Here is a 115,343-nt window from a genome sequence, read left to right on the forward strand (position 1 = left end):
CGGGCCTCAGTCGAGGTCCGGCCTTCCCTGCACCCTCTCGTTTGAAGAGGGTGAGACCACTGTATCACTCGGACGCCCGGGGCGCCGCGAGGCTACGGACGCACATCCCCATATGCACATCCCATATGCCTCAAAATTGTTGATCACGACGGCGCCAATGGCTCGGTGCCCACCCTCCCCTGGAGGGGGAGGGTCGGTCGCCCGCGAAGCGGGCGAGCGGGGTGGGGTGATCTCTCCGCGAGCGCTTGTGCACGTGGAGAGATCACCCCACCCCGGCTCACGTTTCGCTTCGCTCACCACGAGGCGACCCTCCCCCCTCCAGGGGAGGGCGGGCACCGAGCTCGCGGCTTAGCTTTGGAGAGCGACTGATGCGGATCCATAGGGCCCGTTTTGAGGTGTCGGCTATGTTTCCGAACACCTTCACGGCAGTTGTCCGGGCCATGCCCTGCACGGCGACGAGGGCGGAGAGGCGATGCAGGAGCCGTCTCCCGTTCACCATTGACCGCCCCATCGATTGGCCTATCTCTTCAACACCGCAAAGAAACGGAACTGGATCCCCTGATGACCGCACATCCGCGCAACTTCGATGCCGCCATCGATCCCGTCAAGCTCGACCGCCTGGCCGAGGTGGCGGTGAAGGTGGGCCTGCAATTGCAGCCGGGTCAGGATCTGCTGCTGACCGCGCCGTCGGTGGCGCTGCCGCTGGCGCGCAAGGTCGCCGAGCACGCCTACAAGGCCGGCGCTGGGATCGTCACCTCGTTCTTCTCCGACGAGGAACTGACGCTGGCGCGCTACCGTTTTGGCCGTGACAACAGCTTCGATCGCGCCGCCGACTGGCTCTATCAGGGCATGGCCAAGGCGTTCTCGGAGAACACCGCGCGGCTCGCCATCGTCGGCGACAATCCGATGCTGCTGTCCGGCCAGGATCCGGCCAAGGTGGCGCGCGCCAGCAAGGCCAACTCCAAGGCCTATCAGCCGGCGCTGGAAAAGATCACCAATTTCGAGACCAACTGGAACATCATTGCCTATCCGAGCCCGTCCTGGGCCAAGCTGGTTTTCCCGGACGTGCCGGAGGAGGTCGCGGTGGCGAAGCTCGCGGACGCGATCTTCGCAGCGTCGCGTGTCGACCGCGAGGATGCCGTGTCTGCCTGGGAGCGCCACAACGCGGTGCTGCGCGAGCGCACCGAGTGGCTCAACGGCCAGCGCTTCAGCGCCCTGCATTACACCGGACCCGGCATGGACCTGACGATCGGTCTCGCCGACGGCCATGAATGGGAGGGCGGCGCCTCGACTGCCAAGAACGGCATCACCTGCAACGCCAACATTCCGACCGAGGAAGTGTTCACGACGCCGCATTGCCGCCGTGTGTCGGGTCACGTCGTCAGCTCCAAGCCGCTGTCCTATCAGGGCACGCTGATCGACAACATCCAGGTCAGGTTCGAGGAGGGCCGCATCGTCGAGGCGAGGGCTTCGAAGGGCGAGGAGGTGCTGAACAAGGTGCTCGACACCGACGAGGGCGCGCGCCGGCTCGGCGAAGTCGCGCTGGTGCCGCACTCCTCGCCGATCTCCAAGAGCGGCCTGTTGTTCTACAACACGCTGTTCGACGAGAACGCGGCCTCGCACATCGCGCTCGGCCAGTGCTACTCCAAATGCTTCGTCAACGGCACGTCGCTGTCGCCGCAGCAGATCGCAGCCCAGGGCGGCAACCAAAGCCTGATCCACATCGACTGGATGATCGGCGCGGCCGACACCGACATCGACGGCCTCCATGAAGATGGCCGCCGCGTCCCGGTGTTCCGCAAGGGCGAGTGGGCCTGACGCATGACGGGCCGGCGCCACGCGTGCACCGGCCCGAAGCGAGCCGCGAGCGATGCTCGCGGCGGTGTCGTCGTCGATCGAACCTGCCTACTGCTTGGCGCTGCCGGTGGTGGCCTGCACGTCGATCGTGATCCGCTCCGACATCACCGGCTTGTTGTGGGGGATGTGGCTCCAGTCGCCGAGCACGAGCTGCAAGGTGTGCTTGCCCGGCGTCAGATTGACCGAGGCTTCAGTCTGGCCCTTGCCGAAATGCACGTGGCCGGCATCGACCGGGATCGCCTCGTTGAGTGCGTCGCCCTCGAGCGCGGGCGCGTCGATCAGCAGGTGGTGGTGCCCGGTGTTGGGAGCCTCGGTGCCGGACGGCGCGACGCCCATGCCGGACAGGCCGAAGCGGATCAGGACCGGCGAGGAGACGGTGTCGCCGTCCTTCAGGTTGATGAAGTAGGCCTTGGCGTTTTCGGGGGCGGGCGTTTCGCCCGCCATGACGAGACTGCTGGTTGCAAGGGCGGCGGCGGACAGCGTGAGGGCGAGTGCGAGGCTCAGTCGGCGCATCCTGGGAAATCCTTATCTCTGCGAAGGCGGCAAATCTTTAAAGGTGACGGCACGGCGCAGGATGGGCAGGGCGACCGGAGGGGCGCCTGTCCGCATCTTGCAGTGCGAGCAAACAGTAGATCAGCAGGTTTGGCGAGGCCGCGAACAAATTGCGGCGTTCGCGTGAAGTTTATAGCGCTTGCGTGTTTGTGATGCGACGGCTGGTCGCGGTGGTCTGTTCAAATCTTAACGATCGCGGAAAGCAGCCATTAGGTGCAATCGGCTACGGTCGCAGGCTCATGCCGGCGTTCGCCCGGTCATTTCAGTCCCATGCATTTGAGGTCCAAGATGTCTCCGTCCTTGATCGAAACCGCCAATCTCGCCGTCGACCTGGCGCCCGCTCCGATCGAGCCGTCCTGGATCATCGAGGGCAATCCGACCGCGACCTCCTGCACCATCGCGCGCAGCAGCGACGGGCTGGGCTCGACCATCGTCTGGCATTGCACCGAGGGCAAGTTCAACTGGTACTACGATTTCGACGAGACCATCCTGATCCTCGAAGGCGCGATCACGCTGGAGAGCGAGGGCATGCCGGCGAAACGCTACGGGCCGGGCGACGTGATCTTCTTCCGCGATGGCGCACATGCCAAGTGGCATGTCGAAGGCCACGTCAAGAAGCTCGCTTTCTGCCTGAAGACGCAGCCCTACGTGCTCGGCCTCGCGGTGCGGATCATCAACAAGCTCAAGCGCATGTTCCTGACGCCGGAAGGCCGCCGCGGCACCAGCCTTGCGGGCGCCTAGACGCCGTCGAGGATGATCACGGTCGGGACCTGTGGCAGCAGCTCGCGCGACATCTTCAAGGTGCGCTCGGCGCGGCGGTCGATCTCGAACTGCTGGCCGATCTTGCGCATGAACTCGTCGAGCGGAGTCGCGAAGCGGTGCATCGGCAGCACCACCGAGGCGCGCAGACGCTTGGTGATCTCCGAGATGCCGTCGAGCGACATCGTGTAGGTGCCGTCGATCGGCACCATCACCACGTCGAGCCGGCCGATTGCGGCGAAATGAGTCTCGTCGAGCTTGACGTGCAGGTGGCCGAGATGGCCGATGCACAGGCCGGCGACCTCGAAGATGAAGATCGAGTTGCCGTCCTTGATCATGTCGACGCCGATGGAATCTCCGAAATAGCGGCGGATGTCGGTGGTGATGTTGCGGATCAGCACGTCGCCGATTCGCTCGAAGATCTGGGCCGGCTTGCCGTCGTCGCCCCAGCCGCGCAGCACATGCGGGATGCGCGGATCGGGGGCCAGCGTGTAGTGCGTCGAATGCGCGCGGTTCATGGTGATCACGTCGGGCAGCCGTCCGACCTGATAGGCGCCGCTGTAGTCGGTCGCGATGCGGATGCCCATCGGCGTGTCGATGAAGTAGGTCGAGTGGCCGGCATAGGTGATCGTCACCTCGTTGCCGGCAGCCGCCGTCCGGCGCAGGCTGACCGGCATCGCGCGCGGTTGGTTGCCGGCCATCGCCAGGCACTCGCTGGTGCGCGGTCCCGATTGCGCCAGAGCGGGCGATGCGAACGCGACCAGCACGGCAAGCAGCGAGACCAGCGAGCGCAGCATGGCAGTTCCCCTTCGACAGCGCGTGTGAGTGTAGCGGGGAATCCGGATCAGAACTATCCTCGGCGCAACGCCCGGCTCGAGAGCGCGGCGCGACGACGTGGAGAGATGGCATGACGGATCGGGTGTTGCAGCCGTTGCGGGAGATCGACGCAGGCGTGCTCCGCATTGCCTATGTCGAGAGCGGGCCGGCCGATGGCCCCGTCGTCATCCTGCTGCACGGCTATCCCTACGATATCCACTCCTATGTCGAGGTCGCGCCGCGCCTCGCCGCGCAGGGCTGCCGCGTCATCGTGCCCTATCTGCGCGGCTATGGACCCACTCGTTTCCGCGACGCATCGACGCCGCGCTCGGGCCAGCAGGCCGCGGTCGGCGCCGATCTGGTCGCGCTGATGGATGCGCTGGCGATCCCGCGCGCCGTGTTCGCCGGCTATGATTGGGGTGGCAGGGCCGCCTGCGTCGGCGCGGCGCTGTGGCCCGAGCGCTGCACGGGCCTGGTCTCCGTGAACGGCTATCTGATCCAGGACATCGCGCGGGCATTGGAGCCGGCGCCGGTGCCGCGCGAGTTCGCGTTCTGGTATCAGTGGTACTTCCAGACCGAGCGCGGCCGCGCCGGGCTCGCCGCCCACCGCGCCGACATCGCACGGCTGCTGTGGCAGCAATGGTCGCCGCACTGGCGCTTCGACGATGCGACCTTCGCGCGCGCGGCGGAGGCGTTCGACAATCCCGATCACGTCGATGTCGTGATCCACAGCTATCGGCATCGCTACGGGCTGGCCGATGGGGATCCGCGCTATCAGGAGCTGGAGCGGCGATTGGCGACCCTGCCCGTCATCACCGTGCCTACGATCACGCTCGATGGCGACGCCGACGGCGTGATCCCGGCGACGGACGGCCAGGCGCATGCTGCGAAGTTCAGCAACCGGATCGGCCATCGCGTGATCGCGCGGGCCGGCCACAATTTGCCGCAGGAAGAGCCGGCGGCGTTCGCCGCCGCCGTGACGGAGCTGCTGCGCTGAACGCTTCAGGCCCGCGCCGGGCTCAGCTTCCAGGCCGCGAGCAACAGGCCCGCGGTCATCAGGCCGCAGACGATGGCGGCCTCGGGCAGCGCGAGCGCCAGCGCCGCGGTCGCCGCCCAGCCGATCGAGGAGAACGCCTCGGCAAAGGTCGCCAGCCGCGACGAGGTCTGGCGGCGGCGAAACTGGCTGCGACGCGCCTGGATCCGGAACCAGAGCTGGATGGCCGTGGAGGAGACGGTCGCGACCAGAACGGCAACGGCCGTGACCACCGCCTGCGCCGGTGCGACCCAACCGAGCGCAAGCACGAGGGGGGCGAAGATCATCGCGATCGTGATCAGCACGACCTCGACCTTGGCGCGCACGATGCGCGTCGCCGGCAGCGGCGCCGTCGCCACCAGCTCGGGCGCGTCCTCGCCGGAGAGGGTGAGCCAGGCGAGGCCGCCCGCGAGCTGGCCCGCCGCCATCACGACGACCGGCGTGATCAGGAACACCGCCTGCGAGCTGTCGGAGTAGCTGCGCCACAGCAGCAGCGCCGGAGGCACCAGATAGAGCAATTGCATCAGCGTCTGCGAGATCAGCCAGGGATCGCGCCGCAGCAGCATGAACTCCTTGCGCCGCAGCGCCTGCTGCCGCGAGCCGCCCCGAAACGACCTGACGCGTGCGCCGGCGCGGCTGGAGATGCCCTGGGCCGCGGCGCTGATCGCGGTGTCGGCGAAGCGCGGCGAGAACACCATCATGACGACGCCGAGCAACAACAGTCCGGCTGCCAGCAGAATCAGCAGCGCCTGGCCGTCGCCGAGCGCCGCTCGAGCCGGCAGCCAAACAAGACTGTCGGGATCGGGCGCGATGGCGGCCGCGGCATCCGAGGTGAGGATGGCGAAGCGCGACAGCGTGCCATAGGACACGATCGCCGCGATCTGCAGCACGATGACGAAGCCGGCGCCGATCACGGCCGCCAGGATCTGGGCGACCAGCCGCGTTCGCGCCGGACCAATGAGGCGGAACAGGACGATCGTGATGGCAATGGCGACCGCGGCCGCCGACAGGCCGACGGCCGCGACCACGACGAACGCCGCGAGCCAGCGCGTGCCACCCTCGATCAGCAGCACGTCGACGAAGGGGGTCGCGAGCAGCAGCGCCATGCTGGTCACGGAGAGCGCGATCGCCGCGATCCGGACGGAGAAGATCTCGGCCAGCCGCACCGGCGACGACATGATGAGATCGAGGTCGGCACGGGCGTAGAACACGCGTGTGACGGATTCGATCGCCTGCGACAGCATCAGCGCCCAGGACAGCATGATGGTCGCGGTGATGACGATCAGCGCGGTCTTGTCGAGCGGCAGCTCGAGATCGGCGTAGCGACCGACCACGACCCAGGCCGGCAGATGCATGAGGGCGCCGAACAGCACGAGACCGATGATGGCGGCCCGCGTGCGGCGGCGCCTGCCGGCCGTGATCATGCCGAGCCATTCCCGCCAGGCGAGCCGGAGCTCGTGACGGGCGAACCAGGCGAGCGTCGCCGCCCGCGTCATGCCGCGGACTCGACGTCGACCAGTGCGATGAACAACTCCTCCAGGCTGGTGTCGGTGCGACCGTTCTGCTGGCGCAGCTCGGCCAGAGTGCCTTCGGCGACGACGCGCCCGGCGGCGATCACGCCGATCCGGTCGGCCATGCGCTCGGCGACTTCGAGAATGTGCGTGGTCATGATCACCGTGCCGCCGCGGCGGACGCGCTCGGCGAGCAGGCCCTTGACGTGCCGCGCCGACACCGCGTCCAGGCCCGTCAGCGGCTCGTCCAGGATGATCAGCCGCGGGTCGTGGATCAGCGCGCCGGCGAGCGCGACCTTCTGGCGCATGCCCTTGGAAAAGCCTTCGCAGCACTCGTGCAGATGCGGCTCCAGCCCGAGCGAGACCAGAAGTTCGGTTGCCGCGTTACTCGAGGTCGCCGGATCGATGCCCCACAGTCCGGCGACGAACTCGAGATATTCGAGCGGCGTGAGCTTGTCGTAGATCATGGGCTCGTCGGAGACCCAGGCCATCACCTGCTTGGCGGCGATCGGGTCGCGCAGTGCATCGATGCCGAAGATCTCGATCCGCCCGGCATCCGGCCGCAGCAGGCCCGCGACCATGCGCAGCGTCGTCGTCTTGCCGGCGCCGTTCGGGCCGACCAGTGCATAGAATTCACCCGAGCGCACCACGAGGTCGAGCGCATCGACCGCCGGCCGCTCGAAACATTTCGTCAGTTCTCGCACGGCGAGGGCGGGGCTGCCTGGGGTCATGACGGCACTATCGCCTCGTTCGGTTCGCGTCTGCAATGTGGATGCAACTCGTTGCGGCGCGGTGAACGAGCCGCCGCATCGTGTCCTTCGGTGCCGGCCGGTTCCGTCGGCGCACTGGCCGCATTCCTGCCGTCCTCGTCCCGTGAACTCCCGGCCACGTCTCAAGTTGTGGGCACGCGGCAACGATGCGCGATCGTCAATAGTTCACGGAAGCCGTCCCCTCAGGCGACAGCGCCCGGACCTCCGCCATCAGGGGCAAAGCCTGATACCGGGAGATGCCGGTCTCGTCGATCACGAACAACGGCCGCACCTGCCGCGCATCGCTGTCCTGGATCATCGCCATGCGCTGATTGTCGAGCATCAGCCAATGCCCGTCGAGGCGCGCCGCCGCGACGGCGTGATCCTCGTCCCGGACGACATCGTGCAGGATCACGATCCGCAGATCGTCGATGGCAACGCCGGCCATCCGAAGCGCGACGAGCTTGGCGATCGCGTAGTCCTCACAATCGCCGGCACGGCGTTCGAAGGTAGCGAGAGGGGAGGCCCACACGTCCACCTGGCCATATTGAGCGAGATCACTGGCCGGCCGGATGGCCAGATTGACCGCCCGATTGATCTCGCCGAGCCTTGCCCGTCCCGCCCGGAGACGGCCCTGATCGATGATCGCCAGCAGGCTGAGGGCGGCAGGGGAGACGCAGCGCTCGCGGTCGCCATCGCACAGCGCGAGCTGTACGCGCTCGTCTTCGAGCTTGCGCGCGAGCGCCAACCACTTGTCGCGCAACGCGCCGGCCTCCAGGCCGACCCGCGGCAGGCCGAATGGCTCGGCCGTATCCTCGATGGCGGTTGCGAACCCCAATGGCCGCGCGACAGGACCGGCGCTCGCTGGGCTGCCGATCCATATGGCGGCGCTGGCGGCCGCGACCGCCAGCGATGCGCGCTTTAGCGCGAGAAAATTCATGTGACGCCCCGTGCCCGGATCTCGGCCGGCGCGACGCAGCGCCTGACGGAACCGGATGCTTGTTGGGGGTCAGCATGGGTGCGGAGGCTTGGCCTCTGCTTAAAACCGGCAATCCGGCGACCAAATCGCGGGATTTACGCTGAACGTTGTGTTGCTCCGATGCGACAAATCCTAGCGAAAGCTGAACGATGGTCGCGAAGGTCTGGAAGGTTCGCGGTGAAGTTGTGCTTCGAACCCATCCGCAGCTCCTGCCAAATTGATGCAATTCGTCGATTCTTGTTCTCCTACCCGCAGTCCTCCACTTGAAATCCGTTGTCAGGGGTAAGCCGGTGCGGATGTTGATGTCGGCAAAGGTATTGGATGGCCTATGAATACTTGGAATTACTTTGATTTTCTGAAGCGACGTGAATTTTGACTTGGCAGGTCTCGGCCGGGGTCAGCTTTAAAGAGGGCAGAAACTCGACAACATCGTAGCGATCCCGCGGAAGCCGCCGTTTTTGGCCACCTGAAGCACAAGCTGAAGGTGGTTCCGCCAGACACTTGCCAGTGATATGCACGCCTTGAACACTCATTCTTATGTATTCATTAACCATAGTCGGTGGCCCCTTGAATTACGCTGGCAATTTTGACGCCGCGCTTTTCTCCGAAGGCCGGGGCGCCTCTTCGCACGGTCACGTGCGGCTGGAGACGCCGCATGCCCATGCGCCGACCGACGCGATCGTCGTTCCGGACGCGCATTTTCTGTTCAATGCCGATTTCAAGCGGTCTGGTCTCGACCTGATCCTGTCGTCCGACGGACGCGAGATGGTGCTGCCGGACTATTTCAAGGGCGAGAAACGCGCGCCGCTGGCCTCGCCGGACGGCGCGCATCTGACCGGCGACCTCGTCAACGCGCTCTCCGGCGCGGTGCAGGTCAGCCAGGCCGGGGCGGCCGCGAGCGTGAGCAAGGTCATCGGCCATGTGACCAAGCTGCAGGGCACCGCGACGGTCATCCGCAACGGCGTTTCGATCCTCCTTCACAACGGCGACAACGTCGAGAAGGGCGACGTCGTCCAGTCCGGCTCGGATTCGACGCTCGGCATCACCTTCATCGACGGCACCGTGTTCGGCCTGTCGTCGAATGCGCGGATGGTGCTGAATGAAATGGTGTACGACCCCAACGGGTCGAACAATTCCTCGCTGATCAGCCTCGTCGCCGGCACGATCTCGTTCGTGGCCGGCGAGACCGCCAAGCATGGCGACATGAAGGTCGACACGCCCGTGGCGACCATGGGCATTCGCGGCACGGCCGTGCTGGTCGAGATCGACTTCACGGTGCCGGGGCAGGGCAGTCTGCCCGATGCCAAGTTCCAGGTGCTGGTCGAGCCCGATGGCCACACCGGCTCCTACGTTCTGTTCGACAAGACGACGCTGCAGCCGATCGCTGTGGTGAATCAGGCCGGACAGCAGATCCAGATCAGCAACGGAATCGTGAATCAGAGCGCTGTCCCGCTCACGCCGGACATCCAGAAGCTCATCAATGACGTCTTCACGCTGAAGTTCACCGACAACAGCAATCCGAAGTCGACGACCCATTTCACCGACATCGGGGTGCCGCAGACGCTGACGCCGCTGACCTTGCCCAATGGCACCAGCGCGACGCCGATCATCCGCGTGGTCGACGACACCGGCGCGACGACCGGGACTGGCCAGACCGGCGAGCAGCTGTCGCACATCCCGGGTCCGCCGGAAGTCAGGATTCTCGATACCGGCGGCCGGCTGACGACGGCTTTCGGAATTATGGAGCGCGCCGGTCAGACCGGGAACGGCGCCGATCTCGACGCCGTGCTCAGTCGCGTCAATTTCGTCGACATCAATGGCATCGACCGGCCGACGGTGTCCGTCAGTTTCAGTTCCTACGCCTATAAGAGCGCGCAGCAGGCCGACGTCACGGCCTCGTTGAATGCCCTACAATTGCAGGACGTCCTGGCGACCGCGGTGAAGATCACGGTCACGCCCGATCCGAACAACAAGAATTTCGGCACGGCGACGCTGACCTACAGCGTTCCCGACAAGTATTTCGATTTTTTGGCGGCAGGTGAAACGCTGACGCTGACTTACATCGTCCGCGTGGACAACAACTTTGCGCCGTCCAACGAATTCGCTCTGGTCCCGATCACGATCACCGTGACGGGGACCAACGACAAGCCCGAGATCGTCGCGAGCGTCCAGACCATCGCGTTCGAGGGCGGCACCAGCGTGCCCGGCGGCCCGCTGACATCGGACGATCCGACCTCGGGCACGCTGACCTTCACGGACGTCGATCTCACCGACAGCCATACCGTCTCGGCGAAGCTGACCAGCGCGGTTTTGAAGGGCGGCGGCAGCATTCCGCCGGCTCCGTTCGCGCTGTTCGAACAGGCCCTGACTGCGTCTCTGGCCTCCGACAGCACCGGGAGCGGCACCGGCAAGATCAATTGGAGCTTCGCCAACCTGCCGGTCTATGTCGCGGATTTCATTCCCGCCGGCCAGACGCTGACGCTCACCTACACCGTGACCGTGACGGACTCGCAAGGCGCGACATCGACGCAGACGGTCACGGTGACGATCACCGGCACCGACGATCCGGCGGTGGTCTGGATCGCCACGACGCAGCCTGGCGAGAGCAGCGGGGGGCAGGTTCATCTGTGGAGCGACGGCGCGAACTGGGCAACCGGTCTGGCTCCGACCGCCGATGATGACGTCATCATCATCACCGATCAGCTGCACGGCCTGACGCCGGCCTTTCCGGTGACGATCGATGACGACGCCTACGCCTATGCCAAATCGGTCACGCTGAATGATTTCGGCGGCGGCGCCGTTCCGGAGCTCGACAATAACGGCACGCTGACGATCAGCGGCGCGCTGACGGCCAAGGCCGACTCGCTCATCTACAACTTCTCGGGTGCGACGATCACCGTCGGCGGCTCGGTGCAGATCCTCGAGCAAAGCGAGTTTCACAATGCCGGCACCGTGCTGCTGGCTGGTGGCGGCGTGTTCGGGGCGAACGCCGGCATCTTCAACACCGGAACGATCGAGCTGTCCGGCGGTACGCTGACCGTGCACGGCGACGTCACCAACGGCGGTGAGGACTCCTCCGGCCTCATCCAGGTCGACCAGGGCGCGACGCTGACCCTGGAGGGTGGCAGCATCGATGGCGGCACCATTCTGATCCAGGGAATGCCGATCGTTCAGAATTTTGGCACGCTGGAGAACGACGGGCAAACGCCGCCGCAAGCCAACGGTCTGCTCGTCCTGAAAGGCGGAGCCGACATCAGCAATGGCCAGCTGACCAATTTCGGCGCGGTCGATGTGTCTGGCGCCGGAAATGCCATCTCGAACGAGATCGTCACGAACGTCGGCCTGATCGACATCAAGGCGGGTGGCGCGCTCGCGCTCGCCAACGACACCAGCATCGACAATACCGATGGTACGATCACGGTCGAAGACGCCGGAACGCTGACCCTGTCACAGGCGCGCGTCAGCGGCGGCACGCTGATCAACGAGTCCGGCGGAGCGGTGGCCCTGATCGGCCACGCCGCGCTGATCGGCGGGACGCTCGACAATTTCGACACGATCGCCGTGTCCGGCAGCGGCAATGCGTTCGAGGACGAGACGATCACCAATGCGAACGCCGCCGCGATCACCATTGCGCTGGCTGGTGCTCTCTCTCTGAGCGGCACGAGCATCGCCGGCGGCGCTATCACCAGCCATGGGACGATCTCCGTCGACGGCGACAGCACGATCGACGGCAGCGCCGTCGCTGGCGGAGAACTGCTGATCGGCGAGACCGGTCCGCTTGCGGAAATGACGGCGATCCTGACCGTTCAGGGCGGCGCGTCGTTGACCGACGTCGGCATCACGATCGGCGACGGCTCGACGCTCGAGGTCGCTGCAGACGAGACCGCGACCCTGGCCGGTGTCACCGTCGACAATTCCGGCACAGTCCAGGTGGACGACGGCGCGGTGCTAGTGATCGAGAGCAGCACGATCACCGGCGGCGATCTCGTCAACCACGGCATCGTGCATGTCGAGACTGCGGTGGCGACCACGTTCGACAATGTCACCATCGATAACACGGACGGTCAGATCATCATCGATGAGGATGGTGAGATGCCGGTCCCGTCGACGCTGGTGCTCGACGGGAGCACGACGCTCACGGGCGGCACCTTGAAGATCCAGATCGCGGGCACGCTGGAGATCGCCGGTCACGTGACGCTGAGCGGGGTAGACGTCGAGAATCTCCACGTCTTCACCGTCGATCTCGGCGCTTACCTCGATCTCGTCGACACCAAGGTGAGCGGCGATGGTGAGCTGCATGTCCATGGCACGATCACGGCGAGCGGCACGAGCGGCCTCAGTGGAACGATCTACAACGACGGCACGATCGAGATCACGGGCGGTACGTTCGAGATCACTGGCGATGTCCAAGGCTCCGGCCAGATCAAGGTCGATGCCGACGCCATCCTGAAGATCGACGACCATATCGAACAGACGATCGACTTCAGCAGCAAGGGAAGCAGCGAGATCGTCATCGACGACGCCAGCTTCTCCGCCAAACTCGCCGGCCTCGGCGTTGACGACAAGATCGACCTGCAGACGATCAAGTGGAGCGCGGCGACGACGGCGACCTACGATTCGGAAGCGGGCGTGCTCAGCGTCATTGACGGCCAGGGCCACCGCATCGATCTGACGCTCGTCGGCAACTATAGCGATGCGCATTTTGCCGGGAGCGATGATGGCCATGGCGGAACGCTGATCACGCTCATGGCGAAGGATGACGTGCCGGTGGTCGCCGATCCCGACCAGGCCGGCGCCATCACTGAGACGCCCAGCACGACCGGATCGTCAGATCCGCGCAGCGTCGGCGGCACCATTCACTTCACCGATGTCGATCTGACGGACCGCCCGACGGCTGCCATCCTCACCAATGCGCAGACGGTGAAGTGGACCGCGGCCGACAACACCGATCTGTCCGGTCAACTGACGCCGGACCAGGTCTCTGCGCTCGCGCAGGCGCTGCATCTGGTTCAAAGCGACAACACCAACAACGGCTCTGTCGATTGGACCTATGCCATCGCCGATGGCTCGCTGGATTTCCTCGGCGACGACCAGACCGTCACGGTGACCACGACCGTGACGCTCGACGACCATCGCGGCGGCACCGCGGCCTCGACCATCGTCGTCACCATCACCGGGACAAACGACCTGCCGGTGGTCAAGTCGGTGGCGCAGGCCGTTGTAATCGCCGAGCACTCCGGCAAGTCGGAATCGAGCGATCTCGACACCGCGCACGGCACGATCACCTTCACCGATGCCGACGTCGCCGACACGCATGCGGTCAAGGTGATCAACGTCGAAGTCGATGGCGCCCACAGCGGTCTTCCCTCGGACACATCGCTGCTCAAGAGCTGGCTGTCGCTCGGAGCTCTCACCGATTCCGTGGGAGGCGCTACCGCATCGCAACCCTGGACCTTCTCCGCCCAGGACAAGGCGTTCGACTATCTCGGAGCCGGCCAGCACGTGACGCTGACCTACACAATCGAGATCGCCGACGGCCACGGCGGCGTTCAGAACGTGCCCGTGACCATCACGGTCAATGGCGCCGAGGACGCGCCCGTCATCACCGGCGAGACCAATCCGGCCGTGCAGACCGTCGTCCTGGCCGAGCGGGCGACCGTGCTGGCGAGCACCGCCAAGACCAATGCCGAGGGCATGCCGACCGAGACGTTCGATCGCGTGTCGGAGGGCTCGATCTCCGACAACGGGCGCGGTCACGGCAGCTTCTACAGCGAGGCGCTGCACGCAACCTTCACGGCCAGCGGCAATGCGGGAATCGTGCACGGCTCCTCCCCGGTGTCGGCGGCGCCCTACATGGCCGACGGCGCCGACAAGACCAACTATCTCAGCGTCGGCAGCCACGCGCAGGAGACCATCACCTTCGACAGCGTCAAGAACAGCTTCGGGCTGTATTGGGGCTCGGTCGACAGCTACAACAGCATCTCCTTCTACAACGGCAACAAGCTGGTGGCGTCCTACACGGGCAGCGACGTCGCGCCGCTGCTCGCCAATGGCGGGCAGGCGTCGCTGGCCTCGAACGGCTATGTCGAGTTTCTCGGCCTGTCGCCGTTCAACAAGGTGGTGCTCGCCAGCAGCCAGAATGCGTTCGAGCTCGACAATGTTTCGGCCGGCTTCATCGCCGATCAGCCGGTGAAATTGACGAGCGGCATGTCCGGCACCTTGACGGTGCTCGACAGGGATGTCGGCGACACGCTGACCGCTTCGGTGGTCCAGAACGGCGTGATCAAATACAATGGCTTGCCGAGCCTGCCCTCGAACGCCCATGTCCAGGCGCTGGCCGATGCCCACGCGATCACCTTCGACCGCGCGATATCCGATGGCGGCTCCGAGGTGCTGCACTGGACATATCATCCGGCCGATGTGAACCTGGATTTTCTCAATCCCGGTGACACGCTGACCGTGACCTATCAGGCGGACGTCAGCGACGGCCGAGGCGGAACTGCGACCAAGGCGCTGACCGTCACGTTGGCCGGCAACGGCGCATCGACGATCAACGGCACGGACCAGAACGACAATTTCGTCAATGTCGGCGGCGGCGTGACGATCTTCGGCAAGGACGGCAACGACACCTTCGTCTTCAACCCGCATTTCGGCAGCGCCACGATCGGCGATTTCGATCTCAACAAGGACATCGTCGAGCTCGATCGTTCGCTGTTTGCCAGCGTCGAAGCGGTGGTCGCTGCCGCGCAGTCGGCCAATGGCGGCCACGACACCGTCATCACCGATGCGGTGCATGATACGCTCACGCTCAAGGGGGTGACGTTGGATCAATTCAAGGCGCATCACGACGGTTTCCACCTCGTCTGAGCCCGCACGTCCGTCTGCGATGCGGGCGCCGGCGTTGCCAAGCCGAGCGCTCTTTGGAGACGATCAGACGCCTCGGATCGCCCGCCTCGGCGTGATATCGGATGCTGCATGAAGCGATTGAGAGCAGTTCCTCGATGGTTCGCACGCAAGTTCGGCTTTGCGCGCCTGATGTGCCTGGTGCTGCTGGTCGCCTTCGCGGCGCTGCGCGCTGCCGATCCCGCGCCGATGCAGGAGCTACGCCTCCGCGCCTTCGACAACTTCCAGGCGTTCAGCCCCCGGGTCAAGACGATGCGCCCGGTCACCATCGTCGACATCGACGAGAAGAGTGTCGCCGACCCCAAGCTCGGTCAGTGGCCATGGCCGCGGACGCGGATCGCCGAGATCGTCGACAAACTGACGCAGCTCGGCGCGCTTGTCATCGCCTTCGACGTCGTGTTCGCCGAGCCGGACCGGCTGAATCCCGCGATTGCAGCTGAGACCTTTCCCAGCCTCGACGAAGCGACGCGCGAAAAGCTGAGGGCGCTGCCGTCGAACGATCAGGTGCTCGCCGATTCCCTGCGCCGGTCGCGCGTCGTCCTCGGCGAGACGGCGAGCCGCGACGTGCGGGCCGAACCCGACAAGACGCTGCCGGAGACCGGATTTGCGATGGTAGGGGAGCCCATCCCCTTCATGGAGCCGTTCCCGGGGCTGTTGCGCAACGTGCCGCTGATCGAGCATGCGGCGGCCGGCCGGGGCCTGTTCACGATCGAGCCGGAGCGTGACGGCATCGTCCGCCGGGTGCCCATGGTCATGCGAGCCCAGGACATCAAGATGCTGGCGCTGAGCTTCGAAATGCTGCGGGTCCTGACCGGGTCCGGCACTGTTCTGGTCAAGGCCGATCCAGGCGGTATCACCAGCATCGGGCTGGGCAGCGTTCACATTCCGACTGACGGCAACGGCAAGATCTGGGTCCATTACGCCAATCATGACCCATCCATCTATGTCTCCGCCATCGACGTGCTCGAGGGCCGCGTACCACCGGAGAAGATCGCGAGGAAGCTGATCCTGATCGGGCCATCCGCGATTGGCCTGAATGACATCAAGACAACACCTGTCTATTCGGCGATGCCGGGCGTCGAGGTGCACGCCCAGGTGCTGGAGTCGGTGCTCACCGGGTCGATCCTGGCGCGGCCTTATTGGGGCGTCGTGGTCGAGTTCTTTGGCGCGCTCCTGCTAGGGCTGCTCGTCATCGTCTTCGCTCCGCAGCTCGGCGCCATTACGCTGGTGATCGTGGGAGCGGTGTTCGCGAGCGCGCTGCTTGGCCTGTCTTGGTACTTCTACACCCAGCACCGGCTCCTGATCGACTTCACCTATCCGATGCTGTCGACGACGGCGATCTATCTGACGCTGATCTTCGCCAATTTCGTCCGCGAGCAGAATCAGCGCCGGCAGATGCGCTCGGTGTTCGGGCAATATCTGTCGCCGGTGCTGGTCGAGCAGCTTGCCCAATCGCCGCCGACGCTGGGCGGCGAGGAGCGCGAGATCACGGTGATGTTCTCGGACGTGCGCGGCTTCACCACGATCTCGGAGAGCTACAAGCACGATCCGCAGGGCTTGACGCAGCTGATGAACCGCTTCCTCACGCCGCTGACCAACGCCATCATCGCCCGCAAGGGCTATGTCGACAAATACATGGGCGACGCCATCATGGCGTTCTGGAACGCGCCGCTCGCCGACAAGGATCATCAGATCAATGCCTGCGAGGCGGCGCTCGACATGCTCGAGCGGATCGATCAGGTGAACGGCGAACGCGAGCAGGAGGCCGAGCATGGCGGCCACGTCTACATTCCGCTCAAGGTCGGCATCGGCCTCAACACCGGCATCGGCGTGGTCGGCAACATGGGCTCCGACCTGAAGTTCAACTATTCGGCGCTTGGCGACAGCGTCAACCTCGCGTCGCGCCTGGAGGGCCAGACCAAGGAGTACGGCTTTCCGATCATCGTCGGCTCGGCGACTGCGATGGCCGTGAAGGACCGGCTCGCGATTCTCGAGCTCGACTTCATCATGGTCAAGGGTAAGACCGAACCGGAGGTGATCTACGCCATCGCCGGCCGCGAGGACGTGATGTACTCCGAGCGCTTCCAGTTGCTCCGCAACCTCACCATCGAGATGCTGGCGAGCTATCGCAGCCGCGATTGGGAAGGGGCGCTGGCCGCGATCGAGCGCGGCCGCAAGAGCGACCAGGGACAAGACTTGGCCAAGCTTTATGATCTCTATGACGCACGCATCCGCAACTACCAGGTCAATCCGCCGCCCGAGGATTGGAACGGGGCGTACGCACTGCTGACGAAGTAGCCGGTGGTCCGTTCCCGAGTTCGCATCATGTCGCGGCGGCCTCGTTGGCCTGGTCCGGTGCCCGCGCGATGAGTATGCTCATCATTTGCAGACCACATAAGCCGAATAGGGCGGGCAACGCTTGCTGCGCTCATCCGTGCCGGGGACGGGGCGGGTGGAATGCCGTGGCGGGAGACTTCGCTTGGCACGCGGCAGCTTGCCCGCATCCTGCTTCGATGACGATGGGACGAAGGGGTTTCCAGGCCCATTGGATGATGTCTGGGCGTCCACCGCCGCGAGCTTGCCGATGAATGCGAGCGACAGGATGACGAGCTTGACCGAACGATAGCGCGCTCCAGTCTGCGGGACGGGTACAAGGATAGCGCAATCGAGCAGGCGTCGAGCGCATCGCGTTTGTTGCGAGGTTGCAACAGCGGGATAAGAAGCAACTTGTGTCATGTGACGTCGATTGCATGAATCTGCGCGTGCTTGTAGCATTTTTCTACTCAAGATAGAAAGTGCATGCAGATGGGGGGCATCGATGCAGTCTTCTGAGGACGGGAGTGCGGCCGGTTTGACGCAGGGCAGGCCGGCACGGGGTGCGATCAAGCGTTTCACTCTACCAGTTGCGGGCAGCCTCATTGCTGCTGTGGCTTGTGTGCTCGGGGCGGGCGCGGTGTCGGCCGCGGATCTCCCGGTCAAGGCGCCGCCTCCGCCGGTCTCGTTGTGGGAGTTCGAGGTCGGCGCCCGCTATTTCTACAGTTCGGGCCGCACCCGCTACACGTTGGGCGATCCTTTCGTCGCTGGCCAAACCAATTCTCTGCTGACCTACAAGAATCTCAACAGCCATGCCGGCGAGGGGTTCGCCAGGGCCGATCACAGTTTGGGTTTCTTCGCCAAGGGCTTTGCGGGCGGTGGCAACATCTTCAGCGGCAGGCTCAACGACGAAGACTTCCCGCCGGCCGTCATTCCGTACTCGAATACGGACAGCAGCGTGAACAGCGGCAGGCTTTGGTACGGCACGATCGACGCCGGCTACAATTTCTGGAGGGGGCCGGCGTTCAAGGTCGGCGGCTTCGTCGGCTACAACCATTTCTACGAAACCGTGAACGCATACGGATGTACCCAGGTCGCGACCAATCCGTTTATCTGTGGTCTCGATCCTGTTGCGGGGGGCGTGCTGGTGCTCAGCAAGACCGAGAACTGGGATTCGCTCCGCGTGGGGTTGAACGGCGTCTTCAAGCTCGGCCAGAACTGGAACGTCACCCTCGATGGCGCCGTTCTGCCCTATGTCCGGCTGAGCGGATTCGACAATCACTGGCTGCGGCCCGACATCAATCCGCTTCCGCAATCTGGAAATGGCTGGGGCTACCAGCTCGAGGGCATTGTGTCATACGACGTGACGAGAAATTTCAGCGTCGGCGTCGGTGGCCGCTATTGGTACGCCCGGACGACCAGTGGGACCACCCAATTTCCTGGAGTCCCGGGGTCGCCCACGACCTTCAGCTACGAGCGGTACGGCGGCTTTCTCCAGGCCTCCTACAAGTTTGACTCGGGCGCCTTCGGGAAATGAAATACTGGCTTATCGTGCTGAGGAGGAAGCCCGGCAAAACGCCGGGCTTCTTTCTTTGCGAGCGCGACGGCAGCCGGCCCGGTCAGTTATTCCGCCCCGATCGTCGTCAGGTCCTGGAACCAGTGTTGCGCCTGCACGAACTTCTTGACCTTCGGCGATAGCGCGTGCGGGTTGGTGTCGTGCACGACCCAGACCAGCACCGCATCGTCGACCACAGCCGCATGCGCCTGCGCGATCAACTCGTCCTGCTTGGCCGGATCGAACGTCTGCTTGGCTTCAGCAATCAGCGCATCGACCTTGGGATTCTTGTAGCCGCCCCAGTTGACGCCAACGGGCGCGATCTGGTCGGAGGCGAAGAAGCGGACGATCGCGTAGAGCGGGTCCGATGTGACATAGGCGATGTTGTTGGCGGTGATGCCGGCGTTCATCTCGTCGGCGGCGCCCTTGCGCCAATGCGTGTACAGCGTCTCCAACTCGACGACCTTGAAGTCGATGTCGATGCCGATCTCCTTGAAGCTCTGCTGCAGATATTCGTTCATCGGCAGCGACAGCATCTGGCCGGTGCCGCCCTGCGCGATGATGAAGGTCGTCTTCAGCGGCTTGGCTGGCGAATAGCCGGCTTCCTCGACCAGCTTCTTGGCGGTGGCGAGATCGTATTTCAGCTCGAAGCTCGGCTTGCCGAACCACGGGCTCGACGGGTCGACCTGGCCCTTGGCGGGCTTGGCGAGGCCGTTCATCAGCCCGACCACTTCGTCGCGATTGATCGCGAGATTGAGCGCCTTGCGCAGGCGGATGTCGGTCCAGGGCGAGCCCGGCAGCACGCTGAGATGATAGTTCCAGACATGCGGTGTGACGTTGTCGACGAGCTTCATGCCGGCCGCCTTGAGCTGCGGCACGGCGTCCGGCGCCGGCGTCTCGATCAGATCGACCTGGCCGGCGAGCAGCGCGTTGGTGCGGGTCAGCGCTTCCGGCATCGGCACGAGCACGAGCTTGTCCGTCTTCGGCAGCCGGTCCTTGTTCCAATATTCGGAATTCTTGGTGAGCTCCGCGAGCTCGCGCGGCACCAGTCTGGTCAGCTTGAATGGTCCCGTGCCGGAGGGCTGACTGGCGAACTTGTCCCAATCCTTGCCGAGCTTCTCATATTGCGCCGGGCTCGAAATCAGGAACCACAGCATCTGATACGGGAAGAACGAGTCGACCGTCTTGGTCGTGATCTCGATCGTGGAGTCGTCGATCTTGGCGTAGCTCGCGACTGAGGGAAGGCGTGTTTTGACCTGCGCGCTCTGCCGCTTGTCGAACTGCGGTGCCTTATCGTTGAGCACCTTGTCCAGATTCCAGATCACCGCATCGGCATTGAAGTCGCTGCCATCGTGGAACTTGACCCCCTTGCGCAGGGTGAAGCGCCATTTGGTCTTGTCGGCCTCGTCGATCTTCCATTCGGTGGCGAGGCCGGGAATGAGCTTGCCCGGTCTGTCGGCGATGCTCATGTCCCAGGCCACCAGCGGATCATAGATCGTGTAGCCGGTAAACTGATAGGCGCCGGCGCCGCGATCGGGCTGGCCCGTCGTCAGCGGAATGTCCGCCATCGAGATGCCGTAGCGCAGAACCGTTTCGGCCCGCGCCGCGACCGCGGAAAGACTGAGCGCGAGCGCAGTGGCGAGTAATGAGAATCGGATACGCATGAAGATGAAGCTCCGTTGAAACCGGATCAAATTCGACGCGCAAGACCTGCAATCGGGGTGCCAAGCCTCTGACCGGATCGTTCGAGCACAAACGGTTGTGACCTCGCGTCGCAGGCACGAGATCGGGAGCACCGCTGGCATAGGCGTTGCATAATGCTGCCCAGAATTTAGCCAGCGGATCGGAGACCTTGATCGTGCTTTTGCGTATTGCTACGTCAATGACGACGCGCGTGGCCGTTGCGGCCGCCATGATGACCAGCGCTGCCATCCTCGTGCTGCCGGCGCAGGCGGGCGCGGAAACCGTATTGCGCATCGGCATGACTGCCGCAGACATTCCGCGCACGCTCGGCCAGCCCGATCAGGGCTTCGAGGGCAACCGCTTCACCGGCCTCACGATGTACGACGCGCTGACGATGTGGGACCTGTCGTCGGCGGACAAGCCGAGCGTCGTCATTCCCGGCCTCGCCACCGAGTGGAAGGTCGACGATGCCGACAAGACCAAGTGGACGTTCAAGCTGCGTCCCGGCGTCACCTTCCATGACGGCGCGCCGTTCAATGCCGACGCCGTGGTGTGGAACGTCGAGAAGGTGCTGAAGCAGGACGCGCCGCAGTTCGATCCGAGCCAGGTCGGCGTCACCGCCTCGCGCATGCCGACGCTGGCATCGGCGCGCAAGATCGACGATCTCACCGTCGAACTGACGACGAAGGAGCCGGACAGCTTCCTGCCGATCAACCTCACCAATCTGTTCATGGCGAGCCCGACGAAGTGGCAGAAACTCTATGAGTCCGCGACCGGCGCCGACGACAAGGCGAAGTCGCAAGCCGCCTGGGCCGCCTTCGCCAAGGATGCCTCGGGCACCGGTCCGTGGAAGATGGCGAAGTTCACGCCGCGCGAGCGGCTGGAGCTGGTCAAGAACGATGCCTATTGGGACAAGGCGCGTGTGCCCAAGGCCGACAAGATGATCCTGCTGCCGATGCCCGAGGCGAACGCGCGCACCGCGGCGCTGCTGTCCGGACAGGTCGACTGGGTCGAGGCGCCGGCGCCGGATGCGCTGCCGGAGATCAAGCAGCGCGGCTTCAAGCTCTACGCCAACGAGCAGCCGCATGTCTGGCCCTGGCAGTTCTCGCGCGTCGAAGGCTCGCCGTGGAACGACATCCGCGTTCGCAAGGCTGCCAATCTCTGCATCGATCGCGAGGGCCTGCGCGACGGCCTGCTTGCCGGACTGATGGTGCCGGCGACCGGAACCTTCGAGAAGGGCCATCCCTGGCGCGGCAACGTCACCTTCGAGATCAAGTACGACAAGGCGGCCGCGCAGAAGCTGATGCAGGAGGCCGGCTACGGCCCGAACAAGAAGCTCGAGGTCAAGACGCAGACGTCGGCGTCGGGCTCGGGCCAGATGCAGCCGCTGCCGATGAACGAATATCTGCAGCAGGCACTGGCCGAGTGCTATTTCGACGTCAAGCTCGACGTCATCGAGTGGAACACGCTGTTCACCAACTGGCGTCGCGGCGCCAAGGATCCGTCCGCCAACGGCGCCAACGCCACCAACGTCACCTACGCGGCGATGGACCCCTTCTTTGCGCTGGTGCGCTTCCTGCAGTCCTCGATGGCGCCGCCGGTCTCCAACAACTGGGGTTTCATCAACAACCCGAAGTTCGATGAGCTGGTGAAGAAGGCGCGCCAGACTTTCGATCCGGCCGAGCGCGACAAGGCGCTGGCGGAGCTGCATGCGGCGTCGGTCGATGACGCGGCGTTCCTCTACGTGGCGCACGACGTCGGCCCGCGCGCGATGAGCCCGAAGGTGAAGGGCGTGGTGCAGCCGAAGAGCTGGTTCATCGACTTCTCGCCGATCTCGGTGGAGTAGCCGTTCGCGTGGTGGAGTATTTGTCCACGTTCGCAGGCTGATCTCGCCGCTTGCCCCGCTGCGCTCCCTCCCCCCTTGTGGGGGAGGGGTGGGGAGGGGGGTACTCCGGCGGCAGTTTTTGTGTGGACCCCCACCCCCCACCCCTCCCCGCAAGGGGGAGGGGAGCTTTCTTGGTGCCGCTTGTATCTCGCGACTCTCCGCCGATGAGGAGAGGCTTATGAAGGTGACTCGTGCTCTCTTATGCTGCCAGGCGGATGGTCTATGCGATCCCGATCATCATCGGCGTCGCGCTCGTCTGCTTCATGCTCGTTCACATCACGCCGGGTGATCCGCTCGTTGCGGTGCTGCCGGCCGACGCGTCGCAGGAGCTGGCACAGCAGCTGCGCGTGGCCTATGGCTTCGACAAGCCGCTGCCGGTGCAGTTCGGGCTGTGGTTGTGGCGCGCCGTCAATGGCGATCTCGGCAGCTCGATCGCCACCGGCCGTCCCGTGCTCGCCGAGGTGCTGCGCGCAGTCTCCAACACCGTGACCCTGGCGATCGCAGCCGCCATCATCGGATTCTCGCTCGGCCTGTTCTTCGGCCTCGTCGCCGGCTATTTCCGCGACAGCTGGATCGACAAGGTGGCGACGTCCATTGCGATCGCCGGCGTATCGCTGCCGCACTATTGGCTCGGCATGGTGCTCGTCATCATCTTCTCGGTCGAGCTGAACTGGCTGCCTGCGGTTGGCGCCGGTCCGTCCGGCTCGGGCGCATGGTCGTGGGACTGGGCCCATATCCGCTTCCTGGTCCTGCCCGCGATCACCACCTCGGTGATTCCGATGGGCATCATCACGCGCACCGTGCGCGCGCTGACCGGCGACATCCTCAGCCAGGATTTCGTCGAGGCGCTGCGCGCGAAGGGCCTGCGCGAAACCCAGGTGTTCCGCCACGTGCTGAAGAATGCCGCGCCGACCGCCCTGGCGGTCATGGGCCTGCAGCTCGGCTACATGCTGGGCGGATCGATCCTGATCGAGACTGTGTTCTCGTGGCCCGGCTCGGGTCTGCTGTTGAACTCGGCGATCTTCCAGCGTGACCTGCCGCTCTTGCAGGGCACGATCCTGGTGCTGGCGATGTTCTTCGTCATCCTCAATCTCGTGGTCGACATCGCGCAGGCCGCGATCGATCCGCGCATCAAGCGAGGCTAACGATGAGCGTCAGTACCCCCGGCGCCCTCAACGACGCCTCGCCGCAGGCCGCGCCGATCGCGAACGCACGCGGCTATTGGGCGACCGTCGGTCGCCGGATCGTCCGCGACAAGCTCAGCATGGTCTGCGTCGCGATCCTGCTGCTGATCTTTCTCTCCGCGCTGCTCGCGCCCTATCTGCATCTCGCGGATCCCTATCAGGGCTCGATGATTCGGCGCCTGCGCCACATCGGCACGCCGAACTATCCGCTCGGCACCGACGAGCTGGGACGCGACATGCTGGCGCGGCTGATCTATGGCGGCCGGCTGTCGCTGCTGATCGGCATCTCGCCCGTGATCCTCGCCTTCGGCATCGGCACGATGCTCGGCCTCGTCGCCGGCTATGTCGGCGGCTGGGTCAACACCGCGATCATGCGCACCATCGACGTGTTCTACGCCTTCCCCTCGGTGCTGCTGGCGATCGCGATCTCGGGCGCGCTCGGCGCCGGGATCACCAACTCCATCGTCTCCTTGACCATCGTGTTCGTGCCGCAGATCACCCGCGTCGCCGAGAGCGTCACGACGGGCGTGCGCAATCGCGATTTCGTCGAGGCCGCGCGCGCCTCGGGCGCGAACGCGTTCACGATCATGCGCGCGCACATGCTTGGCAACGTGCTGGGGCCGATCTTCGTCTACGCCACCGGCCTGATCTCGGTATCGATGATCCTCGCGGCCGGTCTTTCGTTCCTTGGTCTCGGCACCAAGCCGCCGGAGCCGGAATGGGGCTTGATGCTGAACACCTTGCGTACGGCGATCTACGTCAGTCCCTGGGTGGCGGCGCTGCCGGGCGTGATGATCTTCGCTGTCTCCATCTGCTTCAACCTGCTCAGCGACGGCCTGCGTAGCGCGATGGACATCCGGAGCTGAGAGGCATGAATGAAGCATCGGAAGTCACCGGACTGCAGCCGATCGAGGACCTCGGCGGCAAGGCGCAGCCGCTGCTGCGGGTCGATGGCCTGACGAAACACTTCCCGGTCCGTGGCGGCCTGTTCGGCGCGCGCAAGACGGTGCGCGCCGTCGACGACGTCTCGTTCGTCATCGGCAAGGGCGAGACGGTCGGCATCGTCGGCGAGTCCGGCTGCGGCAAGTCCACCACGGCGCGGCTCCTGATGCATCTGATGGACCGCGATGCCGGCGAGATCATCTTCGACGGCCGGCAGGTCGGCCACGAGATGTCGTTGCGCGAGCTCAGGCGCGGCATGCAGATGGTGTTCCAGGACTCCTATGCCTCGCTCAATCCGCGGCTGACGATCGAGGAGTCGATTGCATTCGGGCCGAAGGTGCACGGCATGACCGACACTGCGGCGCGTGCGCTGGCGCGCGAGCTGCTCGGCAAGGTCGGCCTGAGGCCCGAAACCTTCGCCAACCGTTATCCGCACGAGATCTCCGGTGGCCAGCGCCAGCGCGTCAACATCGCCCGCGCGCTCGCGCTGTCGCCGCGGCTGGTGATCCTCGACGAGGCGGTGTCGGCACTCGACAAGTCGGTCGAGGCGCAGGTGCTGAACCTGCTGATGGACCTGAAGCGCGAGTTCGGCCTGACGTATCTATTCATCAGCCACGACCTCAACGTCATCAACTACATCTCCGACCGCGTGCTGGTGATGTATCTCGGCGAGGTCGTCGAGCTCGGTCCGGTCGAGGAGGTCTGGGCCAGGCCGGCGCATCCCTATACACGGGCGCTGCTGGCGGCGATGCCGTCCTCCGATCCCGACAGGCGCACGGAGGAGCCGCCGCTGTCTGGGGATCCACCCAACCCGATCGATCCGCCCGCCGGCTGCCGCTTCCACACCCGCTGTCCATTTGCCGAGGCGCCATGCGCGAATGTCGCGCCAAGATTGACGGAGCTGGATACAATGGGCCATCAGGCCGCCTGCCACATGGCGATCCCAGGCTCGGGACACAGCCGGGCGCCGGCCGCCTGACGGGCAGACACCAGCAGTGAGAAGCGGAATGACCAGACCCACGCCCCAGCAAGTCAGTGCCATCGCGGAGGCCTCCGGCCTGCCGGTCGACAAGGAGGTTGCCACCCGCATCGCCGACTCGATCGGACCGGCCTTCGACAACTTCGCCGCGGTTGCCGGTACACTCCCATTCGACCTGGAGCCGGCGAGCTACGTCCTGGCGCAGACGCTGAAGGTGGGCCGATGAGCACCGAACCTGCCTTGATGACCCTGACCGACGTCGCGAAGGCGATTGCGGACAGGAAGCTCTCTTCGGTCGAGGTGACGCGCTCCTGCCTGCATCGCATCGCGCAGTGGCAGCCGAAGCTGAACGCCTTCATGGCGATCGAATCCGAGCCGGCGCTGAAGGCCGCCGCCGAGGCCGATGAAGCGCTCGCCAAGGACGGCCCCAAGGGCCCGCTGCACGGCGTTCCGCTTGCGCACAAGGACATGTATTACGAGGCCGGCCACATCTCGACCTGCGGCTCGCTGATTCGGCGCGACTTCGTCGCAACGACGACCTCGACCGCGCTGCAGCGGCTGAAGGATGCCGGTTCGATCCGGCTCGGCACCCTGCAGATGGCCGAATTCGCCTACGGCCCGACCGGGCACAACGCGCATTACGGTCCGGTGCACAATCCCTGGAAGCTCGGCTACGTCACCGGTGGCTCGTCGTCCGGCTCCGGCTCGGCGGTCGGCGCGCGCCTGACCTTCGCGGCACTCGGCTCCGATACCGGCGGCTCGATCCGCATGCCCGCGAATTTCTGCGGCGTCACCGGCCTGAAGGTGACCTGGGGCCGCGTCAGCCGCGCCGGTGCGATGCCGCTGTCGCAGTCGCTCGACACGGTCGGGCCGCTGGCGCAGACCGCGGAGGATTGTGCGCTGATCCTTGGGCTGATGGCTGGTCCCGATTCCGAGGATCCTACCGCCAGCGCGGCACCCGTGCCGGACTATGTCGCCGCCACCCAGGCCTCGATCAAGGGTCTCAGGATCGGCGTGCCCAAGGCGTTCTATGTCGACGACCTCGATCCTGAGGTGGCGCGCTGTCTCGATGCGACGATCGCGGTGCTGAAGACCGAGGGCGCCGATGTGGTTCAGGTCGAGCTGCCGGATCAGCGCCAGCTCACCGCAGCCTGCCAGCTCGTGCTAGCGGTCGAGGCGGCCGCCTTCCACAAGCGCTGGATGATCGAGCGTCCGCAGGACTATGGCCCGCAGGTGCTGATGCGGCTGCAGAACGCTCTGGCCGTCTCCGGCGTCGCCTATCTCGAAGCGCTGCGTTGGCGCGGTGCGGCGCTGGCGGCGCATGTCGCGGCAACCTCTGGCGTCGATGCCGTGATCGCGCCGGTGTCGCCGCTGGTGACGCCCTCGATCGCCGAGAGCGATGTCGGCGGCGCGCCGGGTGCGGAAGCTGTGATCCAGCGCATCACCCGCTTCACCCGCCCGGTGAACTATCTCGGCCTGCCGTCGCTGGCGATCCCGACCGGCTTCACGTCGACGGGGCTTCCTGTCGGCATGCAACTGATCGGCCGCTCCTTCGATGAGGCTACGATTCTGACCATCGGCGCCGCCTTCCAGCGCGCGACTGATTTCCACGCCAGGGTGCCGACGCTGCCATGAGGGAGACCTGTGCATACCGTCCGACGGTCTCACCCTCCCCTGGAGGGGGAGGGTCGATTGCGCATCTCATGCGCAATCGGGGTGGGGTGACGGTCTCTCCCCTTGGAAGCAAGTCCATGGAGGGGCTGTCACCCCACCCCGTCTCGCATTCCGCTGCGCTTCATGCGAGCCGACCCTCCCCCTCCAGGGGAGGGTCGCAGCTCACTTCGCAATTGGCCACGGTGTTCCTGACGGCAAGGTGAGATAGCCTCCCCATGACCAACCTCGTCGAGATCGACAATCTCACCATCCGCTTCACCGGCGAGCGCACCGTGCATGCGGTGAACGATGTCAGCCTGTCGCTCGGCGATGGCGAGGTGCTCGGCCTGCTCGGCGAGTCCGGCTCGGGCAAGAGCGTGACCATGCGGGCGCTGATGCGGCTGTTGCCGAACAAGCGGACGCAGATCTCCGGCAGTGTCAAGGTGCTGGGCCGCGACGTGCTGGCGATGAACGACGACGAGCTGTCGCAGTTTCGCGGCCGCTCCGTGTCGATGATCTTCCAGGAGCCGGGGCTTGCGCTCGATCCGGTCTACACCATCGGCCGGCAGATCGCCGAGACCGTCATGCGGCACGAGGGCAGGAGTTTTGCGGAAGCGCAGGCGCGGGCGCTGGAGATGCTCGACGTCGTCAGGATTCCCTCGGCGAAGCGTCGCCTGGAGTCCTATCCGCACGAGATGTCCGGCGGCATGCGCCAGCGCGCGATGATCGCGCTGGCGCTGGCGTGCCGGCCGAAAGTGCTGCTGGCCGACGAGCCGACCACCGCACTCGACGCCACCGTCCAGATCCAGATCCTGCTGCTGTTGCGCGAACTGCAGCGCGAGTTCGGCATGTCCGTCATCTTCGTCACCCACGACATCGGCGTCGCGATCGAGATCTGCGACCGCCTCGCCGTGATGTATGCCGGAGAGATCGTGGAGCAGGGCAGCTTGCGCGAAATCGTGCGCCAACCCGTGCACCCCTATGCGCGCGGCCTGCTGGCTTCGACGATCCATGGTGCCAGGCGCGGCGAGCGGCTGCAGACCATTCCGGGCACGCCACCCTCGCTCGACCGGGCGCCGCGGAGCTGCTCGTTCGCACCGCGCTGCGGCCTGGCGCAGCCGCGCTGCTCGGAGGCGATGCCGCCGAACATTGCGCTCGGACCACAGCGGCTGGCGCGCTGCGTCCTGGCCGAGGCGCCGGCAAGTGTGGCGGCAACGTAACGGTTCGCCCGAAACGCGCTCCTCACCGGCCGAAACCGTCCATCGCGTGTCGAAGCGTCGCAACGGCCTCGCTAAGGTGCTGCCACGCGTGGGACCGATCGTCCGCGCTGGATGAGGACACGCCATGCACGTATCGAACGAAGGTATCCTGGTCATTCTGTTCGTTGGCCTGGTTGCAGGCTGGCTGGCCGGCAAGATCGTCCGCGGCACCGGCTTCGGGCTGGTCGGCGACATCGTGATCGGCGTGCTCGGCGCCTTGGTCGCAAGCCTGATCTTCCCGCGGCTTGGCGTCCGGATCGGCACCGGCCTCGTGTCGGAAATCGTCTATTCCGCGCTCGGCGCCATCATTCTCCTGCTGGTGGTGCGGCTGGTGCGGACCGGCGGGCGGCTCTAGGACTTGCGATCCGGCGTGGCTGAACGTTTGCACCGCGCCACGCGACATACCCCAGCACATAGCTAATTTACGCTAAAGTGAGCATCGTTGGACGCTCACCGCGGGAATCAGTATATTTCGCCTTGTTTGCCGCCAGTTTGTGCTTTTGGTCGGCGGCCACGTAGCTCATTTGATCAATTGAAGAGATGGTGGTGATGGCGGCTGCACCTCACGTGAGGCAATCCGAGCTCAGCGATGCCTTGCGCGGTTGCCGTAGCGCCTTCATCGGCGTCGGGGTGATGAGCTGCATCATCAACCTGCTGTATCTCACCGGCTCGATCTTCATGCTCGAGGTCTACGATCGGGTGCTGCCGAGCCGGTCCGTGCCGACGCTGATCGGCCTGATCATCATCGCCGCGGGGCTTTACGCCGCCCAGGGCGCGCTCGACATGATCCGTAGCCGCATTCTCGGGCGGATCGGCACCGCGCTGGACGAGAGCCTGAACGCGCGGGTGTTCGACACCGTGGTGCGGCTGCCGCTGTCCGCCGGCGGCCGCAACGAGGGCCTGCAGCCGCTGCGCGACCTCGATAACATCAGGAGCTTTCTCGGCAGCCAGGGGCCGGGCGCGTTCTTCGATCTGCCGTGGCTGCCGCTGTATCTGGCGATCTGCTTCGCTTTTCACGTGATGCTCGGCGTTACCGCGCTGGCCGGCGCCATCATCCTCGTCGCCCTGACGCTGATCACCGAATTCCTCACCCGCACGCCGGCCAAGGAGGCGATGGGGCTCGCCGCCCGCCGCAACGATCTCGCCACCTCAAGTCGCCGCAACGCCGAGGTCCTGGTCGCGATGGGCATGACCGGGCGCATGCTGTCGCGCTGGAGCGAGACCAACGAAAAATATCTCGCCGGCAACCAGCGCGCCAGCGACGTCGCCGGCGGCCTCGGCGCCATCGCCAAGGTGCTGCGCATGATGCTGCAGTCCGCGGTGCTCGCGGTCGGCGCCTATCTCGTGATCCATCAGGAGGCGACCGCGGGCATCATCATCGCCGGCTCGATCCTGAGCGCGCGGGCGCTGGCGCCCGTCGATCTCGCGATCGCACATTGGAAGAGCTTCGTTGCCGCGCGCCAGAGCTGGCGCCGTCTCAGCCATCTGTTGCAGACGATGCCGCAGCGACCGGCGCCGACCCTGCTGCAGCCGCCGGTCGGCAAGCTCTCGGTCGAGGCCATCTCGATCGTCGCGCCGGGGGACCAGAAGGCGATCGTGCAGGACGTGAGCTTCGCGTTGTCGGCCGGCAATGGCCTCGGCATCATCGGTCCGAGCGCGTCGGGCAAGTCGTCGCTGGTGCGGGCGCTGGTCGGTGTCTGGCGTCCGGTGCGCGGCCATGTCCGGCTCGATGGTGCGGCGCTCGACCAATGGTCGACGGACGAGCTCGGCCGTCACATCGGCTATCTGCCGCAGGATGTCGAATTGTTCGCAGGCTCCGTCGCGCAGAACATCTGCCGTTTCGATCCGCAGGCCTCCGCCGACGGCATCATCGCCGCCGCCAAGGAAGCCGGCGTGCACGACATGATCATCAAGATGCGCGACGGCTATGACACAGAGATCGGCGAGCAGGGTGCCGCGCTGTCGGCAGGCCAGGCGCAGCGCGTGGCGCTGGCGCGCGCGCTCTATGGCAATCCGTTCCTGATCGTGCTCGACGAGCCCAACTCCAATCTCGATACCGAAGGCGACGAGGCGCTGTCACGCGCGGTGCGCTCAGCGCGGGCGCGCGGCGCGATCGTGGTCGTCGTCGCGCACCGGCCGATCGGCATCGAGGCGGTCGACCAGGTGCTGGTCATGAAGGACGGCCGTGCCCAGGCGTTCGGTCCGAAGGAGACGGTGCTGGCGCAGGTGCTGCAGCCGCGTGCGCCGTCGCCGATCAAGATCGTCTCGGAAGCCGGAGTGGCAAAGCCATGAGCAGTCAGGTCGTTGCCGGTCCACTTCCTGGCGGCCGCAAGACGGAGAGCGTGCGCGAGTCGATCCGCCGCCACCTGCTGATCGGCATGGGCGTCGTCGTTGCGGTCGCCGGCGGGCTTGGCGGCTGGGCCGCGACGCAGCAGATTTCCGGCGCGTTGATCGCGCCCGGCCAGATCGTGGTCGAATCCAACGTCAAGAAGGTGCAGCATCCGACCGGCGGCGTGGTCGGCGAGCTTCGGGCGCGCGACGGCGACGTCGTCAAGTCCGGCGACATCGTGGTGCGGCTCGACGACACCGTGACCAAGGCAAGTCTCGCCATCGTCACCAAGAACCTCGATGCGCTGCAGGCGCGCGCCGCCCGGCTGGAGGCCGAGCAGCGCGGCTGGGCCAAGATCCTGTTTCCGCCGCAGTTACTGCAGCGCATCAGCGATCCCGAGGTCAAGAGCCTGACGGCGAGCGAGACCAAGCTGTTCGAGGTCCGTGTCAACGGCCGGATCGGCCAGAAAGCGCAATTGCGCGAGCGTGTCACCCAACTGAACGAGGAGATCGAGGGACTCGCGGCGCAGGTCAGCGCCAAGGACCAGGAGATCGCGCTGGTCCAGAAGGAGCTCGACGGCGTGCGCCAGCTCTATGAGCAGCATCTGGTGCAGCTGTCGCGCCTGACCACCTTGGAGCGCGACGCCGCCCGCCTCAACGGCGAGCGCGCGCAATTCATCGCCGCGCGTGCCCAGGCCAAGGGCAAGATCAGCGAGACCGAGCTGCAGATCATCCAGGTCGACAAGGACATGGTCAGCGAGGTGTCCAAGGATCTGCGCGAGACCACCGACAAGATCGGCGAGTTCGTCGAGCGCAAGGTCACCGCCGAGGACCAGCTTCGCCGCGTCGACATCCGCGCGCCGCAGGACGGCATGGTGCTGCAGTCGAGCGTCCATACCGTCGGCGGCGTCATCACCGCCGGCGACACCATCATGCTGATCGTGCCGCAGAGCGACGATCTCCAGGTCGAGGCCAAGGTCAATCCGCAGGACATCGACAAGCTGCAGGTTGGCCAGAAGACGTTGCTGCGGCTGTCCGCCTTCAACCAGCGCACCACGCCGGAGCTGAACGGCGTCGTCAGCCGCGTCTCGCCCGACGTCACCACCGACCAGCGCACCGGCCAGAGCTATTACACCATCCGCGTCTCGATGCCGCCCGAGGAGATCGCGAGGCTCGGCGACGTCAAGCTGATTCCGGGCATGCCGGTCGAGGCATTCGTGCAGACCGGCGACCGCACTGTCATTTCCTACCTGATGAAGCCGCTGCACGACCAGCTGATGCGTGCGTTCCGGGAGAAGTGAGGGGCCCGGCTGCCGTCCCTGCGGAGACCGCGGGCAGCGCTCCAATCTCGCTGTCATCCCCGCGAACGCGGGGATCCATAACCACAGGGAGCAGTCGTGGCGCGAGATGCTCGTGACGTCTCGCGTCGCGCCCCATTTCTGCTGCGGAGTTTGGGTCCCGGGTCGGCGCCCGCCGACGCTGCGCGTCATCGGGCTTGCCCGGGACGACAGCGGTTTATTCGTCGAGTTTCTTGAGTAACAGCTCCAGCGCGCTCTTCGCGAACAGCTGCATGTTGGCAAAACGGTCGCTGTGGCCGCTCTCCAGAGTGACGACTGCGGTCGCGGGCCCCGCAACAGCGAAGCACGCATGTCCCGCCGCGTCGCCATAGCGATTGCCGGCAGGACCCGCGGCACCGGTCTCCGACACTCCCCAATCAGTCGCAAAGCGCGTCCTGATCTGCCGCGCCAGCAGCTCCGCATAAGGCTCCGACGCCGAGCGGATGCCCTTCATCGCCTCGTCCGGAATGTCCATCAGCACGCGGCGGGCGTCGCGCGTATAGACCACGGCGCCGCCGAGGAAATAGGCGGATGCGCCGGGCACCGCGAGCAGCGCCGCCGCGATCAGGCCGCCGGCGGAGGATTCCGCAACGGCAATGGTCTGCTTTTTGGCGATCAGCCGCGCCGCGACCTTCTCGGCGACAGCGATGAGGTGCTGCATGGCGGTCATCCTTCGGCAGCGTCGACACCCGCCGCTGCCGGCTGCTGTTCATTCCCCACCATCATGCGCCGAAAGCGCGCGCCAAGGAAGGCGCTGCCCCTCGCAGCGATCACGCAATGATCGGCTCGCGCGCCGCGACGGCCTGGCGGCCGCCGCGATAGACGGTCATCGCTGCGATGATACCGAGCACGGCGGCGCACATCAGCCAGTAGCCGGGCGAGGCCTTGTCGCCGGTCTTGTTGATGAGCCAGGTCGATACCGCCGGCGTCGCGGTGCCGAACAGCCCAGCCGCCAGCGCAAAGGCGATCGAGAAGCAGGTGGTGCGGACATGCGCAGGCACGATCTCGACCAGGCAGCCCAGCATGGTGCCGCTATAGACGCCGAAATAGAAGGAGAACAGCATTTCGACCGCGAGCAGCTTGCCGAAGCTCGGCGCCGCCGCGAGCCAGTGCAAGGCGGGATAGGCGGTCAGCAACGCCAGAGCCGCGATGGTCACCAGCACCGGCTTGCGTCCGATCCGATCCGACACCGCGCCGCCGACCGGATTCCATAAGAAGTTGGTCACGGCGACCAGCAAAGTGACGAGCAGTGAATCCGCCGCCGACAGCTTCAGTTCCTTGCCGAAACCGGGACCGTAGACGGTGATGAAGTAGAACATCGTCGTGGTCAGCACCGCGATCATCATGCCGAGGATCACGATGCGCCAGTTCTCCAGCGCCGAGGCGAATACTTCGCGCGCGGTCGGGTGCTTCTTCATCGCGAGGAAGGCCGGCGTCTCCTCCAGCGTGCGGCGCAGGAAAAAGATCAGCGGAATGATCAGGCAGCCGATGAAGAAGGGAATGCGCCAGCCCCAGGCGGCCACCATGTCCGCCGGCATGGCCTGGTTGAGCACGTAGCCGATGACCGACGCGACGAAGATCGCGACCTGCTGGCTGGACGACTGGAACGAGGTGTAGAGGCCGCGATTGCCGGGCGTGGAGATCTCGGACAGATAGACCGACACGCCGCCGAGCTCGACACCGGCCGAGAAGCCCTGCAACAGCCGCCCGAGCAGCACGATGATCGGGGCCGCGATGCCGATCGTCGCATAGGTCGGGCAGAATGCGATGACGATCGTGCCGATCGCCATGATGCCGAGCGTCACGATCAGGCCCTGGCGCCGGCCGATCTTGTCGACATAGGCGCCGAGCACGATGGCGCCGACCGGTCGCATCAGGGCGCCGAGCCAGAACACGCCATAGGCATTGAGCAGAGATGCAGTCTCGTTCTCCGATGGGAAGAACGCCTTGGCGATGATCGGGGCGTAGAAGCCGAACAGGAAGAAGTCGAACTGCTCGAGGAAATTGCCGCTGGTGGCGCGCAGGATCGCGCCGATGCGCGAATGGATCGTAGCCGGCTGCGGGATTGACGTTGAGGACACGCGGGGAAACTCCTACCGTCGAGAGGCTCGTGCGGAGGATTTCTACGCCGGCCGAGGGGAAAGGTGCGACAATCTGCCACGCCAAGCCCTGGCGGCCAATAGCTTTGCGCTCAAGGCGCCCTAGGCCTGAACAGAATTGCCGGCGGCCGACTTCTGCTGCATTGCACCCTTCAGCCATTGCCGGAACGCCTTCAGCTTCGGCGGATCGATCCGGCCCTCCGGCGTCACCAGATAGAACCCGGCATCGCTCGGCAGCGTCATCTTGAACGGCACCACCAGCCGGCCCTTGGCGATGTCGTCCTGGACGTAGGCCGTACGCCCGATCGCGACGCCGAGCCCGTCGATCGCGGCCTGAACGGTCATCAGCGACAGGTCGAAGCTCAGCCGACCCTGCCTCGACATCTCCACCGGCAGACCCGCCGCGGTCAGCCATAGCCGCCAGTCGTCGTCATAGCCGCCGCTGACCTGCAGCAGCGTGTGATGTGCGAGGTCCTCCGGACAGCGTAGTGGCTTGTCGCCCTGCAGCAGCGCCGGGCTGCACACCGGAAACAGCTCGTCGGCCATCAGCCACTCCGCCCGCACGCCCGGCCAATGGCCACGGCCATAGCGGATCGCGGCGTCGACGTCGTCCTTGCGAAAATCGACCAGGCCGGTCGACGTCGTGATCCGCACGTCGATGCCGGGATGGGCCTCCTGAAAGGCCGTCAGCCGCGGCAGCAGCCATTTGGCGGCCAGCGAGGCGATGGTGGAAACCGTCAGCACCTTGGCGTTGTCCTTGCGGACCAGCCGTTCCGTTGCCAGCCGGAGATCGTCGAACGCGGCGCGCACCAGCGGGAGATAGTCGCGGGCCTGCGGCGTCAGCGCCAGGCTACGGTTCTGGCGGACGAAGAGGCGCAGCCCGAGCTCGTCCTCCAAGCGCTTGATCTGATGGCTGATTGCGGTCTGCGTCACGTTCAGCTCGGAGGCCGCGCGGGTGAAGCTCAGATGCCGCGCCGCAGCCTCGAACGCCCGCAATCCATTCAGCGACGGCAGTCGGGCCATTCACGGCCTCCCCGGTTCATGACGTTATTTCATCCGAAACGGTAGTAAATGTCGTTTGTGGATGAAGCGCAAGCGCTCGATATTGCAGCCTCAAGGAATTTTCAGGAGGCCTTCATGTCCATCTACGTCTCCTCGTCAATGACGAAACATCATGGCCCGGGGTTCTGGTCCGGCGTCGTGGAGCTGCTCGCCGCCTGGCGCTTCCGCTACCGCACGCGGCACGAGCTGGCGCAATGGTCGGAGCGCGACCTGCACGACCTCGGTCTGTCCCGCAGCGATATCGCCGCCGAGATCGACAAGCCGTTCTGGCGGGGTTGATCCCCCTTACTCATCCCGCCGCGCCGGTGCCGCTCCGCAAAGGAGGGCGCCGGCAAGCTTCCCGGTTGGAGCCGCGCATGCCGACGCCCGCCATTGCCGATCTCGCTGCCGGCTCCAACATCATTCACACGCGGCGTGGCGAGGAGGTGCGCCTGCGCTTCGTCACATCTGACGACGCCGAGGCGCTGCAGAGCTATGTCCGGTCCTTGAGCCAACGCTCGCGCCACAAGCGTTTCCTCGGCGCACTCAACGAGCTGCCAAAGGCGGTGCTCGAGGATTTCGTCGCGCTCGGCCGCAACGACCGCTACAGCCTGATCGCGACGATGGACCATGAAGGTGTCGAAGCCATCGTGGCCGAGGCGCGCTACGCATTCGATCGCGGCGTCGGTCGTGTCGAGTTTGGCCTGTCGGTCCATGACCGCTGGCAAGGCCACGGCATCGGCCCGGCGCTCATCGCGAATCTGGAAGGACGCGCGCTCGCGTTGGGTGGCGTGACCCTCTCGGGCGATGCGCTGCGTACCAACGACGTAATGATTGCATTGGCCCGCAAGGCCGGTTTCACGATCAAGCCGCATGCGGACGATTGGACCCTGGTGCGGTTCGAGAAGGGTCTAAGCGGAGTGGTGACTCATTCAGTGGGGCCAGATTTGCGCGTGGTCGGTCGCGCGCCGCAAGTCGCCACGTCCGAGATCAAATGACGTCATGCCTGCGAAGGCGGGGCATCCCGTACGCCGCGGCCTCACCGTGTCACCAGCTGTCAGTTGCGTGTACTGGATCGCCCGGTCGAGCCGGGCGATCACAGTTGCTATGAGGCGACCACCGATCCGCGTCATTGCGAGCGCAAGCGAAGCAATCCAGAGTCCTTGCTCCGCCCTGGATTCTTCGCTTCGCTCGCAATGACGGTGATCGTGGTGCGTCTTTGCCCACGTCATACGGAACATCAACTTCTCAAAACGTCTCCACCCACGGCCGCAGCTCCATCTCCCAGCTCCAGGCACTCCGTGGCTGCTGCAGCACGCTCCAATAACTTGCGGCGATGGCATCCGGATCGAGCATCGAATTCGGGCGCTCCGCGGCTTCCTGACGCTCTGCGCTCTTGATCGCGCCGTCGATGACGAAATGCGCGACGTGGATGCCCTGCGGCGACAGTTCGCGCGCCATGCTCTGGGCGAGGCCGCGCAGCGCGAACTTGCCCATCGCGAACGGCGCCGACTGGGCGTAGCCCTTCACGCTGGCGGAGGCGCCGGTGAACAGGATGGCGCCGTGCTTGTTCGGCAGCATGCGCTGTGCCGCCTGCTGCGCCACCAGGAAGCCGCCGAAGGCGCTGACGGCAATCGACTGCTGCACGTCGGCCGGCACGAGATCGGTGAGCGCTCCGCGCGCCCGCGCGCTGGCATTGTAGACCACGAGATCAGGCGCGCCGATCTCGCGCTCGACGATGCCGAACAGCCGCTCGACCTCCTCCGGATTGGTCGCATCGCAGGGGTAGGCGCGGGCGCCGGTTTCGTTGCAGAGCGCGCCGAGCTTCTCGATCTTGCGGGCGGCAAGCGCCACGCGGATCTTCTCGCGCGCGAACAGCCTCGCCAGCGAGGCCGAGAGCCCCTCGCCGGCACCGACGATGAGGGCGATCTTGTAGGCAGGGATGTCCATGGGCATGTCCTTGGGCCAAAGCGTCCGCAGACATCAAGCTAGTGCACCGGCGGCCGACTTCCTACGGCTCGTCCCCACATTTTTGCCGCGCGTCCTCAGGTGGGACGCGGCTGCAATCCAGCGAGGCAGCCGATCTCCTCCAGCACGACATCGAGCCGGCTGCGATCGTGCAGGAAAGCGTATTTGCCGCGGAGCATCGCCAGCGAGCGCGCGTGATATTTCTGCGGCTTCTGCATCCATGTGAAGTCGCCGAACTGGACGCGGAAGACGCTGCGGTTCTCGGCCAGCGCCTGCTCGTTGGCGAGCGTCCATGGCATGAACAGCGCGCCGACCTGGCGGGTCAGGATCGGCATCAAGGTCAGTGATAGTTCCGGCCACAGCTCGAACTCACCTTCGGCGCGCGGCCATAGCATGCGGTGGATCCAGGCCAGCACATGCGGCGCGCGGCCTTCGATCAGGGCGCCGGCCGTCGGATCGGTCCACAGCTCGTAGAGCTGGCCCCACAGTCCGAAATCGCCGTAGGCCGGACGGTGGCCGAACAGATATGGCCTGACCGAGAGATGCCGTTCGAGCAGGTCGAGCATTTCGGCAAAGCCCTGCTCGATCTGCGGCGCGTTGATCTCGTTGGAGCCGACATACCACAGCCGCTCGACCATGCGCGCGCGGATCTTCTCGGCCAGCTCGCCCAACTCGGCCTCGTCCGCCCTGGGGGTGCGGATGCGGGCGATGCGTCCGGCCGAGGCGCGCTGGTCGAGATCGCGCGCCCAGCGATAATGGAACATCCACTTGTTGCCCCACTCGTCCCCGAACTCCTCGATCAAGGCCGAGATGAAGCTCGTCAGCGCGTCGCCGGGATGAATCGTGGGTTGCGGAAAGTCGAGCTCCAGTGCGTCGATGATCGGCGTCGAGTCCTGCATCGGCACCTCGTCGGGGGCGACCACCAGCGGAATGATCGGCAGCTTGGCGTGCCGCGCGAACTCCGCCTCGCTTTCCGCATTGCGCAATATCCAGTGATGCGGGATGCCCTTGTAACGCAGATACGATCGCACCTTGACCGAATAGGGCGACATCTCCGCCCCGAAGATGCGATAAACCTCCGTCGGCTGATTGGTCATGGATCTGCTCCCGGTTCGGCGCACGCCGCTGCCTGTTGTGTATCCGATCAGGCGCAACCTGTCGAAGAGTCCATCAGAGACTTGCGGAAACGAACGAGGGCTTAACGATCATGCATCAGTTCCTGAGGCGCGATGACGTGATGACCGGCGGCGCAAGGCCGGAGCTGCTGGCGCCCGATACCACCGGGCTGAACTTCTATCGCGCCGACCCCGCGCTCGCCGATCTCCTGCGCATCCATCTGCCCGAAGCGCTGTTTCGGCACCTCGTGCCGCATCTCGACCGTCTCGGCGAGCTCGCCGGCTCCTATCTCGACGAATGCGCCCGCTTGGCTGACCGCCATGGCCCTGTGCTGCACCAGCGCGACCGCTTCGGCCGCGACGTGCAGTGGGTCGAGTACCATCCGGCCTATCGCGAGCTCGAGCGCGCCGCCTTTGGCGAGTTCGGCATTCACGCGATGTCGATCCGGAAGGGCATTCTCGGCTGGCCGACCAAGTATCCGGTCACGGCCAAGCACGCCTTCACCTTCCTGTTCAACCAGGCGGAGTTCGGGCTGGGCTGTCCGATCAACGTCACCGACGGATGCGCCAAGCTGCTGGCGAGCTTCGGCAGCGACGGGCTCAAGGCCAAGTACCTCGATGGCCTGACGCAGACCGACATGAGAAAGCTGACCCAGGGCGGCCAGTTCATGACCGAGAAGGAGGGCGGCTCCGATGTCGGCACGTTGACGACGGTCGCCGTCCCGGAGGGCGACCATTGGCGCCTGCATGGCGAGAAATGGTTCTGCTCCAATGCCGATGCGAAAGTCGTGATGCTGTTGGCGCGGCCGCAAGGTGCCGAAGCGGGAACGCGCGGCGTCGGCCTGTTCCTGATGCCGCGCTTCCTCGATGACGGCAGCCAGAACCACTATCGGATCGTGCGCCTGAAGGACAAGCTCGGAACGCGCTCGATGGCCTCGGGCGAGATCAAGCTGGAGGGCGCCGTCGCCTATGCGGTCGGGAGGCTCGATCGCGGCTTCGTGCAGATGGCCGAGATGGTCAACTCGTCGCGTCTCTCCAACGGCGTCAAGTCGACGGCGCTGATGCGGCGGGCCTGGCACGACGCAATTACGGTCGCGCGCAACCGCGTGGTGTTCGGAAAACGCATCGTCGACCTGCCGCTCGGCCGGCGGCAACTGCTGAAGATCCTGCTCGCGACCGAGCAGGCGCTGTCGCTGAGCTTCCTCACCGCCGACGCGCTCGACCGTGCCGAGGCCGGCAGCCAGGATGCCGCGGCGCTGCTGCGCATTCTGACGCCGACATTGAAATTCCGCGCCACGCGCGACGCGCGCAAGGTCTGCGGCGATGCGTTGGAGGTGCGCGGCGGGATCGGCTATGTCGAGGAGTTCGTGACCGCGCGGCTGCTGCGCGACGCCCATCTCGGCTCGATCTGGGAAGGCACCGGCAACATCGTCGCGCTCGATGCGCTGAAGCGCGCCGTGGGCCGGCACGGTGCGGAGGCCGCGCTGGCAGCCGACCTGCATGCGCGGCTCGACGACAGCGCCGTCGTGCCGCAGGCCTGGCGCGATCAGCTGCATCGACTCGTGGATCGTGCCGTGGGCTTTGCGCGCGAGGTCGCGGGACGCGCCGACAACGAGTCCGAAGCGCGCCGCGCCACCAGCCTGCTGTATCACGTGGCAAGCGCCGTCTCGACGACTTGGGAAAGCGGGCGCATCCACGCGATGCGCGGCGACGCGCGCAGGCTGTTGCTGGCGAAGCTCATCGTCGCGCACCGGCTGACGCCGTCCGATCCGTTCCGGCTCGCGGAAAATAGGATGGATGATGCCATCGCGACACTGCTGCTCGGCGAACGTACCGCTGACATGGAGGAGGTTGGCGAACTGCTGTCAGCGGCGTAGGCTTGCCGCGACCAACAACAAACAAGATCGGGAGAACGCCAATGAAAGCCGCCGTGCTGATGGAGGTCAACAAGCCGCTGGTGATCGAGGACATCAGTGTGCCCAAGCCGGGGCCGCGGGAAGTGCTGATCCGCACGGCGGTTGCCGGTCTCTGCCATTCCGACCTGCACTTCATCGAAGGCCTGTATCCGCATCCGCTGCCCGCCGTGCTCGGCCATGAATCGGCTGGGATCGTCGAGCAGGTCGGCGCCGACGTGACCTATGTGAAGCCGGGCGATCACGTCGTCACGTGCTTGTCCGTGTTCTGCGGCACCTGCGACAACTGCACCACGGGCCGCCCGGTGTTGTGCACCGATACGACGGTGAAGATGCCGCCCGGCGCCTCCAACCGGCTGTCATGGGGACGAAGCGAGAAGCTGCACCAGTTCCTCAACCTCTCGTCCTTCGCCGAGCAGATGCTGGTGCACGAGAACGCGATCGTGAAGATCCGCCCGGACATGCCGCTCGATCTCGCGGCGCTGATCGGCTGCGGCGTCATCACCGGCTATGGCGCGGTCGTCAACACGGCGCGGGTGCAGGCCGGCGAGACGGTGGCCGTGATCGGCTGCGGCGGCGTCGGCATGGCTGCGATCAACGGCGCCGAGATCGCGGGCGCGGGCCGCATCATCGCCATCGACACCAATCCGGCCAAGCTGCAGCTTGCGACGAAACTGGGCGCGACTGACATCATCAATCCCACTGAGGGCGACGTCGTGGCCCAGGTGCGCGAGCTCACCAAGGGCGGCGTGCACCACGCCTTCGAGGTGCTCGGGCGCAAGGAGACCGCCGAGCAGGCGTTCGCGATGCTGGCGCCGGGCGGCACCGCGACCATCGTCGGCATGATCCCGTTCGGCCAGAAGATCGAGCTGCACGGCTTCGACTTCCTGCGCGAGCGCCGCATCCAGGGCTCGTCGATGGGCTCGAACCACTTCCGCGTCGACATGCCCCGCCTCGTCGAGTTCTATCTGCGCGGCAAGCTGCATCTGGAGGACTGGATCTCCACCAAGCTGAAGCTGTCGGAGATCAACGAGGGCTTTGCCAACATGAAGGCAGGCAAGACGCTGCGCAGCGTGATCATGTTCGATGCGTGAGGTGGGTGGTCGGGTGTGAGGCAGGTGATGAGGTTCGGCGGGTCTGCCTATTAGTTACCCGTCATGCCCGGGCCTGACCCGGGCATCCAGCCTCTCTGCAAGATGGATGGCCGGGTCAAGCCCGGCCATGACGATGTAGGACGACGGCGGAATTTGGCGAGGCGTTGTTGAATAAGCCCGATCGCGAACTAGTTCGCGAACCGCGGCGGCGGGACGAAGCCGCCGAATTCGCGCTCGATCAGGTCGGCGAGCTTGAGCGGCGTGCGGTCCTCGAGGAACGGGCCGACGATCTGCACCCCGACCGGCAGGCCGTCGGCGAGTCCAAGCGGAATCGCGGTGGCGGGCAGTCCGGGCAAGGTGGCGATGCCCGGCCAGGCGAGCTGATCGGTGTAGCAATGCTCGACGCCGTCGATGCTGATGCGGCGCTGCTCCTGGTCGGGCGAATGGTCGTGCGGATAGGCCGGCGTTGGCATGATCGGGCAGATCACGGCATCGAATTGCTCGAACAGCGTTCGCCATTGCGCGCGCAGCCGCGCCCGCGCCCCGCCGGCCTGCACCCAGTCGCGATGGCTGAGCGCGATGCCGCGCAGCCGCTCGGCCGCGAGGCTCGCTGCCTCCTTCGGCAATTGCGCGGCCGCGTGACTGGCGCCGGCGTGGACCTCCGCCGGCATGGTGGCGCCGATGAAGCCGAGCAGCATGCGCATGTAGAGCCGGCTCGATGCGGCGAAGTCCGGCAGCAGCGGGCTGTCCGTCGTGACGCTCACGCCGGCCCGTGCGAGGTCGGCCGTCAGCCGCTCGATCGCGCCGCGCACGGCGCTGTCGGTCGGCAGCAGCGGATCGCTCGCGACCACCAGCACGCGGAAATCCGGCAGGCGACCGTGGCGCGGCGGCGGCAGGTCGAGGCGATATGCCTTGCCGGCCTCGAGCGGGTCGGGGCCTGCGATCACATCGAGCAGCAGCGACAGATCGGCGGCCGAGCGCGCCATCGGGCCGACGACGGCGAGGTCGGCCTCGCCCGGCAGCGGCTGAAACGGCGGCGGCGTATGGCCGCGCGAGGCCACCAGGCCGTAGCTCGGCTTGTGCGCGGTGACGCCGCAATGAAACGCCGGCACCCGGAGCGAGCCGCCGATATCGGAGCCGAGCGACAGCGAGCCGTAGCCCGCCGCGAGGGCCGCGGCCGATCCGCCTGACGAACCGCCCGGCGTGCGGCCGAGATCGTAGGGATTGTTGGTGGTGCCGTAGATGTCGTTGTAGCTCTGCCAGTCGCCGAGCCCGAGCGGCACGTTGGTCTTGCCGAGCACGATGCCGCCGGCGTCCTTCACGCGCGTCACCGTCAGCGCATCCTCGGCCGCGATGAAATCCCTGTGCTGCGGAAAACCCCAGGTCGTCGGCAGGCCGGCGACGTTGTAGGATTCCTTCACCGTGAGCGGAAGGCCGAGCAGGGGCCGCCGTTCGCCGCGCGCCAGCGCGGCGTCGGCGGCGTCGGCGGCAGCGAGCGCGCGCTCGAAATCGCGCACGCAGACGGCGTTGATCTCGGGGTCATGACGTTCGATGCGGTCGATGGCGAGCTTGGTCAGCTCGACCGACGAGATCTCACGATCTGCCAACGCCTTCGCCGTGTCGACGGCGGTTGCGAACGTCCATTGCGGTGCGGCCAAGGTCGATCCTCCCGGTGAGATGTTTGCCGGGAGTCCTAACCGATGCGGATGGCGATCGCTTGACCAAAATTGCGGATTCTAGCCCGGCAGCATCCGCTGCATGACACGGTCGCGATAGATGAAGACGTGCGCGAGTGCGGCGGCGACGTGAACGACGATCAGGATCAGCAGCAGCCATTCGGAGGCTTGGTGCAGCCCGTCGATGGCGCGGTTACCGGCCGGGTTGCGCGCGGCCAGCATCGGCAATGGAAACAGGTAGAAGAACGATACGCTCCAGCCGCGGAAGGAGGCGAACAGCCAGCCGGTGATGGTGCTCGCCAGCACCATCACATAGAGCATCCAGTGCACGACCTCCGAGCTCAGCCGCTGCCAGGGCGGCAGCGAGCTCTCCGGTGCGACCGGATGGGTGAGCCGCCAGACGAAGCGCACGGCGATCAATGCCAGAATGGTGAGGCCGAATGAAATGTGCAGGATCATCGGCGCGCCGGGGGGTGTATTGGCATGCAGGTCCGGCATCAGCCAGCCGATCGGATACTGGATGGCGAGCAGCGCCACCACCAGCCAGTGCAGGATCTTCGCGGGCGTGCCGTATTGCAGGCGTGGCGTCATGACGAGTTTTCCGTTGTGATCGGTCCGGCGCCATCAGCCTCGCGGCTGAGCGTTTCGCAAGACGCGGGGGTGCGGATGCTAGGCCGCTCCTATGAGAATTCCGACGCCGAGCACGATGATGCCGCCGAGCACGATCTGGAACACCGCCTGCAGGAACGGCGTGTCCATGTAGCGCGCGCGGATATAGGCGATCGCCCACAGCTCGAAGAACACGACGAGGCTCGCGATCGCGGTCGCGATCCAGAACGCGTTGGTCCAGGAGTCCGGGACGAGATAGGGCATCGTGTGCCCCAGTCCGCCGAGCGTCGTCATCGCGCCGCAGACGGCGCCGCGCAGCCACGGCGAGCCGCGGCCCGTCAGCGAGCCGTCGTCGGACAGCGCCTCGGCAAAGCCCATGCTGATGCCGGCGCCGATCGAGGCGGCAAGGCCGACCAGGAAGGTCTGAAAGTTCTGATGCGTGGCGAAGGCGGCGGCGAACAGCGGCGCCAGCGTCGAGACCGAGCCGTCCATCAGGCCGGCGAGACCGGGCTGGACATATTGCAGCACGAACACGCGCCGCCGCGTCTCGTCCTCCTTGTGCCGGACGTCCGGACTGAGGATCTTGTCGGTCAGTTTCGCCGCGACCTTCTCGTGGCCCTTCTCGGCCTCGGCGAGATCGCCGAGCAGCCGGCGCACGCCGACGTCCTTGGCCTGCTCGGCCGCCTTGGCGTAGAAGCGCTCGGCCTCGAACTCCATCGTGCCGACCTCGCGGCGGATGGCGTCGAGCGACAGGTTCTTGGTCAGCCAGATCGGCCGGCGCTGCATGAAGCCCTTGACGTTCTCGCGCCGGATCGGCGGCAGGTTCTTGCCGAAGCGCTCCTCATAGAGTTCGAGCAGCATGTGGCGGTGGCCCTTCTCCTCCTCGGCCATCTGCTCGAACAGCTTGGCTGAATCCGGATAACGTTCCGCCAGATCCTCCGCGAAGCTCATATAGATACGGCCGTCTTCCTCTTCGGCCGAGATCGCGATTGCCAGGATCTCGCGCTCGGTGAGGTCGGCGAAGTTCTTCATTCCAAGGTCCCCGGATCTCTCGCTCTCAACATTCGAGTGTTTAGAACGGTTCTAAAGTCTATATGGATTTGCCGCACCGCGGTCAAACTCCGGCCGCTGATTGGTCGCGAAACCCTTCGGTGACAGCGCATTCAAGCTCCAGTCATGGAACTGCGAGGATAGTCCGTCGTTCGCGTTCCGCTCAGCCACCTAAGGAGTTCTCATGGATAGCGTCAAATATCGGCTCAACGATCCAGGGTTGGCGCCGCGCCGCACCCGGATGGATATCCCGGGCTGGGCAGGCGAACGCCAGCCACGAGCGAATGGCTCGCATGAGCAGGTCTGGCATTGCGTACCATTCTCGGAAGGTGCGCAATATGGCATCGAGCTATTTTATCCGTACGACTTCGAGCTGCACGTCACCACGCGCGACGGCAAGCTGGAGCTGTCCGGCGACTGGGGCGAGCCGCCGAGCCCGAGCCTGCAATGGCCGCCGTTCCGCAATTTTGGCGATGCCTTCTACACCTACCAGATCCTGCTCGATCTCAAGGTGCCCAACGGCTTCGCGATCCGGACCGAGCCGCATCCGCGCTTCTATACCGACCGCAGCGATACCTGCCCGATCGCGGTGCCGGCGTTGGTGCGCAATTTCTGGCCGATGCTGTTCTTCTGCGTGTTCAAGGCGCCCGCGGAAGGGCGGACGCATATCTTCCGTCCGGGCGAGCCGTTCGCTCAGGTGATCGTGATTCCGGAGGAGGCAAACTTCACGGTCGAGCCCATGACTCCGGACGAGGCGGCCGAGCGCGAGTTGCAGTCGCGCCGCATCCACGCCAGCCGTCCGGTGCTCGCCAAGGAGACCGAATGGGTGTCGAGCACCGACACGGTGTTCGACGGCACCTACCGCCACCTGCATCGCGCGGCGAAGGACAAGGCGCGCAAGTCCTGACGCTTCCGTCTTCCTCAAACGAAAGAGCGCCGACCTCACGGTCGGCGCCCCCCGAGCTTTCACCTCTCAACGATCAGTAGCGATCGTAGTACCAGTGGTGATGGTGATGATGGTGGTGGTGATGGTAGTACCGGCGCGGCACCACATAGACCCGGGGGCCGTAGCCGTACCCATAGCCAGGACCGTAGCCATAGCCGCGCCAGTAGCCATGGTGATGGTGGTGATGATGGTGGTGGTGATGGTACCACTGCGCCAGCTGCACCTTCGGTTCGGCCTCCGGCGGCGCCTGCTCGTCGAGCGCCTGCAGCACCTTGGCCGCATTCGGGATCGGCTCGAGCAGGTCGGCGTAGGAGTTGGCCTTCAGCACGTCGCTCGGGGCCGGAGCCGCTGACGCCTGCGCCGTGCCGAGCGCGCCGACAGCGGCGACCGCGCCCAACAAGCCTGCGATCTTCTTATCCATAAATCTTCTCCTGATGCGCATTGCCCGGATGCAAAAACGTCAACCCCGAATGTTCGTTCCTCGATTCGCCTAATACGTCGGAACGGCGTCCGAAATCAGGCTGTCGATTTGTTCAGGAACGTGAACAGGAGCTCATTGACTCGTTCATGTTGCTCCTGCTGCACCCAATGTCCGGCGCGATCGATCAGCTCGCACAGGATCATGTTGGTGCACACTCGGGACTGCATCGCTTCGAACACACCGGGCCGTTGGTAGATGCCCCAGTCTTGCAGGCCGGAGATGAATGCGGACGGAACGTCGATCGTGAGATCCGACCAGGTCTGCAATTCAGCGTCGAATAGACCAGACGTGCCGCAGCGGTACCATTGCAGCCCGCCCTGGAAGCCGTTTCGTTCATATTCGGCGGTATAGACCGCGAGCTCATGGTCCGGCAGCCAGCGATTCGCCGCGATCGCCGCCGCATCCGGCATCTCCTCGGCGACGGTCTCGGCCATCGTCTTGTCGAGGTCCATGACGTAGTAGGTCGGTAGCTTGGCGAGTTCGGCCGCGTCCCAGGCCTGCAGAGGAGAAGGGGCGTTGGCCGCCCAGTCTGCGCTCTTGTGATGGTAATAGGCGCGCAGGAATTCATGCAGCCCCTGCGGGGGATGATGCATGTCCGCATTGGCCTGCCGCGTCGCGTAGTACCATTGATAGTGCTTGCGCGGACGCGGCAGCGCAGCCAGTTCGCGATGCACGGGATCCTCCTGCGCCGCGAGGGGATGGCTGGCGATGTCGAACGGTGCTGCGGGTGGCCCCGGGAACGGTGCGCTCATCATCACGACCGATCGAAAGACATCGGGGCGGATCACCGCGCACCACGCCGCGACGGGGCTGCCGAAGTCGTGGCCGACGACAGACGCGACATGGCGATGGCCGAATGCATAGACCACGCCGAGCGCATCGCGCACCAGATTGGTGAAGCGAAACGGCGCGAGATCACCGTCATAGTCGGCGCTCCACCCTGTGGTGCGGCCATAGCCGCGCTGGTCCGGCGCCAGCACGTGGTAGCCGGCGGCGGCCAGCGCCGGCATCACCTTGCGCCAGCTATAGGCCAGCTCGGGAAAGCCGTGTAGCAGCAGCACACAGGGACGGCCGGGCGTCTCGAAGCCGGCTTCGAGCACGTGCATGCGCAGGCCGTTGATGCCGTCGACGAAGCGGGACCGGATCGTGGGTGGGAGGGGAAGCGGGGGAAAGGACTGGGACATGGCGTGCACTCTCCTCGCGTCGTCCCGGCCAAGCGAGCGAAGCGAGCGCGAGCCGGGATCCATAACCACAGGCGCTCATGTGGCGCCAAGCTGGAGCTTATACCCTTCGCATCATCGGCTGCGGTGGCTATGGGTCCCGGCGCAAGGCCGGGACGACAGCTACCGTTATTGGAGCTAGGCCGCGCCCTTCTTCGGCCAGTAGCGTTCGCGCAGGTGGCGCTTGACCAGCTTGCCGGTCGGCGTGCGCGGAAGCTCCGGCTCGAAATCGATCGAGCGCGGGCACTTGATCGGCGACAGATGCTGGCGGCAGAACAGGATCAATTGCTCCTCGAACGCCTTGCCGGCGCGCGCCATGTCGTGCGGCTGCACCACCGCCTTGACCTCCTCGCCCATCTCCTCGTTCGGCACGCCGAACACGGCGACATCGGCGACGTCGGGATGCGTGATGAGGACGTCCTCGGTCTCCTGCGGGTAGATGTTCACGCCGCCGGAGATGATCATGTAGGACTTGCGGTCGGTCAGATAGAGGAAGCCGTCGGCGTCGAGATAGCCGACGTCGCCGAGCGTCGACCAGCCCTTGTCGTTGTAGGCCCGCTTCGTCTTCTCCGGATCGTTGTGATAGGAGAACACCGGCGCGTCGGCGAAGTACACCGTGCCGATCTCGCCGGTCGGCAGCTCCTCGTCATTCTCGCCGAGGATCTTGATCTTGCCGACAACGGCGCGTCCGACGCTGCCACGATGCTCCAGCCACTGCTTCGAGGTGCAGACGGTGACGCCGTTGCCTTCGGAGCCGGCATAATACTCGATCAGGATCGGACCCCACCACTCGATCATCCTGGCCTTGACGTCGACCGGGCAGGGCGCAGCGGCATGGATCGCGCCCTTCAGGGTCGACACGTCGTAGCGCTTGCGCACGTCCTCCGGCAGTTTCAGCATGCGCACGAACATGGTCGGCACAAGCTGCGACTGCGTGACCTTGTACTTTTCGACCAGCTTCAGGAAGTCTTCGGCGTCGAAATGCTCCATGATGATCGAGGTGCCACCGAGCACTGAGACCATCATGTTGAAGCGCAAGGGAGCTGCATGATAGAGCGGCGCCGGCGACAGATAGGTGCTCTCGGCGTTCATGCCGCACATGTCGGCGCACAGCACGCGCAGGAACTGGTTCGGCTGATCGATCGGATTGCCTTCGAAATCCTTCTTGATGCCCTTCGGCCGTCCGGTGGTGCCCGACGAATACAGCATGTCGTAGCCGGCGACCTGATCGGCGATCGGCGTCTTGGGCTGGGCGCCGGCCTCCTTGTCCCAGGAGCGGAAGCCGGGCTCGGGCTCGTCGATCATGAAGAACAGCGGGCCGTCCTTGGCCGTCGCGAGATCGCGCACCTGCTCGGCGCATTTCGGCGAGGTGATGAAGACCTTGGCGCCGCAATCCCTGATGATGTAGGCGATCTCGTCCTTGGTGAGATAGCGGCTGATCGCGGTGTAGTACAGGCCGGAGCGCTGCGCCGCCCAGGCGATTTCCATGAACGCCAGCCGATTCTCCATCAGGAAGGCGATATGGTCGCCGGCCTTGAGCCCCAGCGCACGGAATAGATGAGCGCCCTGGTTCGAGAGCTCGTCGAGCTCGCGATAGGTGATGGCCTTGCCGGTGCCGGCCATCTGATAGGCGATCTTGTCGGGATGGCTGCGGGCGTGAATGGAGGGGTGGGTCATGAGAGCTCACCGCTGATCAGGAACAAGGTGTCGTCCCGGCCTCGCGCCGGGACCCATAACCACAGGATCCTGTGGTGATAACGAGCTGCCGCAACAGCTCGCGCAAAACGTAGCGCGGTGGTTATGGGTCCCCGCGTTCGCGGGGACGACACCGTTGTTGTTGCGCGATCTACAGCCGCTCCACGATCGTCACATTCGCCATGCCGCCGCCTTCGCACATCGTCTGCAACCCATAGCGCTTGTTGCGGGCCTTCAGCGCATGCAGCAGCGTGGTCATCAGCTTGGTGCCGGAGCCGCCGAGCGGATGGCCGAGCGCGATCGCGCCGCCATTGACGTTGAGGCGGTTCGGATCGGCGCCGATGGTCTTCAGCCAGGCGGTCGGCACGGAAGCGAACGCCTCGTTGACCTCATAGAGATCGATCTCGTCGATCGACATGCCGGCCTTCTGCAGCGCGCGCTGCGTCGCCGGGAGCGGCGCCTCCAGCATGATGACGGGGTCGCCGCCCATCATGGTCATGTGATGGACGCGGGCCAGCGGCTTGACGCCGAGCGACTTCAGGCCGCGCTCGTTGACGACCATGACGCCGGACGCGCCGTCGCAGATCTGGCTGGCCGTGGCCGCCGTCAGCTTGCCGTTCTCGGCGATCAGCTTGACGCTCTTGATGCCGTCGAGGCTGACGTCGAAGCGGATGCCCTCGTCGATGTGGTGGGTGTCGGTCGAGCCGTCGGCACGGGTGATCTCGAGCGGGATGATCTCGTCCTTGAAGTGGCCTGCCTGCGTGGCGGCAATCGCGCGCTGATGGCTGTTATAGGCATATTCGTCGAGTTCATCCTTGGAGAGACCGTACTTCTCCGCCATCATTTCCGCGCCGGTGAACTGGCTGAACTGGATGTTCGGATAGCGGCTCTCGATGCCAGGGCTCTTGTAGTGCCCGAAGCCGTTCTTCGCCGGAAGCGTGGAGGAGAGACCCATCGGCACCCGGGTCATCGACTCCACGCCGGCGGCGATCACGACATCCATCGCGCCCGACATCACTGCCTGCGCGGCGAAATGCAGCGCCTGCTGCGACGAGCCGCACTGCCGGTCGATCGAGGTGCCCGGCACGCTCTCCGGCAGCTTCGAGGCCATCACCGCATTGCGCGCGATGTTGTTCGATTGCTCGCCGGTTTGCATCACGCAGCCCATGATCACGTCCTCGACCTGGTCCGGCGCGGCGCCGGAGCGATCGACCAGCGCGTCCAGCACCTTCGCCGCGAGGTCGGCCGGATGCCAGCCGGCCAGCCGTCCTCCCTTGCGGCCGCCGGCCGTGCGTGCGGCCGCGACGATGTAGGCTTCCGCCATGACGTATCCTCCCTAGACTTGGTGTTCGTGATTGGCGGCGATTTAAATGCCCGATCGAGCGTTAGTCAATCGATCAATTAACTCTTGAGATCAACTCCGGCTTCGGCTTATCTGCCTCGATCAAGCGCGAGACATGTCTTGGGACCTCAGCTTCACAACAGCGTGCCAGAGAAACTTCCCGCGGGGCGGAATGCGACGGCGGAGAAGCTGCTGGACGCCGCCAGCGAGCTGATGATCGCGAGGTCCTCGATCGAAATCTCGCTCAGCGACATCGCGCAGAAGTCCGGCTCTAATGCAGCGCTGGTGAAATATCATTTCGGCAACAAGGACGGCCTGCTGCTGGCGCTGCTCGCCCGCGACGCGGCGACCGAGGTGGCCAATCTCGAATATCTCCTGGCGCAGCCGCTGCCGCCGACGGCGAAGCTGAAGCTGCACATCAGCGGCATCATCCGCGCCTATCACCGGTTTCCCTACATGAACCGGCTGATCCATTATCTGCTGCATGAGAGCAGCGCGGAGGCGGCCGACGAAGTGTCGAAGTTCTTCGTGGCGCCGCTGCTCGATTTCCATCGCCGGCTCATCGAGGAGGGCGTCGCCAGGGGCGAGTTTCGCGCCGTCGATCCGGTGCTGTTCTACACCAGCCTGATCGGCGCCTGCGATCACCTGTTCTTCGGCCGCCACGCGATGTCGCGCGCGATCGGCGTCGGCCCGGTCACCGATGATGTCTGCCGTCAGTACATCGCCCATATGGAGGCGCTGATCTGCGGTGGAATATTGAAACGGGCGAGTGGCGAATAGGGAGTCGCGAATGGGGGAAGCCTCTATTCGCTACTCCCTATTCGCTATTCGCAAGCAAAAACGTCTAGGGAGGAAACCTGACATGCAGTTGAACAACGTTGCCGTTCTCATCACCGGCGGTGGCTCGGGTCTCGGCGCAGCTACGGCGCGCGCCATGGCGGCCAAGGGGGCCAAGGTGGCCGTGCTCGATCAGAGCCTGGAAAACGCCGAGAAGATCGCCGCCGAGATCAAGGGCGTCGCGCTGCATGCCGACGTCACCAATGAGGATCAGGTCAAGGCCGGCCTCGCCAAGGCCGAGGCGGCCCACGGCATCGCCCGCGTGCTGGTGAATTGCGCCGGCATCGGCGGCTCGCAGCGCATCGTCGGCAAGGACGGCGTCTATCCGCTCGCCAAGTTCGCGCGCATCATCAACGTCAACCTGATCGGCACCTTCAACGTGCTGCGGCTGTTTGCCGAGCGCCTCGTCACCGCCGAGCCGGTCGGCGAGGAGCGTGGCGTCATCATCAACACCGCCAGCGTCGCGGCCTATGAAGGCCAGATCGGCCAGATCGCCTATTCGGCCTCGAAGGGCGGCGTCGTCGGCCTGACCCTGCCCGCTGCGCGCGATCTCGCCAGCCAGAAAATCCGCGTCAACACCATCGCGCCCGGCCTGTTCCTGACACCGCTGCTGATGGGACTGAACGAAGAAGCGCGCAAGAGCCTGGGCGCCCAGGTGCCGCATCCGGCCCGGCTCGGCGACGCCTCCGAGTACGGTAACCTCGCCGTCCACATCGTCGAGAACCCGATGCTGAACGGCGAAACCATCCGCCTCGACGGCGCCATCCGCATGGCCCCGCGCTGACGGCAACCTCCGCCGTCGTCCCCGCGAACGCGGGGACCCATACTCCGCGGCGTCTGTGATAGGCAGACTGGCAGACGCCGCACTCTTACCAATCAAGCCGGTGGCTATGGATCCCGGCGTTCGCCGGGATGACACTGAGGGTGGAGCGCGCGCCATGTCCCAACCGCTGCTGATCGAACACGACAATGGCGTCGACCGGGTGACGCTCAATCGCCCGGAGAGCCTGAACGCGCTCGACCCGGCGCTGATCGACGCGCTCAACACTTATTTCGAAAGCCTGCAGCGCAATCGCACCACGCGAGTCGTCGTGCTCAAGGGTGCCGGCAAGAACTTCTGCGCGGGGCTCGATCTGAAGGCCGCGATGCAGCGGCGCGGCGGCGTCAATGAGCCGCCCAGCGTGACCGAGTCGCTGGACTCGCAGCGCCGCATCGCCGACATCGTGATGCTGATGCGGCGTTGCCCGCAGCCGATCATTGCGCTGGTGCAGGGCGCAGCCGCCGGCGGCGGCTTTGCGTTGGCGCTCGCGGCCGATATCCGCATCGCCAGCCGCTCGGCGCGGATGAACTGTGCCTTCATCAAGCTTGGCTTAGGGGGCTGCGACATCGGCACCAGCTATTTCCTGCCGCGCCTCGTCGGCGTCTCCGTCGCATCGGAGCTGATCCTCACCGGCCGCTTCATCGGAGCCGAGCGCGCGCTCATGGTCGGGCTGGTGTCGGAAATCGTCGAGGACGATATGCTCGAGGGCGCGGCTGCGCCCTTCGTCGATGCGATGATGACGGCCTCGCCGGTCGGACTTCGACTCTCAAAGGAATGTCTCAACATGAGCGTCGATGCGTCGTCGATCGAAGCCGTCATCGCGATGGAAGATCGCAACCAGGTGCTGTGCAGCCGCTCGGAGGATTTCAAGGAGGGCATTCAAGCCTTCCTCGAGAAGCGCAAGCCGGTCTATACCAACCGCTAGATATCAAGATCCGCAAAGGACGATATTTCGGGAGACGCAAAATGGACGGGACGGCAGCGAAGGTGTTGGAGAAGCCGGCATTCCGCAAGGTCAACTGGCTGGCGCGCGACATCGATATCGAGAGACGCGGTGACGGCGTCATCGTCATCAAATCGCGCATTCCGCTGCAGGCCTATGAGCCGCATTTGGCGGCGCCGCTCGCCCGCTGGGCTAAGGAGGCGCCGACGCGGACCTGGCTCGCGCAACGCAGCGGAGCCGAGCGGCAATGGCGCAAGCTGTCCTATGCCGAGGCCAAGCGCACCGTCGATGGGCTGACGCAGGGCCTGCTCGATTTGAAGCTGGACGGCCGCCCCGTCGCCATCCTCTCCGGCAATTCGATCGAGCATGCGCTCATCACCATGGCCGCGATGCAGGCCCGTTCGCCGGCCGCTCCGGTGTCGCCGGCCTATTCCCTGATGAGCCACGATCATCTCAAGCTCAAATATCTGTTCGGCCTCGTGAAGCCGGGCGTGGTCATGGTGCAGGACGGCCCGACCTTCGAGAAGGCGCTCAAGGCGCTCGATCTCGACGGCGTCACCGTCGTTCATGTCGCGCGTCCGTGCGAGGGCATTGCGAGCATCAGCTTCGCTGATCTCGCCGCGACGCCGGTCACCGGCGCGGTCGACGCGTCGATTGCGCAGATCACACCGGACACGGTCGGCAAGCTCCTGTTCACCTCCGGCTCGACCGGCATGCCCAAGGCGGTCATCAACACCCAGCGCATGATGTGCGCCAATGCAGCGATGATGATGCAGACGCGGCCGCGCGGGCCTGATGCGCCGATCTCGACGGTGCTCGACTGGATGCCATGGAATCACACCATGGGCGGCAATGCGCTGTTCAATCCGCTCTTGATCGAGGGCGGCACGCTCTACATCGACGACGGCCGGCCGATGCCCGGCATGTTCGACGAGACCATCCGGAACCTGCGCGAGGTGTCGCCGACCTATTACGCCAATGTGCCCGCCGGCTATGCGGCGCTGGCGGCGGCGATGGAGAAGGACGATGCGCTGTGCCGCTCCTTCTTCAAGGATCTGGGCATCATGGCCTATGGCGGCGCGCGGCTGCCGGACGATCTGTACGAGCGGATGCAGGCGCTGGCGGTCAAGACCACCGGCGAGCGCATCGTGTTCTACACCGGATGGGGCTCGACCGAGACGGCGCCGACCTCGACCGGCACCTATTGGAACACGGAGCGGGTCGGGCTCATCGGCCTGCCGTTCCCCGGCGTCGAGCTGAAGATGGTGCCGACCGGCGACAAATACGAGCTGCGCCTGCGCGGCATCAACGTGATGCCCGGCTATTTCGGCCAGCCCGAGCTGACGAAGAAGGCGTTCGACGAGGAAGGGTTCTACTGCATCGGCGATGCCGGCGTGTTCGTCGATCCCAATGACCCGGCGCAAGGCATCATCTTCGCCGGCCGCGTGGTCGAGGATTTCAAGCTCACGACAGGCACCTTCGTCCATGTCGGCTCGCTTCGCACCGATGCGATCGCAGCCGCAACGCCGGCGATCCACGATGCACTGGTGACCGGGCAGGACCGCGAATATGTCGGTCTCCTGGCCTGGCCCAATCTGCACGCCTGCCGCCAGTTGGTCGGCGATCCCAACGCGACGTTCGAGGACGTGGTGAAGCATCCGGCCGTCATCGACTGCGTCCGCCGTGGTCTCGAAGCCCATAATAAAGAGTGCGAGGGCGCGACCAGCCGGCGCATCGGCCGCGCCATGCTGATGGTCGAGCCGCCCTCGATCGACGGCCATGAGCTGACCGACAAGGGCTACATCAACCAGCGCGCCGGTCTCGAACGCCGTGCCGCGCTGGTCGAGCGGCTCTACGCGGCCGAGCCCGACAGCGACGTGATCGTGCTGTGACGACGCATTTTGAAACCGTCATTCCGGGGCACTCGCGAAGCGAGTGAACCCGGAATCCAGAGATAAATCAGATCGAGATTCCGGGTTCGATGCTGCGCATCGCCCCGGAATGACGATCAGGAAGCAGGTGAGGCCATGAACTTCGATTTCTCCGACGACCAGAAGCAGTTGCGGGACCAGGCGCGGAAATTCCTCGCCGAGAAGTGTCCGCCCAAGGCGGTGCGTGTCGTGCTCGATGGCAAGGAGCCGTATGACCGAGCGCTGTGGAAAGGCTTCGCCGAGATGGGCTTCCTCGGCGTCGCCATTCCTGAGGAGTACGGCGGCGCGGGCGCCGGTCATCTCGAGCTCTGCGTGATCGCCGAAGAGGTCGGCCGCGCGCTGGCGCCGGTGCCGTTCTCGTCGACCGTGTATCTTGCCGCGGAGGCCCTGATGCTGGCCGGCAGCGATGCGCAGAAGCAGGCCTGGCTGCCGAAGATCGCCAATGGCGAGGCGATCGGCACCTTGGCGTTGTTCGAGGGCACCGGCAATCCGTCGCCCAAAGCGATCAAGTGTGAGGCCGCCAACGGCGTGCTCAACGGCACCAAGAAGCCGGTCGCCGACGGCGCCATCGCCGATCTCATCATCGTTGCCGCGCGTACCGGCTCGACCGGCCGCGACGGCGACATCTCGCTGTTCCTGGTCGACCCCAAGGCGGGCGGCGTCGAAGCCAAGGCGCTGACCAATCTCGATCCGACGCGCGGCCAGGCCGAGCTCACCTTCAAGAACTGCAAGGCGGAGCCGCTCGGCGCCGCCGGCGAGGGTTGGAGCATCATCACCCAGGTGCTCGATCGCGCCGCGGTGCTGACGGCGTTCGAGCAGGTTGGCGGCTCCGACCGCGCGCTGGAGATGGGCCGCGACTACGCGCTCGACCGGATCGCCTTTGGCCGTCCGATCGGCTCGTTCCAGGCGGTCAAGCACATGCTGGCCGACATGTACGTCTCGGCGACCTTGGCGCGCTCCAACTCCTATTATGGCGCCTGGGCGCTCTCGACCAATGCGCCGGAATTGCCGGAGGCCGCGGCCTCAGCGCGCATCAGCGCGACGCAAGCCTTTCAACACTGCGCCAAGAACAACATCCAGGTCCATGGCGGCATGGGCTTCACCTGGGAGTTCGACTGTCACATGTACTACCGACGCGCCAACGCGCTCGCGCTCGGCCTCGGCAGCCTCTCTTACTGGGAAGACCAACTGATCGACCGCATGCGCAAGCGCAATGCGGCGTGACCCAAGCCCGTCATTCCGGGGCGCTCGCGCGCGACAAAATGACCATGCCATTTTGCGCGGAGTGAGCGAACCCGGAATCTCGAGATGACTCACCTCTGGATTCCGGATCGACCCGCGTTGCGGGTCGTCCGGAATGACGATCTGAAAGGAATTCTCATGAACTTCGATGACACTCCGCAGGAGGCCGCGTTTCGCGCCGAGGCGCGCGCGTGGATCGCCGCCAATGCGCCGAAGCAGTACGAGGACGAACTGCGCGCGTCCTCGCTTGGCCGCACCGCGCTGAAGAACGCCAGCATTCTCGACGTCGCCAAGGCCTGGCAGAAGAAGAAGGCCGAGGCCGGCTGGGCCTGCTTGCACTGGCCAAAGGAATATGGCGGTCGCGGGTCCTCACCCATCGAGCGCGTGATCTGGCAGCAGGAGGAGGGGCCCTACGGCAAGCTGTCCGGCATGTTCATCATCGGCCACGGCATGTGCGGCCCGACGATGATGGCCTATGCCTCCGAGCAGCATAAGAGAGAGTATCTGCCGCCGCTGGCCTCGGGCGAGAAGGTGTGGTGCCAGCTGTTCTCCGAGCCGGCCGGTGGCTCCGACGTCGCCGGCCTGCGCACCCGCGCCGAGAAGCGCGGCGACGACTGGGTGATCAACGGCCAGAAGATCTGGACCTCGGGCGCGCATTATTCCGACTACGGCATCCTGCTGACGCGTACCGATCCGACGGTGCCGAAGCACAAGGGCCTCACCATGTTCTTCCTGGACATGAAGAGCCCGGGTGTCGAGGTCCGGCCGATCAAGCAGGCGAGCGGGCACTCGGATTTCAACGAGGTCTATTTCACTGACGTCGTGATCCCGGACTCGCAGCGTCTCGGCGCGGTCAATGACGGCTGGAACGTCGCGCTCACCACCTTGATGAACGAACGCATGTCGATCGGCGCCGGCGTCGCCACCGGCTTCCCGGAGCTGTTCGACTTCTGCTCCAACCTGATGCTGGACGATCGTCCCGCGATCGAGGACCGCAACGTGCGCTCGAAGCTCGCGAGTTGGGCGGTGAAGGCGAGCGGGCTGAAATACACCAGCATCCGCGCCATCTCGGCGCTGTCGAAGGGCGAGCGGCCGGGACCTGAGAACTCGATCGGTAAACTGGTCGCAGGACCGATGATCCAGGACGTCGCGACCTACGCGCTCGACCTGCAGGGCGCCGCCGGCGTGCTCAGCGGTCCCGAGGCCGAGCTCGCCGGAAAATTCCAGGCGATGCTGCTGCGCGCGCCCGGCACCCGCGTCGAAGGCGGCACCGACGAGATCATGCGCAACATCATCGCGGAGCGCGTGCTGGGTCTTCCTGGCGACATCCGCGTCGACAAGGACCTGCCGTTCAACCAGGTTCCGACCAAGGGACGAAGCTAACAAGTGCAGTCGTAGGGCGGGTTAGCGCAGCGTAACCCGCCGCTAGCTCGTACAACGCTGATCAAGTGGCGGGTTACGCCTTCGGCCAACCCCCGCCCTACGCATATCAAGTGAGGGTCAGGCATGAACTTTGACGACACCCCGCAGGAAGCCGCTTTTCGCGACACCGCGCGCGCTTGGATCGCGGCCAACGCGCCGAGGGAGCTGGAGGAGGAGCTCGCGAGCTCCTCGCTCGGCCGCATCCGGCTCAAGCACGCCGACATCGTCGAGGTCGGCAAGGCCTGGCAGAAGAAGAAATCCGATGCCGGCTGGGCCTGCCTGCACTGGCCGAAGGAGTATGGCGGCCGCGGCGCGACGCCGATCGAGCGGGTGATCTGGCAGCAGGAGGAGGGCGTCTATGGCAAGCTGACGCAGCCGTTCCAGATCGGCGAGGGCATGTGCGGCCCGACCGTGATGGCCTATGGCAGCGAAGAGCACAAGCGGCGCTATCTGCCGAAGCTCGCTTCCGGCGAGGAGATCTGGTGCCAGCTGTTCTCCGAGCCCGCCGGCGGCTCCGATGTCGCTGGCCTGCGCACCCGCGCCGAGAAGCGCGGCGACGACTGGCTCATCAACGGCCAGAAGATCTGGACGTCGGGGGCGCACTACTCGGATTACGGCCTGCTGATCACGCGCACCGATCCCAATGTGCCCAAGCACAAGGGCCTGACGATGTTCTTCCTGGACATGAAGAGCCCGGGCGTCGAGGTCCGCCCGATCAAGCAGGCCAACGGTATGCAGGAGTTCAACGAGGTCTATTTCACCGACGTCGTGATCCCGGACTCGCAGCGCCTTGGCGCGGTCGGCGACGGCTGGAACGTGTCGCTGACCACCTTGATGAACGAGCGCATGTCGATCGGCGCGCGGCTCGCCACCGGCTTCCCGGAGATGTTCGAGTTCTGCGCCAATCTGATGACCGAGAGCGGACTCGCCATCGACGATCGCGCCACGCGCTCGAAACTGGCGTCGTGGGCGGTCAAGGCCAGCGGGCTGAAATACACGAGCTACCGCGCGATCTCGGCGCTGTCCAAGGGCGAGCGGCCCGGACCTGAGAATTCCATCGGCAAGCTGGTCGCCGGCGTCATGCTGCAGGATATCGCAACCTACGCGATGGATCTCGAAGGCGGCGCTGGCGTGCTGACCGGCGCGGACGAGACGGTGACGCAGGGCCAGTTTCAGCAGATGCTGCTGACCTCGCCCTCGATGCGCATCGCCGGCGGCACCGACGAGATCTTGCGCAACATCATCGCCGAGCGCGTGCTCGGTCTGCCCGGTGACATCCGGGTCGACAAGGACGTGCCGTTCAACAAGGTGCCGACCAAGGGGCGCAGCTGATCCGACGGCATCACGACGGCCGTCTTCCGGGGGCGGTCGCTGTGGCGACCGGTCCGGAAAGACGGGGGGTGGAGGGCGAGCACAAAGCGAGCGTCGCCGGTCGTACGGAAGGTTGTCATGTCATCTGCGGCGCCAAAGTCAGAGCAGGATCCCATCACCATTCTCGAAGAGCTGATGGCCGCGCGCTTCTCCTGCCGCAGGTTCCGGCCCGAGCCCGTGCCGCGCGCGACCATCGAGCGCATCCTGACGGCGGCGCAAAAAACTGCGTCCTGGTGCAACAGCCAGCCGTGGCGTGTCGAGATCACCTCTGGTGCGGCGACCGAGGCTTTCCGGAAGGTGATGTATGCGGCGGCCTCCAGCGGCAAGGCGGCGTCGGGCGACTTTCCTTTCCCGCGCGAATACACCGGCGTTTATCTGGAACGGCGGCGCGAGAGCGGTTTCCAGCTCTACAACGCGCTCGACATCCCGCGCGGCGACAAGGCGGGTTATGCCCGGCAGGCGCTGGAGAACTACAATTTCTTCGGCGCGCCGCATGTGGCGGTCATCCACAGCGACGAGGCGCTCGGCACCTATGGCGCGATCGATTGCGGCGGCTACGTCACGAGCTTCATGCTGGCGGCGCAGGCGCTCGGCATTGCCACCGTGCCGCAGGCGGCGCTCGCGTTTCACTCCGACGTGGTGCGGCAGCACTTCGGGCTTGGCGCCGACCGCAAGGTGGTCTGCGGCATCTCGTTCGGTTGTCCCGATCTCGGTGACAAGGCCAACTCCTACCGCACCAGCCGCGCCACGGTCGCCGAAACGGTCCGCTTTCACGACGAATGACTTCCCGTCCGTCGGTCGCACGCGCGTATTTGTTGCCGGCGGAGTTCCGTTATCCGGGACTCCGGAGGGGCGAGACGCCCCACGAGTCCATTTTTGTAAACCGAGTTTGCTGAACAGGGAGCAGCTCCGGCGGCGGCGCCATGATTTTGCCGAGGTGTCGTCCACGTTCGGCGAGCGCGTTTCGGCAACGATGCTCGTGCTCTCCTGTCCGACCTTCACATCGAAAGCCGCCCTGAAATCAACAGTTTGTGTCTGCGATGCACCAGTCGAGACGCGCCGCTGCAGGACCGGACGTGTTGCGAGAGTCGGTGCAGGAGCGCTAATGGCTGCTGTTGGTCGAATTGGGCGCGCACTTTTCCTTCAGCTCGTGGGCTTCAAGCAATGATATTGACAAAATTCTCTCTAACATTTTGAGTTGCATCGCCCGAGCGTCAACGATGCAAAATTGCAGACGCTCGATGATCTTCTCGATTGAAGGTTCAGTCACGGCTCAAAACCTGAAGTGTCAGCGATGGATTCCATGAACACGCCGTCCAACCTTTATGCCCTCGAGGTGGACGAGGCGACGCTCCTTGGTCACCGCCTCTTGAAGGCTTTCCATAAGCTCAGGCTGAAGCGGCACAGGGAACAGATCATTGCGCTGGCTGAGCGGCTGGTGGAAGATGAAGAAAGATATCCGGCAGGGCCTGGCGGCTGACGTCTTCGAGCCCCTGCCACGTGAGGGTTGGCCGCGTCAGGCCGATCTGCTCGCAGAGTGACTTCCATGTCGTTTCGTCGCAGTCGACGAGCACGGCCATCACCGACATCCCGTCCATCATGTGAGGTACGCCGAGCGGCCGCGCCTTCCAGCCGCACTTCTCGAACCGCGGCAGCCACCAGGTTTCGAGCACGATCGAAAAGCCGGTCAACCCGATCGAGATGCCGTACTCCATGATTGCGGTGAGCAGCAGCATGTCGATCCGCGGGCCGGCATGCTCGCCGCGGCGCTCCGGGATCACGAAGATGCGCGACAGTTCGTAGACGTCGGGGCGCTGGATCGGGCCGCGCAGATTCAGATACGGGAAGATGTCGCTCATCAGCGTCGGCAACTGCGTCGGCACCGCGCGCATCGAGCCGATCAACTGGCCGTTGTCGATGCAGAACAGATAGACCGAATCCTCGGTGTCGAACTGATCGATCTCGCGCCCGTCGGGACGATCGAGTGCCATCCACTTGCGTTGCTTGACGTAGATCTCGTGGCGCAGCCGGTAATACGGATCGAAATATTTCTCGTACAGAGCGCGATTATCTTTTCGAACGACATGAATCTCAGGCATCGAAACCCCCGGTCGTCTGAATCAAATTGGGGTTTGCAGATTGCCGATGCGCTCGAATTGATCCAGTGGGAGAAACGACAGATCAGATCGAGATCTCGCCGTTGACAAGAGCGGTCGCAACCGTCGCCGTCTTGTTCTTGGTTGCTAGCTTGCGCTGTGCTTCTTCCAGATGCCACCGGACGTTGCGTTCGGAGACACCGAGGATGCGCGCCGTCTCCCACGCGGTCTTGCCGCGCGCCGCCCAGCCCAGCACCTCGGCCTCGATTCGCGACAGGCGTCGGCTCTGGTTGCTCGCGGCGGAGCGCGCCAGTGCGCGAAGCCTGCTGTGCGTGAAGATGCTGATCAGGTGCAGCGCGCCCCGCGCATCGGGAGCGAGATTCGGATTTTCGCCTGCAATGCTGACGGCGCCCACGGCATCGTCGTAGTGGATGGGAACGCAGAAGCCTTCGTTCAATCGGAAGTCCTTCGCGCGCGTCATCACCTCGTGCGCGCCGGGCTCGTCCTCGCGGTCATAGGGAGCCTCCGACCACGCAAATGGATTCAATGTCGAGATGCAGTGCCGCGGAATCGGATCGCAGCGGTGAAACTGCTCGCGCGCATACATGTCGAACCATTCCCGCGGCCAGCCGTTGGCGAGAATGGTTTGCTGCAGCGATTGGCCCGAGGTCGGCACGCCGGCCATGATGTAGGCGTGAAAGCCCAGGTTGCTGATCATCTTCTCGAACTGGGAGAGCACGCTCGCGCTGGTCTTCGACGCTTCGATCGCATCGACGTACTCCAGAGCTCGTCGTCCCCAATACGCGTCCATCACTTGCATGTGAAAGTCTCCGCCCGTGGTTCAAGCTAGCCACGGACAAAAGGCTGTCAACCGCAAATTGGAGATTCAGGTCGATAGTTCGTTGAGCGTGTGTCAGAACACCGGCTGGATACAGACGTTTGCATGCAAAATTTATCAGTTCGGGGCGCGGCTGCGCTCAGAATTTCGGCGTTCTCTTCTCTGCAAACGATTTCATGCCTTCCTGGATTTCGGCGCCGCTCATGCTGTCCCGATGCCTGCGACGAGCCGCCGCATCGTCGAGGGCTCCGCGTGCAAACTCGTTGATGGCGCGCTTCATGCCGCGCATGGCCTGCGGGGCGTTGCCGGCCAGAATGGCCGCCAGCCGGTCGACCTCCGCGTCGAGCGCATCGGCCGTCGCCACGCCGGTGAGATAGCCGATGCGCAGCATCTCGGCCGCGTCGATCTTCTCCGCCGTCAGGAACAGACGCTTGGCATTGTCGATACCAAGGCGGGACACGTAGCGCTTGATGCCATTCGGGTAGTAGTGCAGCCCGAGCCGCGCTGCTGGCATGAACATCTCGCTGGTATCGACCCCGATCCGGAAATCGCAGGCCAGCGCCAGATCGGTCGAGCCGCCATAGACCCCGCCGTTGAGCCGGCAGATCGTCGGCAGCGCGAGGTCCTCCAGCCGGTCGACGACCTCCTCGAATGCCGGGCTGGAAGCCTCGGCCGTATCCGCCGGCGTTGCGCCGATGGCGCCAAGGTCGAAGCCGGCGCTGAACGCCCGCCCGGTGCCGGTCAGGACCAGCACGCGCAAGGCGGCGTTGGCCTCGACCCGGTCGAACAGCGCCAGCAGCTCGCCGAGATCCTCCGGCTGGAGCCGGTTGAGATGCTGCGGACGATTGAGCCGAATGGTGGCGCGTGCGCCGTCGATGGTCAGGAGCGGCATGCTCGGTGCGTCATCGGCCTGGGTGGTCCGTCCTGTCGTCATGTCCTGTTCTCCATGGTTCGGCGCCTGGCCTCGGCATCGATGCTCTGCGCCAGATCGGGGTGGCGTGCCATCAGCACGCGGAAATCGACGAGGTCGAGGACCAGCAGCTTCGACAGTCCGGTCGTGCTGATGTCGGCCGAACGCAGGTTGTTCCCGAGCAGCGCCATCTCGCCGAAGAACGCGCCCTCGCCGAGCCGGACCTTCTTGCCGGGAAGGTCGACCTCGACCTCGCCGGCGGCGATGAAATACATGCAGTCCCCCGGCTCGCCCTTGCGGATCACGGTGGCGCGCGGCGGCAGGTCGATGGTGCGCAGCATCTGCGCGACGTCGGCGATCGTGGCGGGCCCGAGGCTGGCGAAGAACGGTACCCTGCTGACCGATTCCCAGGTCTTCAGAAAGTTGTCGCGCCGGGTTTCCGCGGCGAAGCCGGTCGCCAGGATGCCGGTCCATAGGCCGAACACGCCGAGGCCGGAGATCATCACCGTGGCGGCAACCACCCGCCCGAGCGGCGTGATCGGCACCACGTCGCCATAGCCCGTGGTGGTGAGGGTCACGACGGCCCACCATAGCGCGGAGGGGATGGTGCCGAAGGTGGCCGGCTGCTCGTCATGTTCGAGCGCGTATTCGGCGACCGATCCGAGAAACAGCACCAGCAGGAACAGCACCAGCACCGACAGCAGCGGGCGTGCTTCGACCACGAGCACCCGGCGGAGCTGGCGCAGGCCAGGCACGCCGGGGATCACCTTGAGCACCCAGATGACCGCCAGCAGCCACGCGGCGCGCGACTCCATGCCCGAGACCAGCGCAACCGGCACGGCGAGGGCGGAGAGCGTGTCCAGCAGTCCCCGGCCCGACATCAGGTAGGTGGCGGCGCGATGCGCCCGCACCGCCTGCTGAACCCGAGCGGCCCATTCGACGACGAAAAAGACAAGGCATCCCCACAGCAGGGCGATGATCCAGCGCCCCCCGGCCTCGTAGGCGGGGTCCATCGTCAACAACACCATGGCGCTCATGCCGAGCGCCACGGCCACATAGGCCGCTCTGGTCATGTTGCGTCCGGTCAGCGCGGTGACGAATGCCGCCAGGGCAGGGTGCTGCGGTTTGGTCATTGCGGGCGGGCGTCAGTCGCTGATCTCAGAGCCGCAGGAGATCGCGGCGGCGTCAAGGTGCCCCGATCGGGGGAATCCCGTCAACGATGCGGGTGGATCGGTTTTGCAGCGTCATCCGGCAGGTCCAACCGTTCTACTTCGACCGGGGAATTTTTCCGTACCGGCTCAAATACCGGTTCAAACGTCGTCTGTTCGCCGTATATCAGAGGTCGGCATGGACACGCTAAATTAGGCAAAAGGAGGCTCGGAACCGAGCGTCCGCCCTCCTGCGTCCCAAGAGTCTGGTTGATCCCGATGGATACCTCACACCTGGTCGAACATGCGGGCGCCGCCGGCAGCCTCTTCGCCTCGATCTTCGTGGTCGCCACGCTGTCGATGCGGACGATGATTCCGCTGCGGGTATTCGCCATCCTCACCAATATCGTCCTGATCGCGACCGCGGTGCCGATGCACAACTACCCGGTCCTGATCCTGCACGGGGTGCTGCTGCCGCTCAACAGCTACCGGCTCCACCAGATGCTGCAGCTGGTCCGCGACGTGAAGCAGTCGGTCAACAGCGACCTCTCCATGGAATGGCTGAAGCCGTTCATGACCGAGCGCAAATGCGGTCCAGGCGAGGTGCTGTTCTACAAGGACGAGAAGGCCGACAGCATGTACTACATCGTCAGCGGCCGCTTCCGCCTGGTCGAATCCGGTATCGAGCTGCCGGTCGGTGCGATCGTCGGCGAGTTCGGCATGATCTCGCCGTCCAATACGCGCACGCAGACGCTGGAATGCGTCGAGGGCGGTCTGATCCTGTCGGTCTCCTACGACCAGGTCGAGCAGCTCTACGTCCAGAACCCCGCCTTCGCCTTCTACTTCCTGCGCCTCGCCAGCGCCCGGCTGTTCCAGAACATCGAAACGCTCGAGCGGCGGCTGGCGCAACAGACCACCGCGCCGGCGCCCGTCGCCAAGCCGGCGTGATCCGGGGAGCCTGAAGCCCAGTGGAAAGCGTCCGGTCCTCGCTGCGATATCTGTTCGCCGACGTCATCGGCGTCGACGATGGCGAGCCGCCTTTTCTGCCTCAGGGCCTTCCTGACGCCGCCGTGCCGGCGGTGAGCGATGGCATCCATCTGCTGATGGAGTATCAGGGCGCGAGCTACGCGCAGCTCTATGTCGATCGCATCAAGCGGTTCGTGCGCAGATCGAACGTCGATGCCGGCATGCTGTCTCAGATCGCGCAGCTGCTGGCTGCCCGCATGGCCTACGAGGATCCGATCCGGATCGCCCAGCTCAGATTGATCAGCCTCGACATGGGGAAGCGGCCGGAGGGACGCGAGAGCGACGACGTCAGGAGGTTTCGCCTCGACGAGCTGATCGGTGCGCTGCCGCAAGCCGTGGCGGAATCGTTGCTGGCAGCCTTCGAGCAGATCGGCTGGTTAGGTCGGCGCCGGGTCAAGGTCCGCTTTTCGGTCCGATCGCGGTTGGCCATTCGCCGCCTCAAGCTGATGGCCGGCCTGCGGCGCTGGCGGCTGCAGTCGGTGCGCTATGGCGAGGAGCGCGCCTGGGCCGAGCGGTGGCTGCACATGATCGCGCGCGCGCTGGACAAGCAGCCTGCGGCGGCGCCCGCCGTGATCGCGACGGCGACCATGATCCAGGGGCAGGGCGACGGCTACCGGCAGGGTCTCGCTGATTGGCATGCCATCATCGATGGCCTGGCCAAGCCCACCTTCGATGGCGTCCTGCCGATCTCGGATCTCGCCTCCGCCATCGCCGAGGCGCGCGCCGTTGCGCTGGCAGAGCCGGGACAGGGGGCGCTGAAGCGGACCATCGCGCAGATCCGGGCGAGGGCGCTCTCAGTGCCGAAGACCAACGCCGCGGAATGACGCCGCCGCTGCGACGGTTGCCGCCGGATGCGCCGCGCGGCGTGGGTAACCTTACCCCCGGCGGGATTGCCGCGAAGGGTAGCAAGGTGCGATTTGAAGTTCCCTTTCGCGTGCAATTCGCTACCGGAGATGTCATAAGCGTCGCATACGCGTCGAATTGGCCGGGTATTCTCATCAGATTGCGCTGAACGCCTCCAGTTCCCCGTGCGTCCAAGGTTGGTTCCAAGGGTTAGTCGTAGCGAGAGCGTCAGCTTTGTCTTTTCCCTCTTTGTCGTCGCAGGTTCCGGTTGGTGCGCTGGTCGGCTGGATGCTGCTGCTGACCTTCAAGCACATCATTGGCGACTTCGTGCTGCAGAACGCCTGGATGGCCTATGGCAAGGACCAGCGGAAGGGCTGGGCGCTGCCGCTGTTGGTGCACTGCCTGATCCATCTCGCCGTCGCCATGGTCCTGATCTTGATCGTCGCGCCAAGATTCTGGTTCGTCGCCGTGATCGACTTCGCCATTCACATCACGATCGATCGCATCAAGGGCATCTGCTCGTCGCGGTTCGGCATGAACACCGAGCACCCCTGGTTCTGGACCTTGATCGGCGTCGACCAGGCGCTGCATCACCTCACCGGATTCGGGCTCTCGATCTTCATGGCCGCAAATGGCTGAGCGTTCGGCCACGGTGCGTCGCGGCGAAGCCGCACCGACCGCGGCAGTCCCGTGTCAAGCCGGGGGTGGGACGACCGTTCGGTTTGGTTAACCGGTCATTAGCGATTCGCGCTGCATCGTCGCGTCATGGCAATCAAACCGATGCTTCAAAGCCGCGATGCGTTCGACAGCGATTCGTGCCCGGTCGGCGACGAGCTTCTCGGTGAACTCTACCGTGCCGACGCCAACGGGCTACCCGCGCTGGTCGAGAGCGTCTCCGCCGATGTGAGGGCCATGCTGGCGCTATTCTGTTACCGGCGCACGCATCTTCACCCGCTGGCGCTTGCGATTGCATCCACGTGCAGCGAGCAGGTCCTGTCGCAGTTCGGTGGCCGGGTCGGATCGGCGCTGTATGCGCAGTCCCGCGGCGGTCGGGCGGGTCCGGCCGGCGCGACCTCGAGCCGCAAGCCGATCTCGCTGTCGACCAAGCCACTCTCGGTGATGAAGCCGTTCGAGGACGATCTCGACGACAGCCCCGAGCCGGTCACGGCCTGACTCCCCGTCTTCCTTGCCTCTGCTCAGGCGAGCACGGGCAGCCCGAACTTGCGCCGGGCCATCGCACATTCGGCGTCACCCGGCATGCAAATGCGGCACACCTCGGGGCGGATCGCGTAGATCCGGCACGCCACGGCGCGCGCGATCTCGCCATCGAGCGCACAGCAGCGGTTGCCGTCGCAGCGCATGCCCGACAGCCGCTCGTTGACCAGCTCGGCCGGGATCAGGTCGAGCGCGGCATCCTCCTCGATCGTGAAGCGCGGCCAATTCGACGAATAGGCGCAGCACGCGCCGCAGCTCTGACAGGGGCTGCTGTCAGTCTCGCCAGACATCGGTTCAGACATCCTTGGGAACCTCCCACACCAGGCTGCGCCGCCATTTGGCGCGCAGCGCCTCGCGCCTTTCGGGATATTTATCGTCGAGATAATCCGCCTCGACGACACGGTCGGTCCTGAAGCTGCGGAAGTCGCGGCGCAGCTCGCACCAGGCGGCGAGGATGCGCACCGCGTCATGATAGCCGATCGCGATCGGCCAGATCACGCGCTCGCTGTCGCGGCCCTGCTCGTCGCGATAGCGCAGCCTGATCTTGCGTCCCTCGTGGATCTGCGAGCGCGTGCGCGACATGTCGATGCGGTCCGGCTCGCGCATCCACGGCCGCGGCGCGCGGCTCGCCGGTTCCAGCACGAATGGCCGCAGCCGCTCCGGCACGGTGTCGGCGATCTTGGCCATCAGGTCCTCCGCCGCGCGCGCCAGCACCGGGTCGGCGTTGACCGCGACCCATTGCGCGCCAAGCACCGCCGCCTCGATCTCGTCCGGCGTCAGCATCAAGGGCGGCAGATCGAAACCTTTCTCCAGGATGTAGCCCATGCCGGCCTCGCCGCGGATCGGCACGCGCTGGCCGATCAGGGTGGCGATGTCGCGATAGATCGTGCGCTTCGAGGTCTCGAGCTCGGCCGCGATCGCATCCGCCGTCAATGGGCGGCGCGTGCGTCTCAGCACCTGGATGATCTGGAATAGCCGGTCGGCGCGTCTCATGGTGTGTCCTGCATGGGCGAGCACCCCCGCCGATGCTGACAGGATGCTGGCAGCAGCCTGTCCTTATACCGGGCCAACAACGAGATTGAAGGGGTGATGTCGATGATGATGTTTTATGGCCTTGGCCTTGCCACCACGCTACTGCCGCTGCTGACACCATGGTGGCAGCAGCATGCTCGTAGCGTCCGGCGTCTGCTCAGGAAGTCGGGAGTGCTGTCATGATCACATTGTTCGGTTTGGGCGCGGGCTTCGGCCTGCCGGAGATCAGCCCCTTCGTCACCAAGACGGAGGTGCAATTGAAGATGGCGGGCCTCGCTTTTCGGAAGCAGCGGGCGATGCCGCCGGCATCGCCGAAGGGGCAGCTGCCCTTCATCGACGACAGCGGCGAGCTGATCGCCGATTCGACCTTCATCCGCGCTCATGTCGAGCGCAAATATGGCTTCGACTTCGATCATGGGCTCGACGTGCGCGCGCGGGCGCAGGCCTGGGGGTTCGAGCGTATGATCGAGCATCACCTGTATTTCGCGCTGGTCGGGGCGCGCTGGGTCGATCCGGTCAACTTCGCCAAGGGGCCGGCCCACTTCTTCGACGGCGTGCCGGCCGACAAGCGCGAGAAGCTGCGCGAGGACGCGCAGTTTCGCGTCGCCGAGAACTATCTGATCTCCGGGCTCGGCCGCCACGCGCCGGACGAGGACGTCGATCTCGCCGCACGCTCGCTGCGCGCGCTGTCGGTGCAGCTCGGCGACCGGCCCTATCTGATGGGCGATCGTCCTTGCGGCACCGATGCGACGGCGTTCGCCGTCGTCGCCGGCATCCTCACGCCGTTCTTCGAGTCCGAGCTGCGCCGCCGCACCGAAAGCTTCGGCAATCTGGTCGCCTATGCCGAGCGCATGATGGCGCAATATTTTCCGGAGTTCGAATGGGGCAGGGCGGCCGAGGCCGCCTGAGCCGGTCAGTCGAGTCCCACTCACCGTCATTCCGGGGCAAGGCCGCAGGCCTTGAACCCGGAATGACTAACAAGCCAAAGGCGCGGCCCGCAGCGCGCAGGACCTAGGCGGAGGGCTTGCTCTCGCCCTTCAACCGCGCCAGTTCGGCCTCGAGCTCCGCGATGCGAGCATCGCGAACGGCCAGCGCTTCCGCGACGTCGGCCGCGTCGAACTTCTGCGGGATGTGCTGCGGGCAGTTGGTGTCCCACGCGCTGATCGTGAACAGGATGACGTGCTCGGGCCGCGCCTTGTAGCCTCTCGGCATCAGCGAGGCCGTCAGCGCGGCATCATCCTCCACCACCCGCGCCGTCCCCCAGATCTTCACCCGGCGGCGATGCGCGTAGTCCATGATGAAGATGTAGGCGTGCGGGTTCTCCGACAGGTTGCCCTGGGTGATATATTGCCGGTTGCCGCTGAAGTCGGCGAAGGCCAGCGTGTGGCTGTCGAGCACCTTGAGAAAGCCCTTCGGTCCGCCGCGGTGCTGGATATAGGGCTGGCCGTCGGCCGAGGCGGTCGCGAGATAGAAGCTCGTGGCCTCGGCGAGGCGGCCGGCGAGATCGGCGTCGACCTCGTGGCGAAAGCCGCGGCTCCGCTCCACATGCGCGTAGCTCTCGCGCGACCCCTTGCGCGCCTGGATCGCCTTGGCGGCGGGTGAGAACATGACGTCGCCGGGTGCCTGGATGGTTGTCTGGGTCATCGCAATGACTCCTTGTCGCTGCGGCAGTGACTGCCGCCGTGGAGCCAATATGGTCCCAATCCTCTTCGGAAATAATCTGGCCAGTTGACATTGGATCGTTGCAGATGCTGCAATAATCCCATGGACCGCATCGATGCCATGCAGGCTTTCGTCACCGTCGCCGAGCTGAACGGCTTCGCACCGGCGGCGCGCCGGCTCAAGCTGTCGCCATCGGCGGTCACCCGTTTGGTCGCCGCGCTCGAATCGCATCTTGGCGTCCGCCTGCTGCAGCGGACGACGCGCTCGGTGACGCTGACCGATTCCGGACGACGCTATCTCGACCGCGCCAGCCGCATCCTGGCCGATCTGGCGGAGGCGGAGCGCGCCGCGGAGAGCGAGCGCCTGCAGCCGGTGGGGCGGCTGGTGGTCTCGGCGCCCGTCGGCTTCGGCCGGCTCCATGTCGGTCCGGTCATGGCCGCGTATCTGAGCCGCTATGCCGAGGTCGCGGCCGAGCTGCGCCTCGAGGACCGCCAGATCAATCTGGTGGAGGACGGCGTCGATTGTGCCGTTCGTATCGGCCATCTCGGCGATTCGTCGCTCGTGGCCCGCCAGGTCGGCAGCATGCGCCGGATCGTGGTCGGAGCTCCCGCCTACTTCAAGGTCCATGGTGAGCCGCGGACGCCCGAGGCGCTGACGAAGCACCAGACCATCCAGTTCGGTCCGTCCGACGAATGGCGCTTCGTCAAGGACGGCAGGGAACTGCGGATGGCGGTCAGCCCGCGGCTCGTCACCAACAATGCCGACGCCGCGATCCAGTATGCCGAGGCGGGCGGCGGCGTGACACGGGTGATGGCCTATCAGGCAGCGGACACGCTGCGCGGCGGCCGTCTCAAGCGGGTGCTGGCGAAATACGATCCTCCGCCGCTCCCGATCCACATCGTGTTTCCGAGCTCCCGCCTGCTCTCCGCCAAAGTGCGTGCCTTCATCGACCTGATCACCGCAACCTGCGACTGGCGTTTCGACTGACGACGTCACCCCTTCTTCGGCACCACCCGGAAGGTCGCGTTCGCACGCGCGATCACGGCGTCGTCGGCCAGCACCAGGCTCTGGACGAAGCAGACGGTGCGTCCGCTCTTGATGACGTCGCTCTCGACGCTGAGCCACTGTCCGGTCCCGGCGCTGCCGATGTAGTCCACCGCGAGGTTGATCGTCACCAACGACGCCTCCCAGCCAAGCGCCTGGGCGCAGCTATAGCCCATCGCATTGTCGGCCAGCGATGCGATCAGCCCGCCATGGATCAGCCCGCGCGAATTGGTGTGCGGCGTGGCGAGCCGCAGGCCGAGGATGACGGCCTTGTCGGTTTTCTTGGCGTAGAGCGGCTCCCAGGGATCGGTGAACGGGCTCTTGCGGAAATGCGGTTCGAATCCGGCGGGGACGCTGCTCATGCGTGTCTCGATCGTTGCTGACGATGTCCGCAGTCAACGACATCAGCGCGGATTTTGCACCGCCTACAAAGTTTCAAACGTCTTTTGCGCGGGCGTTTGACACGTTGCGCATCGGATGCACGCGGATGGGGCGCGCGCGATGTCGCCGGGCGTCCGGTGCGGCCCTGCGGCAATTTCGTGGTGCGATGCTCCCGCCGTGCAATTTCGGGTGCAGGCGAGATCCTTAACGTGTTAATGAAATGGCCACGGGCCTGCAACTTTCGTCTGCCAGACTTGCGCTGGCGGGCGCGCTAGGCTCCGCTTGGCGCGTGCACTGGTGGCCAACCTGCCGCCGCGCTTGCAATGATGCTTATATGCTATAACAATGAAGCAAAGGGCCCTCGAAGGCCCACTGATGGAGGAGACGATCCCGATGAGGAAGACGCTTCTGGCGTTGGCTCTGGCCGCCGGTGTGACCCCCGCGCTCGCGCAGGACAAGACATTCGAATTGAAGATCTCGCACTGGGTGCCGGCGAGCCATCCGCTGCAGAAGGCGCTGGAGGATTGGGCCGCGTCGGTCGAAAAGGCCTCGGGCGGCACCATCAAGGGCAAGGTGTTTCCGGCCCAGCAGCTCGGCAAGGCGTTCGACCATTATGACATGGCGCGCGACGGCATCGCCGATGTCACTTATGTGAATCCCGGCTATCAGCCTGGCCGTTTCCCGATCATCGGCGCCGGCGAGTTGCCGTTCCTGATTTCCGACGCCAAGGGCGGCTCGGAAGGTTTGGACGCGTGGTATCGCAAATATGCCGAGAAGGAGATGAAGGACGTCAAGTACTGCCTCGCCTTCGTCCACACGCCGTCGGCCTTCCACACCCGCACCAAGAAGGTCGTGGTGCCCGAGGACGTCAAGGGCATGAAGATCCGTCCCGCCGATGCGACGATCGCCAATTTCGTCACCCTGCTCGGCGGCACCAATGTGCAGTCGTCGGCGCCGGAAGTGCGCGACATCATCGAGCGCGGCGTCGCCGACGGCGTCACGTTTCCGGCGGGCTCGCTGGTGCTGTTCGGAGTCGACAAGGTCACGAAGTACCACATGGATGCGCCGTTCTACGTGACGACCTTCGTGTTCGTCATGAACAAGGACAAGTACAACCAGATGTCGGCGATGCAGAAGAAGGCGATCGACGACAATTGCAACACGGAGGCCGCCGGCAAGGTCGGTGAGCCCTGGGGCAAGTTCGAGGACGCCGGCGTCGACAAGATCAAGGCCGAGTCCGGCCAGGAGGTCTACAAGCTGACGCCGGAGCAGACCGCGTTGTGGAAAAAGGCCTCCGAGCCGCTGTTCAAGACCTGGGCCGATGGCGTCAAGAAGACCGGCGTCGATGCCGAGGCCGCCATGACCGAGCTGAAGGCCTCGCTCGCCAAGTACAAGGCGCTGGCACAGTAGCTTCTTTTCATACCCAAGCTCTTGCGCGGCGGACGGTGCGCTCCCTCTCCCCGTTCCTTACGGGGAGAGGGTTGGGGTGAGGGGCAGCCGCACGCACCGACCGTGCGGAGAGCCCCTCACCCGGATTGCATCTACGATGCAATCCGGCCTCTCCCCGGGAGCGGGGAGAGGCTAAGAACCGCCCGCTACGCAGCAGCTCGCTTCGCATCCACCATAACCACCAAGCTTTCTGACACGGGGACGCCATGCAGCGCGCCTTCATGGACCGGATCATCGACGGGATCGAGTGGATCGCCGCGTTCTTCGTCGGCATCGTCGCGCTCGACATCTTCCTGTCGGTGCTGCTCCGCAACACGCTGAACTATTCGATCCCCGATTCCTTCGACATCGGGCGCATGCTGCTCGGCATCCTGATCTTCTGGGGCATCGCTGCGACGTCATACCGCGGCACCCACATCACCGTGGATCTCATCTGGGGCAATGTTGGCCCGCGCTATCAGCGCTGGATCGACATCTTCGCAACGCTGGTACTGCTGTTCGTCGTCACGGTGCAGACCTGGACCCTGTTCGACAAGGTGCGCGGCACCTATGAGGACAACGTCCTCACCTTCGATCTGCACATGCCGACCTGGCCGTTCTTCGCCATCGCCTGGATCGGCGACGTTTCGGCGGTGCTCCTGATCGCCATCCGGACCTATCGCCTGATCTTCCACCCCGAGGAGATTCATGACCCTCAAGTCAAGCCCACGGAGTAGTGCCGCATGAGCACGGATGCGGTTGCCGTCATCGGCTTCGTTGCGCTGTTTGCGCTGATGCTGCTGCGCGTGCCGGTGGGCATGGCGATGGGACTCGTCGGCGTGTCCGGCTTCGCCTATCTCGTCAACGGTACGGCGGCGCTGAAGCTGGTTGGCCAGACCTCGATGCGCACGGTCACGGACTACACGTTCGGCGTGATCCCGATGTTCCTGCTGATGGGAACGTTCGTGTCCAACTCGGGCATGAGCCGCGAGCTGTTCCGCGCCGCCAACGGCTTCGTCGGCCATCTGCGCGGCGGGCTCGGCATCGCCACGGTGGCGGCCTGCGGCGGCTTCGCCGCGATCTGCGGCTCGTCGGTGGCGACCGCCGCGACCTTCTCGGCCGTGGCCTATCCGGAGATGCGCCGCTTCGGCTATCCGCAATCCTTCGCCACCGGCGTCATCGCCGCCGGCGGCACCTTGGGCGCGATGCTGCCGCCGTCGACCGTGCTCGCCGTCTACGGCATCATCACCGAGCAGGACATCGGCAAGCTGTTCATCGCCGGCATCATCCCCGGCCTCTTGGCGATGACCATGTACATGATCACCATTACGGTGATCGGCCGTGTCAGGCCGGATTTCCTGCCCAGGGGCGAGGCGCCGCCGTGGCGCGAGCGCATCGCGGGCCTGAAGGGCATCTGGGCGCCGGTGCTGCTGTTCCTGTTCGTGATCGGCGGTCTCTATGGTCTTCCGTTCCTGCCACGCTTCACGCCGACGGAAGCCGGCGGTGTCGGCGCCACCGGCGCGTTCCTGATCGGCGTGTTCACCGGCCGGCTCGACAAGGACAAGATCCTGGCCTCGCTGCTGCAGGCCACGCGCACCGCCGCGGCCGTGTTCACGGTGCTGATCGGCGCCTTGATCTTCGGCTACTTCCTGACGGTGACGCAGACGCCTCAGAAGGTGACCGAATTCCTCACCGGTCTCGGCCTCGGGCCCTACGGGGTGTTGGCGCTGATCATGGTGATGTACCTCGTCCTCGGCTGCCTGATGGACGCGATGGCGATGATCATCCTGACCGTGCCGATCATCTTCCCGGTCATCTCGCATCTCGGCTTCGATCCGATCTGGTTCGGCGTCATCATCGTGATGACCGTCGAGCTCGGCCTGATCCATCCCCCCGTCGGCATGAACGTGTTCGTGATCAAGAGCGTCGTGAAGGACGTGTCGTTCTCGACCATCTTCAAGGGCGTGCTGCCGTTCGTCGCGACCGACCTGATCCGGCTGGTGATCCTGATCGCCTTCCCGCTGCTCGCCACCTGGCTGCCGCAACAGATGATGGCCCGCTGATGACGACTCCGATCCTCGAGACCCGCTACGTCTTCACCCTCACCGTGATGATCGGCGACGTCACCAGTGCCGGCGAGACCGGCATCGGCGTGCGCCGGATCATCCCGATCCATGGCGGCGAGGTGAAGGGCCCCGGTCGCGCCGGCGAGGGCATCAGCGGCAGGATCTGCAACTTCGGTGCCGACTTCCAGATCATCCGCCCCAACGAGCTGATCGACCTCGAGGCCAAATACGCCTTCGAGACCGACGACGGCGCGACCATCTACGTCGAGAACCGCGGCATCCGCTTTGGGCCGGTCGACTTGCTGCAGAAGCTCAAGCGCGGCGAGCCGGTGGACCCCAGGCTGATCTACTTCCGCACCCACCCGCGCTTCGAGACCGGCCACGAGAAGTATCGCTGGCTGATGGAGCACGTCTTCATAGGCTCCGCCGCGCGGCACGCGGACCGGGTCATCATCGACGTGCACGTGGTGCTGTAGGCCCATCGGCCTACCACACACTCCGTCATTGCGAGCGCAGCGAAGCAATCCAGAATCCCTCCGCAGGGACAGTCTGGATTGCTTCGTCGCTGCGCTCCTCGCAATGACGGTTTGGCGAGAGCTGTCGCTCCAACCACCGTGCGTTCGCAGGGACGACAGCGGAATCTGTGGTGCCGGCCCTCGCCTCACACGATACCGGAGCTTGCGGCGGCGACGTCCGGACGCCGTGGCGTCGAGCTAGGCAATCCGGACGCTCGAACTCTCGCGGGACGGACGATTAGTCCTCGTCGTCCCAATCCGAAGCCCTGCCGTAGCCGTGATCGCAATCGCGGTAGCGATGAGCCGGCACGTAACGGTAGCCCTCATAGCCGTAGCCGTCATACGCCGCGTCGCGGTAATGCGAACGATACACCGGCGCAGGCTCATAGGCCTGCGCTTCCGACGCCGAGGCCAGCGCACCGCCGATGAGAGCCCCGGCAACCAGGCCACCGATCAGCGCCGCGTTGCGCCCGTCATGGGCCTGAGCTGGTGCAGACCCGGCGAACAGCGTTGCGGTCACGGCGAGCGCGGCGATGCCGCCGGCGAGAGATGTCTTCAGCGAAACCATGGTCCCCTCCATTGGGAAGTGTGGTGCCGGTGACGTTCTACAGGGCGGGCTTTGAAGCCATGCTGAACGTGCCGTTGTCGGCGGTTCATTCGCGAAGCCGAACTCGAAGTCCTGCGATTGGCAGCCCAAACGCCTCTCTTCGGGTGATCAGCGGCAGTCTGGCGCTGGGTGGATAAGCTGACCGCAGCGTGGATATCCGAGGCCAGTGTTTGGTCTCCCGGAGCTTCGGCCTGGGCTAACTGCTGCCGTTGATTGAGCGAGAATTATATGGAAGGGTTCGACGACCCAGGCGACCTGTGAGGAATTAAGGATGTCGCCACCACTCGTGACTTTACTTGTCCTGTCTATTCCGCTCGCCATTCAGCTGGCCTTTAGCTTGGGTAGAGGCCAAATCAGGATGCGAGGCGGATCGGTCATACGTCGGGATGAAAATCCCTGGCGCTATTGGGCCATGATTGCGGCGCAGGTCCCCGTACTGACAGTCATCTTTTGGTTCATCTTCGGGCTCTTTGGGGGCAAGCCGACGTAAGAGGCACAGCATCCACTGACGGTTCTTTCCGTCGTGGCTCAGAGCTGCCGTTCGCTTCCATGCTTTCTTGCTCCCTGTTGGCTTCCGACGGTGGACATCATCAAGGCGGCGAAAGGCGAGATTGATGAACGGGCAGTGCCTCCGGCGAAATGTTATATTCTGAAAAAAATAAATCTCTTGCGAGTTTTCGGAAATCGTGATTGTATCGCGCCATCCCGTCCCAAGCCGAGGGGCGTAGCGCGCGATCGTCACGACACGCGGGGCGGGGAGCGGTGGCCGCGATCATGTCGCAGCGTGTCTTCGGGCGCGCGGACGAACGACGTGACGCGGACGTGAAGTCGCAGCGTCCTGACACCCCGTTGCCGGTGTTACGTTCGCGATGGCGCCAACGCGCCGCGCGGATCATGGTGGCCAACAAGCCGGTGCACCAGGGAGACTGCGTATAAGCGTGAAGACCATCGCGCAGGGAAGGCCGGGCGTTCTCGGCTGCACCTGTGGTACCTGCCGCCTGCATTTTTCTCGCAGGCGGGCCGCAGGCGTCAGCCGGCGCCTGGCCTTCCCTGCGCCCTCCGCACCGGAGGGTGAAGAATATCAGCAAGCCCCGGGCGTGATTTCGCCGCGGGAATGCCGGATCATGTCATTTGCCTTTGCGCGCAGGCGGGCCTTACGATGCTGCGCGACCGAGCCCCTCGGCGGCTTGTTCTTTTGCATTGCACAACATGATGTCGGGCGCCGCTTGTTGACTCCCGCGAAGATCGTTATAAAACATAACTATTCTGAACAGGACACAATAGAGCCCATGGGAAACGCCGACACCGCCACGCCTGCGGGGGATTCGTCTCTGCTGCAGATCGAACAGCAGGGCGCCGTCCTGACGATCGGGCTCAACCGCCCGGCCAAGCGCAACGCGCTGAATGACGGCATCATCCTCGCCATCGGCGAGTGCTTCACCAGCCTGCCTGACGACGTCCGCTGCATCGTGATCCACGGGATTGGCGACAATTTCTCCTCCGGCCTCGATCTCTCCGAGCTGCGCGAACGTGACGCCACCGAAGGCCTGGTGCACTCGCAGATGTGGCATCGCGTGTTCGACCGCATCCAGTATTGCCGCGTGCCGGTGATCGCCGCATTGAAGGGGGCCGTCATCGGCGGCGGTCTCGAGCTCGCCTGCGCCGCGCATATCCGTGTTGCCGAGCCGTCGGCTTACTTCGCGCTGCCCGAGGGCCAGCGCGGCATCTTCGTCGGTGGCGGCGGCTCGGTGCGGCTGCCGCGCCTGATCGGCGTCGCCCGCATGATGGACATGATGCTGACCGGCCGGGTCTATTCGGCGACCGAAGGCTCGTCCTACGGCTTCGCGCAATATCTGGTCGAGGCCGGCGCCTCGATGGCCAAGGCGATGGAGCTGGCGGCGAAGATCGCGAACAACGCGCCGCTGACGAATTTCGCGGTGCTGCAGGCGCTGCCGATGATCGCCGAGGCCAATCCGCAGACCGGCCTGCTGATGGAATCGCTGATGGCCACCGTCGCGCAGAGCGACAAGGAGGCCAAGAATCGCATCCGCGCCTTCCTCGATCACAAGACCGCCAAAGTGAAGCCGACGTGACATGACCGCACAAACAATAACAAGCACACAGGGAGGAACGGACGACACGGCGCGCCGCGCCAGTGTTCATCCGTTGCGCGCGATCTCGTTCAACGACCCGGCCGTCACGGTCGACCGCCGAGACGACGGCACCATCTATCTCCGTCCGAAGCAGCCGCTCGGCGACTATCCGCCGCGGATCACCGACCGGCTGCATCACTTCGCCAAAGCCAAGCCCGAGCGCGTGTTCATGGCCGAGCGCGTTGGCCCGGAGGGCTGGCGCGAGCTGAGCTATGCCACGCTGCTGGCGGCGAGCCGGCACATCGCGTCCGGGCTGCTCGCGCGCGGGCTGTCGCCAGACCGGCCGGTCATGATCCTGTCGGGCAATTCGATCGACCATGCGCTGGTCGCGTTCGGCGCGCTCTATGCCGGCGTGCCGTTCTGTCCGGTGTCGCCGGCCTATTCGCTGGTGTCGCGCGACTACGGCAAGCTCGCCTACCTGATGAAGCTGCTGACGCCGGGCCTCGTCTTCGTCGACGACGCCGACAAGTTCGCCGACGCGCTCATCGCCAACGTGCCCGAGGGCACCGAGATCGTGGCGTCGTTCGGCTCGGTGCCGGGCCGCAAGATCACGATGCTCGCCGATCTGATCGCATCGCCGCTGTTTCCTGGCCTCGACGCCGCCCATGACAAGATCGGCCCGGACACGATCGCGAAATTCCTGCTGACCTCGGGCTCGACCGGCAATCCGAAGGCTGTGATCAACACCCAGCGGATGATCTGCGCCAACCAGGTGATGATCCGCGAGACGCTCGCCTTCCTCAAGGACGAGCCGCCCGTGATCATCGACTGGCTGCCCTGGAATCACACATTCGGCGGCAACCACAACATCGGCCTGACCCTGTTCAACGGCGGCTCGATGTATCTCGACCAGGGCAAGCCGGTGCCCGGTGGCATCGAGGAGACCGTGCGAAACCTGCGCGAGATCTCGCCGACGGTCTATTTCAACGTCCCCAAGGGCTACGAGTCGCTGCTGCCCTATTTCCGCGAGGACCCGGCGCTGCGGAAGTCCTTCTTCCAGCGGCTGCACGCGATGTTCTTCTCCGGTGCCGCACTGGCGCCGCATGTCTGGAACGAGCTCGACGAGCTCTCGGTGGCCGAGACGGGCACTCGCGTGCCGATGCTGACGGGCCTCGGCTCCACCGAGACCGCGCCGTTCTTCATGTCGGTCAATCCGCGCACCAGCCGCTCCGGCCATGTCGGCCTGCCCGTCTCCGGCAACGAGGCCAAGCTCGTTCCCAACAACGGCAAGATGGAAGTGCGCGCCAAGGGGCCTAACGTGACGCCGGGCTATTGGCGCCTGCCGGAGGTCTCGGCCGCGGCCTTTGATGACGAAGGCTACTACAAGATGGGCGACGCGCTGAAGCCCGTCGATCCCGACGACTTCAATGCCGGCTTCGACTTTGACGGCCGTGTTGCCGAGGACTTCAAGCTGGCGAGCGGCACCTGGGTTTCCGTCGGCCCGTTGCGGGCCCGCTTCGTGGCTGCGTGCGCGCCGCTGGCGCGCGACGTGATCATCGCCGGCATCAACCGCGACGAGATCGCCGCAATCGTCGTGCTCGATCTCGATGGTTGCCGCCTGATCAACGCGACCTTGCCGTTCGACGACCTCGCCGCCACGGCGGCCGATCCGCTGATCATCGAGGCCTTCCGTCAGCGCTTCGCAAAATTCCTGCAGACCGCGACCGGCTCATCGACGCGCATCACGCGCGCCGTCCTGCTCGGCGTGCCGCTGTCGATCGACAAGGGCGAGGTCACCGACAAGGGATCGATCAACCAGCGCGCCGTGCTGGAGAACCGCAAGGACCTGATCGAACGCATCTACGCCGCGACGCCGGACGACGACATCATCATCGCCGGCTGATCGACGCATCCAAGGGAGAAACGACAATGTTGTTGAAGGACCAGGCCGCCATCGTCACCGGCGGCGCTTCCGGCCTCGGGGCCGCCACCGCCCGCAAGCTCGCTGCGCAGGGCGCCAAGGTCGCGGTGTTCGATCTCAACGCCAAGCTGGCGGAGGAGGTCGCGGCCGAGATCAAGGGCGTGCCGGTGGTCTGCGACGTCTCGGACGCCGCCGGCGCGGAAGCGGCCGTTGCCAAGGCCGTCGAGGCGCTCGGCCAGCAGCCGCGCGTGCTGGTGAACTGCGCCGGCATCGGCGTCGCCAAGCGCGTCGTCGGACGTGACGGCCCGATGCCGCTGGCCGATTTCGAGAAGGTCATCAAGGTCAACCTGATCGGCTCGTTCAACATGCTGCGTCTGGTCACCAACGGCATGACCAAGCTGGAGCCGCAGGCGACCGGTGAGCGCGGCGTCGTCATCAACACCGCGTCGGTCGCCGCCTATGACGGCCAGATCGGACAGTCGGCCTATTCCGCCTCCAAGGGCGGCATCGTCGGCATGACCCTGCCGATCGCGCGCGAGCTCGCGCAGTTCGGCATCCGCGTGCTGACCATTGCGCCCGGCCTGTTCCTGACGCCGCTGCTCGCCAACCTGCCGCAGGAGGCCCAGGACTCGCTCGCCGCCGCGATCCCGTTCCCCCGTCGTCTGGGTCATGCCGATGAGTTCGCCGCGCTGGCGCTGCACATGGTCGAGAACGCCTACCTCAACGGCGAAGTCGTTCGCCTCGACGGCTCGCTGCGCATGGCGCCGAAGTAAGTGCCGCGCGCCGACGTCCACGTGGTTGTCATTCCGGGACGACGCGCCAGCGTCGGGCCCGGAATCCATTCGGCGTCTAGCACTGCTGAGAGATGGATTCCGGGCTCGCGCTCCGCGCGCCCCGGAATGACGACGTAGAGAAACGGAGGGTGGGCAAAGCGTAGCGTGCCCACCACCGCTGAAAATGGTGGGCTCGGCGCTGCGCGCCGTTGCCCACTCTCCAGATCGCTATCGGCGATGGTGTGAGGCTTTCAAGACATGTTCGTTCACCGCCGCGACGTGCAGATCCAGTGGGGCGACTGCGATCCCGCCAACATCGTCTACTACCCGCGCTATTTCGCGATGTTCGATGATGCGACCTCGGTGATGTTCGAGGCGGCCGGGTTCTCCAAGCAGGACATCGTCCGCCGCTACGGCCTGGTCGGCATCCCCATGGTCGACACCCGCGCCAAGTTCTACATCCCCTCGACCTATGGCGACTGGATCACGATCGAGAGCCGGATCGAGAGCATCAAGCGCTCGTCCTTCGACGTCACCCACAAGGTGTTCAAGGGTGAGGCGCTGGCCATCGAAGGGTTCGAGACCCGGGTGCTGGTCGGGCGCGATCCGGCCGACCCGGACAAGCTGAAATCGGCACCTTTCCCGGAGGAGATGCGAGCCAAGTTTCTCGGGGAATGAGGCGCGGAAATGGGTGCGACATGCGGCCGTCTTAAGGATGTTCAGCTGTCGTGCTTTGGTCGACTGGTGAGGAGTGATCTTCTCGTGTTCAATGCTATGATCACGTTTGGACACATATCGGCCGGTCGTGTTGGAAGATGCCCCAGACAGGGGGCGGGACTGCAAACAGGATCGGCGGATCACGAGCTGAACCGACAAGATTGAGGGAGGATTTTATGAGGAAGGCCTATCTGGCGGCGGCTGGCGTCATCGCGATGCTGGCATCAGCGCCGGCGCTGGCGCAGACCAGCGAGATCACCATCGGCATCACCACGACGACGACGGGGCCGGGCGCGGCGCTCGGCATCCCCGAGCGCAATGCGCTCGAGTTCGTGCCGAAGGAGATCGGCGGCGTGCCGCTCAAGGTGATCGTGCTCGACGACGGCGGCGATCCGACCACGGCCACGACCAACGCCCGTCGCTTCGTGACGGAATCGAAGGCCGATATCATCATGGGCTCGGCGCTGACGCCGCCGACCATCGCGGTGTCCAACGTCGCCAACGAAGCCGGCATTCCGCATTTCGGCCTGGCGCCGTTCCCGGTCACCCCGGAGCGGATGAAATGGTCGGTGGTGATGCCGCAGCCGGTGCCGATCATGGGCAAGGTGCTGTACGAGCACATGAAGGCGCACAACATCAAGACCGTCGGCTATATCGGCTACTCCGACTCCTACGGCGACCTCTGGTTCAACGATCTGAAGAATCAGGCTGTGCCGATGGGCATCACCATCGCCGACGAGGAACGCTTTGCGCGTCCCGACACCTCGGTCACCGGCCAGGTGCTGAAGCTGGTCGCCGCCAATCCGGACGCCATCCTGGTCGGCGCCTCCGGCACCGCCGCGGCGCTGCCGCAGACCGAGCTGCGCGAGCGTGGCTACACCGGCCTGATCTATCAGACCCATGGCGCCGCGAGCATGGACTTCATCCGTATCGCCGGCAAGGCGGCGGAGGGGGTGATCATGGCGTCCGGTCCGGTGATGTCGCCGGAGACGCAGGACGACAGCGCGTTGACCAAGAAGCCGGGCATGGAGCTGAACAAGGCGTATGAGGGCAAGTATGGCCCGAACAGCCGCAGCCAGTTCGCCGGCCACTCGTTCGATGCGTTCGAGATCCTCAAGCGCATCATCCCGGTGGCGCTGAAGACCGCCAAGCCCGGCACGCCGGAGTTCCGCGAGGCCATCCGCCAGGCGCTGCTGACCGAGAAGGATCTGGCGGCCTCGCAGGGCGTCTACAACTTCACCGAAAAGGACCGCTCCGGCCTCGACGACCGCGCCCGCATCATCCTGACGGTGAAGGATGGCAAATACGTCCCGGCGAAGTAACCGGACGGACGATATCTTCGAGTGAGGAAGGCCGGCTCGGTGAGCCGGCCTTTCGGCCATTTGGACGATGATCTTTGTCGTTTTGGGAGCCCCACCATGATTCCCGCCCCCAGCGGAGCCACGCGGCTCCACATCATCATCGGCGATCCCGTCGCGCAGGTGCGCGCGCCGGCCGGCGTCAGCCAGGCGTTCTCGGAGCGCGGCAGCGATGCGATCCTGGTTGCGGTCCAAGTCGCGCCGCGCGACCTGACTGACTTCCTGGCGACGATGACACGGGTGAAGAATCTCGACGGCATCGTCGCGACCATCCCGCACAAATTCGCCTGCTACCGCGCCTGTGCGACGGCCACGGAGCGCGCGCATTTCATCGGCGCCGTGAATCTGATGCGGCGTGGTCCTGACGGCCGTTGGCATGGCGACATGGTCGACGGCCTTGGCTTCATCGGCGCTGCGAAGGGGGCGAGCTTCGATGCTGCAGGCTGCCGCGCGCTACAGATTGGCGCGGGCGGTGCGGGCTCGGCAATCGCTTTGGCGCTGATCGATTCCGGCGTGCGCGAGCTTGCCATTCACGACAGCGATGCCGGACGCCGCGATGTGCTGATCGCGCGCCTCAACGAGCGGGGCAAAGGCCGCGCCGTTGTCGGCTCGATGAACGCAACAGGCTTCGACATGGTTGCCAACGCCACGCCGGCAGGCATGCAGCCCGGCGATCCTCTGCCGGTCGACATGACGACCGTCAGCCCGTCGGCCTATTGCGGCTGTGTCATCACCCGGCCCGAGGTCTCGCCCTTCATCGCCGCTGCGCGCCAGCGCGGCTGCCTGACGGCGACCGGCACCGACATGTACCGGGCGCTGGAGCGCGTGATGGTCGATTTCCTGCTGTCGAAGGAGGCGCCCTCCTGAAGCAGCGCCTCACCCCATCGACATCGGGCTCAGCTCGCGGCCGCCTCGGCAAAGCCGAGATAGCTCGCCGCCACGCGCTCGTCGGTGGCGATCTCGCTGGCCTTGCCGTTAAGCACGAACTCGCCGAGCTCCATGACATAGGCGCGGTCGGCGACCTTGAGCGCGGCCTTGGCGTTCTGCTCGACCAGCAGCACCGAGACGCCTTCCTGGCGCAGCTTGGCGACGATTTCGAAGATGCCGGCGACGATGATCGGCGCCAGGCCAAGGCTGGGCTCGTCCAGCATCAGCATCTTTGGCGCGCCCATCAGCGCGCGCCCCATCGCCAGCATCTGCTGCTCGCCGCCGGAGAGCGTGCCGGCGAGCTGCTTGCGCCGCTCCTTGAGCTTCGGAAACAGCGTGTAGACGTGCTCGAAGCCGCGTGCGGCGTGGGCCTTCGACATTCTGAAAGCGCCGAGCTGCAGATTATCCTCCACGTTCATGGTGGCGAACAGCTCGCGATGCTCCGGCACCAGACAGAGACCGCGCGCGACGCGGTCCTCGATCTCCAGCCGGGCCATGTCCTCGCCCAGGAAGGAGACGCGACCCTTCAGCGGAAACACGCCCATGATGGCACTGAGCAGCGTGGTCTTGCCGGCGCCGTTGGCGCCGATGATGGTGACGATCTCGTTCTCGGCCACGGTGAGCGAGACCGAGCGGACCGCCTCGACCTTGCCGTAGGAGACATGGGCGTCGGTGACTTCCAGCAGCGTGCTCATGCGGTGGCTCCGAGATACGCCTTGATGACCTCCGGATTGGTCTTGATCGCGGCAGGTGTGCCCTCGGCGATCTTGGTGCCGAAATCGAGCACCACGATGCGGTCGGCGAGGTCCATGACAAATCCCATGTCGTGTTCGACCAGCAGCACCGACATGCCGCCGGCGCGGAGGTCGCGCAGCAGCGCGCCGAGGCGCTGCTTCTCCATGTGGCGCAGGCCGGCGGCCGGCTCGTCGAGCAGCAGCAGCATCGGATCCACGCACAGCGCGCGGGCGATCTCGACGATGCGCTGCTGGCCAAGAGACAACGAGCCAGCAAGCTGGTGCATCTGGTCGCCGAGCCCGACGCGCTCGATCTGCCGCGCGGCTTCCGCGAGCAGCTTGGCTTCGTCGCCGCGATCGAGCCGGAACATGCTCGTGAGCGCGTTGGAATGGCCGCGCAGATGCGCGCCGATCGCGACGTTCTCGAGCACCGTCATATCCGGCACCAGCTTGACGTGCTGGAAGGTACGGGAAATGCCGAGCTTGACGACGTCCTGCGGCGGGGCGTTGCCGACGGCCTTGCCGAGCACCGAGATGTTGCCGGAGGTCGGCGGCAGCACGCCGGTGATCAGGTTGAAGGTCGTGCTCTTGCCGGCGCCGTTCGGGCCGATCAGCGCGACGATCTCGCGGGACTGGACATCGAACGAGACGTTGTTGACCGCGACCACGCCGCCGAACTGCTTACGCGCGTTGTCGACCTGGAGCAGCACGTTTGGAGTCGTCGCAGATCGCTCCCGCGCCGGCAGTTTGACCGACGTGTCCGGCTGCTTGGCAACCGGCTTGAACGGCAGCCGCGCCGTCAGCCACGGCCACAGGCCGGTCGGGGCGAGCTGGAGAAGCGTGACGAGGAGAATGCCGAACACGATGGTCTCGAGCTGGCCCTCGCCATGCAGCAGCAGCGGGAGGTAGCTTTGCAGCACCTCTTTCAGCACGACGACGATCGCCGCGCCGAGCACGCCGCCCCAGACATAGCCGGCGCCGCCGACCACGGCGACGAACAGATATTCGATGCCGGCCTGGGCGCCGAACGGCGTCGGGTTCACGGCGCGGGTGAAGTGCGCATAGAGCCAGCCCGAGAGGCCGGCGAGCACGGCGGCATAGATGAACACCAGCAGCTTGGCGCGAGGTGCATAGACGCCGAACGCTTCCGCGGCGATGTGGCCGCGGCGCAGCGCGCGAATGGCGCGGCCGGTGCGGGAGTCCAGCAGGTTCATCGTCAACAGTGCGGAGATCAGAACGGCGGCCCAGATCGCGAAATAGATCGTGCCGGGATCGAGCATCTTGAGGCTGCCGATCGACAGCGGCGGGATGCCGGAGATGCCGTCGTTGCGGCCGAGGAAGGCGAGCTTGCTGAACAGATAGAACAGGCCGAGGCCCCAGGCGAGCGTGCCGAGCGGCAGATAGTGGCCGGACAGCCTGACCGTGACGAGGCCGAGCAGAACGGCGGCGAGGCCGGACACCAGCAGCGACAGCGGCAGGGTCAGCCACGGCGATACGCCGTAATTGGCCGACAGCACCGCAGTGGTGTAGGCGCCGAAGCCGACAAAGGCGGCCTGGCCGAACGAGGTCAGACCGCCGACGCCGGTCAGCAGCACCAGCCCCATCGCGACCAGCGCCGACAGGCCGATATTGTCGAGCAGCACGATCCAGAACGGCGGCATGCCCGGGATGAACGGGATCGCCGCGACGATGACGGCAAAGATGATGAGAGGCCAACGCTCGCGCACGGCTCAATCCTTCTCTTCTTCGACCGCGGGCGCGGCGAGCGAACGCAGCAGCAGAACCGGGATCAGCAGCGTGAAGACGATCACCTCCTTGAAGTTGGAGGCATAGAACGAGGAGAACGCCTCGACGATGCCGACGACGAGCGCGGCGACCGCAGTCAGCGGATAGCTGATCAGGCCGCCGATGATCGCGGCGATGAAGCCTTTGAGGCCGATCAGGAAGCCGGTGTCGTAATAGAGCGTCGTGATCGGGACGATCAGGATACCCGAGAGCGCGCCGATGGTGGAGGCCAGCAGGAACGCGATCTGGCCCGACAGCGTGGTGCGGATGCCGACGAGGCGGGCGCCGAGCCGGTTGACGGCGGTGGCGCGCAGCGCCTTGCCGTAGAGCGTCAGGCCGAAGAACAGCCAGAGGCCGACGATGAAGGCGATGGTGATGCCGTAGACCGCCATGCCCTGCCCGGTGAAGCGCAGCGAGCCGAGCGTCGCCGTGGCATTGAGCAGGGTCGGGCCACGCTGGCCCTCGGCGCCGAAGAACAGCAGGCCGAGGCCCTGCAGTGCGAGGTGAACGCCGACCGAGGCGATCAGCAGCACCAGCACCGAGGTGTGCGCGAGCGGCTGGAACACGATGCGGTAGAGCGACAGGCCGATGCTGGCCACGATCAGCAGCGACAGCACCAGGCTGACGCCGGCGGGCATGCGCTGGTTCGCCGCCCACATGCTGGCGAGCAGAATGACGACAGGGAGGGCGACGTTGAGGCCGAAGGTGCGCGCGATCTTCGGCGCGTGCAGCGTCTTGCGCATGGCGTAGAGGTCGAAGGCGAAGGCCGCGAGCCCGATCACGACGGCGAGCTTCGCGGTGCCCGGCATTTGGCCGGCCGCGAGCGAGGCATAGGTGAGGGCGCCGTAGGTGACGAATTCGCCCTGCGGGATCAGGATCACCCGGGTGACGGCAAACACCAGCACGAGCGCCAGCCCGAGCAGCGCGTAGATCGCGCCATTGGTAATGCCGTCCTGCAACAGGAACAGCAAGATCGTTGTGTTCAAGACAGGACGCTCCCCCTCTGTGGTGACCGGGCGCGGCCGGCGCCCAGCGCCGTCCGCCGGTCTTGGGCAGTTGAATTGGGCTGCCCGTGTTTGATATAGTGGATAACAATTATCGATTATAATCTCAAGGCCGCTGTTCCGGCTGCGGCATTCGAGACCAGGGATGGAAGCAAATGCGATGAATTTGGCGGACCGTGATGGCCGATAGCGCCAAGCCCGTCAGCAAGAGGGAGAGCCGCAAGGAAGCTGCCGTAGCGGCCGACGAGACGCAAGCGGTCCAGCTCGGCGAGCTGTCGGATCTGCTTGGCTATGTGCTGAAACGGGCGCAGTTGAAGGTGTTCGAGGACTTCCTGCGCTGCGTCGCGCCGCTGCAACTGACGCCGGCCCAGTTCTCGGTGCTGCTGCTGCTCGACGCCAATCCGGGCCGTAACCAGACCGAGATCGCCAACACCCTGGGCATCCTGCGGCCGAACTTCGTGTCCTTGCTGGACAGCCTCGAGAGCCGCGACCTGTGTGCGCGGGTGCGTTCGGCCAACGACCGGCGCTCGCACATCCTGATGCTGACCGAGAAGGGCCGCGCCGTGCTGGCCCGCGCCAAGAAGCTGGTGGTGTCGAAGCATGAGGCGCGGCTCAACGAGCTGCTGGGCCCGGATGGTCGCGACGCGCTGCTGGCGATGCTCACCAAGATCGCGGAGGAGTTCTGAAGGACGCAGTCGCGCCCCTCAATCGACCAGGATGACCCTGACGTCGTTCACGTTGGTGAGGGTCGGTCCGGTCTGCAGCAGGCCGCCGGTCGCGGCGAAGAACGCGGTGGCGTCGTTGTTGGCGAGATAGGCCTGCGGATCCAGCCCCTGCGCCCGCATCGCGGCGATGACCTCGGCATCGACGAGCGCACCGGCCGGATCGGAGGCGCTGCCGCCGCCGCCATCGGCGCCGTCGGTGTCGCCGGCGAGCGCCGCGACGCCCTCCATGTCCTTGAGGAGGCCGGCGAGCGCCAGGGCATATTCCTGGTTCGGGCCGCCGCGGCCCTGGCCGCGCACCGTCACGGTGAGCTCGCCGCCGGAAATGATCGCCATGCGGCGACCGAGCGCGCGGGCCTCGCGTGCCAGTTTGGCGTGATCGGCCGCGACCTCGCGGGCCTCGCCCTCGAGATCGGCGCCGAGATCGAGCACGTCGTAGCCCGCGGCCTTGACGCTGGCCACGGCCGCCTCCAGCGAGCTGGCGGGGCGCGCGATCAGCTCGAACGAGGCGCGGGCGAAGGCGGCATCGCCGGGCTTGCAGCTCTCATTGGCGGCATCATCGAGCGCCCGGCCGATCGCCGGGTCGACCTCGAGCTTGTATTTGGCGACGATGCCGCGGGCATCGGCCAGCGTGGTCGGATCGGGCACCGTCGGACCCGATGCGATCGCCGAGGGATCGTCATGCGGCACGTCGGAGATCGCCAGCGTCACGATCTCGGCATTCTGCCCGGCCCGCGCCAGCCGGCCGCCCTTGATTCGCGACAGATGCTTGCGGACCGTATTCATTTCGCCGATCGGTGCGCCCGAGCGGAGCAGCGCGCGGGTCAGCTGCTGCTTCTGCGCGAAGCTGACACCGTTCACCGGCGCGACCCAATTGGCGGACCCACCACCGGAGAGCAGCACCAGCATCAGGTCGCCGGGCTCGGCGGTTGCCGCCAATTGCAGCGTCTCGTCGGCGGCCTTCAGCCCGGCCTCGTCCGGCATCGGATGTCCGGCCTCGATCACCTTCACCCGCCGGGTCGGCACACCATGGCCGTGGCGGGTGGTTGCGATGCCGGTCAGCTTCGCGGGATCGAACCCGAGCGTGTCCAGGTAATGGCGCTCGGCCGCGAGCGCCATCGCGGCCGCGCCCTTGCCGGCGGCGAGGCAGATGATTCGTCCTTTGGGAGCCGCCGGCAGGAATGCCGGCAGCACGATGTCGGGATGCGCCGCGGCGACGGCGGCATCGAAGATCGAGCGCAACAACGGACGGCGGCTGGTCATGCGGCGCCGCCCGTCTGCCGTGCAGAGCCTATTTGAGCTCGCCGCTCATGACCTCGCCGAACAACTGCCAGCGCTCGCCCTTGAACTGCATCAGCTGCAGCTGCTCGATCGGCTGGAAGTCGTCCGGACCGGTGGTCAGCGTGATGCCGGGCAACAGCCCGCCCTGCGCAAACTGCTTCAGGCCTGCCGCCTGCTTCATGACATTGGCGCGGGTCAGTTCGTCGCCGCATCGCTTCAGCACCTCGACCATTGTGGTGGCGATGTTGTAACCGGTCAGCGCCGACGAATCCACGGGGTTGATTTCCGGCAGATATTTGGCGAGCAGCTCCCTGAACGCGCCGAGGCCCGGGTCGTTGGCCCATTGCGGATCGGACGCGTCCTTGGCATAGGCCGCCGAGATCACCCCTTGCGAGTTCTCGACGCCGGCCGGGCGCATCACGGCCGCGGTGGAGGCACTGACGTTCGAGATGATGGTCAGCGGCTTCCAGTTCATCTCGCCGAGCTTCTTGATCGCCTGGGCTCCGGACTTCGGCGTGGTAAACAGCACGACGATGTCGGGGTTGGCCGACTTCATCTTGACGATGTGCGACTCGATCGTGGGCTCGGCGATCTCATAGCTCTCCTCCAGCACCACACGGGAGGTGTCGCCAAGGCCGTCCTTGAGACCCTTCAGATAGTCCTTGCCCATGTCGTCGTTCTGGTAGAGCACTGCGATCTTGCCGGTCGGCTGCTGCGCGGTGAGATATTTGGCATAGATGCGGGCTTCCGACTGATAGCTCGGCAGCCATCCCATGGTCCACGGATTGGTCTTGGGCTCGTTCCACTTGGTGGCGCCGGTGGCGACGAACAGCTGCGGCACCTTCTTGGCGTTCATGTATTTCTGGATCGCCGTGTTGGGGGCAGTCCCGAGCACGCCGAACAGGAAGAGCACCTCGTCGCTCTCCACCAGTTTGCGCGCCTGCTCGACGGTCTTTGGCGGCGAATAGGCGTCGTCGTAGGAGATGAAATTGATCTTGCGACCGTTGATGCCGCCCTCGTCGTTGACCTTCTTGAACACTGCCGACATCGCCTTGCCGACCGAGCCGTAGGCCGAGGCGGGGCCGCTATAGGGCACGATGTTGCCGATCCTGATCTCGGTGTCGCTGGCGCCAGTGTCGTATTTCTTGTCGGCATGGGCGCTGCCGGCAACTGCGCCAGCCAGGGCGAGACCGAGCATGCTGGAGAGCGTGCGGCGGGTGAGGGCAGTGATCACGTGGGGACTCCTTCTCGGCCTTGGAGCTTGGCCTTGTTGTTGGATCCGCCCGCAAGGCGGGCGACTCGTTTCACTCCGGACGAGTCCCCATAGCGCAGCCGCGCGCTCGGCGTAACCGCCGCCGCTGCATGACCGCCTCTCTTTCAACTCCTAGCTTAAGAAATTCTTGGCAAAGACAGCAAAGATGCTTGGAGAGAGCGTCGCCTGCGGCGCGAGGCCGCAGGCGGCGGTTTCAACTGCGTCTCGTCGTTAGCCGCCGACGTCGGCGGAGATCACGTCGCCGAACAGCTCCCACTTCTCGCCCTTGAAGCGCATCAGTTGCAGCTGGCTGACGGGTGCGAAGTCGGTCGCCGAGGTGTTGATCGTGATGCCAGGCAGCAGCATCTCGGTGCGGAAGTTGCGCAGCGATGCGGCCTGCTTCATGACGTTCTCGCGAGTGAGGTCGTCGCCGCATTGCTTCAGCACCTGCACCAGCGTCTGGGCCACGCTGTAGCCGACGACGGTGCCGCCATCGAGTTTGTCGCCCTCGGGGAAATCCTTTGCCATGAAGTCGAGGAACTGTTTCATCCCGGCGTCATCCTTCCATTGCGGATCGGAGACGTCCTTGAGATAGGCCGCCGAGATGATGTCCTGCGAATTCTCATAGCCGGCCGGCTTCAGCACGCTGCCGACGGAGGCGGAGACGTTGTTGAGGACATGCAGCGCCTTCCAGTCGATCTCCTTGACCTTTTTGATCGCCTGCGCCGCAAATTTCGGCGTGGTGATGTTCACGAATACGTCGGCCCCGGTGGACTTGAGTTTGACAATGTGATTGTCGATCGAGGGTTCGGCGGTCTCGTAGCTCTCCTCCATGACGATCATTGAGGCGGCCTTGGCGCCAAGCCCATCCTTCAGTCCTTTCAGATAGTCCTTGCCGTAATCATCGTTCTGATACAGCACCGCGATCTTGGCGTCCGGCTTTTCCTTCAGCAGATATTTTGCGTAGATTCTGGATTCGCTCTGGTAGTTGGGCTGCCAGCCCATGGTCCAGGGGAAATCCTTCGGGTCGTTCCACTTGGTGGCGCCGGTGGCGACGAACAGCTGCGGGACCTTCTTCGAGTTCATGTATTTGTGGATTGCCGAGTTCGGCGGCGTGCCCAGCGAATTGAAGATGAACAGCACCTCATCGCTCTCGACCAGCTTGCGTGCCTGTTCGACCGTCTTTGGCGGCGAATAGGCGTCGTCATAAGAGATGAAGTTGATCTTGCGGCCGTTGATGCCTCCCTCGGCGTTGATCTTCTTGAAGTAGGCCGCTTCCGTCTTTCCGATGATGCCGTAGGCCGAGGCCGGCCCGCTATAGGGCATGATGTTGCCGATCTTGATCTCGGTGTCGGAGGCGCCGGTGTCGTACTTCTTGTTGGCGGCGATCGCGGAACTCGAGGCGAGGACGATGGCGGCAGCCGAGGCAAGGGCGGCCCGTCGCGTGATCATCATGGTGCGTTTCTCCCGTGTTGGTTCTGGATGACGTGCCGTGGCCTCCTTGACGGAAGCTCTCGTGTGTCGGGGGACTATAGCAGAGCCGCCGCGGCGTGGTTGCGACATCACGGCACGGTCCGTGTTTTATCGGTCCGCGTCCGCGCAACATCTGCGCAGTTGCGAGAAGTGCGCACAATTTGGGCGGGTGATTGCTCTGCGAGAACAGCCTGAGATCAGCTAAACGGTGTCTGTCCACCGTTCATGGCATCGTCGGTGCGACCTACGAAAAAGCCCTCCGCGCGGATGGCGCGGAGGGCGAGGTTGAGATCGGCACCGCTCTCGGCGGCGATGCTCGATTGCACGATTACTCGATGGCGCCGCTGATCGCCTCGCCGAACAGCTCCCACTTCTCGCCTTTGAACCGCATCATCTGCAATTGCTCGATGGGCGCGAAGTCGGTAGCCGAGGTGTTGATCTTGACGCCCGGCAGCAAGGTGTCGGGCGCGAAGTCCTTCAGGCTGGCGGCCTGCTTCATCACATTGGCGCGGGTGAGGTCGTCGCCGCACATCTGCAGCACCTTCACGAGCGTCTGTGCGGCGCCGTAGCCATAGACGGTCGAGCTGTCGAGCTTGTTGGCGTCGGGATAATACTGCGCGAGGAAGTCGAAGAACTTCTTCATGCCGGGATCATCGTTCCACTGCGGATCCGCAGCGTCCTTGGCATAGGCGGCCGAAAGAATCCCTTGCGAGTTCTCGAAGCCGGCCGGCTTGATCACGCTGCCGACCGAGGCCGAGACGTTGACGACCAGATGCGTCGGATGCCAATCGATCTCGGCAAGTTTCTTGATCGCCTGCGCCGCGAACTTGGGCGTCGTGACGCTGAAGAAGACGTCGGCGCCGGAGGCCTTCAGCTTGACGATGTGGCCGTCGATCGAGGGTTCGGAGGTCTCGTAGCTCTCTTCCATGACGATCATGGACGCGGCCTTGTCGCCGAGGCCATCCTTGAGGCCCTTCAGATAATCCTTGCCGAAATCGTCGTTCTGGAACAGCACGCCGACCTTGGCGCCGGGCTTGTCCTTGAGCAGGTACTTCGCATAGATGCGGCCCTCGCTCTGGTAGCTCGGCTGCCAGCCCATGGTCCAGGGGAAGTTCTTCGGGTCGTTCCACTTGGTTGCGCCGGTGGCGACGAACAGTTGCGGGATCTTCTTGCCGTTGAGATATTTCTGGATCGCCGAGTTCGAGGGCGTGCCGAGCGGGTTGAAGACGAACAGGACCTCGTCGCTTTCGACCAGCTTGCGCACCTGCTCGACCGCCTTGGGCGGCGAATAGGCGTCGTCATAGCTGACGAAGTTGATCTTTCGGCCGTTGATGCCGCCCTCGGCGTTGATCTTCTTGAAATACGCCTCCTCGGTCTTTCCGATCACGCCGTAGGCGGACGCCGGCCCGCTATAGGGCATGATGTTGCCGATCTTGATCTCGGTATCCGACGCGCCGGCGTCGTATTTCTTCTGGGCGAGTGCTGCGCCCGAGGTGAGGGCGATGACCGCCGTCGCGATCGCGGCGATTCGTAGTTGTTGAACGACCTGCAAGAGTTCCTCCTTAGTTCTTTCTGAGTTTGCCGAGCAGCTGCTGCGCCACCATCGCCACCTGCCGCGAGCCGTGCGGCACGAGGAAGATGACGAGGAACAGCAGCACGCCGAACACCGCGCCGGACAGGCCCTTCGAAATGCCTTCGGCGATGTTGGGAACGAAGATGATGAAGGCCGCGCCGACGAACGATCCGGGCAGCCAGCCGACGCCGCCGACGACCATGCCGAGGAACAGCGAGATCGCGAGAACGATCGTGTAGCTGTCGGGTGCCACGAACTGCACGGCGATGGCGCCGAGGCCGCCGGCGACGCCGGTGATGCCGGCGCTGACGCCGAACGCCAGCGTCTTGTAGGTCGCGACGTCGATGCCCATGGCGGACGCTGCGATCTCGTTGTCGCGGATCGCCATGAAAGCCCGCCCCGAACGCGAGCGTAATAGGTTCACCGAGAACACGTAGATCGCGATCGTGATCGCCAGCGTGAAGTAGTACAGCCACATGTCCTGCGACATCGGCAGGCCGAACGGCGCGTCCGGCTTGGTGACGACGAGGCCCTGCACGCCGCCGGTCCATTCCTCGAAGAAGCCGAGCTTGAGGATCTGCGGCATCGCGGTGGCGAGCGCGAAGGTGGCGAGCGCGAGATACACGCCCGAGAGCCGCAGCGCCGGTTGGCCGAACAGGAAGCCGAAGCCGAAGCAGATGACGCCGGCGACCGGCAGGGTCAGCGCGTAGTTGACATTGTACTGCTCCATCAGGATCGCCGACGTATAGGCGCCGACCGCATAGAACGCGCTCTGCCCGAGAGAGAACTGTCCGGAGCCGCCGGTCAGGATGTTCAACGCCAGCACGGCGAGTCCGTAGATCAGGAGCATCGTCATCTGGAAGATGATGAAGTTCTTGACGAACAGCGGAACCACGAGAAGCAGAAGCACGACGACGAAGGTGGTGCCGGAACTCAAGGTCATGGCCCGCTTCGGAACGGCATCGACCGCGGGCGCCTGGGATGCGATGTCCTCGACTGCGCTCATGATCAGACTCGCTTCACGATGTTGCGGCCGAACAGGCCGGCCGGTTTGATGACTAGGACGGAGATGATGAGGGCCAGTGCGATCGGCAGCTTCATCTCATTGCCCACGTGGGGAATGTAGGTGCCGGCGAGATTCTCGAAGATGCCGACCAGGAAGCCGCCGAGCACCGCACCGAAGGGGCTGGTGAGGCCCCCAAGCACGGCCGCGGCGAAACCGTAGATCAGCACGCCGCCCATCATGTTGGGCTCGAGGAACACCACCGGCGCGATCAGCATGCCGGCGATCGAGCCGATCGCGGCCGCCATGCCCCAGCCGAGCGCAATCATCCAGGAGGTGTTGATGCCGACCAGCCGCGCCGATTCCGGCAAGGCTGCGGCCGCGCGCATCGCAAGTCCGACACGGGTGTACTGGAAGAAGAAGTACAGCCCGATCAGGAGCAGCAGGGTGATGCCGATCATGCCGGCCTGATGGGTCGAGATCAGCTGGCTGCCCAGGAACGGCGAGGAGCCGAACGGCGTCGGGTACTGCTTGATGGTGAAGTCCCAGATCAGCCCGGCGCAGGAGTTGATGATCGAGAACAGCGCGATGAAGCCGGCGACCTGGGTCAGGATCGGCGCCTTGGTCAGTGGCTTGAACAGCACCCGCTCGATCACGATGCCGCCGGCGAAGGAGAAGGCCAGCGTCACCACGAAGGCGACCCAGTAGGGCAGGCCCCATTGCATCAGCTGCCAGGAGATGAATGTCGAGAACATCGCCATCTCGCCTTGCGCAAAGTTGAGATGGTCGATGGCCTGGTAGATCATCACGACGGCGAGCGCCATGCAGGCGTAGATCGCGCCCGTCGCAATGCCGGCCAGGACCTGGTTGGTGAAGAGCTCCATTGTCCCGCCTCCGTTAGTAGCCCAAATAGGATTTGCGGACGTTCTCGTCTTTCGCGATGTCCGAGGCCGCGCCCGACATGACGATGCGGCCCGTCTCGATCACATAGGCCCGATCGGCGAGCTCGAGCGCGAGCTGCGCATTCTGCTCGACCACGAGGATCGAGACCTTTTCCTCGCGGTTGATCTTGCCGAGGATGCCGAAAAGGTCGCGGACCACCAGCGGTGCCAAGCCGAACGACGGCTCGTCGAGCAGCATCAGCCTGGGTCGCAGCATCAGCGCGCGGGCCACCGCCAGCATCTGCTGCTCGCCGCCGGATAAGGTGCCGGCCTGCTGGGTGTGGCGTTCCTTCAGCTTGGGGAAGTAGGAGTACATCCGCTCGATGTCGGCGACGATGCCCGCCTTGTCGCTGCGCGTGATGGCGCCGAGCTGCAGGTTTTCTTCCACCGTCATGTTGGTGAAGGTGCCGCGGCCCTGCGGCACGTGCGCGATGCCGAAGCGCACGATGCTCTCGGTCGATTTGTTGTTGAGCGGCTTCCCCTCGAACTCGATCGCACCGGTCGAGCGCACCATGTTGCAGATGGCGCGCAGGGTGGTGGTCTTGCCGGCGCCATTGGCGCCGAGCAGGGTCGTCAGCGAACCCTCGTTGAGGGAGAAGGAGAGGCCGTGCAGGGCCTGGACCTGGCCGTAATAGGCGCGCAGGTCCTTGACGTTGAGCAGCGGCGTCATTGATCCTTGCTCCCGAGATAGGCCTTGATGACGTCGGGATCGGCCTGCACCTGGGCGGGCGTGCCCTCGGCGAGCTTGCGGCCGAAATTCAGCGCCACGACGTGGTCGGCGATCGACATCACCAGTCCCATGTGATGCTCGACCAGCAGCACGGTCACCTTGCGGTCGTCGCGAATGCGCCGGATCAGATCGCCCAGCACATGGACTTCCTCATGATTGAGCCCGCCGGCGGGCTCGTCGAGCAGCAGGATCTTGGGATCGGCGGCGAGCGCGCGCGCCAGCTCGACGCGCTTCTGGGTGCCGAACGGCAGCCCGGACACGGTCTTGTGCGCGACCTCCTCGAGGTCGAGATAGGCGAGAATTTCGTGAACCTTGGTGTTGACGGAATTCTCGCTGCGCCGGACCCAGGCCAGACGCAGCGAATCCGAGATGATGTCGCTGGAGGTGCGCGCATGGGTGCCGACGCGGACGTTGTCGAGCACGGAGAGATTGGGAAACAGCGCGACATTCTGGAAGGTGCGGCCGATGCCGATCTCGGCAATGCGGTGCGGCGGCCGCTTCAGGATGCTGTGGCCTTCCATCAGGATGTCGCCGGAACTCGGCTGGTAGAGCCGGCTGAGGCAGTTGAACAGGGTGGTCTTGCCGGCGCCGTTCGGGCCGATGAGGCCGAGGATCTGACCCTCGCGCATCTCGAACGAGACGCCGTTCAGCGCCACGATGCCGCCGAACACGACGCTGACGTCGCGGACGACGAGCAGCGGATCGTTGGTCTGGGCGAGTTGTGCCTGCGTCATCTCGTCTCGCCCCTCCCCAAATCGTTCAGGTCAGGACGCGGCGCCAGCCGACCGCGATGATGCAGGCTATCTGATACCCTCGGCAACACGGGCAACTTTTCCTCCTGGCTTCGGCTTTTTATTGAGTTCTTTGTTTGATGGGCTGCTTGTTTGATTAGTTGACGGCGCGAGGCCGCCGAGCGCCGCTTCGATGTTCCTTACCATCGCGACGAGACGAGGTCCAATGTCGGTGCGCAAGCGCTCTTCCGTGAAGCGGAATGCCGGTGCTCCGCAATTCACGGCGTAGGGACCGGTTCCGTCGTTCAGCCGCAACGCGACGCCGACCGCATGAACGTCGTCCTGCCATTCGCCGGCGGAGATCGTGAAGCCATATTTCGCGACGGTCTCGCCGGCGCGCTCGATGCCGTCGCGGATCTTCGGCCAACGGCTGCCGTAATGCTCGCGCATCTCCCGCATCAGCGCGGCGCGGTCCTCGTCCGGCAGCGCCCAGATGTAGGCGCGGCCCATCGCGGTCGTTGCAATCGGAATGCGCGAGCCGACGTCGAGTTGAACGTTGATGACGCCGTGACGGCTCTGGCCGAAATAGATCATGCTCAGCCGGTCGCGGCCGCCGATGGCGACCGCGCCGCCGGTCTCGCGCATCAGCTGCTCGCGGAACGGCTCGGAAAGATGGCGGATGCCCAGATTGGCGAGCGCGGCGTAGCCCAGCGCCAGCGCCGCTGGGGCCAGCTGGTATTTCTCGAAGCGCGGCACCGGGGTGAGATAGCCGAGCTTGGTGAGCGTGTAAGTGAGGCGCGAGACCGTCGCCTTCGGCAGGTTGGTGCGCGCGGCGATTTCCTGATTGCCCAGCAGGCCGTCATTCGGCCGGAACGCCCGCAGCACGTCGAGGCCGCGCGCCAGCGCGACGACGAAGCTCCGATCGGTCGCGGGTTTCTTCCCTGGGCGTTTCATGTCATCGGCTGTTGATTGATGAGCCTCGTTGACAACGCTCGTGCTTCAAAATAACCCTGGATGTCAAGATGTGGAATTAGATTTCGCACTGCGGAATTGATGTTCGGCAGCGGGTAGACGCAAGCAAGGCTGATACTCTGCGCAAATGAAGAGCCAAGAATTGGCCGGTGCGTTAACCGGCCGCAAAGAAACGACATCCAAGGAGCTTACGCGTGAGCGAAGTGGCAAAGCTTGACCGTCATGACATCATCGGCATCGTCACCATCGACAGCCCGCCCGTCAATGCGCTGAGTGCCGCAGTTCGCGGCGGCATCCTGGACAACGTCAAGGCGGCGATCGCCGATCCCGCGATCAAGGCGATCGTGCTGACCTGCGGCGGCCGTACCTTCATCGCCGGGGCCGACATCACCGAGTTCGGCAAGCCGCCGAAGCCGCCGGCGCTCAACGACGTGCTGAGCACGATCGAGAACAGCCCCAAGCCGGTCATTGCGGCGATTCATGGAACGGCCCTGGGCGGTGGTCTCGAAGTGGCGCTCGCCTGTCATTATCGTGTCGCCACCAAGGAGGCGAAGCTCGGACTGCCCGAGGTGAAGCTCGGCCTGCTGCCGGGCGCGGGCGGCACCCAGCGCCTGCCGCGCGCCGTAGGCCCCGAGCTCGCAGTCAAGATGATCGTCGGCGGTGATCCGATCGGCGCAGCGGAAGCGCTGAAGGCGGGCCTGATCGAGGAGATCGTCGAGGGGCCGGCATCGGGCGGCGAAGCCTTCGCGCGCAAGGTGGTGGCGGAGAACCGTCCGCTGCGCAAATTGCGCGATGACGATTCCAAGCTGGCGGCCGCCAAGGCCGATCGCACGATCTTCACCAGTGCGGTGGCGGCGATCACCAAGAAGTCGCGTGGGCTCGAGGCGCCGTTCGCGGCGGCCGACGCGGTGGGCTACGCGATCGACCTGCCGTTCGACGAGGGCCTGAAGAAGGAGCGCGAAGGTTTCCTCAAGCTGCTTACCAGCGATCAGTCCAAGGCGCAGCGCTATGCGTTCTTCGCCGAGCGCGAGGCCGCCAAGATCGCCGGCGTGCCCGAGGGCACCAAGGGCCGCAAGGTCGAGCGCGTCGCGATCATCGGCGCCGGCACCATGGGCGGCGGCATTGCGATGTCGTTCGCCAATGCTGGCATTCCGGTCACGCTGATCGAGACCGCCGAGGAGCAGCTGAAGCGCGGCATGGGCGTCATGCAGAAGAACTGGGAGGCGACCGCCGCGCGCGGCGGCATCCCGGCGGATGCACCGGCCAAGCGCATGGCGTTGATCGACGGCAAGGTCGGTCTCGAGAACGTCAAGGACGCCGACCTCGTCATCGAGGCGGTGTTCGAGACCATGGCGGTGAAGAAGGAAGTGTTCGGCAAGCTCGATCAATATGCAAAGCCGGGCGCGGTGCTGGCCTCGAACACGTCCTATCTGAACATCGACGCCATCGCCGCAGAGACCAGCCGGCCGCAGGACGTGCTCGGCATGCATTTCTTCTCGCCGGCTAACGTCATGAAGCTGTGCGAAATCGTGCGTGCGGAGAAGACGGCGCCGGATGCGCTCGTCACCGCGGTGTCGATCGCGCGCAAGATCGCAAAGGTGCCGGCCGTGGTCGGCGTCTGCGACGGCTTCGTCGGCAATCGCATGCTGGCGCAGCGCGGCAAGCAGGCCGAGAAGCTGTTGTTCGAAGGCGCGCTGCCGCAGCAGGTCGATGCGGTCGTCACCAAGTTCGGCATGCCGATGGGCCCGTTCGCGATGGGCGATCTCGCCGGTCTCGACATCGGCTGGCGCTCGCGCAAGGACCGCGGCATCAAGAGCGAGATCGCGGATGCGCTGTGCGAGGCCGGCCGCTTCGGCCAGAAGACCGGCAAGGGCTATTACAAATATGAGGCGGGCTCGCGCGCGCCGCTGCCGGATCCCGATGTCGAGAAGCTGATCGGCGAGACGCTCGCCAAGCTCGGCCTCAAGCGGCGCGCGGTCAGCGACGAGGAGATCCTCGAGCGCATGATGTATCCGATGATCAACGAGGGCGCGAAGATCCTCGCCGAAGGCATTGCCGCGCGTCCGTCCGACATCGATGTGGTCTGGCTGTACGGCTATGGCTGGCCGATCTATCGCGGCGGCCCGATGTACTGGGCCGACAGCGTCGGCCTGAAGCACATCGCCGAGCGGCTGGCGTTCTATGCCAAGGAGACCAATGATCCCTCGCTCGAGCCGGCGCCGCTGCTGAAGCAGCTCGCGGAGGAAGGCAAGACGTTCGCCTCGCTGGCGCAGGGGAAGGCCGCTTGAGGCTTTGCCCTAGCTCCGTGCACAGCTGCGCCCCCCTCCCCCTTGCGGGGAGGGGTTGGGGGTGGGGGGCCGCAACGGCAGTCTCGCCCGGAGCCACCCCCCTCCCTGGCCTTCCCCCACAAGAGGAGAGGGAACGGGAAGAGCGGGGCCGCCTTACGGCAAGAAACACAGAGTCCGCATGACCCATCCTGGCGAACAGTTCTATCCCGAAGGCGTCCGCTGGGACGCGCCGATCGCGCGTGGCACCTTGCCAGATCTGCTGGCAAAGGCGGTCAGTGACTTCGGCGATCGCGACGCGCTGGAATTCCGCGACCGCCCCGTCACCTTCAAGCAACTCGCGGCGCTCGTCGACCAGGCTGCCGCCGCGTTCCTGCGAGCCGGTTTTGGCAAGGGCGCGTCGATCGCGCTGTTCCTCGGCAATACGCCGGATCATCCGATCAACTTCTTCGGCGCGCTCAAGGCCGGCGCCCGCGTCGTGCACCTGTCGCCGCTCGATGGCGAGATCGCGCTGTCGCACAAGCTCAGCGATTCCGGCGCACGCATTCTCGTCACCTCGAACCTGTCGGCGCTGCTGCCGACGGCGCTGAAGTTCCTCGAGAAGGGCCTGCTCGACCGCCTGATCGTCTGCGAGGATGATCATTGGGGCAAGGTCGGTACGTCACAGACGCCGTTGCCGGATAGCTCCGCCGTGACCACCCATCGTGCCTTCGTCGAGGGCGCCGTGGCGCCGGCAGCGTGGCCGGCCATCTCGCCCGACGACGTCGCCTTGCTGCAATATACCGGCGGCACCACCGGCCTGCCCAAGGGCGCGATGCTGACCCATGGCAATCTCACCTCGGCAGTGTCGATCGCCGAAATCTGGGGCCGCGCGACGCGCGCGAACGGCAACGGCTCCGACCGAGTCATCTGCGTGCTGCCGCTGTTCCACATCTATGCACTGACGGTGGTGCTGCTGACCTCGCTGCGTCTCGGCAGCCTGATCTCGCTGCACCAGCGCTTCGACTTGGAAGCCGTGATGCGCGACATCGAGGTCAAGCGCGCGACCTATTTTCCCGGCGTGCCGACGATGTGGATCGCGATCGCCAACCTGCCCGATCTCGACACGCGCGATCTGTCGTCGCTGACTAGCGTTGGCTCCGGTGGCGCGCCGCTGCCAGTCGAGGTCGCGCGCATCCTGGAGCGCCGCGTCGGCATGAAGCTGAAGAGCGGCTGGGGCATGACCGAGACCTGCTCGCCCGGCACCGCCCATCCCAAGGGTGGCCCGGACAAGCCCGGCTCGATCGGGATCACGCTGCCCGGCATCGAGATGGACGTCGTGTCGCTCGAGGATCCCGCAAAGGTGCTCGGCGTGAACGAGGTCGGCGAGATCCGGATCAAGGGGCCGAACGTCACCAAGGGCTATTGGAACCGGCCGGACGAAACGGCGCAGTCGTTCGTCGGCGATCATTTCCTGACCGGCGACATCGGCTATGTCGACGCCGACGGTTTCTACTTCCTGGTCGACCGCAAGAAGGACATGATCATCTCCGGCGGCTTCAACGTCTATCCGCAGATGATCGAGCAGGCGATCTACACCCATCCGGCGGTGCAGGAGGTCATCGTGATCGGCATTCCCGACGCCTATCGCGGCGAGGCGGCCAAGGCCTTCATCAAGCTGCGCGACGGCTTCGCGCCGTTCCCGGTCGAGGATCTCCGCGCCTTCCTCACCGGCAAGCTCGGCAAGCACGAGCTGCCGGCGGCGGTCGAGTTCGTCGACGAGCTGCCGCGCACGCCGGTCGGCAAGCTGTCGCGTCACGAACTGCGCCAGCAGCAATCACCCACGTCTCACAGCAAACATCCGTAACAACAACAGGAGGTCGCCCATGACCGATGCCGTCATCGTTTCCACCGCCCGCACGCCGATCGGCAAGGCCTATCGCGGCGCGCTCAATGCCACCGGCGGCGCGACGCTGCTCGGCCACGCCATCGGCGAGGCGGTCAAGCGCGCCAAGGTCGATCCGGCCGAGGTCGAGGATGTCGTGATGGGCGCAGCCCTGCAGCAGGGCTCGACCGGCGGCAACATCGCGCGCAAGGCGCTGCTGCGTGCCGGCCTGCCGGTGTCGGTCGGCGGCACCACCATCGACCGCCAGTGCGCCTCCGGCCTGCAGGCGATTGCGCTCGCGGCGCGCTCGGTGATCTTCGACGGTGTCGAGATCGCAGTCGGCGGCGGCGGCGAATCGATCTCGCTGGTCCAGAACGACAAGATGAACACGTTCCAGGCCACCGATCCGGCGCTGCTCGAGATCAAGGGCGACGTCTACATGCCGATGATCGACACCGCCGAGATCGTCGCCAAGCGCTACGGCATCTCCCGCGAGCGCCAGGATGAATATGCGCTGGAGAGCCAGCGCCGCACCGCTGCCGCGCAGCAGGGCGGCAAGTTCAACGACGAGCTGGCGCCGATCTCGACCAAGATGGCGGTCACCGACAAGGCCACCGGCAACGTCTCGTTCAAGGACGTCACCCTGTCGCAGGACGAAGGTCCGCGCCCCGAGACGACGGCCGAAGGTCTCGCCGGCCTCAAGGCCGTGCGCGGCGACGGCTTCTCGATCACCGCCGGCAATGCCAGCCAGCTCTCCGACGGCGCCTCCGCCTGCGTGATCATGAGCGACGCCACCGCGGCGAAGCGCGGCCTGCAGCCGCTCGGCATCTTCCGCGGCTTCGTCGCGCATGGCTGCGAGCCCGACGAGATGGGCATCGGCCCGGTGTTCGCGGTGCCGCGTCTATTGAAGCGCCATGGCCTGACCGTCGACGACATCGGCCTGTGGGAGCTCAACGAGGCGTTCGCCGTGCAGGTGCTGTACTGCCGCGACAAGCTCGGCATCGACCCCGACAAGATCAACGTCAATGGCGGCGCCATCGCGGTCGGCCATCCCTACGGCATGTCGGGCGCGCGGCTCACGGGCCACGCGCTGATCGAAGGCCGCCGCCGCAAGGCCAAGTACGCGGTGGTGACGATGTGCGTCGGCGGCGGCATGGGCGCCGCCGGCCTGTTCGAGGTGCTGCAATAGGTCTTCGTCATTCCGGGGCGCGCGGAGCGCGAGCCCGGAATCCATACTCACGATGGTGGTTATGGATTCCGGGTTCGCCTCTTCGAGGCGCCCCGGAATGACAGCTCGATTTGTCGACGAATATATACACACGGGAGGATCCGATGGATCTTGCATTCACGAAGGAAGAGCAGGCGTTCCGCGAGGAAGTCCGGCAGTTCTTCAAGGACAATGTCCCGCCGGAGACCCGGCGCAAAATGATCGAAGGCCGCCATCTGTCGAAGGACGAGATGGTGACCTGGTGGCGCATCCTCAACAAGAAGGGCTGGGGTGTCTCGCACTGGCCGGAGGAATATGGCGGCACCGGCTGGACCTCGGTGCAGCACTACATCTTCAACGAGGAGTTGCAGGCCTATCCGGCGCCGCAGCCGCTCGCCTTCGGCGTCAGCATGGTCGGCCCCGTCATCTACACTTTCGGCAACGAGGAGCAGAAGAAGAAGTATCTGCCGCGCATCGCCAATGTCGACGACTGGTGGTGCCAGGGCTTCTCCGAGCCGGGCTCGGGCTCCGACCTCGCATCGCTGAAGACCAAGGCCGAGCGCCGCGGCGACAAGTGGATCATCAACGGCCAGAAGACCTGGACCACGCTCGCGCAGCACGCCGACATGATCTTCTGCTTGTGCCGCACCGATCCGTCCGCGAAGAAGCAGATGGGCATCTCCTTCATCGTCTTCAGCATGAAGTCGAAGGGCGTCACGGTGCGTCCGATCCAGACCATCGACGGCGGCCACGAGGTCAACGAGGTGTTCTTCGACGACGTCGAGGTGCCCATCGAGAACCTGATCGGCGAGGAGAACAAGGGCTGGGACTACGCCAAGTTCCTGCTTGGCAATGAGCGCACCGGGATCGCCCGTGTCGGCGTCTCCAAGGAGCGTATCCGCCGCATCAAGGAGCTCGCCGGCAAGATCGAATCCGGCGGCCGTCCGGTGCTGGAGGATCCGTCGTTCCGCGAGAAGCTCACGGCCTGCGAGGTCGAGCTGAAGGCGCTCGAGCTGACGCAACTGCGCGTCGTCGCCGACGAGGGCAAGCACGGCAAGGGCAAGCCCAATCCGGCGTCCTCGGTGCTGAAGATCAAGGGCTCCGAGATCCAGCAGACCACGACCGAGCTGCTGATGGAGGTGATCGGCCCGTTTGCCGCGCCCTACGACGTCCATGGCGACGACGACAGCAACGAGACCATGGATTGGACCGCGCAGATCGCGCCGAGCTACTTCAACAACCGCAAGGTCTCGATCTACGGCGGCTCCAACGAGATCCAGCGCAACATCATCGCCAAGGCGGTGCTGGGGCTTTGAGTTGCTGTCATTCCGGGGCGCCGCGAAGCGGCGAGCTACGACGCGCAGTTGCGCGTCGGAGAATCCATAACCACCATCGTGAGTATGGATTCCGGGCCCGCGCCTTGCGGCGCGTCCCGGAATGACGCCGATGATGAATTCCGGGTACGAGGATAGAGAGCATGGATTTTGATCTCACCGAGGAGCAGCGTCTCCTCAAGGACAGCATCGACGGCCTGCTGGCGGATGCCTACGATTTCGACAAGCGCAAGCTGTACATGAAGGAGAAGGGCGGCTGGAGCCGCGCGATGTGGTCCAAGCTCGCCGAGCAGGGCCTGCTCGGTCTGCCGTTCTCGGAAGACGACGGCGGCTTCGGCGCCGGCGGCGTCGAGACCATGATCGTGATGGAGGCGATGGGTCGCGCGCTGGTGCTCGAGCCGTATCTCGCAACCGTGGTGCTGGCCGGCGGTTTCCTCCGTCATGGCGGCTCGGCGGCGCAGAAGGCCGCGCATCTGCCTGGGATCATCGACGGCAGCAGGACGTTTGCATTCGCCCAGCTCGAGAAGCAGTCGCGCTATGACCTGTTCGACGTTGCGACGTCTGCGAAGAAGAAGGGCGATGGCTGGGTCATCGACGGCGAAAAGTTCGTCGTGCTCAACGGCGAGAACGCCGACACCTTGATCGTGACCGCGCGCACCTCGGGCGGCCAGCGCGACAAGTCGGGCATCGGCGTGTTCATCGTGCCGGCCGACGCCAAGGGTGTCACCCGCAAGGGCTATCCGACCCAGGACGGTCTGCATGCCGCCGACATCACCTTCACCGGTGTGGAAGTCGGCGCCGACGCCGCGATCGGCGATCCGGTCAATGCCCTGCCGCTGATCGAGCGCGTTGTCGACGAGGCCCGCATCGCGCTGTGCGCGGAGGCCGTCGGCCTGATGGACGAGTCGCTGAAGACCACGGTCGAGTACATCAAGACGCGCAAGCAGTTCGGCGTCGCGATCGGCTCGTTCCAGTCGCTGCAGCACCGGGCGTCCGACATGTTCGTCGCGCTGGAGCAGGCCCGCTCGATGTCGATGTTCGCGACCATGGCCGCCGAGTTCGACGACGCCAAGGAGCGCGCCACCTCGATCGCCGCGGCCAAGGTGCAGATCGGCAAGTCGGCTAAGTTCGTCGGCCAGCAGGCGATCCAGCTCCATGGCGGCATCGGCATGACCATGGAGGCCAAGATCGGCCACTACTTCAAGCGTCTGACGATGATCGAGAGCACCTTCGGCGACACCGACTACCACATGCGCCGCGTCAGCGAGGCGGGCGGGTTGATCTAGAAAGCTTTGTCGTTGCCGGGCTTGACCCGGCAACCCATCGCTTTCTGAAGATGGATGCGCGGGCCTTCGCCGCGCCGAAGGGGCTTCGGCCCCGCAGGCGGGTCAAGCCCGCGCATGACGGATTTGAGAGGGCTACGCTGCCGGTGTCGAGCGGCTCCGGAGTGATTTGATCAATCGAGCCGTCATTGCGAGCGAAGCGAAGCAATCCAGGGCGGTATGCTTGATCTGGATTGCGTCGTCGCTTCGCTCCTCGCAATGACGCGGAGGAAGCAGACATGACCCCCAATCCCTTCGACCTCTCCGGTCAGGTCGCCGTCATCACCGGCTCGAGCCGCGGAATCGGCCGGGCGTCGGCGGAGCTGCTCGCGCAACTCGGCGCCAAGGTGGTGATCTCCAGCCGCAAGCCGGACGCATGCGAGGAGGTTGCGAGCGCCATCCGCGCCAATGGTGGCGAGGCCCACGTCATCCCCTGCAACATCTCCCGGCGGGCCGAGGTCGACGCGCTGATCGACGGCGCCGTGAAGCATTGCGGCCAGGTCGACATCCTCGTCTGCAATGCTGCGGTCAACCCGTATTACGGTCCGCTGCTCGACATCACCGACGAGGCCTTCGACAAGATCATGGCCTCCAACGTGAAGAGCAATCTCTGGCTCTGCGCCAAGGCGATCCCGCCGATGGCCGCGCGGGGCAAGGGCTCGGTCATCATCGTCTCCTCGATCGGCGGCCTGCGCGGCTCGACCGTGATCGGCGCCTACGGCATCTCCAAGGCCGCCGACTTCGCGTTGTGCCGCAGCCTTGCCGGCGAATGGGGGCCGCACGGCGTGCGCATCAATTGCGTCGCGCCCGGCCTGATCAAGACCGATTTCGCCCGCGCGCTGTGGGAGGACGAAGCCCGCCTGAAGCAGCGCTGCGCCACCACCCCGCTGCGTCGCATCGGCGAGCCGCACGAGATCGCCGGCGCGGTCGCCTACCTCGCCTCGGACGCGTCGACCTTCATGACCGGCCAGACCATCGTCGTCGACGGCGGCGTGACAACGGCCGCGGTGTAGCCTTCGTATCCGAGCGGCGGAGCTGATCGCGGGTGTTCACCCTCCCCTGGAGGGGGAGGGTCGCCTCACGACGAGCGAAGCGAAACGTGAGGCGGGGTGGGGTGATCTCTCCACAATCGCCATCGCCCGTGGCTCACCGCACCCCGCTCGCCCGCTGCGCGGGCGACCCTCCCCCTCCAGGGGAGGGTGGATAGACACGTGCCGCTCCACCTTGACCTCGCCCGCCCGATCCGCTTGCTTGTCGGCCCAACGTCGTCAACCTACCGGGAAGAAAACCCATGTCCTTCGTGCTGGCCATCGATCAGGGCACCACGTCCTCGCGCGCGATGGTGTTCCGCTCCGACATCTCGATCGCCGCGGTCGCGCAGCAGGAATTCCCGCAGCATTTCCCGGCCTCCGGCTGGGTCGAGCACGAGCCGGAGGACATCTGGACCTCGACGGTGATGACCTGCCGCGATGCGCTTGAGAAGGCGGGACTGACGGCCAAGGACATCGCGGCGATCGGCATCACCAACCAGCGCGAGACCACCGTGGTATGGGACCGCGCCACCGGCCAGGCCGTCCACCGCGCCATCGTCTGGCAGGACCGCCGCACCGCCGACATCTGCGCCGAGCTCAAGGCCGATGGCCACGAGCCGGATGTCAGCGCCAAAACCGGCCTGATCATCGATCCCTATTTCTCCGGCACCAAGGTGGCATGGATTCTCGACCATGTGCCGGGCGCGCGCGAGCGCGCCGAACGCGGCGAACTGATGTTCGGCACCGTCGACTGCTACCTGCTGTGGCGGCTGACCGGCGGCAAGGTGCATGCCACCGATGCCACCAACGCTTCGCGCACGCTGCTGTTCAACATCCACACCGGTGCGTGGGACGAGACGCTGCTGAAGCTCTTGCGCGTGCCGCGCTCGATGCTGCCCGAGGTGAAGGATTCCTCCGCCGATTTCGGCACCACCACGCCCGATCTGTTCGGCGGCCCGATCAAGGTCGCGGGGATCGCCGGCGACCAGCAGGCGGCCACCATCGGCCAAGCCTGCTTCACGCCGGGCATGATGAAGTCGACCTACGGCACCGGCTGCTTCGCGCTGCTCAACACCGGCGCCACGCCGGTGAAATCGAACAACAAGCTGCTGACGACGATCGCCTATCAGCTCAACGGCGTCAGGACCTACGCGCTCGAAGGCTCGATCTTCGTCGCCGGCTCGGCCGTGCAGTGGCTGCGCGACGGGCTCGGCATCATCAAGCATGCCGCCGAAACCGGCCCGCTCGCCGACAAGTCCGACTCGATGCAGTCGGTCTATCTGGTGCCGGCCTTCGTCGGCCTCGGCGCACCGTATTGGAATCCGCGCGTGCGCGGCGCGCTGTTCGGCCTGACCCGCAATACCGGCCCGGCCGAGCTCGCGCATGCCACGTTGGAGAGCGTGTGCTACCAGACCTACGATCTGTGGGCCGCGATGCGCGCCGACTGGCCCGATGCGTCCGCCGCCACGATCGTGCTGCGCGTCGACGGCGGCATGACCGCCTCGGACTGGACCATGCAGCGTCTCGCCGACCTGCTCGACGCACCAGTCGACCGTCCCATGATCCAGGAGACCACCGCGCTCGGCGCCGCCTATCTCGCCGGCCTCCACGCGGGCGTCTATCCGGAGCCGGAAAAGTTCGCCGACAATTGGCGGCTCGAGCACCGCTTCCGGCCGGCGATGAGCGCGGCGACGCGAGAGCGCAAGCTCGCCGGCTGGGCTCGCGCCGTGAAGGGGGTGCTGGCGAGCGACGAGGGCGAGTAGGGCGCTCGCCTCCCACAGCAGCTAAGCCAGGAACGCAGCAAGGTCGGCATTGACCTGCTTCATGTGGGTCACGAATAGCCCATGCGGGCCGCCGGGATAGACCTTCAGCTCGGCGCCCTTGATGCCCTTGGCGGTCGGCCGTGCCGTCATGTCGAGCGGCGCTGAGACGTCCTTGTCGCCGTGCAGGATCAGCACGGGACGGTCGATCTTCGCAAGCACCGGCCGCAGGTCGGTCGCGATCAGCGCGCGGTTGGTGGCGACCGCGACGGGAATGGGCATCTGGCGCATCATCGCCGCGACCCATTCCATCATCTGCGGCGAGGCGTCCTTAGTGAAGAACGGCAGCTTGTTGTCCTCGATCCATTTCGGAAAGTCGCTCTGCCACGCGGCCCAGCACTGCTCGAAATAGCCGTGGGGCGCGCCGAGCGCATTGTCCGCGGTCTGCAGCGGAAACGGCGTCGTCGGTCCGAGCATCGCGATGCGCGAGATGCGTCCCGTGCCGTGCCGCGCGACGTAGTTGAGGATCTCGTTGCAGCCCATGGACATGCCGACCAGCGCGACATCATCAAGGTCGAGCTGCGCGATGACCTCGGCGATGTCGTCGGCCAGGCGGTCGAGCTCGTAGCCGCCGCCCGGCACGTCGGAGCGTCCATGGCCGCGGCGGTCGAAGGCAATGCAGCGCAGCCCGCGCTGGCTGAGATCGGAGATCTGGTAGGTCCACATCGCGCTGGTCAGCGCCCAGGCATGTACGAACAGCACCGGCCGGCCGCTGCCCCACTCCTCGTGATAGAGCGTCACGCCGTCGCTGCAGCGGATACGGGGGCGCGCCGCGGTCGGTGCGGCGGCGAGGCTCGGTCCCGTCGCCGCGAAGCTGGCTGCTGCCGCGGTCAGCAGCACGTCTCGTCGTTGCATGGGCATGGCTCCTGATGTTGAATGCGCCGACCATGCCGGGACCGCTGTGCGGTTCCAATTACGTCCGGGGTAAGCAGGTTGCCGATCACTCTTCAATCAGGTCGTCTTGAGTGACCATTCCCGACGGATATGTCGACGTCCCGCCCGGCAAGGTCGCGGCCGTGGTGACCTCGCTGGAAATGCTGGCGCCGCCGGTGCTGCCGCCCGATCCGATCGGCGACTGGAGCATTCGCCGCGTCGCGCAGCCCGATCTCGCTTGGTACCGCGACCTCTATGCCCGCGTCGGCTGGGAGTGGCTGTGGTCACAGCGCACGCGGATGAGCGATGCGGAGCTTGCCAAGACGATTCGCGCTGACGGAGTCGAGATCTACACCTTGGCGCATGGCGGCGGTGATGAAGCTCTGCTGGAGCTCGACTTCCGCAAGAAGACCGATTGCGAGCTGGCGCTGTTCGGCGTCACGTCGAAGCTGATCGGCACCGGCGCCGGACGGCTGCTGATGAACCACGCGCTGCGCCGCGCCTGGGCGCAGCCGCTGACGCGGCTCTGGGTCCACACCTGCAGCTTCGATCATCCCCGCGCGCTCGTCTTCTACCAGCGCTCCGGCTTCCGCCCCTATCGCCGCCAGATCGAGATCGCCCCCGACCCGCGCCTCGACGGCACGCTGCCGCGCGACGTCGCAGCGCATGTGCCGCTGTTGGCCTGAACATCGGAGCTGACAACGGCGCCGAACGGCGCTTCAATGCGCCGCACAGGAGGATAACCGATGTTCCTGATCGGCCAATACGACTCGCCTTTCGTCCGCCGCACCGCGATCGCGCTCAAGCTCTACGGCGTGCCGTTCGAGCACAAGCCCTGGTCGACCTTCGGCGATGCCGACAAGATCGCGCCGTACAATCCGCTGCTGCGCGTGCCGGTGCTGGTGCTGGATGACGGCGAGGCGCTGATCGACTCGGTGGCGATCCTCGATCATCTCGACGAGACCGTCGGGCCCGAGCGCGCGATGCTGGCGCGGAGCGGCGCGCTGCGCCGCAGGCAGCTGCATACGATCGCGCTCGCGACCGGTCTCGGCGACAAGGCCGTCAGCCTGATCTACGAGCGCGTGCTGCGCAAGGACCGCCTCGCGCTGTGGGTCGCGCGCTGCGAGGCCCAGATCTCCGGCGTGCGGGCAATGCTGGAGGCCGAGCGCGCAGATGTGACGAGCGCCTATTGGTATGGCGACAACATCGGCCACGCCGACATCGCCGTCGCCTGCGTGCTGCGCTTCACACGCGAGGCGCATCCGCATCTGTTCGACGCCGCGCGCTATCCGGCGCTGGCGGCCCAGGCCGCAAGGTGCGAGGCGCTGCCGCCATTCCAGGAGATCGTCCAGCCGCTGGCCCCGCCGAGCGGGGATTGATGGAGCCCATCGAGACGCCAGACCGTGCCGCTTGCTCGGTGCTCACCCTCCCCTGGAGGGGAGGGTCGCATCACGATGAGCGAAGCGAAACGTGAGGCGGGGTGGGGTGATCTCTCCATCAGCAGCAGTGCTCGTGGCTTCACCCCACCCCGCTCGCCCGCTGCGCGGGCGAGCGACCCTCCCCCTCCAGGGGAGGGTGGGCAGCAGCGCACGAGGCGTGGGCCGAACAGCGCGCCCCTCACGGCTTGAAATACACATCCACCTTCATGCCCACCGCGAACGGGCCCGGCTCGGCGAGATCAACCAGCACTTCCACCACGTCGACGTCGGTCATGTTGCGCTGGCTGAGCGCAGCAGTGCGGCTGCTCTCGACCAGCGGGGCGATGGCGGCGACCTTGCCGGCGACGTCGCGGCCGCGGAAGGCGTCGGAGCGGACCACCGCCTGCTGGCCGACCTTGATCTTGTCGAGGTCGCGCTGGTCGAGCTCGGCGCGCACGCGCAGCGAGGACGTGTCGCCGAGCAGCACCAGCGGTGGCGTCGTCTGCGGCGAAGCGATCTCGCCGGTGTGCGCATTGACCTGCAGCACCGTGCCGTCGAGCGGCGCGCGGATGGTGAGCTTTTCCAACGTGGCGCGGGCGCCCTGCAGTTCGCTGCGGGCGACGTTGAGCTGGCCCTCGGCGCTGATCGGCAGTGGCGCATCAGCGGTGACCTTGCGCAGCTCGTCGGCCTGCTGCTCCAGCTTCGCCTGCGCGGCTGTCAATTGCGTGCGTGCGGTGTCGACATCGGCATCGGCGCCGCGCCCGGCGCGCCGCTCGGTCACGGCCTTGTCGAGCGCAGCACGCGCGTCGAACACCGCCGCCTGCGCATCGGCGAGGCCGTCTTCGGCGCGGCGCCGGGGACCCGCGCCAGACGGCGTCGACTCCTTGTTGCGCACGCGCTTGCGCATCGCGACCTGCGCCTCGGCGCTGGCGAGCTGCGCGCGAGCTTCGCCATCGCTGAGCCGCACCAGGGCCTGGCCGGCGAACACGGTCTCGTTTGGCCTGACCAGCACGTCCTGGATCAGCCCAACCACCGGCGCGCCGAGCTTGATCAGGCCGGATGCCGGCTCGACCCGGCCGGGTGCGACGGCCAGCCAGCGTTCCTCCTGGGCATTGGCGGCACGCGCTGTCGGTGGAATCGAGGTCGGCGTGACGATGATAGCCAATGCAGCCGCGGCGACGAGCCCGAGCAGGTGAGCGCGTTCTGGAATTCCCGATATCATGCGTGCGAGACTTTCTTCATGGACTCGCCGCCGCTCTCCTCGCGGACGATGCGGCCGTCCTCGATGTGAATGACGCGATTGGCAAACGGCAGGATGCGCGGATCGTGCGTCACCACCAGCACCGCGCGCGACGGATCCTTGGCGATATCGGCGAGCAGGGTCATGATCGCCTGACCGTTGGCGGTATCGAGTGCGCCGGTCGGCTCGTCGGCGAGAATGACCTGCGCCTTGCCGACGATGGCGCGGGCGATCGCGACGCGCTGCTGCTCGCCGCCCGAGAGCTGGCGCGGGAACGACCGCTTCTTCGGGCCGAGGCCGACCCGCTCGAGCACCTCGCGCGCCGCCAGTTTCGCGGCCCGCGCGCGTTCGCCGCGCACGTCGAGCGCGAGCCGCACATTGTCCTCGGCGTTCAACGTCGGAAACAGATGATAGGATTGGAAGATGAAGCCGATGCGCTCGCGGCGCAGCTTCGCCAGCGCCTCGGGATCGAGCCCCGCGACCGGCTGGTTGGCAACCCGCACGGCACCGCCATCCGGCGTCATCAGGCAGCCCAGGATCGACAACAGCGTCGTCTTGCCGCTGCCTGAGGGGCCCATCAGCAGCGCCAGCTCGCCGCCCTTCAACGACAGGCTCACGCCCTTCAGCGCCTGCACCCGGCCGGCCCCCTGGCCGAGGTGATGCACGAGATCGGTGGCCTCGAGCACGGTGTCGGTCATCGCGAGAACACCAGGGTCGGGTCAATGCGCATGACCTTGAGGATCGCCGCGATCGCCGAGCCGACGCACATCGTCAACGTCAGCACGAACAGCGCGACCGTCAGCGTCGGGGTCATGATGACCGGCAGCGCCGATTCCGCGGTCGCCGCCGCCACGATCCTGCCGATCGCCGCAGCGCCGGCGAAGCCGACGATGGCGCTGAGCAGCGCCTGCCAGATGATGACGGTGTAGATGTAGCGGCTGGACGAGCCGATCGCGCGCAGGGTCGCGAACTCGTTGATGTGATCCTTGGTGCTGGAATAGAGCGTCTGCGCCACGATCACGGTGCCGACGATGAGGCCGAGCAGGGCGCCGGCGAACAGCGCGGCACCCGCGCCGGTGCCGAACAGCCAGAACGAGCGGCTGCGGCTCGCGAACTCGGCTGCGGTCAGCACGTCGACATTGGACAGGCTGTCGCGCAGCGCCCGCTGCACGGTCCAGAGGTCGGCCTCGGCCGCCAGCCTGACCACCAGATAGGACGCCTTGTTCGAGGCGATGCCGGTATAGGCGCGGGCGCGGTCGACGTCGGTGAACACGTAAGGCGTTGTCGTGAACGAGCGGATGCCTTTGGTGACAGCCATCACCTGCACCTTCTGGTCGCGGAGCTCCGCAGCCTGGCCGGCGCCGCCGATGCCGAGCCGCTCGAAATAGGTCTGGTCGATGGCGACCGCGCCCGGCACGGACAGGTCGTCCAGCCGTCCCTCCACCACGTTCCAGGGATGCAGCCCGAGCCCGCGCAGTTCCGAGCCGACCACGAAGACCGGCGTCGTGGTGCCCTGCGGCAGCCGCCATTGCGCATAGCCGATCACCAGCGGCGTCGCCTCCGCCACGCCGGGAACAGCAAGCGCGCGGAACCGCTGCCGCTCGTCGAGCAGCGAGGGGTCCTCGAAGCATTTGGTGCCGACCGGCATGATCCACAGCTCGGCCGGGGAATGGTCGATCATGGTCGTGACCATCCGGCGGAAGCCGACATAGAGGCCCATCTGCACGGTCACCAGCACGATCGAGAAGATGATGCCGATGATGGTGGCAATGAATCGAAGCCTGTCATGGAACAGGTTTCGGGACGCAAGCCTGAACTGCAACGACATGAACGAAAAACCACCCGGAGGCCCCGGCGGCATTTCAGCCGGTTACCGGGGATAAGTCCACGCTGCATCGCATGGCGCCGGCTGTGGCGCATTGTCATTCGCGGCGGCCGTGGCGCGGGGGACACGGGCAGGGGCGTCCAAGTGCAGCGTGTGAGCCGAGCAGGGGGCGTCATAACCGCTGTCGTCCCTGCGAACGCAGGGACCCATAACCACAGGGAGATGTTGTTTTGCGCGATATCAGCCCCGCGGACGACGGGTAGATCACGCGGTATGGGTCCCCGCGTTCGCGGGGACGACAGCTGTGGATGGGGCGACCGCGCCGGCTACTTCGCGCCGACCGCCTTCTTGCGCCAGGCGAGATGAACGGCACAGGTGCAGCCCACCGGATGGCTCGCGAGCTCGGCGGGGGCGGCGTCGTTGGCCGGAGCGGGCGAAGCGACGGCGCGCGCTGCCGCGTCCGCCTGCTGGCCGCCCCTTGCCGGAATGTAGTTCAGGATCGGCGCCAGCCAGCGCTCGACTTCGGCGACGGTCATGCCCTTGCGCGCGGCGTAGTCCTCGACCTGGTCGCGCTCGATCTTGCCGACGCCGAAATAGAAGCTCTCCGGCGAGGCAAAATAGAGGCCCGACACCGACGAGCCCGGCCACATCGCAAAGCTCTCGGTCAGCCGCACGCCGGCATTCTTCTCGGCGTCGAGCAGTTCGAACAAGGTCGCCTTCTCGGTGTGGTCGGGCTGCGCCGGATAGCCGGGCGCGGGACGGATGCCGTGATACTTCTCCAGGATCAGATCGTCCGGCGAGAGCGCCTCGTCCGGAGCGTAGGCCCAGAACTCGCGGCGGACGCGGGCATGCAGGCGCTCGGCGAACGCCTCGGCGAGGCGGTCGGCCAGCGCCTTCACCAGGATCGAGGAATAGTCGTCATTGGCGTTCTTGAAGCGGTCGGCGACGGCATCCTCGCCGAGGCCTGTCGTGACGACGAAGCCGCCGACATAGTCCGGCACGCCCGAGCCCTGCGGCGCAATGAAGTCGCTGAGCGCGGTATTGAAGCGACCCTCGCGCTTCTCGAGCTGCTGGCGCAGCGTGTGCAGCGTCGCGATCTGCTTGGTGCGGCCCTCGTCGGCATAGAGCACGATGTCGTCGCCGGCCGCATTCGCCGGCCAGAAGCCGATCGCGGCGCGCGCCGTGAACCACTTCTCGTCGACGATGCGCTTCAGCATCTTCAGCGCGTCGT

General features: G+C 65.5%; 99 protein-coding genes (1 of these 99 running past the window's edge). 55 read left to right on the plus strand and 44 right to left on the minus strand.

The genetic code is table 11. The features are described from left to right. Window positions 1–561: 561 nt before the first annotated feature. A complete protein-coding gene (locus QW861_RS22200) occupies window positions 562–1,818 on the plus strand; it encodes an aminopeptidase (protein ID WP_316172712.1) in 1,257 nt (418 codons plus the stop codon). Between the two features lie 87 nt (window positions 1,819–1,905). On the opposite strand, the gene QW861_RS22205 is transcribed toward QW861_RS22200, so the two are convergent. Further along, window positions 1,906–2,370, minus strand: a complete 465-nt coding sequence (locus tag QW861_RS22205; RefSeq protein WP_315754975.1) for a DUF4399 domain-containing protein — start codon at window positions 2,368–2,370, stop codon at window positions 1,906–1,908. Window positions 2,371–2,697: 327 nt separating this feature from the next. On the opposite strand from QW861_RS22205, the gene QW861_RS22210 reads away from it, so the two are divergent. Beyond that, window positions 2,698–3,150, plus strand: a complete 453-nt coding sequence (locus QW861_RS22210; RefSeq protein ID WP_316172711.1) for a cupin domain-containing protein — start codon at window positions 2,698–2,700, stop codon at window positions 3,148–3,150. Here the strand turns inward: QW861_RS22210 and QW861_RS22215 are convergent. Continuing rightward, complete coding sequence (locus tag QW861_RS22215) at window positions 3,147–3,965, minus strand: MBL fold metallo-hydrolase (RefSeq protein ID WP_315825907.1); 819 nt, start codon at window positions 3,963–3,965, stop codon at window positions 3,147–3,149. The two genes, QW861_RS22210 and QW861_RS22215, sit on opposite strands and share 4 nt — an antisense overlap. 110 nt (window positions 3,966–4,075) lie before the next feature. Between QW861_RS22215 and QW861_RS22220 the strand changes: the two genes are divergently transcribed. Further along, window positions 4,076–4,981, plus strand: coding sequence for an alpha/beta hydrolase (locus QW861_RS22220; RefSeq protein ID WP_316193489.1), 906 nt, complete (start codon window positions 4,076–4,078; stop codon window positions 4,979–4,981). 5 nt (window positions 4,982–4,986) lie between these two features. Here QW861_RS22220 and QW861_RS22225 read toward each other — a convergent pair whose 3' ends face one another. The 3 genes from QW861_RS22225 to QW861_RS22235 form a co-directional block, all read right to left on the minus strand. Then, complete coding sequence (locus QW861_RS22225) at window positions 4,987–6,513, minus strand: permease (protein WP_316193490.1); 1,527 nt, start codon at window positions 6,511–6,513, stop codon at window positions 4,987–4,989. Further along, a complete protein-coding gene (locus QW861_RS22230; protein WP_316193491.1) occupies window positions 6,510–7,259 on the minus strand; it encodes an ABC transporter ATP-binding protein in 750 nt (249 codons plus the stop codon). The genes QW861_RS22225 and QW861_RS22230 overlap by 4 nt, the downstream gene beginning before the upstream one ends. Window positions 7,260–7,455: 196 nt before the next feature. Next, entirely contained in the window at window positions 7,456–8,217 is a 762-nt protein-coding gene (locus tag QW861_RS22235; RefSeq protein ID WP_316193492.1) for a transglutaminase-like cysteine peptidase, read from the minus strand. Window positions 8,218–8,823: 606 nt separating this feature from the next. On the opposite strand from QW861_RS22235, the gene QW861_RS22240 reads away from it, so the two are divergent. The 3 genes from QW861_RS22240 to QW861_RS22250 all read left to right on the plus strand — a co-directional run bounded on the left by QW861_RS22240 (window position 8,824) and on the right by QW861_RS22250 (window position 19,009). Continuing rightward, window positions 8,824–15,123, plus strand: a complete 6,300-nt coding sequence (locus QW861_RS22240) for a VCBS domain-containing protein (protein WP_316193493.1) — start codon at window positions 8,824–8,826, stop codon at window positions 15,121–15,123. Window positions 15,124–15,231: 108 nt separating this feature from the next. Next, entirely contained in the window at window positions 15,232–17,457 is a 2,226-nt protein-coding gene (locus QW861_RS22245) for an adenylate/guanylate cyclase domain-containing protein (RefSeq protein WP_316169570.1), read from the plus strand. 520 nt (window positions 17,458–17,977) lie between these two features. Next, window positions 17,978–19,009, plus strand: coding sequence for a hypothetical protein (locus QW861_RS22250; RefSeq protein ID WP_316159349.1), 1,032 nt, complete (start codon window positions 17,978–17,980; stop codon window positions 19,007–19,009). Between the two features lie 86 nt (window positions 19,010–19,095). On the opposite strand, the gene QW861_RS22255 is transcribed toward QW861_RS22250, so the two are convergent. Next, window positions 19,096–20,691 carry an ABC transporter substrate-binding protein gene (locus QW861_RS22255; RefSeq protein ID WP_315713710.1) on the minus strand — a complete coding sequence of 532 codons (1,596 nt, stop codon included), beginning with the start codon at window positions 20,689–20,691 and terminating at the stop codon, window positions 19,096–19,098. Window positions 20,692–20,909: 218 nt separating this feature from the next. Here QW861_RS22255 and QW861_RS22260 point away from each other — a divergent pair, with 218 nt between their 5' ends. From QW861_RS22260 to QW861_RS22305, 10 genes are all read left to right on the plus strand, one after another. Then, window positions 20,910–22,556, plus strand: a complete 1,647-nt coding sequence (locus QW861_RS22260; RefSeq protein ID WP_409977920.1) for an ABC transporter substrate-binding protein — start codon at window positions 20,910–20,912, stop codon at window positions 22,554–22,556. A gap of 230 nt (window positions 22,557–22,786) precedes the next feature. Continuing rightward, window positions 22,787–23,740, plus strand: a complete 954-nt coding sequence (locus QW861_RS22265; RefSeq protein ID WP_315713711.1) for an ABC transporter permease — start codon at window positions 22,787–22,789, stop codon at window positions 23,738–23,740. Window positions 23,741–23,742: 2 nt separating this feature from the next. Next, window positions 23,743–24,645 (plus strand): ABC transporter permease, encoded by a 903-nt coding sequence (locus QW861_RS22270; RefSeq protein ID WP_316172704.1) that lies wholly within the window; start codon window positions 23,743–23,745, stop codon window positions 24,643–24,645. A gap of 5 nt (window positions 24,646–24,650) precedes the next feature. Next, window positions 24,651–25,700: an oligopeptide/dipeptide ABC transporter ATP-binding protein gene (locus QW861_RS22275; RefSeq protein ID WP_315825918.1), complete on the plus strand. Its 1,050-nt coding sequence runs from the start codon at window positions 24,651–24,653 to the stop codon at window positions 25,698–25,700. A gap of 28 nt (window positions 25,701–25,728) precedes the next feature. Continuing rightward, complete coding sequence (locus QW861_RS22280) at window positions 25,729–25,926, plus strand: hypothetical protein (protein ID WP_009026147.1); 198 nt, start codon at window positions 25,729–25,731, stop codon at window positions 25,924–25,926. Next, window positions 25,923–27,335 carry an amidase gene (locus QW861_RS22285; RefSeq protein WP_316172703.1) on the plus strand — a complete coding sequence of 471 codons (1,413 nt, stop codon included), beginning with the start codon at window positions 25,923–25,925 and terminating at the stop codon, window positions 27,333–27,335. The genes QW861_RS22280 and QW861_RS22285 overlap by 4 nt, the downstream gene beginning before the upstream one ends. Window positions 27,336–27,589: 254 nt before the next feature. Beyond that, window positions 27,590–28,573 carry an ABC transporter ATP-binding protein gene (locus tag QW861_RS22290; protein ID WP_316172702.1) on the plus strand — a complete coding sequence of 328 codons (984 nt, stop codon included), beginning with the start codon at window positions 27,590–27,592 and terminating at the stop codon, window positions 28,571–28,573. A 124-nt stretch (window positions 28,574–28,697) separates the two neighbouring features. Further along, entirely contained in the window at window positions 28,698–28,967 is a 270-nt protein-coding gene (locus tag QW861_RS22295; RefSeq protein ID WP_315713716.1) for a GlsB/YeaQ/YmgE family stress response membrane protein, read from the plus strand. A 194-nt stretch (window positions 28,968–29,161) separates the two neighbouring features. Further along, window positions 29,162–30,904 carry a type I secretion system permease/ATPase gene (locus QW861_RS22300; RefSeq protein WP_316172701.1) on the plus strand — a complete coding sequence of 581 codons (1,743 nt, stop codon included), beginning with the start codon at window positions 29,162–29,164 and terminating at the stop codon, window positions 30,902–30,904. Next, entirely contained in the window at window positions 30,901–32,241 is a 1,341-nt protein-coding gene (locus QW861_RS22305; protein WP_315825922.1) for an HlyD family type I secretion periplasmic adaptor subunit, read from the plus strand. Before QW861_RS22300 ends, QW861_RS22305 begins: the two co-directional genes overlap by 4 nt. A 214-nt stretch (window positions 32,242–32,455) precedes the next feature. On the opposite strand, the gene QW861_RS22310 is transcribed toward QW861_RS22305, so the two are convergent. The 3 genes from QW861_RS22310 to QW861_RS22320 all read right to left on the minus strand — a co-directional run bounded on the left by QW861_RS22310 (window position 32,456) and on the right by QW861_RS22320 (window position 35,399). After that, window positions 32,456–32,938, minus strand: a complete 483-nt coding sequence (locus QW861_RS22310; protein ID WP_315713719.1) for a CinA family protein — start codon at window positions 32,936–32,938, stop codon at window positions 32,456–32,458. 109 nt (window positions 32,939–33,047) lie between these two features. After that, window positions 33,048–34,358, minus strand: coding sequence for an MFS transporter (locus QW861_RS22315; RefSeq protein WP_315713720.1), 1,311 nt, complete (start codon window positions 34,356–34,358; stop codon window positions 33,048–33,050). Window positions 34,359–34,478: 120 nt separating this feature from the next. Further along, the gene (locus QW861_RS22320) at window positions 34,479–35,399 is read right to left on the minus strand and encodes a transcriptional regulator GcvA (RefSeq protein ID WP_316193494.1); all 921 of its coding nucleotides are present in this window, start codon (window positions 35,397–35,399) and stop codon (window positions 34,479–34,481) included. 114 nt (window positions 35,400–35,513) lie between these two features. Here QW861_RS22320 and QW861_RS22325 point away from each other — a divergent pair, with 114 nt between their 5' ends. Next, window positions 35,514–35,717: a DUF1127 domain-containing protein gene (locus tag QW861_RS22325; protein ID WP_315713722.1), complete on the plus strand. Its 204-nt coding sequence runs from the start codon at window positions 35,514–35,516 to the stop codon at window positions 35,715–35,717. Window positions 35,718–35,794: 77 nt separating this feature from the next. Next, on the plus strand, window positions 35,795–36,415 hold the full coding sequence (locus tag QW861_RS22330; protein ID WP_316172699.1) for a GNAT family N-acetyltransferase: 621 nt from the start codon (window positions 35,795–35,797) through the stop codon (window positions 36,413–36,415). 250 nt (window positions 36,416–36,665) lie between these two features. Here QW861_RS22330 and QW861_RS22335 read toward each other — a convergent pair whose 3' ends face one another. Together QW861_RS22335 and QW861_RS22340 are read right to left on the minus strand one after the other, a co-directional pair. After that, window positions 36,666–37,367, minus strand: coding sequence for an SDR family NAD(P)-dependent oxidoreductase (locus QW861_RS22335; protein ID WP_315713724.1), 702 nt, complete (start codon window positions 37,365–37,367; stop codon window positions 36,666–36,668). A gap of 95 nt (window positions 37,368–37,462) precedes the next feature. Further along, window positions 37,463–38,482 carry a glutathione S-transferase family protein gene (locus tag QW861_RS22340; RefSeq protein ID WP_316172698.1) on the minus strand — a complete coding sequence of 340 codons (1,020 nt, stop codon included), beginning with the start codon at window positions 38,480–38,482 and terminating at the stop codon, window positions 37,463–37,465. 110 nt (window positions 38,483–38,592) lie between these two features. On the opposite strand from QW861_RS22340, the gene QW861_RS22345 reads away from it, so the two are divergent. After that, entirely contained in the window at window positions 38,593–40,377 is a 1,785-nt protein-coding gene (locus QW861_RS22345) for an acyl-CoA dehydrogenase family protein (protein ID WP_316193495.1), read from the plus strand. Window positions 40,378–40,418: 41 nt separating this feature from the next. Continuing rightward, window positions 40,419–41,507 carry a Zn-dependent alcohol dehydrogenase gene (locus QW861_RS22350; RefSeq protein WP_316172696.1) on the plus strand — a complete coding sequence of 363 codons (1,089 nt, stop codon included), beginning with the start codon at window positions 40,419–40,421 and terminating at the stop codon, window positions 41,505–41,507. A 188-nt stretch (window positions 41,508–41,695) separates the two neighbouring features. On the opposite strand, the gene QW861_RS22355 is transcribed toward QW861_RS22350, so the two are convergent. From QW861_RS22355 to mbfA, 3 genes are all read right to left on the minus strand, one after another. Continuing rightward, a complete protein-coding gene (locus tag QW861_RS22355) occupies window positions 41,696–43,165 on the minus strand; it encodes an amidase (protein WP_315825926.1) in 1,470 nt (489 codons plus the stop codon). Between the two features lie 78 nt (window positions 43,166–43,243). Then, window positions 43,244–43,774: a cytochrome b gene (locus QW861_RS22360; RefSeq protein ID WP_316172695.1), complete on the minus strand. Its 531-nt coding sequence runs from the start codon at window positions 43,772–43,774 to the stop codon at window positions 43,244–43,246. A gap of 78 nt (window positions 43,775–43,852) precedes the next feature. Continuing rightward, window positions 43,853–44,824 (minus strand): iron exporter MbfA, encoded by a 972-nt coding sequence (gene mbfA / locus QW861_RS22365; RefSeq protein ID WP_315713729.1) that lies wholly within the window; start codon window positions 44,822–44,824, stop codon window positions 43,853–43,855. 202 nt (window positions 44,825–45,026) lie between these two features. Here mbfA and QW861_RS22370 point away from each other — a divergent pair, with 202 nt between their 5' ends. Next, window positions 45,027–45,749 carry a hypothetical protein gene (locus QW861_RS22370; RefSeq protein ID WP_315713730.1) on the plus strand — a complete coding sequence of 241 codons (723 nt, stop codon included), beginning with the start codon at window positions 45,027–45,029 and terminating at the stop codon, window positions 45,747–45,749. Between the two features lie 73 nt (window positions 45,750–45,822). On the opposite strand, the gene QW861_RS22375 is transcribed toward QW861_RS22370, so the two are convergent. The 4 genes from QW861_RS22375 to QW861_RS22390 form a co-directional block, all read right to left on the minus strand. Beyond that, window positions 45,823–46,209: a hypothetical protein gene (locus QW861_RS22375; protein ID WP_315713731.1), complete on the minus strand. Its 387-nt coding sequence runs from the start codon at window positions 46,207–46,209 to the stop codon at window positions 45,823–45,825. Between the two features lie 95 nt (window positions 46,210–46,304). Beyond that, a complete protein-coding gene (locus QW861_RS22380; protein WP_315714359.1) occupies window positions 46,305–47,375 on the minus strand; it encodes an alpha/beta hydrolase in 1,071 nt (356 codons plus the stop codon). A 252-nt stretch (window positions 47,376–47,627) separates the two neighbouring features. Beyond that, window positions 47,628–49,166 carry an acyl-CoA synthetase gene (locus QW861_RS22385; protein WP_316172694.1) on the minus strand — a complete coding sequence of 513 codons (1,539 nt, stop codon included), beginning with the start codon at window positions 49,164–49,166 and terminating at the stop codon, window positions 47,628–47,630. Between the two features lie 169 nt (window positions 49,167–49,335). After that, on the minus strand, window positions 49,336–50,508 hold the full coding sequence (locus QW861_RS22390) for an acetyl-CoA C-acetyltransferase (RefSeq protein ID WP_315825929.1): 1,173 nt from the start codon (window positions 50,506–50,508) through the stop codon (window positions 49,336–49,338). A 138-nt stretch (window positions 50,509–50,646) separates the two neighbouring features. On the opposite strand from QW861_RS22390, the gene QW861_RS22395 reads away from it, so the two are divergent. The 8 genes from QW861_RS22395 (at window position 50,647) to QW861_RS22430 (ending at window position 59,875) form a co-directional block, all read left to right on the plus strand. After that, the gene (locus tag QW861_RS22395; protein ID WP_315825930.1) at window positions 50,647–51,306 is read left to right on the plus strand and encodes a TetR family transcriptional regulator; all 660 of its coding nucleotides are present in this window, start codon (window positions 50,647–50,649) and stop codon (window positions 51,304–51,306) included. A gap of 82 nt (window positions 51,307–51,388) precedes the next feature. Then, window positions 51,389–52,147 (plus strand): SDR family NAD(P)-dependent oxidoreductase, encoded by a 759-nt coding sequence (locus QW861_RS22400; RefSeq protein ID WP_315825931.1) that lies wholly within the window; start codon window positions 51,389–51,391, stop codon window positions 52,145–52,147. A gap of 154 nt (window positions 52,148–52,301) precedes the next feature. Further along, window positions 52,302–53,108, plus strand: a complete 807-nt coding sequence (locus QW861_RS22405; protein ID WP_316167344.1) for an enoyl-CoA hydratase/isomerase family protein — start codon at window positions 52,302–52,304, stop codon at window positions 53,106–53,108. Window positions 53,109–53,149: 41 nt separating this feature from the next. Beyond that, entirely contained in the window at window positions 53,150–55,018 is a 1,869-nt protein-coding gene (locus QW861_RS22410; RefSeq protein WP_316172693.1) for an AMP-binding protein, read from the plus strand. A gap of 135 nt (window positions 55,019–55,153) precedes the next feature. After that, window positions 55,154–56,281, plus strand: a complete 1,128-nt coding sequence (locus tag QW861_RS22415; protein ID WP_315825934.1) for an acyl-CoA dehydrogenase family protein — start codon at window positions 55,154–55,156, stop codon at window positions 56,279–56,281. A 156-nt stretch (window positions 56,282–56,437) separates the two neighbouring features. Then, window positions 56,438–57,682 carry an acyl-CoA dehydrogenase gene (locus tag QW861_RS22420; protein ID WP_315825935.1) on the plus strand — a complete coding sequence of 415 codons (1,245 nt, stop codon included), beginning with the start codon at window positions 56,438–56,440 and terminating at the stop codon, window positions 57,680–57,682. A gap of 123 nt (window positions 57,683–57,805) precedes the next feature. Next, window positions 57,806–59,053, plus strand: coding sequence for an acyl-CoA dehydrogenase (locus tag QW861_RS22425; RefSeq protein ID WP_316167346.1), 1,248 nt, complete (start codon window positions 57,806–57,808; stop codon window positions 59,051–59,053). 174 nt (window positions 59,054–59,227) lie between these two features. Next, window positions 59,228–59,875, plus strand: a complete 648-nt coding sequence (locus tag QW861_RS22430) for a nitroreductase (RefSeq protein ID WP_316172756.1) — start codon at window positions 59,228–59,230, stop codon at window positions 59,873–59,875. Window positions 59,876–60,507: 632 nt separating this feature from the next. Here the strand turns inward: QW861_RS22430 and QW861_RS22435 are convergent. From QW861_RS22435 to QW861_RS22450, 4 genes are all read right to left on the minus strand, one after another. Continuing rightward, on the minus strand, window positions 60,508–61,191 hold the full coding sequence (locus QW861_RS22435; RefSeq protein WP_315713741.1) for an acyl-homoserine-lactone synthase: 684 nt from the start codon (window positions 61,189–61,191) through the stop codon (window positions 60,508–60,510). An 82-nt stretch (window positions 61,192–61,273) separates the two neighbouring features. After that, the gene (locus tag QW861_RS22440; protein ID WP_315713742.1) at window positions 61,274–62,008 is read right to left on the minus strand and encodes a LuxR family transcriptional regulator; all 735 of its coding nucleotides are present in this window, start codon (window positions 62,006–62,008) and stop codon (window positions 61,274–61,276) included. A gap of 157 nt (window positions 62,009–62,165) precedes the next feature. Beyond that, the gene (locus QW861_RS22445) at window positions 62,166–62,960 is read right to left on the minus strand and encodes an enoyl-CoA hydratase/isomerase family protein (protein ID WP_316193496.1); all 795 of its coding nucleotides are present in this window, start codon (window positions 62,958–62,960) and stop codon (window positions 62,166–62,168) included. After that, window positions 62,957–64,069, minus strand: a complete 1,113-nt coding sequence (locus QW861_RS22450; RefSeq protein WP_315713744.1) for a cyclic nucleotide-gated ion channel — start codon at window positions 64,067–64,069, stop codon at window positions 62,957–62,959. The genes QW861_RS22445 and QW861_RS22450 overlap by 4 nt, the downstream gene beginning before the upstream one ends. Before the next feature lie 294 nt (window positions 64,070–64,363). On the opposite strand from QW861_RS22450, the gene QW861_RS22455 reads away from it, so the two are divergent. From QW861_RS22455 to QW861_RS22470, 4 genes are all read left to right on the plus strand, one after another. Continuing rightward, window positions 64,364–65,032 (plus strand): cyclic nucleotide-binding domain-containing protein, encoded by a 669-nt coding sequence (locus tag QW861_RS22455; RefSeq protein WP_315713745.1) that lies wholly within the window; start codon window positions 64,364–64,366, stop codon window positions 65,030–65,032. 20 nt (window positions 65,033–65,052) lie between these two features. After that, window positions 65,053–65,934, plus strand: a complete 882-nt coding sequence (locus QW861_RS22460) for a DUF6537 domain-containing protein (RefSeq protein WP_315713746.1) — start codon at window positions 65,053–65,055, stop codon at window positions 65,932–65,934. Between the two features lie 307 nt (window positions 65,935–66,241). Further along, window positions 66,242–66,592, plus strand: coding sequence for a DUF3307 domain-containing protein (locus QW861_RS22465; protein ID WP_315714361.1), 351 nt, complete (start codon window positions 66,242–66,244; stop codon window positions 66,590–66,592). Window positions 66,593–66,733: 141 nt separating this feature from the next. Beyond that, window positions 66,734–67,126 carry a hypothetical protein gene (locus QW861_RS22470; protein ID WP_315714362.1) on the plus strand — a complete coding sequence of 131 codons (393 nt, stop codon included), beginning with the start codon at window positions 66,734–66,736 and terminating at the stop codon, window positions 67,124–67,126. Between the two features lie 23 nt (window positions 67,127–67,149). Here QW861_RS22470 and QW861_RS22475 read toward each other — a convergent pair whose 3' ends face one another. Continuing rightward, window positions 67,150–67,470, minus strand: a complete 321-nt coding sequence (locus QW861_RS22475; RefSeq protein WP_315713747.1) for a YkgJ family cysteine cluster protein — start codon at window positions 67,468–67,470, stop codon at window positions 67,150–67,152. Further along, entirely contained in the window at window positions 67,463–68,161 is a 699-nt protein-coding gene (locus QW861_RS22480; protein WP_315713748.1) for a YafY family protein, read from the minus strand. The genes QW861_RS22475 and QW861_RS22480 overlap by 8 nt, the downstream gene beginning before the upstream one ends. A gap of 218 nt (window positions 68,162–68,379) precedes the next feature. Here QW861_RS22480 and QW861_RS22485 point away from each other — a divergent pair, with 218 nt between their 5' ends. Continuing rightward, complete coding sequence (locus tag QW861_RS22485) at window positions 68,380–69,108, plus strand: glutathione S-transferase family protein (protein ID WP_315713749.1); 729 nt, start codon at window positions 68,380–68,382, stop codon at window positions 69,106–69,108. Window positions 69,109–69,211: 103 nt separating this feature from the next. On the opposite strand, the gene QW861_RS22490 is transcribed toward QW861_RS22485, so the two are convergent. Next, window positions 69,212–69,844 carry a pyridoxamine 5'-phosphate oxidase family protein gene (locus tag QW861_RS22490; protein ID WP_315825940.1) on the minus strand — a complete coding sequence of 211 codons (633 nt, stop codon included), beginning with the start codon at window positions 69,842–69,844 and terminating at the stop codon, window positions 69,212–69,214. Between the two features lie 120 nt (window positions 69,845–69,964). Between QW861_RS22490 and QW861_RS22495 the strand changes: the two genes are divergently transcribed. Next, window positions 69,965–70,849, plus strand: a complete 885-nt coding sequence (locus tag QW861_RS22495) for a LysR family transcriptional regulator (protein WP_316193497.1) — start codon at window positions 69,965–69,967, stop codon at window positions 70,847–70,849. Between the two features lie 5 nt (window positions 70,850–70,854). On the opposite strand, the gene QW861_RS22500 is transcribed toward QW861_RS22495, so the two are convergent. Further along, the gene (locus QW861_RS22500) at window positions 70,855–71,268 is read right to left on the minus strand and encodes a PaaI family thioesterase (protein ID WP_316172689.1); all 414 of its coding nucleotides are present in this window, start codon (window positions 71,266–71,268) and stop codon (window positions 70,855–70,857) included. Window positions 71,269–71,680: 412 nt separating this feature from the next. On the opposite strand from QW861_RS22500, the gene QW861_RS22505 reads away from it, so the two are divergent. The 4 genes from QW861_RS22505 (at window position 71,681) to QW861_RS22520 (ending at window position 75,257) form a co-directional block, all read left to right on the plus strand. Then, the gene (locus QW861_RS22505) at window positions 71,681–72,697 is read left to right on the plus strand and encodes a TRAP transporter substrate-binding protein (protein WP_315713753.1); all 1,017 of its coding nucleotides are present in this window, start codon (window positions 71,681–71,683) and stop codon (window positions 72,695–72,697) included. 245 nt (window positions 72,698–72,942) lie between these two features. Beyond that, on the plus strand, window positions 72,943–73,452 hold the full coding sequence (locus QW861_RS22510; RefSeq protein WP_315753543.1) for a TRAP transporter small permease: 510 nt from the start codon (window positions 72,943–72,945) through the stop codon (window positions 73,450–73,452). A gap of 6 nt (window positions 73,453–73,458) precedes the next feature. After that, window positions 73,459–74,778 (plus strand): TRAP transporter permease, encoded by a 1,320-nt coding sequence (locus QW861_RS22515; RefSeq protein WP_316172687.1) that lies wholly within the window; start codon window positions 73,459–73,461, stop codon window positions 74,776–74,778. After that, the gene (locus QW861_RS22520) at window positions 74,778–75,257 is read left to right on the plus strand and encodes a DUF3237 domain-containing protein (RefSeq protein ID WP_315825941.1); all 480 of its coding nucleotides are present in this window, start codon (window positions 74,778–74,780) and stop codon (window positions 75,255–75,257) included. The genes QW861_RS22515 and QW861_RS22520 overlap by 1 nt, the downstream gene beginning before the upstream one ends. 277 nt (window positions 75,258–75,534) lie before the next feature. Here QW861_RS22520 and QW861_RS22525 read toward each other — a convergent pair whose 3' ends face one another. Beyond that, entirely contained in the window at window positions 75,535–75,864 is a 330-nt protein-coding gene (locus QW861_RS22525) for a hypothetical protein (RefSeq protein WP_316169552.1), read from the minus strand. A gap of 1,328 nt (window positions 75,865–77,192) precedes the next feature. On the opposite strand from QW861_RS22525, the gene QW861_RS22530 reads away from it, so the two are divergent. The 6 genes from QW861_RS22530 (at window position 77,193) to QW861_RS22555 (ending at window position 83,632) form a co-directional block, all read left to right on the plus strand. Then, window positions 77,193–77,996, plus strand: a complete 804-nt coding sequence (locus QW861_RS22530; protein WP_316186802.1) for a crotonase/enoyl-CoA hydratase family protein — start codon at window positions 77,193–77,195, stop codon at window positions 77,994–77,996. Window position 77,997: 1 nt separating this feature from the next. Beyond that, window positions 77,998–79,899: a feruloyl-CoA synthase gene (locus tag QW861_RS22535; protein ID WP_316186647.1), complete on the plus strand. Its 1,902-nt coding sequence runs from the start codon at window positions 77,998–78,000 to the stop codon at window positions 79,897–79,899. A gap of 26 nt (window positions 79,900–79,925) precedes the next feature. Continuing rightward, window positions 79,926–80,690 (plus strand): SDR family NAD(P)-dependent oxidoreductase, encoded by a 765-nt coding sequence (locus QW861_RS22540; protein ID WP_315825944.1) that lies wholly within the window; start codon window positions 79,926–79,928, stop codon window positions 80,688–80,690. Window positions 80,691–80,948: 258 nt separating this feature from the next. Beyond that, complete coding sequence (locus QW861_RS22545; RefSeq protein WP_315825945.1) at window positions 80,949–81,368, plus strand: thioesterase family protein; 420 nt, start codon at window positions 80,949–80,951, stop codon at window positions 81,366–81,368. A gap of 215 nt (window positions 81,369–81,583) precedes the next feature. Next, complete coding sequence (locus QW861_RS22550) at window positions 81,584–82,729, plus strand: ABC transporter substrate-binding protein (RefSeq protein WP_315713761.1); 1,146 nt, start codon at window positions 81,584–81,586, stop codon at window positions 82,727–82,729. Between the two features lie 96 nt (window positions 82,730–82,825). Then, a complete protein-coding gene (locus QW861_RS22555; RefSeq protein WP_316172682.1) occupies window positions 82,826–83,632 on the plus strand; it encodes a shikimate dehydrogenase in 807 nt (268 codons plus the stop codon). A gap of 29 nt (window positions 83,633–83,661) precedes the next feature. On the opposite strand, the gene QW861_RS22560 is transcribed toward QW861_RS22555, so the two are convergent. Genes QW861_RS22560 through QW861_RS22570 form a run of 3 tightly spaced genes read right to left on the minus strand, consistent with a single transcriptional unit; the run spans window position 83,662 to window position 87,197 of the window. Beyond that, entirely contained in the window at window positions 83,662–84,387 is a 726-nt protein-coding gene (locus QW861_RS22560) for an ABC transporter ATP-binding protein (protein ID WP_315713763.1), read from the minus strand. Then, the gene (locus tag QW861_RS22565) at window positions 84,384–86,153 is read right to left on the minus strand and encodes a branched-chain amino acid ABC transporter ATP-binding protein/permease (RefSeq protein WP_315825947.1); all 1,770 of its coding nucleotides are present in this window, start codon (window positions 86,151–86,153) and stop codon (window positions 84,384–84,386) included. Before QW861_RS22565 ends, QW861_RS22560 begins: the two co-directional genes overlap by 4 nt. A 3-nt stretch (window positions 86,154–86,156) precedes the next feature. Beyond that, window positions 86,157–87,197, minus strand: coding sequence for a branched-chain amino acid ABC transporter permease (locus QW861_RS22570; RefSeq protein ID WP_316174607.1), 1,041 nt, complete (start codon window positions 87,195–87,197; stop codon window positions 86,157–86,159). A gap of 197 nt (window positions 87,198–87,394) precedes the next feature. On the opposite strand from QW861_RS22570, the gene QW861_RS22575 reads away from it, so the two are divergent. Then, entirely contained in the window at window positions 87,395–87,901 is a 507-nt protein-coding gene (locus QW861_RS22575; protein ID WP_315713766.1) for a MarR family winged helix-turn-helix transcriptional regulator, read from the plus strand. Between the two features lie 18 nt (window positions 87,902–87,919). Here the strand turns inward: QW861_RS22575 and QW861_RS22580 are convergent, their stop codons facing one another. The 9 genes from QW861_RS22580 to QW861_RS22620 all read right to left on the minus strand — a co-directional run bounded on the left by QW861_RS22580 (window position 87,920) and on the right by QW861_RS22620 (window position 97,875). Beyond that, window positions 87,920–89,200 (minus strand): glycerate kinase, encoded by a 1,281-nt coding sequence (locus QW861_RS22580; RefSeq protein WP_315713767.1) that lies wholly within the window; start codon window positions 89,198–89,200, stop codon window positions 87,920–87,922. A gap of 28 nt (window positions 89,201–89,228) precedes the next feature. After that, window positions 89,229–90,452 carry an ABC transporter substrate-binding protein gene (locus QW861_RS22585; protein WP_315713768.1) on the minus strand — a complete coding sequence of 408 codons (1,224 nt, stop codon included), beginning with the start codon at window positions 90,450–90,452 and terminating at the stop codon, window positions 89,229–89,231. 249 nt (window positions 90,453–90,701) lie between these two features. Beyond that, complete coding sequence (locus tag QW861_RS22590; RefSeq protein ID WP_315713769.1) at window positions 90,702–91,925, minus strand: ABC transporter substrate-binding protein; 1,224 nt, start codon at window positions 91,923–91,925, stop codon at window positions 90,702–90,704. A 346-nt stretch (window positions 91,926–92,271) separates the two neighbouring features. Then, complete coding sequence (locus QW861_RS22595) at window positions 92,272–93,495, minus strand: ABC transporter substrate-binding protein (protein WP_315713771.1); 1,224 nt, start codon at window positions 93,493–93,495, stop codon at window positions 92,272–92,274. Window positions 93,496–93,505: 10 nt separating this feature from the next. Further along, complete coding sequence (locus tag QW861_RS22600) at window positions 93,506–94,522, minus strand: branched-chain amino acid ABC transporter permease (RefSeq protein WP_315713772.1); 1,017 nt, start codon at window positions 94,520–94,522, stop codon at window positions 93,506–93,508. Window positions 94,523–94,524: 2 nt separating this feature from the next. Further along, complete coding sequence (locus tag QW861_RS22605; protein WP_315713773.1) at window positions 94,525–95,403, minus strand: branched-chain amino acid ABC transporter permease; 879 nt, start codon at window positions 95,401–95,403, stop codon at window positions 94,525–94,527. 13 nt (window positions 95,404–95,416) lie between these two features. After that, entirely contained in the window at window positions 95,417–96,130 is a 714-nt protein-coding gene (locus tag QW861_RS22610) for an ABC transporter ATP-binding protein (protein WP_315713774.1), read from the minus strand. Beyond that, complete coding sequence (locus tag QW861_RS22615; RefSeq protein WP_315713775.1) at window positions 96,127–96,924, minus strand: ABC transporter ATP-binding protein; 798 nt, start codon at window positions 96,922–96,924, stop codon at window positions 96,127–96,129. Before QW861_RS22615 ends, QW861_RS22610 begins: the two co-directional genes overlap by 4 nt. 66 nt (window positions 96,925–96,990) lie before the next feature. Further along, on the minus strand, window positions 96,991–97,875 hold the full coding sequence (locus tag QW861_RS22620; RefSeq protein WP_315713776.1) for an IclR family transcriptional regulator: 885 nt from the start codon (window positions 97,873–97,875) through the stop codon (window positions 96,991–96,993). Window positions 97,876–98,087: 212 nt separating this feature from the next. Here QW861_RS22620 and QW861_RS22625 point away from each other — a divergent pair, with 212 nt between their 5' ends. The 7 genes from QW861_RS22625 to glpK all read left to right on the plus strand — a co-directional run bounded on the left by QW861_RS22625 (window position 98,088) and on the right by glpK (window position 108,699). Then, window positions 98,088–100,181, plus strand: coding sequence for a 3-hydroxyacyl-CoA dehydrogenase NAD-binding domain-containing protein (locus QW861_RS22625; protein ID WP_316186652.1), 2,094 nt, complete (start codon window positions 98,088–98,090; stop codon window positions 100,179–100,181). 178 nt (window positions 100,182–100,359) lie between these two features. After that, window positions 100,360–102,024 carry a dicarboxylate--CoA ligase PimA gene (pimA, locus tag QW861_RS22630; RefSeq protein ID WP_316172676.1) on the plus strand — a complete coding sequence of 555 codons (1,665 nt, stop codon included), beginning with the start codon at window positions 100,360–100,362 and terminating at the stop codon, window positions 102,022–102,024. 19 nt (window positions 102,025–102,043) lie between these two features. After that, window positions 102,044–103,231 carry an acetyl-CoA C-acyltransferase gene (locus tag QW861_RS22635; RefSeq protein ID WP_315825956.1) on the plus strand — a complete coding sequence of 396 codons (1,188 nt, stop codon included), beginning with the start codon at window positions 102,044–102,046 and terminating at the stop codon, window positions 103,229–103,231. A gap of 143 nt (window positions 103,232–103,374) precedes the next feature. Continuing rightward, on the plus strand, window positions 103,375–104,565 hold the full coding sequence (gene pimC, locus QW861_RS22640; protein WP_315825957.1) for a pimeloyl-CoA dehydrogenase large subunit: 1,191 nt from the start codon (window positions 103,375–103,377) through the stop codon (window positions 104,563–104,565). Between the two features lie 161 nt (window positions 104,566–104,726). Further along, entirely contained in the window at window positions 104,727–105,869 is a 1,143-nt protein-coding gene (gene pimD / locus QW861_RS22645; protein ID WP_315713781.1) for a pimeloyl-CoA dehydrogenase small subunit, read from the plus strand. 275 nt (window positions 105,870–106,144) lie between these two features. Continuing rightward, window positions 106,145–106,918: an SDR family oxidoreductase gene (locus QW861_RS22650; protein WP_315825958.1), complete on the plus strand. Its 774-nt coding sequence runs from the start codon at window positions 106,145–106,147 to the stop codon at window positions 106,916–106,918. A 278-nt stretch (window positions 106,919–107,196) separates the two neighbouring features. Then, window positions 107,197–108,699 carry a glycerol kinase GlpK gene (glpK, locus tag QW861_RS22655; RefSeq protein WP_315825959.1) on the plus strand — a complete coding sequence of 501 codons (1,503 nt, stop codon included), beginning with the start codon at window positions 107,197–107,199 and terminating at the stop codon, window positions 108,697–108,699. A 21-nt stretch (window positions 108,700–108,720) separates the two neighbouring features. Here glpK and QW861_RS22660 read toward each other — a convergent pair whose 3' ends face one another. Further along, a complete protein-coding gene (locus QW861_RS22660; protein WP_315825960.1) occupies window positions 108,721–109,611 on the minus strand; it encodes an alpha/beta hydrolase in 891 nt (296 codons plus the stop codon). Window positions 109,612–109,721: 110 nt separating this feature from the next. On the opposite strand from QW861_RS22660, the gene QW861_RS22665 reads away from it, so the two are divergent. Both QW861_RS22665 and QW861_RS22670 read left to right on the plus strand, forming a co-directional pair. Further along, window positions 109,722–110,315, plus strand: a complete 594-nt coding sequence (locus QW861_RS22665) for a GNAT family N-acetyltransferase (RefSeq protein ID WP_315825961.1) — start codon at window positions 109,722–109,724, stop codon at window positions 110,313–110,315. 60 nt (window positions 110,316–110,375) lie between these two features. Then, window positions 110,376–111,008: a glutathione S-transferase family protein gene (locus QW861_RS22670; RefSeq protein ID WP_315825962.1), complete on the plus strand. Its 633-nt coding sequence runs from the start codon at window positions 110,376–110,378 to the stop codon at window positions 111,006–111,008. 238 nt (window positions 111,009–111,246) lie between these two features. Here the strand turns inward: QW861_RS22670 and QW861_RS22675 are convergent, their stop codons facing one another. From QW861_RS22675 to metH, 4 genes are all read right to left on the minus strand, one after another. Then, window positions 111,247–112,269: an HlyD family secretion protein gene (locus QW861_RS22675; protein WP_315825963.1), complete on the minus strand. Its 1,023-nt coding sequence runs from the start codon at window positions 112,267–112,269 to the stop codon at window positions 111,247–111,249. Then, window positions 112,266–112,985: an ABC transporter ATP-binding protein gene (locus tag QW861_RS22680; protein WP_315713789.1), complete on the minus strand. Its 720-nt coding sequence runs from the start codon at window positions 112,983–112,985 to the stop codon at window positions 112,266–112,268. The genes QW861_RS22675 and QW861_RS22680 overlap by 4 nt, the downstream gene beginning before the upstream one ends. Then, window positions 112,982–114,115, minus strand: coding sequence for an ABC transporter permease (locus QW861_RS22685; RefSeq protein ID WP_316167378.1), 1,134 nt, complete (start codon window positions 114,113–114,115; stop codon window positions 112,982–112,984). Before QW861_RS22685 ends, QW861_RS22680 begins: the two co-directional genes overlap by 4 nt. Before the next feature lie 323 nt (window positions 114,116–114,438). Further along, a protein-coding gene (metH, locus tag QW861_RS22690; protein ID WP_316193498.1) for a methionine synthase crosses the window boundary here: on the minus strand, window positions 114,439–115,343 show its final stretch. 2,962 nt of this gene lie beyond the right edge of the window; the window shows 905 of its 3,867 coding nt (coding positions 2,963–3,867); its start codon lies beyond the right edge, outside the window; it ends in the stop codon at window positions 114,439–114,441.

The organism is Bradyrhizobium sp. SZCCHNRI1029 (genome assembly GCF_032487555.1).
Lineage (GTDB): Bacteria > Pseudomonadota > Alphaproteobacteria > Rhizobiales > Xanthobacteraceae > Bradyrhizobium.

Coding starts and splice junctions, on each gene's coding strand:
- QW861_RS22200 (WP_316172712.1), top strand. CDS start 562: ATGACCGCACATCCGCGCAACTTCGATGCCGCCATCGATCCCGTCAAG.
- QW861_RS22205 (WP_315754975.1), bottom strand. CDS start 2,370: ATGCGCCGACTGAGCCTCGCACTCGCCCTCACGCTGTCCGCCGCCGCC.
- QW861_RS22210 (WP_316172711.1), top strand. CDS start 2,698: ATGTCTCCGTCCTTGATCGAAACCGCCAATCTCGCCGTCGACCTGGCG.
- QW861_RS22215 (WP_315825907.1), bottom strand. CDS start 3,965: ATGCTGCGCTCGCTGGTCTCGCTGCTTGCCGTGCTGGTCGCGTTCGCA.
- QW861_RS22220 (WP_316193489.1), top strand. CDS start 4,076: ATGACGGATCGGGTGTTGCAGCCGTTGCGGGAGATCGACGCAGGCGTG.
- QW861_RS22225 (WP_316193490.1), bottom strand. CDS start 6,513: ATGACGCGGGCGGCGACGCTCGCCTGGTTCGCCCGTCACGAGCTCCGG.
- QW861_RS22230 (WP_316193491.1), bottom strand. CDS start 7,259: ATGACCCCAGGCAGCCCCGCCCTCGCCGTGCGAGAACTGACGAAATGT.
- QW861_RS22235 (WP_316193492.1), bottom strand. CDS start 8,217: ATGAATTTTCTCGCGCTAAAGCGCGCATCGCTGGCGGTCGCGGCCGCC.
- QW861_RS22245 (WP_316169570.1), top strand. CDS start 15,232: ATGAAGCGATTGAGAGCAGTTCCTCGATGGTTCGCACGCAAGTTCGGC.
- QW861_RS22250 (WP_316159349.1), top strand. CDS start 17,978: ATGCAGTCTTCTGAGGACGGGAGTGCGGCCGGTTTGACGCAGGGCAGG.
- QW861_RS22255 (WP_315713710.1), bottom strand. CDS start 20,691: ATGCGTATCCGATTCTCATTACTCGCCACTGCGCTCGCGCTCAGTCTT.
- QW861_RS22260 (WP_409977920.1), top strand. CDS start 20,910: ATGACGACGCGCGTGGCCGTTGCGGCCGCCATGATGACCAGCGCTGCC.
- QW861_RS22270 (WP_316172704.1), top strand. CDS start 23,743: ATGAGCGTCAGTACCCCCGGCGCCCTCAACGACGCCTCGCCGCAGGCC.
- QW861_RS22275 (WP_315825918.1), top strand. CDS start 24,651: ATGAATGAAGCATCGGAAGTCACCGGACTGCAGCCGATCGAGGACCTC.
- QW861_RS22280 (WP_009026147.1), top strand. CDS start 25,729: ATGACCAGACCCACGCCCCAGCAAGTCAGTGCCATCGCGGAGGCCTCC.
- QW861_RS22285 (WP_316172703.1), top strand. CDS start 25,923: ATGAGCACCGAACCTGCCTTGATGACCCTGACCGACGTCGCGAAGGCG.
- QW861_RS22290 (WP_316172702.1), top strand. CDS start 27,590: ATGACCAACCTCGTCGAGATCGACAATCTCACCATCCGCTTCACCGGC.
- QW861_RS22295 (WP_315713716.1), top strand. CDS start 28,698: ATGCACGTATCGAACGAAGGTATCCTGGTCATTCTGTTCGTTGGCCTG.
- QW861_RS22300 (WP_316172701.1), top strand. CDS start 29,162: ATGGCGGCTGCACCTCACGTGAGGCAATCCGAGCTCAGCGATGCCTTG.
- QW861_RS22305 (WP_315825922.1), top strand. CDS start 30,901: ATGAGCAGTCAGGTCGTTGCCGGTCCACTTCCTGGCGGCCGCAAGACG.
- QW861_RS22310 (WP_315713719.1), bottom strand. CDS start 32,938: ATGCAGCACCTCATCGCTGTCGCCGAGAAGGTCGCGGCGCGGCTGATC.
- QW861_RS22320 (WP_316193494.1), bottom strand. CDS start 35,399: ATGGCCCGACTGCCGTCGCTGAATGGATTGCGGGCGTTCGAGGCTGCG.
- QW861_RS22325 (WP_315713722.1), top strand. CDS start 35,514: ATGTCCATCTACGTCTCCTCGTCAATGACGAAACATCATGGCCCGGGG.
- QW861_RS22330 (WP_316172699.1), top strand. CDS start 35,795: ATGCCGACGCCCGCCATTGCCGATCTCGCTGCCGGCTCCAACATCATT.
- QW861_RS22335 (WP_315713724.1), bottom strand. CDS start 37,367: ATGGACATCCCTGCCTACAAGATCGCCCTCATCGTCGGTGCCGGCGAG.
- QW861_RS22340 (WP_316172698.1), bottom strand. CDS start 38,482: ATGACCAATCAGCCGACGGAGGTTTATCGCATCTTCGGGGCGGAGATG.
- QW861_RS22345 (WP_316193495.1), top strand. CDS start 38,593: ATGCATCAGTTCCTGAGGCGCGATGACGTGATGACCGGCGGCGCAAGG.
- QW861_RS22350 (WP_316172696.1), top strand. CDS start 40,419: ATGAAAGCCGCCGTGCTGATGGAGGTCAACAAGCCGCTGGTGATCGAG.
- QW861_RS22360 (WP_316172695.1), bottom strand. CDS start 43,774: ATGACGCCACGCCTGCAATACGGCACGCCCGCGAAGATCCTGCACTGG.
- mbfA (WP_315713729.1), bottom strand. CDS start 44,824: ATGAAGAACTTCGCCGACCTCACCGAGCGCGAGATCCTGGCAATCGCG.
- QW861_RS22370 (WP_315713730.1), top strand. CDS start 45,027: ATGGATAGCGTCAAATATCGGCTCAACGATCCAGGGTTGGCGCCGCGC.
- QW861_RS22375 (WP_315713731.1), bottom strand. CDS start 46,209: ATGGATAAGAAGATCGCAGGCTTGTTGGGCGCGGTCGCCGCTGTCGGC.
- QW861_RS22380 (WP_315714359.1), bottom strand. CDS start 47,375: ATGCACGTGCTCGAAGCCGGCTTCGAGACGCCCGGCCGTCCCTGTGTG.
- QW861_RS22385 (WP_316172694.1), bottom strand. CDS start 49,166: ATGACCCACCCCTCCATTCACGCCCGCAGCCATCCCGACAAGATCGCC.
- QW861_RS22390 (WP_315825929.1), bottom strand. CDS start 50,508: ATGGCGGAAGCCTACATCGTCGCGGCCGCACGCACGGCCGGCGGCCGC.
- QW861_RS22400 (WP_315825931.1), top strand. CDS start 51,389: ATGCAGTTGAACAACGTTGCCGTTCTCATCACCGGCGGTGGCTCGGGT.
- QW861_RS22405 (WP_316167344.1), top strand. CDS start 52,302: ATGTCCCAACCGCTGCTGATCGAACACGACAATGGCGTCGACCGGGTG.
- QW861_RS22410 (WP_316172693.1), top strand. CDS start 53,150: ATGGACGGGACGGCAGCGAAGGTGTTGGAGAAGCCGGCATTCCGCAAG.
- QW861_RS22415 (WP_315825934.1), top strand. CDS start 55,154: ATGAACTTCGATTTCTCCGACGACCAGAAGCAGTTGCGGGACCAGGCG.
- QW861_RS22420 (WP_315825935.1), top strand. CDS start 56,438: ATGAACTTCGATGACACTCCGCAGGAGGCCGCGTTTCGCGCCGAGGCG.
- QW861_RS22425 (WP_316167346.1), top strand. CDS start 57,806: ATGAACTTTGACGACACCCCGCAGGAAGCCGCTTTTCGCGACACCGCG.
- QW861_RS22430 (WP_316172756.1), top strand. CDS start 59,228: ATGGCCGCGCGCTTCTCCTGCCGCAGGTTCCGGCCCGAGCCCGTGCCG.
- QW861_RS22435 (WP_315713741.1), bottom strand. CDS start 61,191: ATGCCTGAGATTCATGTCGTTCGAAAAGATAATCGCGCTCTGTACGAG.
- QW861_RS22440 (WP_315713742.1), bottom strand. CDS start 62,008: ATGCAAGTGATGGACGCGTATTGGGGACGACGAGCTCTGGAGTACGTC.
- QW861_RS22445 (WP_316193496.1), bottom strand. CDS start 62,960: ATGACGACAGGACGGACCACCCAGGCCGATGACGCACCGAGCATGCCG.
- QW861_RS22450 (WP_315713744.1), bottom strand. CDS start 64,069: ATGACCAAACCGCAGCACCCTGCCCTGGCGGCATTCGTCACCGCGCTG.
- QW861_RS22455 (WP_315713745.1), top strand. CDS start 64,364: ATGGATACCTCACACCTGGTCGAACATGCGGGCGCCGCCGGCAGCCTC.
- QW861_RS22465 (WP_315714361.1), top strand. CDS start 66,242: ATGCTGCTGCTGACCTTCAAGCACATCATTGGCGACTTCGTGCTGCAG.
- QW861_RS22470 (WP_315714362.1), top strand. CDS start 66,734: ATGCTTCAAAGCCGCGATGCGTTCGACAGCGATTCGTGCCCGGTCGGC.
- QW861_RS22475 (WP_315713747.1), bottom strand. CDS start 67,470: ATGTCTGAACCGATGTCTGGCGAGACTGACAGCAGCCCCTGTCAGAGC.
- QW861_RS22480 (WP_315713748.1), bottom strand. CDS start 68,161: ATGAGACGCGCCGACCGGCTATTCCAGATCATCCAGGTGCTGAGACGC.
- QW861_RS22485 (WP_315713749.1), top strand. CDS start 68,380: ATGATCACATTGTTCGGTTTGGGCGCGGGCTTCGGCCTGCCGGAGATC.
- QW861_RS22490 (WP_315825940.1), bottom strand. CDS start 69,844: ATGACCCAGACAACCATCCAGGCACCCGGCGACGTCATGTTCTCACCC.
- QW861_RS22495 (WP_316193497.1), top strand. CDS start 69,965: ATGGACCGCATCGATGCCATGCAGGCTTTCGTCACCGTCGCCGAGCTG.
- QW861_RS22500 (WP_316172689.1), bottom strand. CDS start 71,268: ATGAGCAGCGTCCCCGCCGGATTCGAACCGCATTTCCGCAAGAGCCCG.
- QW861_RS22505 (WP_315713753.1), top strand. CDS start 71,681: ATGAGGAAGACGCTTCTGGCGTTGGCTCTGGCCGCCGGTGTGACCCCC.
- QW861_RS22510 (WP_315753543.1), top strand. CDS start 72,943: ATGCAGCGCGCCTTCATGGACCGGATCATCGACGGGATCGAGTGGATC.
- QW861_RS22515 (WP_316172687.1), top strand. CDS start 73,459: ATGAGCACGGATGCGGTTGCCGTCATCGGCTTCGTTGCGCTGTTTGCG.
- QW861_RS22520 (WP_315825941.1), top strand. CDS start 74,778: ATGACGACTCCGATCCTCGAGACCCGCTACGTCTTCACCCTCACCGTG.
- QW861_RS22525 (WP_316169552.1), bottom strand. CDS start 75,864: ATGGTTTCGCTGAAGACATCTCTCGCCGGCGGCATCGCCGCGCTCGCC.
- QW861_RS22530 (WP_316186802.1), top strand. CDS start 77,193: ATGGGAAACGCCGACACCGCCACGCCTGCGGGGGATTCGTCTCTGCTG.
- QW861_RS22535 (WP_316186647.1), top strand. CDS start 77,998: ATGACCGCACAAACAATAACAAGCACACAGGGAGGAACGGACGACACG.
- QW861_RS22540 (WP_315825944.1), top strand. CDS start 79,926: ATGTTGTTGAAGGACCAGGCCGCCATCGTCACCGGCGGCGCTTCCGGC.
- QW861_RS22545 (WP_315825945.1), top strand. CDS start 80,949: ATGTTCGTTCACCGCCGCGACGTGCAGATCCAGTGGGGCGACTGCGAT.
- QW861_RS22550 (WP_315713761.1), top strand. CDS start 81,584: ATGAGGAAGGCCTATCTGGCGGCGGCTGGCGTCATCGCGATGCTGGCA.
- QW861_RS22555 (WP_316172682.1), top strand. CDS start 82,826: ATGATTCCCGCCCCCAGCGGAGCCACGCGGCTCCACATCATCATCGGC.
- QW861_RS22560 (WP_315713763.1), bottom strand. CDS start 84,387: ATGAGCACGCTGCTGGAAGTCACCGACGCCCATGTCTCCTACGGCAAG.
- QW861_RS22575 (WP_315713766.1), top strand. CDS start 87,395: ATGGCCGATAGCGCCAAGCCCGTCAGCAAGAGGGAGAGCCGCAAGGAA.
- QW861_RS22580 (WP_315713767.1), bottom strand. CDS start 89,200: ATGACCAGCCGCCGTCCGTTGTTGCGCTCGATCTTCGATGCCGCCGTC.
- QW861_RS22590 (WP_315713769.1), bottom strand. CDS start 91,925: ATGATGATCACGCGACGGGCCGCCCTTGCCTCGGCTGCCGCCATCGTC.
- QW861_RS22600 (WP_315713772.1), bottom strand. CDS start 94,522: ATGAGCGCAGTCGAGGACATCGCATCCCAGGCGCCCGCGGTCGATGCC.
- QW861_RS22605 (WP_315713773.1), bottom strand. CDS start 95,403: ATGGAGCTCTTCACCAACCAGGTCCTGGCCGGCATTGCGACGGGCGCG.
- QW861_RS22610 (WP_315713774.1), bottom strand. CDS start 96,130: ATGACGCCGCTGCTCAACGTCAAGGACCTGCGCGCCTATTACGGCCAG.
- QW861_RS22615 (WP_315713775.1), bottom strand. CDS start 96,924: ATGACGCAGGCACAACTCGCCCAGACCAACGATCCGCTGCTCGTCGTC.
- QW861_RS22620 (WP_315713776.1), bottom strand. CDS start 97,875: ATGAAACGCCCAGGGAAGAAACCCGCGACCGATCGGAGCTTCGTCGTC.
- pimA (WP_316172676.1), top strand. CDS start 100,360: ATGACCCATCCTGGCGAACAGTTCTATCCCGAAGGCGTCCGCTGGGAC.
- QW861_RS22635 (WP_315825956.1), top strand. CDS start 102,044: ATGACCGATGCCGTCATCGTTTCCACCGCCCGCACGCCGATCGGCAAG.
- pimC (WP_315825957.1), top strand. CDS start 103,375: ATGGATCTTGCATTCACGAAGGAAGAGCAGGCGTTCCGCGAGGAAGTC.
- pimD (WP_315713781.1), top strand. CDS start 104,727: ATGGATTTTGATCTCACCGAGGAGCAGCGTCTCCTCAAGGACAGCATC.
- QW861_RS22650 (WP_315825958.1), top strand. CDS start 106,145: ATGACCCCCAATCCCTTCGACCTCTCCGGTCAGGTCGCCGTCATCACC.
- glpK (WP_315825959.1), top strand. CDS start 107,197: ATGTCCTTCGTGCTGGCCATCGATCAGGGCACCACGTCCTCGCGCGCG.
- QW861_RS22660 (WP_315825960.1), bottom strand. CDS start 109,611: ATGCAACGACGAGACGTGCTGCTGACCGCGGCAGCAGCCAGCTTCGCG.
- QW861_RS22670 (WP_315825962.1), top strand. CDS start 110,376: ATGTTCCTGATCGGCCAATACGACTCGCCTTTCGTCCGCCGCACCGCG.
- QW861_RS22675 (WP_315825963.1), bottom strand. CDS start 112,269: ATGATATCGGGAATTCCAGAACGCGCTCACCTGCTCGGGCTCGTCGCC.
- QW861_RS22680 (WP_315713789.1), bottom strand. CDS start 112,985: ATGACCGACACCGTGCTCGAGGCCACCGATCTCGTGCATCACCTCGGC.
- QW861_RS22685 (WP_316167378.1), bottom strand. CDS start 114,115: ATGTCGTTGCAGTTCAGGCTTGCGTCCCGAAACCTGTTCCATGACAGG.